This is a genomic window from Gordonia sp. p3-SID1431 (genome assembly GCF_025143765.1).
GTDB classification, from domain to species: domain Bacteria; phylum Actinomycetota; class Actinomycetes; order Mycobacteriales; family Mycobacteriaceae; genus Gordonia; species Gordonia hongkongensis.
Map to the genome: position 1 here is coordinate 1 of NZ_JAMBDT010000003.1, position 107,913 is coordinate 107,913.

Annotated in this window: 99 protein-coding genes and 1 pseudogene; 37 read left to right on the plus strand and 63 right to left on the minus strand. The window is 67.7% G+C overall.

All coding sequences use genetic code 11. From position 1 onward, the window contains the following. Window positions 1–235: 235 nt before the first annotated feature. Both M4D77_RS01555 and M4D77_RS01560 read left to right on the plus strand, forming a co-directional pair. A complete protein-coding gene (locus M4D77_RS01555; protein ID WP_259935359.1) occupies window positions 236–2,233 on the plus strand; it encodes a M13 family metallopeptidase in 1,998 nt (665 codons plus the stop codon). After that, window positions 2,230–2,799 carry a potassium channel family protein gene (locus M4D77_RS01560; protein ID WP_205333648.1) on the plus strand — a complete coding sequence of 190 codons (570 nt, stop codon included), beginning with the start codon at window positions 2,230–2,232 and terminating at the stop codon, window positions 2,797–2,799. Before M4D77_RS01555 ends, M4D77_RS01560 begins: the two co-directional genes overlap by 4 nt. Before the next feature lie 24 nt (window positions 2,800–2,823). On the opposite strand, the gene M4D77_RS01565 is transcribed toward M4D77_RS01560, so the two are convergent. Beyond that, the gene (locus M4D77_RS01565; RefSeq protein ID WP_065630320.1) at window positions 2,824–3,951 is read right to left on the minus strand and encodes an NDMA-dependent alcohol dehydrogenase; all 1,128 of its coding nucleotides are present in this window, start codon (window positions 3,949–3,951) and stop codon (window positions 2,824–2,826) included. Window positions 3,952–4,353: 402 nt separating this feature from the next. Here M4D77_RS01565 and M4D77_RS01570 point away from each other — a divergent pair, with 402 nt between their 5' ends. Beyond that, window positions 4,354–5,310, plus strand: coding sequence for a R2-like ligand-binding oxidase (locus M4D77_RS01570; RefSeq protein WP_259935360.1), 957 nt, complete (start codon window positions 4,354–4,356; stop codon window positions 5,308–5,310). 120 nt (window positions 5,311–5,430) lie between these two features. Here M4D77_RS01570 and M4D77_RS01575 read toward each other — a convergent pair whose 3' ends face one another. From M4D77_RS01575 to M4D77_RS01595, 5 genes are read right to left on the minus strand one after another with little or no spacing between them, the layout of a single operon-like run. Next, window positions 5,431–6,048, minus strand: a complete 618-nt coding sequence (locus tag M4D77_RS01575) for an ABC transporter ATP-binding protein (protein WP_259935361.1) — start codon at window positions 6,046–6,048, stop codon at window positions 5,431–5,433. Further along, on the minus strand, window positions 6,045–6,809 hold the full coding sequence (locus M4D77_RS01580; RefSeq protein WP_259935362.1) for an ATP-binding cassette domain-containing protein: 765 nt from the start codon (window positions 6,807–6,809) through the stop codon (window positions 6,045–6,047). Before M4D77_RS01580 ends, M4D77_RS01575 begins: the two co-directional genes overlap by 4 nt. Beyond that, entirely contained in the window at window positions 6,806–7,648 is an 843-nt protein-coding gene (locus tag M4D77_RS01585) for an ABC transporter permease (RefSeq protein ID WP_259935409.1), read from the minus strand. The genes M4D77_RS01580 and M4D77_RS01585 overlap by 4 nt, the downstream gene beginning before the upstream one ends. A gap of 23 nt (window positions 7,649–7,671) precedes the next feature. Beyond that, entirely contained in the window at window positions 7,672–8,766 is a 1,095-nt protein-coding gene (locus M4D77_RS01590) for an ABC transporter permease (protein WP_259935410.1), read from the minus strand. Further along, window positions 8,748–10,379 carry an ABC transporter substrate-binding protein gene (locus M4D77_RS01595; protein ID WP_259935363.1) on the minus strand — a complete coding sequence of 544 codons (1,632 nt, stop codon included), beginning with the start codon at window positions 10,377–10,379 and terminating at the stop codon, window positions 8,748–8,750. The genes M4D77_RS01590 and M4D77_RS01595 overlap by 19 nt, the downstream gene beginning before the upstream one ends. A gap of 146 nt (window positions 10,380–10,525) precedes the next feature. Here M4D77_RS01595 and M4D77_RS01600 point away from each other — a divergent pair, with 146 nt between their 5' ends. Continuing rightward, the gene (locus M4D77_RS01600; RefSeq protein ID WP_259935411.1) at window positions 10,526–10,819 is read left to right on the plus strand and encodes a helix-turn-helix transcriptional regulator; all 294 of its coding nucleotides are present in this window, start codon (window positions 10,526–10,528) and stop codon (window positions 10,817–10,819) included. A gap of 22 nt (window positions 10,820–10,841) precedes the next feature. Next, window positions 10,842–11,699, plus strand: a complete 858-nt coding sequence (locus M4D77_RS01605) for an alpha/beta fold hydrolase (RefSeq protein ID WP_211539459.1) — start codon at window positions 10,842–10,844, stop codon at window positions 11,697–11,699. A 26-nt stretch (window positions 11,700–11,725) separates the two neighbouring features. Here M4D77_RS01605 and M4D77_RS01610 read toward each other — a convergent pair whose 3' ends face one another. Next, on the minus strand, window positions 11,726–11,899 hold the full coding sequence (locus M4D77_RS01610) for a hypothetical protein (protein WP_254661210.1): 174 nt from the start codon (window positions 11,897–11,899) through the stop codon (window positions 11,726–11,728). A gap of 657 nt (window positions 11,900–12,556) precedes the next feature. Between M4D77_RS01610 and M4D77_RS01615 the strand changes: the two genes are divergently transcribed. Beyond that, window positions 12,557–13,234, plus strand: a complete 678-nt coding sequence (locus tag M4D77_RS01615; RefSeq protein WP_259935364.1) for a slipin family protein — start codon at window positions 12,557–12,559, stop codon at window positions 13,232–13,234. Window positions 13,235–13,383: 149 nt separating this feature from the next. On the opposite strand, the gene M4D77_RS01620 is transcribed toward M4D77_RS01615, so the two are convergent. Together M4D77_RS01620 and M4D77_RS01625 are read right to left on the minus strand one after the other, a co-directional pair. Then, entirely contained in the window at window positions 13,384–15,585 is a 2,202-nt protein-coding gene (locus M4D77_RS01620) for a 3-hydroxyacyl-CoA dehydrogenase NAD-binding domain-containing protein (RefSeq protein ID WP_065630312.1), read from the minus strand. Between the two features lie 112 nt (window positions 15,586–15,697). Continuing rightward, window positions 15,698–16,909: an acetyl-CoA C-acetyltransferase gene (locus M4D77_RS01625; protein ID WP_058252264.1), complete on the minus strand. Its 1,212-nt coding sequence runs from the start codon at window positions 16,907–16,909 to the stop codon at window positions 15,698–15,700. Between the two features lie 129 nt (window positions 16,910–17,038). On the opposite strand from M4D77_RS01625, the gene M4D77_RS01630 reads away from it, so the two are divergent. From M4D77_RS01630 to M4D77_RS01655, 6 genes are all read left to right on the plus strand, one after another. Continuing rightward, entirely contained in the window at window positions 17,039–18,211 is a 1,173-nt protein-coding gene (locus tag M4D77_RS01630) for a TetR/AcrR family transcriptional regulator (RefSeq protein ID WP_259935365.1), read from the plus strand. A 90-nt stretch (window positions 18,212–18,301) separates the two neighbouring features. Beyond that, a complete protein-coding gene (locus tag M4D77_RS01635) occupies window positions 18,302–18,955 on the plus strand; it encodes a TetR/AcrR family transcriptional regulator (protein ID WP_065630311.1) in 654 nt (217 codons plus the stop codon). A gap of 29 nt (window positions 18,956–18,984) precedes the next feature. After that, a complete protein-coding gene (locus M4D77_RS01640; RefSeq protein ID WP_065630310.1) occupies window positions 18,985–19,908 on the plus strand; it encodes an adenylate/guanylate cyclase domain-containing protein in 924 nt (307 codons plus the stop codon). Between the two features lie 342 nt (window positions 19,909–20,250). Next, complete coding sequence (locus M4D77_RS01645) at window positions 20,251–20,478, plus strand: hypothetical protein (protein ID WP_254661209.1); 228 nt, start codon at window positions 20,251–20,253, stop codon at window positions 20,476–20,478. A 27-nt stretch (window positions 20,479–20,505) separates the two neighbouring features. Further along, a complete protein-coding gene (locus M4D77_RS01650) occupies window positions 20,506–21,648 on the plus strand; it encodes a hypothetical protein (protein ID WP_254661208.1) in 1,143 nt (380 codons plus the stop codon). A gap of 191 nt (window positions 21,649–21,839) precedes the next feature. After that, the gene (locus M4D77_RS01655; RefSeq protein WP_259935366.1) at window positions 21,840–22,373 is read left to right on the plus strand and encodes an acetyltransferase; all 534 of its coding nucleotides are present in this window, start codon (window positions 21,840–21,842) and stop codon (window positions 22,371–22,373) included. 419 nt (window positions 22,374–22,792) lie between these two features. Here the strand turns inward: M4D77_RS01655 and M4D77_RS01660 are convergent, their stop codons facing one another. Genes M4D77_RS01660 through M4D77_RS01675 form a run of 4 tightly spaced genes read right to left on the minus strand, consistent with a single transcriptional unit; the run spans window position 22,793 to window position 25,843 of the window. Then, a complete protein-coding gene (locus M4D77_RS01660; protein WP_065630307.1) occupies window positions 22,793–23,881 on the minus strand; it encodes a sulfate/molybdate ABC transporter ATP-binding protein in 1,089 nt (362 codons plus the stop codon). Then, entirely contained in the window at window positions 23,878–24,693 is an 816-nt protein-coding gene (locus M4D77_RS01665; RefSeq protein ID WP_259935367.1) for an ABC transporter permease, read from the minus strand. Before M4D77_RS01665 ends, M4D77_RS01660 begins: the two co-directional genes overlap by 4 nt. Then, window positions 24,690–25,445: a molybdate ABC transporter substrate-binding protein gene (modA, locus tag M4D77_RS01670; RefSeq protein WP_068971419.1), complete on the minus strand. Its 756-nt coding sequence runs from the start codon at window positions 25,443–25,445 to the stop codon at window positions 24,690–24,692. Before modA ends, M4D77_RS01665 begins: the two co-directional genes overlap by 4 nt. Next, complete coding sequence (locus M4D77_RS01675; protein ID WP_259935368.1) at window positions 25,442–25,843, minus strand: molybdopterin-binding protein; 402 nt, start codon at window positions 25,841–25,843, stop codon at window positions 25,442–25,444. Before M4D77_RS01675 ends, modA begins: the two co-directional genes overlap by 4 nt. A 281-nt stretch (window positions 25,844–26,124) precedes the next feature. Here M4D77_RS01675 and M4D77_RS01680 point away from each other — a divergent pair, with 281 nt between their 5' ends. Both M4D77_RS01680 and M4D77_RS01685 read left to right on the plus strand, forming a co-directional pair. Then, window positions 26,125–27,159, plus strand: a complete 1,035-nt coding sequence (locus tag M4D77_RS01680; RefSeq protein ID WP_259935369.1) for an ATP-binding cassette domain-containing protein — start codon at window positions 26,125–26,127, stop codon at window positions 27,157–27,159. Further along, window positions 27,159–28,004 (plus strand): ABC transporter permease, encoded by an 846-nt coding sequence (locus M4D77_RS01685; RefSeq protein ID WP_259935370.1) that lies wholly within the window; start codon window positions 27,159–27,161, stop codon window positions 28,002–28,004. The genes M4D77_RS01680 and M4D77_RS01685 overlap by 1 nt, the downstream gene beginning before the upstream one ends. Window positions 28,005–28,040: 36 nt before the next feature. On the opposite strand, the gene M4D77_RS01690 is transcribed toward M4D77_RS01685, so the two are convergent. Beyond that, complete coding sequence (locus M4D77_RS01690) at window positions 28,041–29,204, minus strand: ROK family protein (RefSeq protein ID WP_137810916.1); 1,164 nt, start codon at window positions 29,202–29,204, stop codon at window positions 28,041–28,043. Window positions 29,205–29,882: 678 nt separating this feature from the next. Here M4D77_RS01690 and M4D77_RS01695 point away from each other — a divergent pair. Next, window positions 29,883–30,959 (plus strand): sigma-70 family RNA polymerase sigma factor, encoded by a 1,077-nt coding sequence (locus M4D77_RS01695; RefSeq protein WP_259935372.1) that lies wholly within the window; start codon window positions 29,883–29,885, stop codon window positions 30,957–30,959. A gap of 25 nt (window positions 30,960–30,984) precedes the next feature. Here the strand turns inward: M4D77_RS01695 and M4D77_RS01700 are convergent, their stop codons facing one another. Beyond that, the gene (locus M4D77_RS01700; RefSeq protein ID WP_078113281.1) at window positions 30,985–31,401 is read right to left on the minus strand and encodes a VOC family protein; all 417 of its coding nucleotides are present in this window, start codon (window positions 31,399–31,401) and stop codon (window positions 30,985–30,987) included. 83 nt (window positions 31,402–31,484) lie between these two features. On the opposite strand from M4D77_RS01700, the gene M4D77_RS01705 reads away from it, so the two are divergent. Then, window positions 31,485–32,195: a histidine phosphatase family protein gene (locus M4D77_RS01705; RefSeq protein WP_068971415.1), complete on the plus strand. Its 711-nt coding sequence runs from the start codon at window positions 31,485–31,487 to the stop codon at window positions 32,193–32,195. Window positions 32,196–32,435: 240 nt separating this feature from the next. Here M4D77_RS01705 and M4D77_RS01710 read toward each other — a convergent pair whose 3' ends face one another. From M4D77_RS01710 to M4D77_RS01730, 5 genes are all read right to left on the minus strand, one after another. Beyond that, a complete protein-coding gene (locus M4D77_RS01710) occupies window positions 32,436–33,182 on the minus strand; it encodes an SDR family oxidoreductase (protein WP_226511800.1) in 747 nt (248 codons plus the stop codon). Window positions 33,183–33,242: 60 nt separating this feature from the next. Further along, window positions 33,243–34,259 carry a phosphotransferase family protein gene (locus tag M4D77_RS01715; protein WP_259935373.1) on the minus strand — a complete coding sequence of 339 codons (1,017 nt, stop codon included), beginning with the start codon at window positions 34,257–34,259 and terminating at the stop codon, window positions 33,243–33,245. Then, window positions 34,256–35,488 carry an acyl-CoA dehydrogenase family protein gene (locus M4D77_RS01720; protein ID WP_259935374.1) on the minus strand — a complete coding sequence of 411 codons (1,233 nt, stop codon included), beginning with the start codon at window positions 35,486–35,488 and terminating at the stop codon, window positions 34,256–34,258. Before M4D77_RS01720 ends, M4D77_RS01715 begins: the two co-directional genes overlap by 4 nt. 133 nt (window positions 35,489–35,621) lie before the next feature. Further along, complete coding sequence (locus M4D77_RS01725; RefSeq protein ID WP_171011686.1) at window positions 35,622–36,269, minus strand: TetR/AcrR family transcriptional regulator; 648 nt, start codon at window positions 36,267–36,269, stop codon at window positions 35,622–35,624. 28 nt (window positions 36,270–36,297) lie between these two features. Continuing rightward, complete coding sequence (locus M4D77_RS01730; RefSeq protein ID WP_065630296.1) at window positions 36,298–36,999, minus strand: TetR/AcrR family transcriptional regulator; 702 nt, start codon at window positions 36,997–36,999, stop codon at window positions 36,298–36,300. A gap of 86 nt (window positions 37,000–37,085) precedes the next feature. Between M4D77_RS01730 and M4D77_RS01735 the strand changes: the two genes are divergently transcribed. After that, on the plus strand, window positions 37,086–38,039 hold the full coding sequence (locus tag M4D77_RS01735; RefSeq protein WP_259935375.1) for an oxygenase MpaB family protein: 954 nt from the start codon (window positions 37,086–37,088) through the stop codon (window positions 38,037–38,039). Between the two features lie 102 nt (window positions 38,040–38,141). Here M4D77_RS01735 and M4D77_RS01740 read toward each other — a convergent pair whose 3' ends face one another. Together M4D77_RS01740 and M4D77_RS01745 are read right to left on the minus strand one after the other, a co-directional pair. Continuing rightward, a complete protein-coding gene (locus M4D77_RS01740) occupies window positions 38,142–39,422 on the minus strand; it encodes an alpha-hydroxy-acid oxidizing protein (protein ID WP_259935376.1) in 1,281 nt (426 codons plus the stop codon). A 58-nt stretch (window positions 39,423–39,480) separates the two neighbouring features. Then, the gene (locus M4D77_RS01745; protein ID WP_171011687.1) at window positions 39,481–39,774 is read right to left on the minus strand and encodes a hypothetical protein; all 294 of its coding nucleotides are present in this window, start codon (window positions 39,772–39,774) and stop codon (window positions 39,481–39,483) included. A 105-nt stretch (window positions 39,775–39,879) separates the two neighbouring features. Between M4D77_RS01745 and M4D77_RS01750 the strand changes: the two genes are divergently transcribed. The 6 genes and pseudogenes from M4D77_RS01750 to M4D77_RS01775 all read left to right on the plus strand — a co-directional run bounded on the left by M4D77_RS01750 (window position 39,880) and on the right by M4D77_RS01775 (window position 45,696). Next, window positions 39,880–41,022, plus strand: a complete 1,143-nt coding sequence (locus tag M4D77_RS01750; RefSeq protein WP_259935377.1) for a polyprenyl synthetase family protein — start codon at window positions 39,880–39,882, stop codon at window positions 41,020–41,022. Then, a complete protein-coding gene (locus M4D77_RS01755) occupies window positions 41,019–41,735 on the plus strand; it encodes a monooxygenase (RefSeq protein ID WP_259935378.1) in 717 nt (238 codons plus the stop codon). The genes M4D77_RS01750 and M4D77_RS01755 overlap by 4 nt, the downstream gene beginning before the upstream one ends. Then, complete coding sequence (locus M4D77_RS01760) at window positions 41,732–42,613, plus strand: carotenoid biosynthesis protein (protein WP_259935379.1); 882 nt, start codon at window positions 41,732–41,734, stop codon at window positions 42,611–42,613. Before M4D77_RS01755 ends, M4D77_RS01760 begins: the two co-directional genes overlap by 4 nt. After that, a pseudogene (locus M4D77_RS01765) lies at window positions 42,600–43,732 on the plus strand (glycosyltransferase). The gene M4D77_RS01760 and the pseudogene M4D77_RS01765 overlap by 14 nt, the downstream one beginning before the upstream one ends. Further along, window positions 43,729–45,225 (plus strand): NAD(P)/FAD-dependent oxidoreductase, encoded by a 1,497-nt coding sequence (locus M4D77_RS01770; RefSeq protein WP_259935380.1) that lies wholly within the window; start codon window positions 43,729–43,731, stop codon window positions 45,223–45,225. The pseudogene M4D77_RS01765 and the gene M4D77_RS01770 overlap by 4 nt, the downstream one beginning before the upstream one ends. A gap of 63 nt (window positions 45,226–45,288) precedes the next feature. After that, a complete protein-coding gene (locus M4D77_RS01775; protein ID WP_259935381.1) occupies window positions 45,289–45,696 on the plus strand; it encodes a hypothetical protein in 408 nt (135 codons plus the stop codon). A 268-nt stretch (window positions 45,697–45,964) separates the two neighbouring features. On the opposite strand, the gene crtI is transcribed toward M4D77_RS01775, so the two are convergent. From crtI to M4D77_RS01810, 7 genes are all read right to left on the minus strand, one after another. Then, window positions 45,965–47,569, minus strand: a complete 1,605-nt coding sequence (gene crtI, locus M4D77_RS01780) for a phytoene desaturase family protein (protein ID WP_259935382.1) — start codon at window positions 47,567–47,569, stop codon at window positions 45,965–45,967. Next, window positions 47,566–48,504, minus strand: coding sequence for a squalene/phytoene synthase family protein (locus M4D77_RS01785; protein WP_259935383.1), 939 nt, complete (start codon window positions 48,502–48,504; stop codon window positions 47,566–47,568). The genes crtI and M4D77_RS01785 overlap by 4 nt, the downstream gene beginning before the upstream one ends. A 44-nt stretch (window positions 48,505–48,548) precedes the next feature. Beyond that, window positions 48,549–49,118, minus strand: a complete 570-nt coding sequence (gene idi, locus M4D77_RS01790; protein ID WP_259935384.1) for an isopentenyl-diphosphate Delta-isomerase — start codon at window positions 49,116–49,118, stop codon at window positions 48,549–48,551. 98 nt (window positions 49,119–49,216) lie between these two features. Further along, window positions 49,217–49,960, minus strand: a complete 744-nt coding sequence (locus M4D77_RS01795; RefSeq protein WP_259935385.1) for a CDP-alcohol phosphatidyltransferase family protein — start codon at window positions 49,958–49,960, stop codon at window positions 49,217–49,219. Next, a complete protein-coding gene (locus M4D77_RS01800; RefSeq protein WP_068970294.1) occupies window positions 49,944–50,810 on the minus strand; it encodes a YhjD/YihY/BrkB family envelope integrity protein in 867 nt (288 codons plus the stop codon). The genes M4D77_RS01795 and M4D77_RS01800 overlap by 17 nt, the downstream gene beginning before the upstream one ends. A gap of 208 nt (window positions 50,811–51,018) precedes the next feature. Continuing rightward, a complete protein-coding gene (locus M4D77_RS01805; RefSeq protein WP_065630284.1) occupies window positions 51,019–51,645 on the minus strand; it encodes a LysE/ArgO family amino acid transporter in 627 nt (208 codons plus the stop codon). Window positions 51,646–51,714: 69 nt separating this feature from the next. Continuing rightward, window positions 51,715–52,338 (minus strand): TetR/AcrR family transcriptional regulator, encoded by a 624-nt coding sequence (locus tag M4D77_RS01810; protein ID WP_259935386.1) that lies wholly within the window; start codon window positions 52,336–52,338, stop codon window positions 51,715–51,717. A 93-nt stretch (window positions 52,339–52,431) separates the two neighbouring features. On the opposite strand from M4D77_RS01810, the gene M4D77_RS01815 reads away from it, so the two are divergent. Both M4D77_RS01815 and M4D77_RS01820 read left to right on the plus strand, forming a co-directional pair. Further along, on the plus strand, window positions 52,432–53,493 hold the full coding sequence (locus M4D77_RS01815) for an ABC transporter permease (RefSeq protein ID WP_065630431.1): 1,062 nt from the start codon (window positions 52,432–52,434) through the stop codon (window positions 53,491–53,493). Window positions 53,494–53,551: 58 nt separating this feature from the next. Further along, window positions 53,552–54,463 (plus strand): LysR family transcriptional regulator ArgP, encoded by a 912-nt coding sequence (locus tag M4D77_RS01820; protein ID WP_068970291.1) that lies wholly within the window; start codon window positions 53,552–53,554, stop codon window positions 54,461–54,463. A gap of 61 nt (window positions 54,464–54,524) precedes the next feature. Here the strand turns inward: M4D77_RS01820 and M4D77_RS01825 are convergent, their stop codons facing one another. The 3 genes from M4D77_RS01825 to M4D77_RS01835 form a co-directional block, all read right to left on the minus strand. Then, window positions 54,525–55,772: a hypothetical protein gene (locus M4D77_RS01825; RefSeq protein ID WP_259935387.1), complete on the minus strand. Its 1,248-nt coding sequence runs from the start codon at window positions 55,770–55,772 to the stop codon at window positions 54,525–54,527. Window positions 55,773–55,878: 106 nt separating this feature from the next. After that, a complete protein-coding gene (locus tag M4D77_RS01830; protein ID WP_259935388.1) occupies window positions 55,879–57,213 on the minus strand; it encodes an MFS transporter in 1,335 nt (444 codons plus the stop codon). A 71-nt stretch (window positions 57,214–57,284) separates the two neighbouring features. Beyond that, window positions 57,285–58,301 carry a Ku protein gene (locus M4D77_RS01835; RefSeq protein WP_159371631.1) on the minus strand — a complete coding sequence of 339 codons (1,017 nt, stop codon included), beginning with the start codon at window positions 58,299–58,301 and terminating at the stop codon, window positions 57,285–57,287. A 72-nt stretch (window positions 58,302–58,373) separates the two neighbouring features. Here M4D77_RS01835 and M4D77_RS01840 point away from each other — a divergent pair, with 72 nt between their 5' ends. The 3 genes from M4D77_RS01840 to M4D77_RS01850 all read left to right on the plus strand — a co-directional run bounded on the left by M4D77_RS01840 (window position 58,374) and on the right by M4D77_RS01850 (window position 62,361). After that, entirely contained in the window at window positions 58,374–60,743 is a 2,370-nt protein-coding gene (locus M4D77_RS01840; RefSeq protein ID WP_159371632.1) for an ATP-dependent DNA ligase, read from the plus strand. A 33-nt stretch (window positions 60,744–60,776) separates the two neighbouring features. After that, entirely contained in the window at window positions 60,777–61,532 is a 756-nt protein-coding gene (locus M4D77_RS01845; protein WP_159371633.1) for a dienelactone hydrolase family protein, read from the plus strand. Window positions 61,533–61,671: 139 nt separating this feature from the next. Then, window positions 61,672–62,361: a hemerythrin domain-containing protein gene (locus M4D77_RS01850; protein ID WP_159371994.1), complete on the plus strand. Its 690-nt coding sequence runs from the start codon at window positions 61,672–61,674 to the stop codon at window positions 62,359–62,361. Here the strand turns inward: M4D77_RS01850 and M4D77_RS01855 are convergent. Genes M4D77_RS01855 through M4D77_RS01870 form a run of 4 tightly spaced genes read right to left on the minus strand, consistent with a single transcriptional unit; the run spans window position 62,339 to window position 68,752 of the window. Beyond that, window positions 62,339–65,653: a BTAD domain-containing putative transcriptional regulator gene (locus M4D77_RS01855; RefSeq protein ID WP_159371634.1), complete on the minus strand. Its 3,315-nt coding sequence runs from the start codon at window positions 65,651–65,653 to the stop codon at window positions 62,339–62,341. The genes M4D77_RS01850 and M4D77_RS01855 overlap by 23 nt on opposite strands. A gap of 32 nt (window positions 65,654–65,685) precedes the next feature. Continuing rightward, window positions 65,686–66,555 (minus strand): DUF998 domain-containing protein, encoded by an 870-nt coding sequence (locus tag M4D77_RS01860; RefSeq protein WP_159371635.1) that lies wholly within the window; start codon window positions 66,553–66,555, stop codon window positions 65,686–65,688. Continuing rightward, window positions 66,552–68,255: an MDR family MFS transporter gene (locus M4D77_RS01865; protein ID WP_065630276.1), complete on the minus strand. Its 1,704-nt coding sequence runs from the start codon at window positions 68,253–68,255 to the stop codon at window positions 66,552–66,554. Before M4D77_RS01865 ends, M4D77_RS01860 begins: the two co-directional genes overlap by 4 nt. Then, window positions 68,252–68,752, minus strand: a complete 501-nt coding sequence (locus tag M4D77_RS01870) for a MarR family winged helix-turn-helix transcriptional regulator (protein WP_058252302.1) — start codon at window positions 68,750–68,752, stop codon at window positions 68,252–68,254. Before M4D77_RS01870 ends, M4D77_RS01865 begins: the two co-directional genes overlap by 4 nt. Before the next feature lie 358 nt (window positions 68,753–69,110). Here M4D77_RS01870 and M4D77_RS01875 point away from each other — a divergent pair, with 358 nt between their 5' ends. Next, entirely contained in the window at window positions 69,111–69,863 is a 753-nt protein-coding gene (locus M4D77_RS01875; protein WP_165629405.1) for a metallophosphoesterase, read from the plus strand. 120 nt (window positions 69,864–69,983) lie between these two features. On the opposite strand, the gene M4D77_RS01880 is transcribed toward M4D77_RS01875, so the two are convergent. After that, window positions 69,984–70,808 (minus strand): alpha/beta fold hydrolase, encoded by an 825-nt coding sequence (locus M4D77_RS01880; RefSeq protein WP_259935389.1) that lies wholly within the window; start codon window positions 70,806–70,808, stop codon window positions 69,984–69,986. Window positions 70,809–70,886: 78 nt separating this feature from the next. Between M4D77_RS01880 and M4D77_RS01885 the strand changes: the two genes are divergently transcribed. Beyond that, window positions 70,887–71,462: a TetR/AcrR family transcriptional regulator gene (locus M4D77_RS01885; RefSeq protein WP_259935390.1), complete on the plus strand. Its 576-nt coding sequence runs from the start codon at window positions 70,887–70,889 to the stop codon at window positions 71,460–71,462. 67 nt (window positions 71,463–71,529) lie between these two features. On the opposite strand, the gene M4D77_RS01890 is transcribed toward M4D77_RS01885, so the two are convergent. The 13 genes from M4D77_RS01890 to M4D77_RS01950 form a co-directional block, all read right to left on the minus strand. Then, window positions 71,530–73,779, minus strand: a complete 2,250-nt coding sequence (locus M4D77_RS01890) for a bifunctional SulP family inorganic anion transporter/carbonic anhydrase (protein WP_259935391.1) — start codon at window positions 73,777–73,779, stop codon at window positions 71,530–71,532. Between the two features lie 135 nt (window positions 73,780–73,914). Then, window positions 73,915–74,922, minus strand: a complete 1,008-nt coding sequence (locus tag M4D77_RS01895; RefSeq protein ID WP_259935392.1) for a YdcF family protein — start codon at window positions 74,920–74,922, stop codon at window positions 73,915–73,917. 97 nt (window positions 74,923–75,019) lie between these two features. After that, window positions 75,020–75,478: a DoxX family protein gene (locus tag M4D77_RS01900; RefSeq protein WP_259935393.1), complete on the minus strand. Its 459-nt coding sequence runs from the start codon at window positions 75,476–75,478 to the stop codon at window positions 75,020–75,022. Between the two features lie 117 nt (window positions 75,479–75,595). Next, on the minus strand, window positions 75,596–76,987 hold the full coding sequence (locus tag M4D77_RS01905; RefSeq protein ID WP_259935394.1) for an HNH endonuclease signature motif containing protein: 1,392 nt from the start codon (window positions 76,985–76,987) through the stop codon (window positions 75,596–75,598). A gap of 218 nt (window positions 76,988–77,205) precedes the next feature. Then, window positions 77,206–77,640, minus strand: coding sequence for a nitroreductase family deazaflavin-dependent oxidoreductase (locus tag M4D77_RS01910; RefSeq protein WP_259935395.1), 435 nt, complete (start codon window positions 77,638–77,640; stop codon window positions 77,206–77,208). 96 nt (window positions 77,641–77,736) lie between these two features. Further along, window positions 77,737–78,927, minus strand: coding sequence for a MalY/PatB family protein (locus M4D77_RS01915; protein ID WP_259935396.1), 1,191 nt, complete (start codon window positions 78,925–78,927; stop codon window positions 77,737–77,739). 6 nt (window positions 78,928–78,933) lie between these two features. Then, complete coding sequence (locus M4D77_RS01920; protein ID WP_259935397.1) at window positions 78,934–79,404, minus strand: DinB family protein; 471 nt, start codon at window positions 79,402–79,404, stop codon at window positions 78,934–78,936. Between the two features lie 32 nt (window positions 79,405–79,436). Further along, complete coding sequence (locus M4D77_RS01925) at window positions 79,437–80,822, minus strand: MFS transporter (protein ID WP_259935398.1); 1,386 nt, start codon at window positions 80,820–80,822, stop codon at window positions 79,437–79,439. A gap of 314 nt (window positions 80,823–81,136) precedes the next feature. Next, on the minus strand, window positions 81,137–81,712 hold the full coding sequence (locus tag M4D77_RS01930) for an ABATE domain-containing protein (RefSeq protein ID WP_259935399.1): 576 nt from the start codon (window positions 81,710–81,712) through the stop codon (window positions 81,137–81,139). Between the two features lie 122 nt (window positions 81,713–81,834). Continuing rightward, the gene (locus tag M4D77_RS01935; protein WP_247450558.1) at window positions 81,835–83,361 is read right to left on the minus strand and encodes an NAD(P)(+) transhydrogenase (Re/Si-specific) subunit beta; all 1,527 of its coding nucleotides are present in this window, start codon (window positions 83,359–83,361) and stop codon (window positions 81,835–81,837) included. 20 nt (window positions 83,362–83,381) lie between these two features. Then, window positions 83,382–83,687 (minus strand): NAD(P) transhydrogenase subunit alpha, encoded by a 306-nt coding sequence (locus tag M4D77_RS01940; RefSeq protein WP_058253806.1) that lies wholly within the window; start codon window positions 83,685–83,687, stop codon window positions 83,382–83,384. Beyond that, on the minus strand, window positions 83,687–84,775 hold the full coding sequence (locus tag M4D77_RS01945) for a Re/Si-specific NAD(P)(+) transhydrogenase subunit alpha (RefSeq protein ID WP_259935400.1): 1,089 nt from the start codon (window positions 84,773–84,775) through the stop codon (window positions 83,687–83,689). Before M4D77_RS01945 ends, M4D77_RS01940 begins: the two co-directional genes overlap by 1 nt. A gap of 355 nt (window positions 84,776–85,130) precedes the next feature. Then, complete coding sequence (locus M4D77_RS01950) at window positions 85,131–86,714, minus strand: molybdopterin-dependent oxidoreductase (RefSeq protein WP_259935401.1); 1,584 nt, start codon at window positions 86,712–86,714, stop codon at window positions 85,131–85,133. 140 nt (window positions 86,715–86,854) lie between these two features. On the opposite strand from M4D77_RS01950, the gene M4D77_RS01955 reads away from it, so the two are divergent. Further along, window positions 86,855–88,327 (plus strand): FAD-binding protein, encoded by a 1,473-nt coding sequence (locus tag M4D77_RS01955; RefSeq protein WP_259935402.1) that lies wholly within the window; start codon window positions 86,855–86,857, stop codon window positions 88,325–88,327. 86 nt (window positions 88,328–88,413) lie between these two features. Here M4D77_RS01955 and M4D77_RS01960 read toward each other — a convergent pair whose 3' ends face one another. The 7 genes from M4D77_RS01960 to nadB all read right to left on the minus strand — a co-directional run bounded on the left by M4D77_RS01960 (window position 88,414) and on the right by nadB (window position 95,356). Beyond that, window positions 88,414–90,702 carry a cation-translocating P-type ATPase gene (locus tag M4D77_RS01960; RefSeq protein ID WP_259935403.1) on the minus strand — a complete coding sequence of 763 codons (2,289 nt, stop codon included), beginning with the start codon at window positions 90,700–90,702 and terminating at the stop codon, window positions 88,414–88,416. Continuing rightward, the gene (locus M4D77_RS01965) at window positions 90,699–90,884 is read right to left on the minus strand and encodes a hypothetical protein (RefSeq protein ID WP_259935404.1); all 186 of its coding nucleotides are present in this window, start codon (window positions 90,882–90,884) and stop codon (window positions 90,699–90,701) included. The genes M4D77_RS01960 and M4D77_RS01965 overlap by 4 nt, the downstream gene beginning before the upstream one ends. A 2-nt stretch (window positions 90,885–90,886) precedes the next feature. After that, the gene (locus M4D77_RS01970; RefSeq protein ID WP_259935405.1) at window positions 90,887–91,093 is read right to left on the minus strand and encodes a heavy-metal-associated domain-containing protein; all 207 of its coding nucleotides are present in this window, start codon (window positions 91,091–91,093) and stop codon (window positions 90,887–90,889) included. 51 nt (window positions 91,094–91,144) lie between these two features. Further along, window positions 91,145–91,438: a metal-sensitive transcriptional regulator gene (locus M4D77_RS01975; RefSeq protein ID WP_004020389.1), complete on the minus strand. Its 294-nt coding sequence runs from the start codon at window positions 91,436–91,438 to the stop codon at window positions 91,145–91,147. Between the two features lie 166 nt (window positions 91,439–91,604). Next, entirely contained in the window at window positions 91,605–92,435 is an 831-nt protein-coding gene (locus M4D77_RS01980; RefSeq protein WP_259935406.1) for a hypothetical protein, read from the minus strand. 179 nt (window positions 92,436–92,614) lie between these two features. Continuing rightward, a complete protein-coding gene (locus M4D77_RS01985) occupies window positions 92,615–93,652 on the minus strand; it encodes an alpha/beta hydrolase (RefSeq protein ID WP_065630260.1) in 1,038 nt (345 codons plus the stop codon). 54 nt (window positions 93,653–93,706) lie between these two features. After that, window positions 93,707–95,356 carry an L-aspartate oxidase gene (nadB, locus tag M4D77_RS01990; RefSeq protein ID WP_259935407.1) on the minus strand — a complete coding sequence of 550 codons (1,650 nt, stop codon included), beginning with the start codon at window positions 95,354–95,356 and terminating at the stop codon, window positions 93,707–93,709. Between the two features lie 195 nt (window positions 95,357–95,551). Between nadB and M4D77_RS01995 the strand changes: the two genes are divergently transcribed. After that, a complete protein-coding gene (locus M4D77_RS01995) occupies window positions 95,552–97,078 on the plus strand; it encodes an FAD-dependent oxidoreductase (protein ID WP_068971064.1) in 1,527 nt (508 codons plus the stop codon). A gap of 46 nt (window positions 97,079–97,124) precedes the next feature. Here the strand turns inward: M4D77_RS01995 and M4D77_RS02000 are convergent, their stop codons facing one another. Then, entirely contained in the window at window positions 97,125–97,973 is an 849-nt protein-coding gene (locus M4D77_RS02000; RefSeq protein ID WP_259935412.1) for an SDR family oxidoreductase, read from the minus strand. Between the two features lie 298 nt (window positions 97,974–98,271). On the opposite strand from M4D77_RS02000, the gene M4D77_RS02005 reads away from it, so the two are divergent. From M4D77_RS02005 to M4D77_RS02015, 3 genes are read left to right on the plus strand one after another with little or no spacing between them, the layout of a single operon-like run. Further along, complete coding sequence (locus M4D77_RS02005) at window positions 98,272–99,873, plus strand: NAD(P)/FAD-dependent oxidoreductase (protein WP_068971065.1); 1,602 nt, start codon at window positions 98,272–98,274, stop codon at window positions 99,871–99,873. Window positions 99,874–99,888: 15 nt separating this feature from the next. Then, complete coding sequence (locus tag M4D77_RS02010) at window positions 99,889–100,323, plus strand: SRPBCC family protein (RefSeq protein ID WP_058253794.1); 435 nt, start codon at window positions 99,889–99,891, stop codon at window positions 100,321–100,323. A gap of 39 nt (window positions 100,324–100,362) precedes the next feature. Continuing rightward, window positions 100,363–100,968 (plus strand): flavodoxin family protein, encoded by a 606-nt coding sequence (locus tag M4D77_RS02015; RefSeq protein WP_058253793.1) that lies wholly within the window; start codon window positions 100,363–100,365, stop codon window positions 100,966–100,968. Window positions 100,969–101,027: 59 nt separating this feature from the next. Here M4D77_RS02015 and M4D77_RS02020 read toward each other — a convergent pair whose 3' ends face one another. The 5 genes from M4D77_RS02020 to M4D77_RS02035 all read right to left on the minus strand — a co-directional run bounded on the left by M4D77_RS02020 (window position 101,028) and on the right by M4D77_RS02035 (window position 104,840). Continuing rightward, complete coding sequence (locus M4D77_RS02020) at window positions 101,028–102,134, minus strand: hypothetical protein (RefSeq protein WP_068971066.1); 1,107 nt, start codon at window positions 102,132–102,134, stop codon at window positions 101,028–101,030. 32 nt (window positions 102,135–102,166) lie between these two features. Then, window positions 102,167–102,376, minus strand: coding sequence for a hypothetical protein (locus M4D77_RS02025; RefSeq protein ID WP_058253814.1), 210 nt, complete (start codon window positions 102,374–102,376; stop codon window positions 102,167–102,169). Window positions 102,377–102,463: 87 nt separating this feature from the next. Continuing rightward, window positions 102,464–102,565, minus strand: coding sequence for a DUF6766 family protein (locus M4D77_RS23780; RefSeq protein ID WP_311199286.1), 102 nt, complete (start codon window positions 102,563–102,565; stop codon window positions 102,464–102,466). Between the two features lie 10 nt (window positions 102,566–102,575). Continuing rightward, window positions 102,576–103,709 (minus strand): hypothetical protein, encoded by a 1,134-nt coding sequence (locus M4D77_RS02030; protein WP_259935408.1) that lies wholly within the window; start codon window positions 103,707–103,709, stop codon window positions 102,576–102,578. An 87-nt stretch (window positions 103,710–103,796) separates the two neighbouring features. After that, window positions 103,797–104,840, minus strand: a complete 1,044-nt coding sequence (locus M4D77_RS02035) for an NAD(P)-dependent alcohol dehydrogenase (protein ID WP_068971068.1) — start codon at window positions 104,838–104,840, stop codon at window positions 103,797–103,799. Between the two features lie 255 nt (window positions 104,841–105,095). Here M4D77_RS02035 and M4D77_RS02040 point away from each other — a divergent pair, with 255 nt between their 5' ends. Together M4D77_RS02040 and M4D77_RS02045 are read left to right on the plus strand one after the other, a co-directional pair. Beyond that, window positions 105,096–106,463, plus strand: a complete 1,368-nt coding sequence (locus M4D77_RS02040; protein WP_068971069.1) for an AarF/ABC1/UbiB kinase family protein — start codon at window positions 105,096–105,098, stop codon at window positions 106,461–106,463. Window positions 106,464–106,562: 99 nt separating this feature from the next. Further along, window positions 106,563–107,913 (plus strand): DUF3068 domain-containing protein (locus tag M4D77_RS02045; RefSeq protein WP_065630252.1); only part of this gene is annotated, 1,351 nt, incomplete at its 3' end.

The following is a 107,913-nucleotide window of genomic DNA, read 5'->3' on the forward strand; positions in this document are numbered from 1 at the left end:
CCAAGGAACCCCAGTGAAAAGGCTGACACAGGTCAGCGAATACCACACGCCCACAACACAATCAGGCGATCACGCGCCCCAACCCCACCCACCTGAACCCCTTCCACGGATTCAGGCTCAGGGGGCGGGGTGAGACGCTCCAGGCCGTCACGAAGCTCTCGCCCGGCAACGACCAGGGACTCTCCGATTTCGCCCACGGCGGAGGCGGCTGACGAATAGACGATCCGGTGACAGGATGGAGCGCGTGACTGCATCGAATACCGACCTCAGCTCCGGACTCGACCTCGAGTGGGTCGACGATTCCGTCCGCGTCCAGGACGACCTGTTCGCTCACGTCAACGGCAAGTGGCTCGAGTCGCACGTCATCCCCGACGACCGTTCCGTCGACGGCGCATTCCACGTGCTGCGCGACAACTCCGAGGAGAACGTGCGCGACATCATCACCGACTGCGCCTCGTCGAACCCGGAGAGCGGTTCCGACGAGCAGAAGATCGGCGACCTGTACGCGTCGTTCATGGACACCGACCACATCGAGGCCCTCGGGATCGGCCCGATCACCGGCGAACTGGAGAAGATCGCGGCCATCGACTCGCTCGAGGCGCTCGCCCGCCGGATCGGACGGTTACAGCGCCACGGCACCGGTGGCCTGTTCGGTTACTACGTCGACACGGATGCGAAGCAGTCAGACCGATACCTCGTGCACCTGACGCAGTCCGGTCTCGGACTTCCCGACGAGTCCTACTACCGGGAGGACAAGCACGCCGACACCAGGACGGCGTACGTCGCGCACGTCGAGCGCATGTTCGCGCTCGCCGGATTCGACGACGCCGCCGCCCGGGCCGCGACGGTCCTCGACCTCGAGACCGCCATCGCGGCTCAGCACTGGGACGTGGTCCGACGCCGCGATGCCGAGCTCACCTACAACCTCATGTCGCTCGACGAGTTGAGCACCACCGCAGACGGTTTCCCGTTTTCGGAGTGGTTCGGCGGACTCGGCACCAGCGGTGACGCGACCTTCGCCGAGGTCGTCGTCGCGCAGCCGTCGTTCCTGTCGGGCGTCGCCGGCCTCCTCACGGATCGCCCCCTCGACGAGTGGAAGACCTGGCTGACCTGGCGTCTCGTGCATTCGGCCGCGTCGTACCTGTCCGCACCGTTCGTCGACGAGAACTTCGACTTCTACGGCCGCATCCTGACCGGCGCGGAGGCCAACCGCGACCGGTGGAAGCGGGGCGTCGGGTTCGTCGAGGCCGCGATGGGATTCGCGGTCGGCAAACTCTATGTGGCCAAGCACTTCCCGCCCGAGGCCAAGGCACGGATGGACGAGCTGATCGCCAACCTGGTCGAGGCCTACCGCCGCAACATCTCCGAGCTACCGTGGATGACTCCCGAGACTCGGGAGAAGGCGTTGGTCAAGCTCGGCAAGTTCACCCCCAAGATCGGCTACCCGGCCAAGTGGCGCGACTACAGCTCGTTGAGCGTCGACCGCGGCGACCTCATCGGGAACGTCGCCCGGTCCGCGTCGTTCGAGCAGGACCGCGAGTTCGCCAAGATCGGCTCACCGGTCGACCACGACGAATGGTTCATGACGCCGCAGACGGTCAACGCCTACTACAACCCCGGCATGAACGAGATCGTGTTCCCGGCCGCGATCCTGCAGCCGCCGTTCTTCGACCCCGACGCCGACGACGCGGTCAACTACGGCGGCATCGGCGCGGTCATCGGTCACGAGATCGGGCACGGATTCGACGATCAGGGCGCGAAGTACGACGGCGACGGCAACCTCGTCGACTGGTGGACCGACACCGACCGGACCGAGTTCTCCTCGCGGACACGCAAACTCATCGACCAATACGGTGAGTTCACCCCGACCGGACTCGATCCCGAGCACAAGGTCAACGGCGACTTCACCATCGGTGAGAACATCGGTGACCTCGGCGGGTTGTCGATCGGACTCGTCGCGTACCAGATCGCGAACGAGGCGAGCGGGGCCCAACCGCCGATCATCGACGGCCTGACCGGAACACAGCGCGTGTTCTACAGCTGGGCGCAGATCTGGCGGACCAAGACCCGGGATGCCGAAGCCATCCGACGCCTCTCGATCGACCCGCATTCGCCGCCGGAGTTCCGGTGCAACGGCGTCGTCCGCAACATGGACGCGTTCTACGAGGCCTTCGACGTCAAGCCCGGGGACTCGCTGTACCTGGACCCCGCCGAACGCGTGCGGATCTGGTGAACGACGTGCCCGGCGGACCCGGTCCGCGCGACGAGGGTCCGCCGGGTACGGCCGCATCACTGGGTTTGGTCCGGGGACGCGAACTCACGGTCGCCCTGCTGCGACCGATCGGAGCCGCCGTCGTCCTGCTCGCCGGATACTTCCTGCTGCCCATCGACAAAGAGAGCGACCTGAACTATCTCGGCCTCGTAGTCGGGGCCGCGCTGCTGATCGCGTTCTGTGTCTGGGAGGTCCGCAAGTTCGCCGGCTCCGACCGGCCCGTCGCGACCGCGATGGAGATGCTGGTGGCGCTGGCCGGGTTCTACATCGTCGCGTTCGCGACGACGTACTTCCTGTTCTCCGAATACGATCCCGGCAGTTTCAACGCGTCGCTCACCCGGATCGACGCCCTGTACTTCTGCCTCACCGTGTTCACCACGACGGGTTTCGGCGACATCGCGCCGGATTCGCAGGGTGCGCGCGTCGCGGTGTCGATCCAGATGGCGAGCACCCTGCTGCTCCTCGGCCTGGGCGTGCGCTTCCTCAATCTGCTGGTGAACCAGCGACGCCAGGCCACCGGACGGTGACCTGGCGTCGCTGAACGGTCAGGCTCAGTAGTCGTCGTCGCCGTAGACGATCATGCCGCGGATGTTGTTACCCGCCAGCATGTCGTCGTAGGCCTCGTTGATCTGGTCGAGTCGGTAGGTGTTGGTCACCAGGTCGTCGAGGTTGAGCTTGCCGGCCCGGTACTCGTTCAGGAGCGCCGGGACCTGCGTGCGGGGGCTCGCACCGCCGAAGATGGCGCCCTGCACGCGCTTCTGCATGAGGGTGAGATCGAAGAGGTTCATCTGAGCGTCCATCGAGGCGAAGTTGCCCATGCCCACGACGACGACCTGCCCCGCCTTGCCGGTGAGCGCCAGAGCCGGGGCGATCATCGACCCGTCGATCTCACCCACCGTGAGGATGGTCGTATTGGCCATCTTGCCCCAGGTGATGTCACCGATCGCCTCGAGCGCCGCCTCCATCGACGGGAACGTGTGTGTCGCACCCAGCTTTTCGGCCATCTGCAACTTGAACGGCACCGGATCGACGGCGATGACGTTGCGCGCACCGGCCGCCGCGGCACCCTGCACCGAGTTGATACCGACACCACCGATGCCCACGACCACCACGGTGTCACCGGCGTGGGTGCCGCCGATCTCGACGGCCGAACCCCAGCCGGTCGCCACACCGCAACCGAGCAGCGCAGCCGTCTGGAGGGGGATGTCGTCCTCGATCTTGACCAGCGACGCCTGATTGACCGTGATGTACGGGGCGAAGGTGCCGAGCATGCACATCTGCACCAGGGGCACCCCGTCGTGGGTGTACGCGCGATTCGTGTCGTCGGCGATGGACAGGCCGGTCAGGAGACGCGCGCCCTCGTCGCAGATGTTCTGCTGACCGCGTGAGCACGGCTCGCACGTGCCGCACGCGGGGATGAAGGCGGTGACGACGTGGTCACCCTCCTTGAGGCGGGTGACACCCGGGCCCACCTTGGTGACGATGCCGGCGCCCTCGTGACCACCGAGTACCGGCATGGGTGCCGGGCTGTCGCCGGTCCGCAGGTGGTGATCCGAGTGGCACAGACCCGAGCTGACGAGTTTGACCTGGACTTCACCCGCGACCGGATCACCGAGCTCGAACTCCTCGATCTTCCACTCTTCGCCCGGATTGCGCAGAACTGCACCTTTGGTCTTCATTCGTGCTCCTCGCTCGTGCTACCCCGAATCGGGGCGTCAGATATCGCCGTCTGCTTATGCGACGTAGATCACATGGTGGTCCACCGATGACACCTTCGCAGGCGTTTCACGCAATCCATGGCACAGGATTGGGGGTGACGTTCCAGCCGAGGATTCTGTGGCGCGGCGACCGCTGTCCCGGCGGCCGGGAACCGCTGCACAGTCGACGGCAAAGGCGCACAGTCGACGAACGAGGCCGCACGGTCGACGACCACGGGTCCGACGCGACGACGGCGCCGGCCGGTCGGCACCACACCGCAAAGTACCTCGACGACAACAGAGTTGGCCGATCTCATGTCTGCGGATCGAGGAACGGGTTAGCGTCGGGGTATTCCACTTCCGAAGTGTCTGGCTGGTGATCTCATGACTCTCATCGAACACAAAGCGGAGGGCCGGCAGGACTTCTCGTCATTGCGACAAGGCGGTCTCAACTGGGACTCGTTTCCGTTGCGGCTCTTCGTGAAAGGCAACGCCCGGTTCTGGGACCCGGTCGCCATCGACTTCTCGCAGGACGCTCAGGACTGGGCGGAGCTCACCGACGAGCAGCGCCGGAGCGCCACCTATCTGGTGAGTCAGTTCATCGCCGGCGAGGAAGCGGTCACCCAGGACATCCAGCCGTTCATGAAGGCGATGGCGACCGAGGGCCGCTTCGGCGACGAGATGTACCTGTCGCAGTTCTGCTTCGAGGAGGCCAAGCACACCCAGGTGTTCCGGCGATGGATGGACGCCGTCGGCCTCACCGGCGACCTCCAGAACTTCGTCAGCGCGAATCCCTACTACCACCAGCTGTTCTACGAGGAGCTGCCGGCGTCCCTGCACATCCTCGACCACGACCCGTCGCCACGGAACCAGATCCGCGCCAGCGTCACCTACAACCACGTGATCGAGGGCAGCCTGGCACTCACCGGCTACCACGCGTGGCAGAAGGTCTGTACCCAGCACGGGATCTTCCCCGGGATGCAGAAGCTGATCCGGTTCATCGGCGACGACGAGCGCCGGCACATGGCGTGGGGAACCTTCACGTGCCGCCGGCACGTGGCGGCCGATGACTCGCTCTGGGACGTCGTCGGCGAACGCATGAACGAGCTGCTGCCGCTCGCCCTGGGCATGATCGAGTGGGTCAACCAGCAGTTCGAGGTCCAACCCTTCGGCCTCGACAACGACGAGTTCCTCGCCTATGCCGCCGACCGCGCCCAGCGCCGGCTGTCCGCCATCGAGTCCGCCCGGGGGCGCCCGGTCGCCGAGATCGACCTCGACTACTCCCCCGAGGTCCTCGAAGACCAGTTCGGCGAGGACGACGCCATCCGCCTGCAGATGTGACAGTCCCCCTGCTGGTTGAGCCGGCACCGAGCGGAGCCGCCGGGCCGAGCAAGCGACGAAGGAGCGCGTCGAGGTCGAGGCGCCGAGTCGAAGCCACCTGGTGACCCATCCGGCCGGACGTCAGCGCCGATCGAGGTCGACGACATCCCGGCTGCGCGACTCCACCAGCCGCCGGTCGTGGCTCACCAGCAGCAGACCGGCCCCGGCGGCGACGAGGTCGTCGAGCAGCGAGGCCACGGCGCGGGACGCGATCGGATCGAGCATCGCGGTCGGTTCGTCGCACAGCACGACCCGCGGTTGCTGCACCACGAGCCGCGCGAGGCACGCGCGCTGCAGTTGACCGTCACTGACCTGTGCGGGATAGCGGTCGAGCAGCGCCGGATCGAGTCCGACGCGCATCGCGGCACTCTCGACGTCACAGTCGCGTCGCGCGATCGTCGCGGGTTCGGCGACGATCCGGCGCAGCGTCCACCGCGGGTTGGTCACCAACCGCGGATGCTGGGCGAGCAGGCCGACATCCCCGGGACGCCGCCGGTCGCCGCACCACTCGACCGATCCCTCGGCCGGTGCGCTCAGCCCGGCGAGGATGCGCAGCAGCGTCGTCTTGCCACTCCCCGATCGCCCCACCACGCCGGTCACCGACCCGGCCGCCACGCCGACGTCGAGCGCGTCGAACACCACCGCGTCCCCGAAGCGCGCCGTGAGTCCCGTCCCGACGAGGAGGTCTCCCGTGGTCACGGCACCCTCTCGAAGAACCCGGCGACATAGGCGTCGTCGGAGTCGGCGATCTGATCGAGACGGCTGTGGTCGACGACCCGCCCCGCCCGCATGACGGCCACCGAATCGCACCCGCGGCGCATCGTCTCGACGTCATGCGTGATCACGAGGACCGCGGCGCCGCGCCGTGCGGTGTCGGCGAGGAGTTCCCAGATGTCGGCGGCGAGTTCGGCGTCGAGTGCGGAGGTGGGCTCGTCGGCGACGATCGTGTCCGGGTCGCCGGCCAGGGCCGCGGCGATCGCGGCGCGCTGTGCCATGCCGCCGGACAGCTCGTGGGGATACAACCGGAGCGCGTCGGGGTCGAGTCGTGCGCGCCGGCACAGCTCGACGGCGTCCTGCGTGCCGCCCAGGATGCCGATCACCTCGTCGAGCTGGGCTCCGACGCTACGCACCGGGGTGAAGGAGGTGGCCACCGATTGAGGCACGAAGCCGACGCGACGCCCGCGGACCTCGCGCCACCGACGGTCGTCCCCGAGCAGTTGGTGGTCGGTGAACTCCTGGCCGCCGACCCGCAGGCGCCCGGTCACCTCAGCGCCTGGCGGGAGCAGGCCGGACAGCACCGCCGCGACCATCGACTTACCGCAGCCGGACTCGCCCACGAGAGCGGTCAGCGTCCCCGCGGGCAACGGCAACGTGACGTCGTCGAGGACCCGGACCGCCGACCGGTTCCATCCGCTTCGGGTCACGATGTCGACCGTGACCCCGTCGAGTCCAGCACTCATCGCCACACCTCACCGGCCGGCGGCAACGTGGCTCGGCGCAGCGACGACGCCGCGGCCGCGCACGCAAGAGCAGTGACCATCAGGGCGACGCCCGGCACCACCAGCGTCCACCACGCACCGGTGAGGATGTCACCGCGCGCCTGACCGAGGAGCGTGCCCAGGCTCGCGGCATCCGGGGAGAGTCCGACGCCCAGGAACGACAGCGTCGTCTCGTGCCAGACCGCATGGGGCAGCAGCACTGTCATCACCACCAGTACCTGTCCGCTCACCGCGGGCGCGAGGTGACGCACCGCGATGAACGTGCGGGATGCGCCGGCCAGCCGGGCCGATTCCACCCACCCCGACGACATCGCCTCCAGTAGTTCGGCGCGCACCACCCGCGCCACGGCGGGCCAGTGGGTCAGGGCTATCGACGCGATGATCGCGACCGGCTCGCCTCGCCACATCGCAGCGATGACGACGCCGACGACCAGATGGGGCAACGCGTTGACGCCGTCGACGACGCGCATGATCACGGCGTCGAACCACCCGCCGACCGTCACCGCGCCCAGGCCCACGATGACGCCCAGGGCCGTTGCCAGGACCGCGCACGCGGCGGCGATCAGCAGCGAGATCCGCAGTCCTTCGGCGGTTCTGACGCGGAGGTCGTACCCGGAATGATCGGTCCCGAGCGCCGCCTCAGCACCCGGCGGCAGCAGTGAACGAGCGAAATCGGCGGTCTGGTCGCCTGCGACCACGGGCCACCCGACCGCCGTCACGACCAGAACTGCCAGCATCACCCACGGCGCGACGAGGGCCAGGCGGTGACCGACCGTCGCCCGAGGGCTCGTCAGCTGCATCGTCGACGCGCCACCCATCGTCGTCACGCGGTCAGTCCGATCCGCGGATCGATCGCCACCGCCGCCGCGTCGGACAGCGCCGACCCGAGGAGGACGAGCACGGCCGAACCGATGGCGAGTGCAGCGAGCAACGAGAAGTCCAGGGCGACGGCCGAATCGACCAGGGCTTCGGCGAGACCCGGCCATCCGAACACGGTCTCGACGATGGCCGCGCCGGCGATGAGTTCGGGCAGCCGGGTCCCGAGGAGTGCGAGTGTTGGCAGCACCGACACCGGAACCACGTGTCCTCGCAGCAGCGTCCACCCGTTCACGCCACGGGCACGGGCGGCCCGCACCGCGTCCGAACCGGTGGCCTCGACGACGGCCGCGCGCATGGTCAGGAGCAACCACGGAACCATCGACACCGTCAGGGCCAGGTACGGCAACACGGCATGGGTGACCAGCCCGTCGAGCGAGTAGTCGTCGCCGGGGCGTCGGGCGCCGGAGGTCGGGAACCAGCCGAGCGCGACCGCGAAGGTGCTGACCAGCACGAGCGACACCACGAACGGTGGGGTCGCGGCCAGCATGGCCGCCAGCGCCGTACACGCCCGATCCGACAGCCCTCCCCGCCGCATGCCGATGACGGCACCGCCGACGACGGCCATCAGCGCGGCGGACACCAGCGCGGCCGCCGACATCCCGAGGGTGAACGGAAGTCGTTGCGCAATCACATCTCCCACCGCCTGACCCTGGGTCGACGACCAGCCCAGATCGCCATGGAAGAGCGCGACCCACCAGTTCCACCAGGCGCTCAGCCAGTGCTGGTCCAGGTCGTATGCGGCCGCGATCGCCTCCCGCTGGGCGGGGGTCGCCGACTGGTAGTCGTCACCGAGATGCGCGGTGAGCGGATCGAAGGGCGACGCCGCGGCGACGGCGAAGATCCCCAGCGACACCAGGATCGTCGTGGGGATCATCAGTAGGACGCGCCGGAGCAGGAGCCGGCCGGCGCGGCGCACCCGCGAGTCGCGTCCACGCGATCGCGCACGCCGAGGCCGGTCGAGCCGGGGGCGATCGTCCGCGTCGATTTCGCGTGCAGACCCTACCGACGAGGTGAGCGCGGTCACGAAACCGGCTGCCAGGACGGGATGTTCCACCACGGACCCCAGGTCACCCCGTGCGAATGGGGCTCCAGAATCGGTGCGTCGTGCCGCCAGCCCTCGCCGCGGACGGCATAGGTGTGGTGGAGAAAGGCCAGGAAGACGTAGGACGGCTGGGCCGCATAGACCTGCTGGATGCGTTGGTAGCGCAGGTCGTTGTCCGGCCCGGGCGCGCTCGCGCGGGCCTCGTCGAGCAGCGCGTCCAGCCCGGGGGCGGTGAGGTCACCGGGGTTGGAGTACGGCGACGAGTCCGGAAACCGGGTGTGCAGCGTGTCGTAGATCTGCGAGTCGATGCTGTAGGGCGTCGCTCCCCCACCCAGAACCACTGCTGCCGTCGACAATTCGGAGTCGATGTCGTCCCAGCTGGTACCGCGGGTGAGCACCTCGACGCCGATCGGTTTCATCGCCGCCGCGAACGCGACCGCGAGGTCGCGGCGAAGGGTGTCCTGCGCGTTGTAGAGAAGCGGGAACGATGCGCGATCGGCGCCGCGGACACGTACGCCGTCGGCGCCCGTCCGCCACCCCGCGGCGTCGAGTGCCGCCCTCGCACCGTCGGCGTCGAACTCGAACTGCGCGCGCTCGTCGTAGACGCTCGCCCCGTACACCGGAGCGACCGGGGTGCTCGCGGGTTCGCCGTCGCCGGTGAGCACATCGTCGACGACGGCCTGCCGGTCGACCGCCAGGTTCATGGCGAGGCGCGCCGCCGGATCGGCGGTGAAGGGGTTCGTGCTCGGCAGCGAGATGCCGCGCCAGTCAGCGGATTTCACCGAGATCACGTCGATGCCGTCACGGCCCTCGAGGCCTTCGGCGAGTCTCGGCGGCAGATTCGCGCCGTCGATCTCGCCGGCCGCGATCCGCTGTGCGCGGGTGTTGTCGTCGGGCACGTGGGTGTAGACGAGGCGCTGCACCGCGGGCCGATTGCCCCAATGATCCTCACGCGCAACGAAAACGGCCTGGTCGGGTTCGAGCGATTCCAGCCGGTAGGCCCCAGTGCCCACCGGTTCGGTGTTCAGCGCCCACTCCGCGGCCGGCGCGTCCTCCACCCGTTCCGACGGTACGACGCCCACCAGGAGGTAGGGCGACGGATCGGCGTCGGTGTTCATCCGGACCGTCACCGCCCGCGGCCCGTCGGCCTCGACCGCGACGATCGGCGCGAAGTCGGTGGAGATCGACGACGCCACCCGCGGGTCGACGACCGCCCGATACGTCGCGACGACGTCGGCGGCGTCGAAATCGGTGCCGTCGGAGAACGAGATGCCGCTCTTGAGCGGCACCCGCCACGTCCGCGGCGCGACGCGCTCGGGCCGGGACTCGGCCAGGGCCGGGACGAGGTCGGGAACACGGTCGTCGCCGTCCGCGGCGGGGACGAGCAAGCCGTCGTAGACGGGTGAGACACCGAGCTGCGCGTAGCCCAGCATCGGGTTGAAGTCACCGAGCGCGTGGCCCTCCCCGAGCACGATCTGATCGGCCACCCTGGGCTGATCCGGCGCCGAGCAGCCGGCGAGTACGACAGTCGCGAGCAGCACAGCAGCTCCGGCCGTGGCGACTCCGCGAACGACCGACGACGCTCCCCCTACATCTGTGTGCACGGACATATGTTCTCCCAGACACACATTTGCCGCCACCGGGGGCGGCGGTGAACGATGGGCGGTATACCTGCAGCAACCCGAGAGGACGAGGAGAGCCGGTGACCGACTTCGACCCAGACTCGTTTGACGCGGACTCCTGGGCTGCACGGTTCATGCTGCTCAGCGATCCGAATCGGCTCCGGCTCGTCGCGGAGATGCATGCCCACCCGGGGTCGACCGTGGCCGAGCTCGCCACCCGCATCGGCATCACTGAGAACGCCGCGTCGCAGTCGATCCGCAAACTGCGCGACCAGGGGTGGGTCCGCTCGGAGAAGGCCGGCCGGATGGTCCACTACGAGGTGGTCGGCGACGCGATCGTGCACCGCATCCTGCACGACATCATCGGGGTCGGGCATCTGACCTCAGCGGATCGGCCGGATCGCGCCCACCCGGTGACAACGGATTAGAACACGTTCTAGTCTGGTCGACGTGGATGTCACCTTCGATGCGACCAAACGGGAACTGACGACCGACCAGGGCACGCTGCGCTATCACGAGGCCGGTGACGCCGACGCGCCGCCGTTGATCCTGTTGCACGGGTCCGGCCCCGGCGTGACCGGCTGGCGCAACTACCGCGGGAACCTCGGACACTTCGCGCAGACGCACCATTGTTTCGTTCTCGAGTTCCCCGGCTTCGGCGTCAGCGACGCCGTCGAAGGCCACCCGGTGCTGACCGCCGGCGGTTCGGTCATCCGGTTCATGGACGCGCTCGGCATCGACAAGGCCGCGATGATCGGCAACTCGATGGGCGGCGTCGTCGGCGTCAACCTGGCGATCAAGAAGCCCGAGCGCGTCGAGAAGCTCGTGACCATCGGCGGCGTCGGCCCGAATGTGTTCAGCCCCAGCCCCAGTGAGGGCCTCCGACTCCTGCAGGAGTTCACCGACGCCCCGGACAAGGACAAGCTCGTCCGCTGGCTCACCTCGATGGTCTTCGACCGCGCCCTGGTCACCGAGGAACTGATCGCCGAGCGCTGGGAGGCCGCCATCAATCCCGACGCGCAGAAGACGGCGCAGATGATGTACGGCTCGGCCGCATTCGAGATGCAGCAGCAGTTCATGGCCGCGTCCGACAACCCGCCGTACTGGGCGTCGATGCACAAGGTCGCCTGCCCGACGCTGCTGACCTGGGGCCGCGACGACCGTGTCAGCCCACCCGACATGGCGATGGTCCCGATGCGCCTCATCCCCGACGCCGAGCTGCACATCTTCCCGAGGTGCGGGCACTGGGTGATGATCGAGGCCAAGGCTGCGTTCGAGGCGACGGTGGGGGCCTTCCTCGCCCGGTGACATCGATGTGGGAGAGGTTCTCCCGGTCAAGCCCCCCGCGACCACAACAGGTACCCCACCGCGAGCGCGAACACACCGGGACCCAGACACACCAGGTGGTCGCGGGTCACCGCCTCGTCGAGGTCGGCGTCGGAGAGTCCGGCACGCATCGCGTGCTCGCGCAGGATGAGGCCGGAACGATCAGTGGGTATCGGGATCACGCGCACTTGGACGTGCGACGACCCCCTACGGTTCCATCCCCGCCCCCCTGGCCCGAAAGAATCACCGACTCATCCTGGTCCCTGATCCGAAGAACGACACAACCATTGCTCCCTGAGGTGCGAGGAGCTCCAGCGACGAGCGACGAGCGACTGAACTATTGCTCCCTGAGGTGCGAGGAGCGCAAGCGACGAGCCACGAAGGGCTCAGTGAGACGAGTCGCGACGACCCTTCGTGGCTCGCTTCGCTCGCACCTCAGGGAGCAGGGGTTGCGCGCGCACCTCAGGGAGCAGTAGTTGCGCTCGCTCCTCAGGGACCAGCGATCGACGCTCGTTAATTCCGTTGCGCCCCAGCATCCGACGCTGGCATAGTTCCCGTTCGGCACGAGGACCAGCAGACCGGAGCGGGGTACCGCGAAGTGTTTCTGCGCGTCGGAATCCTCGTCCGCCTTCAGATGGCAAGGGATACATCCCGAGCAGGTTCGAGTCCTGACATGGCACCGCTCCCGGGAGCACGGGCCGGCCGATCTTGTGGTCGTCGTCCGAGTCGTCCGCGACTCCGCGGCGCACCCCACCGGCTGGTCCACCCGCGAGCGGTGTCGCCATCCGAACCCATACCCGACCCGACAAGCATTGCGACGCAACGGAAGGAGGATCATCATGCTGTTCCACAACCGAATCACCGTCTCGCCGGGTCACACCGTGCTGGCCTACCGCGGTACCGCCGTCCAGGCCCTGCCCGCCGGCCGCCACCGTGTGCGCAAGCCTGACGCCACGTTCGACATCGACCTGCGTGAGCGACTGATCCCCGTCGCGCCGCAGGAGGTACTCACCGCCGACTCCATGTCGGTCCGTGTCTCGATGACGTTGCGCGCCTGCGTGATCGACGCGGTGGCCTTCGTCGAGCGGTCTGCCGACCCGATCGGCGCGGTCTACCTGGCCGCGCAGGTCGCGCTGCGCGAGGTCTGCGCCGGCGTGGGTTCGGACGACCTCGTCCGTCGCGGCGAAGCCGTCGACGTCACGCCGATCCGCGCCGCGGCTGCCGAGGTAGCCGGCACCGTCGGTCTGGAGGTTCTCGAGGTCGTCATTCGCGACGTCATCGTCCCGGCCGAGGTCCGCACCGCGGCCCTCGAGGTGATCACGGCGAAGACCCGCGGTCAGGCCAAGCTCGAGGCGGCACGCGCGGAGACCGCCGCGCTGCGCGCGCTGGCCAACGCGGGCCGGTTGCTCGATGCCCACCCGGCGCTGGCGCAGCTGCGCCTCGTCGAGGCGGTGCCGTATGGCGCTCGCGTCGTCCTCAGCGTCGGCGGCGCCGAGGCGCTGCCGGACGACGACTGACTTCCCGCGGTCCCGTTTCCGTCCCGCTGATCAGATCAGATCAGCGGCATGGAAATGGCGACGCGGGAACGGTTCTGGCACAACAAAAGCCCCGGCCGGAACGAATCCGGCCGGGGCCCTTGTTGTCTGCTGGTCACCCAGCGAAATCCCTACTTCGCAGCGAGGTTTTCGTTGGTCAGCTTGGTGACACCCTGCTCGGCCTTCTCGACCAGCGAGGCCGGCGGCTCGAAGTGCTTGCCGTACTTGCCCGCGAGTTCCTTGGCACGCGCGACGAAGCCGGGCAAGCCACCCTCGTAACCGTTGATGTACTGGATGACACCACCGGTCCAGGCGGGGAAGCCGATGCCGAAGATCGAACCGATGTTGGCGTCCTCGACCGAGGTGAGCACACCTTCGTCGAAGCACTTGACGGTCTCGAGGGACTCGGCGAAGAGCATGCGCTCCTTCATGTCCTCGAGCGGGATCTCCGTGGTGCCCGACTTGAAGTGCTCACGCAGACCCGGCCAGAGCTGGGTGCGCTTGCCGTTCTCGTCGTAGTCGTAGAAGCCCTTGCCGTCCTTCTTGGCGGTGCGGCCGTTCTCGACCATCCAGTCGACGACCGCGTTCGAGCCGTGCTGCGGAAGTTCCTTGCCCTCGGCCTTGGCCGCTGCCTCGGTCTCTTTGCGGATCTTCTGCGGCAGGGTCAGGGTCAGCTCGTCCATGAGCTGCAGCGGCGCGGCCGGGTAGCCGGCCTGGGTGCCCGCATGCTCGATGAACGCCGGCTCGACGCCCTCGCCGACGGCCGCGATGGCCTCGTTGACGAAGGTGCCGATGACGCGGCTGGTGAAGAAGCCACGGCTGTCGTTGACGACGATCGGGGTCTTGCGGATCGCCAGCGTGTAGTCGATGACCTTGGCCAGCACGGCATCCGAGGTCTTCTCACCCTTGATGATCTCGACCAGCGGCATCTTGTCGACCGGCGAGAAGAAGTGGATTCCGATGAAGTCCTCGGAACGCTTCACACCCTCGGCGAGGATGGTGATCGGCAGCGTCGAGGTGTTGGAACCCAGGACGGCGTCGGGCTCGACGATGTCCTCGATCTCCTGGAACACCTTGTGCTTGACCTCGACCGACTCGAAGGCGGCCTCGATGACGAGGTCGACGCCCTTGAAGTCGGCGGCGTCGACGGTCGGGTGGATACGGGCGAGCAGCGCGTCGCTCTTCTCCTGGGTGGTCTTGCCCTTGGCGAGAGCCTTCTCCTCGAGCTTCTCCGAGTAGCCCTTGCCACGCTTGGCGGCGTCGAGGTCGATGTCCTTGAGGACGACCTCGATGCCGGCCTTCGCCGACACGTAAGCGATTGCCGCGCCCATCATTCCGGCGCCGATGACGCCGACCTTCTTGGCGGTGAACTTGTCGTAACCCTCGGGGCGCGAGCCGCCGCCGTTGATGTGCTGCAGGTCGAAGAAGAACGCCTTGATCATGTTCTGCGCGACCTGGCCGGTGACCAGCGAGACGAAGTAGCGGGTCTCGATGATGTCGGCGGTGTCGACGTCGACGTAGGCGCCCTCGACCGCGGCGGCCAGGATGGCGCGCGGAGCCGGCATGTTGGCGCCCTTGATCTGCTTGCGCAGCAAGGCCGGCAGAGCCGGGAGGTTCGCGGCGAACGCCGGGTTGGTGGGGGCACCGCCCGGGATCTTGTAACCCTTGACGTCGAACGGCTGCTGAGCCTCGGGGTTCTCCTTGATCCATGCCTTCGCGGCGGGGATCAGTTCCTCGATGGAGCCGACGACCTCGTTGACCAGGCCGGTCTCCTTGGCCTTGGTCGGGTTGAAGCGCTGGCCCTGGAGCAGGACACCCATGAGGGCGTTCTGGATACCGAGCAGACGGACGGTACGCACGACGCCACCGCCGCCGGGCAGCAGGCCGAGGGTCGCCTCGGGCAGGCCGATCTGAACACCCTTGACGTCCGCGGCGATGCGGTAGTGGGTGTGCAGCGCGATCTCCAGGCCGCCGCCGAGCGCGGCACCGTTGATGGCGGCGACGACCGGCTTGCCCAGGGTCTCGAGACGACGCAGCACCTTCTTCATGGCGTTGGTGGTCTCGGTGATCTGCGTGGCGATCTCCTCCTTGGAGACACCGCTGCGATCGCTCGTCATGTCCTTGAGGTCGCCGCCGGCGAAGAAGGTCTTCTTCGCGGAGGTGAGGACGACACCGGTGATGTCGTCCTTCTCGGCCTCCAGGCGATCGACGGTCGCGGCCATCGACTCCTGGTAGAGCGCGTTCATCGTGTTGGCGCCCTGGTTGGGGTCGTCCATGGTCAGGATGACGACGCCGTCGGCGTCCTTTTCCCAGTTGATCATGTTGTCACTCATGGTGATTCGCAGAGTTCTTTCTCGTGAAGTGGTCATCGCTGCCCCCTGAGGAGCGAGCGAAGCGACGCGCCCCGTCGCCCCCTGAGGAGCGAGCGAAGCGAGCCTCGAAGGGTCAGAGACGCTCGATGACGGTCGCGACGCCCATGCCGCCACCGATGCAGAGGGTGATCAGGCCGTAGCGGCCGCCGGTGCGCTCGAGCTCGTCGAGGCAGGTGCCGTAGATCATCGCGCCGGTTGCACCGAGCGGGTGACCCATGGCGATCGCGCCACCGTTCACGTTGACCTTCTCGTGCGGGATCTTCAGATCCTTCATCCACTTCATGACGACCGAGGCGAAGGCCTCGTTCAGCTCGAACACGTCGATGTCGTCGACGGTCAGGCCGGCCTTCTTCAGCGCCAGCTCGGTGGCCGGAGTCGGGCCGGTGAGCATGATGGTGGGCTCGCTGCCGATCTCGGCGAAGGACACGACGCGGGCGCGCGGGGTCAGGCCGTTGCGCTTGCCCGCCTCCTCGCTGCCGACGAGCACGAGGCCCGAACCGTCGACGATGCCGGAGCTGTTGCCACCGGTGTGGACGTGGTTGATCTTCTCGACGCTCGGGTACTTCTGCAGCGCGACGTCGTCGAAGCCGGCCATGTCGGCGAGAGCTGCGAAGGCGGCCTTCAGCTTGCCGAGGCTCTCGACGGTCGAGCCGGGACGACGGTGCTCGTCGTGATCGAGGACGGTGACGCCGTTGATGTCCTTGACCGGAACCACGGACTTGGTGAAGTAGCCGCTGTTCCATGCCTTTTCGGCACGAGCCTGCGACTCGGCCGCGTAGGCGTCGACATCCTCGCGCGAGAAGCCCTCGATGGTGGCGATCAGGTCGGCACCGATACCCTGCGGGACGATGTAGTGGTCGTATGCAGTGGCCGGGTCGGTGAACAGCGCACCGCCGTCGCTGCCCATCGGGACGCGCGACATCGACTCGACGCCACCGGCGAGAACCAGGTCGTCGAAGCCGGAGGCGACCTTGGCCGAGGCCAGGTTGACGGCCTCCAGACCCGAGGCGCAGAAGCGGTTGATCTGGGTTCCCGGGACGGTCTCGGGGAGACCGCTGTTGAGGGCGGCGGTGCGCGAGATGACCGCGCCCTGCTCGCCGACCGGGGAGACGACACCGAGGATGACGTCGTTGACGTCGGCCGGATCGAGGCCGCCGTGACGCGACAGGACCTCGTTGATGAGACCGGAGACCAGGTCGACCGGCTTCACGCTGTGCAGCGAACCGCCGCGCTGCTTGCCACGAGGCGTACGGATCGCCTCGTAGATGAATGCTTGATCAGGCACGAAAGTGTTCCTTTCACACGAACCACTGGTTGGTTACCCACCGAGGCTAACGCGGAATAACTAGTTTGGCTATACCCGGTGGTCAAGAGGTCTGGCGTTCTGTCGAATGTGCGCTATGGTCTGTTCACCATGCCTGACCCCAAACCCGCCACCCGCACCAGGGGCGCCGACCGCAAACGACAGCTCGTCGACTCCGCGGCCGCGCTCTTCCTCCAGCGTGGGTATGCGCAGGTCTCGCTGGCCGACATCGCGCGCTCGGCGGGGGTTACCGCGCCGTCGGTGTACCGGCATTTCGACGACAAGCAGTCGCTGCTGGCCGCGGCGGTCCTGGCCGGCGTCGACGATCTCGAGTCCTGCACCGACCGGGCGCTCGCCGACGGCGTCGACGCGAACTCGCTGATCTCGACGGTCTGCGACCTGGCCGTCCAGCGTCCCCAAGCGGCATCGCTGTGGCGGTGGACCAGCAACTACCTCACCACCGAACAGAACAAACTGGTGGCAGTCCGCACCCGCGAGGTGATCGGCCACTGGGCGTCGGCGCTCGCCGCCCGGCGCACGGATCTGACCGACCGTGAGGCCGTGCAGTTGGCGTGGGCGGTGCTGAGCGTCAGCGGCAGCCTCACCGTGCACCACACCCGCATGTCCGGGGCGCGTGCACGAGGCGAGATCGAGAAGCTCATCCGTCGGATTCTCGCCCTGAGCCCCACCGCGGCACCGCCGTTCGCGACGTCGCCGACGCTCACCTCCGTGCCCGGTTCGCGGCGTGACGAGATCCTCGACGCCGCCGCCGAGTTGTTCGCCGACCGCGGTTACACCGACGTCGGCGTCGACGAGATCGGCGGCGCCGTCGGCATCGCGGGTCCCAGTGTCTACAAACATTTCCCGTCGAAGCTGGCCATCCTCGTCGCCATCGGACAGCGCAGCGGCGCGCGTCTGGAGGCGGGGGTGATGGCGGCCTACGGCGCCACCTCGGACCCCGCGAAATTGCTTGCCTCGCTCGTCGATTCGTATGTCGACGTGATCACCAGCACCCCGGATCTGTCGGTGAGCTTCAACAACTCCCCCGCGCTCGCCGGACAAGCGAGCGCCACCGATCTCGTCGACGTGCAGCGACGTTATGTGGCGCGCTGGGTGGATCTGCTCATGCAAGTCGATCCGGAGATCAAGCGCGATCAAGGCGCGGTCGCCGTGCACGCGGCGCTCTCGATCGTCAACGACGCCGTGCGCATGCGACGCGGCTCGGAGAGTCCGCAGTTCGCCGCGCGGATGGCGTACCTCATGAAGGGCGTGCTCGCGCTCTGATCCGCGCGAGGGAGTGCGCTGAATCGGGTCGCGGCTCAGATGAACCCGACGCTGTCCACGTTGTAACGTCCGGCACAAGGGAGGGTCACGATGTCGGTAACTGTGGATGACGGTCCCAGATCCAAGCGCGCGCAGATCCTGACCGTCGCGACAGAGCACTTCGGCACAGTCGGTTACGAACACACGAAGTGGGCATCCATCGCCGACGAGGTCGGCATCGGACAGACAGCGCTCTACCACTATTTCGAGTCGAAGGCACACTGTCTTCTGACCATCATGCGCAACCAACTCGGCGATTCGATCGAGCGATTCCGAGCAGGGACCGCCGGTATTCCTGACCCGGTTGAAGCCCTCCGCTCAGCGGTCGCAACATCGCTGCGCGGCGAACCCGTAGACGTCCTGCAGCGGCGAATAGTGCAGAACCAGATGGTCATCCTGGGTACTCCTCGCCGGTCGAACGGAGAAGAGGCCGAACGTGTCCGGTCGCGCGAACTGGTCGCAGAGATCGAGAGCAACTGGGCAGACCTGATCAAGCGTGGAATGGACGCCCGCGATTTCGTCGACGGAGACGCCATGCTCCAGGCGCGTCTCGTACTGGGCGTCCTGGGGAGTGTGTGGCGCTGGTACCGCCCGGGTGGCCCGTTGTCTCTCGACGACGTGATCGGCACGGTATCGGACGCGACGATGCGGATGCTCTCCGCGCGTCAGACCGACCCTGCCGCACCGGCCCGCCCGCTATGCTGAGCCGACGCCGAAGATGGGACTCGGATCGGATGAACGACGCCTCGGAAGCGCGGGACCGCCCCCGCTACACTCGCGACGAACTGGTCGCCGAACTCGGACTGTCCGCTGATTTCGCCGAGAAGGCTTGGAATGCATTCGGTTTCGTGCGTCAACCGTCCTCAGACAAGGTTTTCTCCGATCGCGACCTCGCCGCGCTCCGGATGTTCGCATCCTCCTCGGCGGCGATGCCGGAGACCAGCCAGATCGCGATGGCCCGGGCCATCGGACAGACGATGTCCCGGCTCGCGGAGTGGGAGGCCGACCTGCTGCGTGACATCGTCGACGACCCCGCGGTGCCGTGGGACTTCGACCAGATGAGTCTCGCGCTCGGCCAGATCCAGCAACTCATCTGGCGTCGGCACATGGCGCAGGCGATCGAGCGTCACACCGATCACTCCGACGACGAGGAGATCGACCTGATCGTCGGATTCGCCGACATCGTCGGCTATACAAGCCTTTCCCGACGCATCGATCTGAACGACCTGGAGTCCCTGCTCGGCTCGTTCGAGGACGACACCTTCGACGTGGTCGTGGATCATGGTGGGCGCGTCATCAAAACCCTCGGCGACGCGGTGATGTTCACCTTCGACGACGCCCCCGCCGCCGCGAGTGCCGCGCTCGAGATCCATCAGCTCTCCACGGACGACAGTCTTCCGCCGTTGCGGGTCGGCATGGCGCGCGGCTCCGTCCTCGCCCGGCTCGGAGACGTCTTCGGCGAGCCGGTGAACATCGCTTCCCGCCTCGCCGGATCCGCCCGTCCCGGAACCACACTCATCGACGACGCGATCGCCGATCAGCTCGGCGGTGATGACCGCTTCTACCTCAAATCGATACCGACACTGCGCGTTCGGGGGTACAAGCACCTCAAGGCCCGTGTCCTCGAAGCACACCGCGACGGGCCGCTGAACGACTGACCCACTGGCGAACCTCATTTCGACCCCTGGACTTCGATCGAAGTCCATCGGTCGAGTTGAGGTTCGCCGGTCACAGCGACTCATGGCTGTGGACGGTGGCGCGCTGTTTGCGCCCTGCCCGGCTATCGTCATCGTCGAACATTTATGGTGGTTCGCGAAGTCAAAGGGGGAATTTTGTCGGGCATGATCGTCGATCCAGCGGCTGTCGGGGCGTCAGCGACGGAGATCTCGAGATGCGCATCCCGTCTGATGGCGTTGGAGCTCACCTCCCATGCCGGACTGGACGGTACGACAGCGACGTTCAGCCAGCTCGTTGGCCAGTTCCGCGGAGCTTCGAGCGACATGTCCGCGGTGGCGGCGGGTGCCGACGAACGGATCGCATCCGCGCTGGCCAATGTGTCCGGCACGGTGTCCTCGTTCTCCGAACTGGTGCTCGGCGCCAAAGACACCACCGTCGAGACCGATCAGGCGAGTGCAAGCACCATCAAGGACGCCGTGGCGTACCCCGCCCGCGGGGGTCAGCAGACAGATCACGTGGTCCCGCTGAACGTCCTGCTTTCGGTCCAGTAGACCGTGCCACCCAGCTACAACGACGTCATGTCCTGGAACCCCGAGGTCATGACGTCGATCGCGAATGGGATCACTCGACTGCAGGCACACCTGGAAGTCGAGGCACCAAAGGCCGGAGAACCCGTTCTCAACCTGACGCGTGCTCAGTGGACCGGGATGGCTCGGGGTCCTGCCGATGATCGCGCCGAGGGCCTCACCCGGTGGATTCGCGGTGTGGCCGATGAGTTCGGTGATTTGACTTCCGTACTCGCGAACGGACAGAGCAGCATCCGCGACGCGATGAAGGCTCTCGAGACCCGAACCACCCTTGCCGACTCCGACGGTTACATCCTCGACCGTGGAAGCCGCGAGTACACAATCAACTTCGACGAGTCTCGCGCACCAAAAGATGCAGAGTACGACGCGGGGAAAGCATTCGAGCACCATTCCGCGCTCATCAGCCTCGGAGCCGCGGCCGACAACGCCGTCACCGCCACCCGCGACGGGATCAACTCAGCACTCGGCGAACTCGGCGGAATGACACCCGCCGCCAACGCCGTCAACCGCGGGCTCGTCGACTCGAGTCTCGCAGCGAGTGACGCCGCCGCCGTGCGCGCCGGCACGGCGACTCCTGAACAGCGTGGGCGATTCCTTCGCGCGATGAACCTGACCCCGCAGCAGCTGGAGAAGTTGAAAGCCGGGCAGCCCTCGGACCTGGAGCCATCACGCCTCCAGTACGTCCTCAACGCCTTGGGACTTGCGGGCATGGACCCCAGGAGCGCCGCTGTAACTGGCGCCCTCGGTGCTTTGGAACGTCGCGGGTCAGACATCGAGAATGCGTACGCGAGACAACGGCGGTCCGTTGGGCAAGCCGGGATGAGTGCGGACGATGTCGCGCGGTTGAACTCAGTCGGTAGAAACCTGGCTCGGGGCGCATTCTGGGCCGGGATCGGGTACACCGTCGTGGACGAAGGACTCAAGTACGCCCGTGACGAACAGGACGGCGGCGACGCCACAGCGGCCGTCGTCGGCGCAGTAGGTGGCGGGTATGTTGGCGGCGCCTTGGCGGGTGCGGCCATCGGATCATTCGCGGGCCCCGTAGGAACTGCCGTCGGAGCGGGTATCGGCGCTGCACTCGGAAGTCACTATGGCGCAAGTTTCGGCAAATGGGTGAAAGGTAGGTTCGACTAAATGCAGGCTCAAAACTCCCCTAGCCGCCGACACGCACCTCGGCACCGAGCAGAGTCATTCCCACGCGGGTTCGGCTACTGGCTCGGCGGCCTGGAGACCTACACCAGGAACTTTTTGGTGGTGTTGCCATCTGCCTCTGCATTCGGCGTGGGTGTGTTCACGAGTATCAACATATTCTCCTGAGGCCGTCGATGATCTCTGCCATCGAATACGCGATCGTGAATCTCGGCAGTACGGCGACCCTCCGAGCGTCCACGCCGGCGCTGGATTTTCTTCCGCCCGCTGCCTGGTACGACCTGGACAGCGACGAGGCACACAAGTCGATGGCGAGCCGTGTCCTCCTACGCTCGGGGAGTCCGATACCTGCCTTCGCGTCGAACGTGGTCATCCAGTACTTCGATCTCGGCCAGTGCGAAGTCGTACGACTCTCCGAAATCGACACCACCCTCGACATCTCCGCACTGGAGCAGTCAGTCGTCCTCGATCACATTGTCGATCTCGATGGATACCTGTGTGTCGACGACGGCACATACCGGACGGGAGGGTTCGATCTCCGAGTTCGTCGAGCTCAGCTCGCCTATCCCACCGCACAGGGCAATTCGACGCTGGCGATCTTCACCGCAACCACCTCCGAGTCGGCCTGGGATAGCACCCAATCGGAGATCACAGAAATGGAAACACGTTGGCTGCAGAAAACCACGAGCCGAACAAGTGGCGGGATATGAAGACCTACTTCAGTGGTCGATTCTCGATGTTCATCACGTACCCGATCGCGCTGTTCCTGGTCGGATTGCTCGTCGGCTACCTGATGTCGAGATGACGAACTGGTGTCGGCTGCAGGTCTCGTCCCGGAGCCACCGGCGCAGATACCGGCCTCGCCACCGAGCATCGTCGACCTCCACTTCGTGGAGCGCGGTGCACTCCCCGCCTGGCCGTCGATATCGGACGTACCTTTCGGATTCGATCATCGACACGCTCAAGTTCGAGCTCGCCTGTATACCGTCCGCCACCACTTTCGCGCTCGGACTCGTTGTCGGCGGCGGATTGTCGTAGCGTCGCGTTCCCAAACCCCACCCCACCCCCAGACCTCAACTCGACCCCTGGACTTCGATCGAAGTCCATCGGTCGAGTTGAGGTTCGCCGGTCAGAGCGAACCGGGCCCTACGCCGCTGATCCGCACCTCGCTCGCCTTGACCACCAGGTAGACCGCTAGTCCGGTGACGAGTCCGAGGTCGGCGACCGCCGCCCAGGTCACCTCGGCGGCGACGATCTGATCGCCCACCTCGGCGGTCATCACGGCGTGGTCACCCCGGGGCGCGACGTCACGGACGGTCGCGGCCAGCGTCGTACGCGGACTGCCATGCGGCGCTTCCAGATAGACGGCGACGGCCCGTGGCGAGAACGTGGCCGCTGCCCCGGCCCCCGGTGAGGGTCCATCGACCTCGACACCGCCGACGACCCGATTGCCGGAGGGGTCGACGACGGCGTCGCCCGCGTCCAGGCGTCCCACGAACAGGTTGAGCCCGGACAGCGACGCCGCGAAACGACTGGTGGGCCATGCCAGAACCGCACGCGTCGAACCGGATTCGACGACGCGACCGTCCTCGAGGACCAGGATGTCGTCGGCCAACCCGAGAGCGTCCACCGGGTCGTGGGTGACCATGATCGTCGTGCGGTCCCGATCGGCGAGAAGTGTGCGCAACAGCGCCCGCAATCGGCTCGCGACATCGACGTCCAGGGCCCGAAACGGTTCATCCAACAGCAGGATTCGGGGCTGCGCCGCCAGCGCTCGGGCGATGGCAACCCGCTGCGACTGGCCGCCGGAGAGCTGGTGCGGTTTACGGTCGGCGAGGTCGGTGACCTCCGTTGCCGTCAGCCAGCGTTCCACTCGTGCCCTGATCTCCGACCTCGAGAGACGCTGCGCCGAGGGCGCGAACGCCACGTTGTCGGCGACCGTCAGATGCGGGAACAGCCGCGCGTCCTGTGACAGCAGTGCGATTCCGCGCCGACTGGGCGGCACGAAGGTCGTCGCGTCACAGAACACCCTGTCGCCGAGCACTATCCGGGACCGATCGTCGCCTCGCACCAGTCCGGCGATCGCGCGCAGCATCGTCGACTTGCCGGCGCCGTTGGGCCCGACGACCGCGGTGGTCGCGCCCGCGGCGAACCGGTGCTCGACCCGCAACGCGGGCACCTCGAGGTCGATGATCACCTCCAGATCCGCGCCGGTCACAAACCACCCCCGCCACGCGAACGGCGGCTGTGCACTCCCACGACGACGACCAGGGATACGACAACCAGGATGAGCGACAACGGGATCGCGGCTTGTGGGTCGTCGATCGCCGAGACATAGATCGCCAGCGGCGCGGTCTGGGTGATCCCGGGTGCGTTGCCTGCGAACGTGATCGTCGCGCCGAACTCCCCCAACGCCCGCGCGAACGCGAGCACGAGACCCGCGACCAGCGACGGCAGGACCAACGGGAGCGTGACCCGCCAGAGCGTCCGAGTCGGCCCGGCCCCCAGGGTCGCAGCGACCTCCTCGTATCGCGTCCCGACGACACGAACCGCACCTTCGACGCTGATGACGAGGAACGGCAGCGCGACGAAACTCTGGGCCAGGACGACTGCCGTCGTCGTGAAGGCGATGTCGATACCGGCCGCATGCAGGTGTTCCCCGACGATCCCGAGCCGACCGAAGGTGTACAGCAGGGCAAGACCACCGACCACGGGCGGCAACACCAAGGGCAACAGCACGAGTGCGCGGAGCACCCGGATCACCGGACCGTCGTATCGCGCGAACACCAGTGCCATCGGGACCCCGGCGATCAGACAGATGACGGTGCTGCACGCGGCGGTGATCAGGGACAACCGCAGCGCGTCGAGCGACGAGGGCGACGAGATCTGATCGACGAAGGTGCCCCACGGCGAACGGAAGAGCAGCGCCAACGGAGGTAGCACGATCAACACGACGCCGATCAGTGCCAAGCCGTACGTCCAACCGGGCAACCCCGCCGGGTCCCGTCGGGAACGAAGGACCGTGCTCAAGGCGCCCCGAACCCGGCCTCGCGCAGGATGCGCTGACCGTCCGCGCCCAGGACGAGGTCGACGAACTGCGTGGCGAGTTCGCCATCCCCGGCGCCGGCGAGGGCCGCGATCGGATAGGAGTTGACCACGGCGGCGAATGCCGGATCGGTCACGGTGGCCACCTTGTCCCCGGCTCCGCGCGCGTCGGTCACGTACACCACGCCCGCATCCGCTTGGCCGGTCGTCACCTTGGTCAGCACCGCGCTCACCGACTGTTCCTCCGAGGCGGCGTCGATGGTGACACCGGTGTTGCGCTCGACGGTCTCGGTCGCGGCGCCGCATGGTTGAGCCGACTGGCAGATGACCGTTGTGACGTCAGGCTTGTTCAGATCGGCGAACGACCGGATCCCGCGGGGATTGCCCGGCGCCGTGACGATCACGAGTGTGTTGGTGGCGAAGACCGCCGGGTCGACGGCGAGATCACCCAGCTTGCGCATGTTCTTCTCGTCGGCGCTCGCGAACACATCGGCCGGCGCCCCCTGCTGGATCTGGTTGGCCAGCGTCGACGATCCGTCGAACGAGAGTCGTACCGTGACGCCGTTGTACTGTGCCTCGAACTCATCGGCGATCGCCGTGAACGTCGTCTTCAGCGACGCCGCCGCCGAGATGTCGAGGGTCGAGGCCGCAGACCCGCCGGCATCTGAGCCACCGGACGAGCACCCTGCCACGATCAGCAGTCCGGCCGCGGCGACCGCGACGATGGACCTCCTCATCTGGCCTCCCTGTTGGTCTCGACGATCACCGTCGTCGCCTTGACGACGGCCGTGGCCACGACGCCGGGTCGTAGATCGAGTTCGTGAACGGCGTCCGCACTCATCAACGACGTCACCTCGAACGGACCGCATTGCAGGGTCACCTGAGCCATCACCGCGTCCGTGCGGACATCGGTGACGAGACCGGTGAACCGATTGCGCGCCGAGCGTCCGACGGACGTCCCGTCGTCAGGTGCCACCGCGCGCTCGCGGGCCAGCGCGGCGAGCCGTGCGCCGTCGACGGTGGCGACCGGTCCATCGTCGGAGGTCTCCAGGACGCCGGTTGCGACCCAGCGCCGGACGGTGTCGTCGCTGACGCCGAGCAGCGCGGCGGCGTCCCTGATCCGTATTGCGGTCACCGCGACACCCTACCCGCATTCACGGAAAACCAGGCGGTCTATCTCCGCATAATCGGACGATGTCGATGTTGAATTCAACTCAACTTGAAGTCTTACGCTCGATTTCGGTCCGACCGTCGGATTCGCAGCCCCGCAACCGATGAATTCGGTGCGGGCAGACGGTCTGACTTCGAGTACGAGATCGCCACACCCCGAACATGCCCTGAATTGTTCCCTGACGTCACCCGCGCGCCACGTAATTCGGTCGCGGCTGTCACACCCCCTCTATACCGTGGAGAAACATGAGCTCAGTCACAGTTCCCACCACCGCACCGGGAGAAGTCGCGACGGCCGATGTCGCCATCGAGGCCATCGACCTGGTGAAACGCTTCGGCGATTTCACGGCGGTCGACGGCGTCAGTTTCACCGTGCCGCGGGGTTCCGTGCTCGGCCTGCTGGGCCCCAACGGCGCCGGCAAGACCACCACCGTCCGAATGATGACCACCCTGTCGCCGCCCACGAGCGGGACAGCCCGCATCGCCGGCTACGACGTGCGGGAACAGCCCGGGATGGTCCGCCAGAACATGGGCCTCACCGGCCAGGCGGCCACGGTCGACGAGATCCTGACCGGCCGCGAGAACCTCCGCATGATCGGCGGTCTGTACGGCATCGGACGCAAGACCCTCGCGCGTCGATCGGAGGAACTCCTCGAGCAGTTCTCCCTCTCAGAGGCCGGTGACAAACAGGTCAAGTCCTACTCCGGCGGAATGCGCCGCCGACTCGACCTCGCGGTCAGCCTGCTGGCCACGCCACCGGTGCTGTTCCTCGACGAGCCGACCACCGGCCTCGACCCGCGCAGCCGTTCCGAACTCTGGGACGTCCTGCGCGATCTGGTCGCCGACGGAACCACGTTGCTGCTCACCACGCAGTATCTCGAGGAGGCCGACCAACTCGCCGACGACATCGTCGTCATCGACAAGGGCACCATCATCGCGCACGGCACGTCACTGCAGCTCAAGGAGCAGGCCGGTTCGGCCAGCCTGGTGCTGACCGTCTCGCACGCCGACGACCTGACGGCCGCCGAGTCGCTGCTGCGCAAGAACGGGGCGGAGGTGTTCGTCGACGTGGCGGCCCGCCGGCTCACGACAGCCGCGGCCGGTCTGGGCGACCTGCCCCGCGTCGCCGCCTGGTTCGACGAGAGTGGCATCTCCGTCGACGACTTCGGACTCTCCCGGCCGAGCCTCGACGACGTCTTCCTCTCCCTCACCGGCCACCGCGCCGAGGAGTCGAGCAACACCGACGACACCGACACCACCACCGACGAGGAGCGTTCCTGATGACCACCACGGCACAGACCCACGCTGTGGTCGCGGACAAGCCGCGGATCCTCCCCACCACGATCTGGCAACAGGCCTGGATCATGGTGAAGCGCAACATGATCCACACCAAACGGATGCCGGAGATGCTCTCCGACGTGACCATTCAGCCGATCATGTTCGTGCTGCTGTTCGCGTACGTGTTCGGCGCGTCGATCCAGACCGACTCGGCGTCGTACAAGGAGTTCCTGCTCCCGGGCATCATGGGTCAGACGATCGTGTTCACCGCGTTCATCGTGTCCACGGGTATCACCGCCGACCTCGAGAAGGGCATCATCGACCGGTTCCGGTCACTGCCCATCCAACGGTCGTCGGTGTTGATCGGACGCAGTATCGCCAGCCTGCTCCACAGTTCGATCGGCATCGTCGTCATGGCCGTGACCGGCCTGGCCATCGGCTGGCGGATCCGGGGCTCGTTCGGTGAGGCGGTCCTCGCATTCGCGCTGCTCCTGCTCTTCGGCTTCGCGATGATCTGGTTCGGCATCCTCATCGGTTCGTGGCTCCGGACGGTCGAGGCCGTCAACGGCTTCATGTTCTCGGTCCTGTTCCCGATCACGTTCCTGTCGAACGCGTTCGTCCCGACCGAGCCGATGCCCACCTGGCTTCGGACGATCGCCGAATGGAACCCGATGTCGTCACTGGTCCAGGCATTGCGTGTGCTGTGGGGTAACGGCCCGGCATTCGGTCCGGATGCGGCTCTCCCGCTGCAATATCCGGTCCTCGCCACCCTGATCTGGACGGTCGCGCTGACGCTCATCTTCGCGCCGTTCGCGCTGCGCGCCTACAACAAGCGAACCTCGGATTAGACCACCACCCGACCGAGGTTCGTCGACGCGACCCGCTCAGGCAGTCAACGTGATTGCTTGCAGCGGGTCGCTGTATATCGCGTCGAGAGACACCGCGCCGGCGGCCTGCTGCTGCACGGTCGCTCCCGAATGTGACACGCGCACATCCCGTTTGCTCACGATCGAGGTCTCGCGCACGGCCTTCGCGACCGTCGGCAGGCCGGCCGCATAATCGGTGAACGCCTGTCCGCCGAGGATGATGTGATCGGGATTGAAGATGTCGGCGATCAGTCCGACCGTACGTCCGAGCACCTCCGCCCGCTCTTCGAGCAGACGACGTGCCGTGAGGTCACCGCTGCGGGCCAGGGCGTGGACATCTTCCACATCGGTCGCCGAGAGGCCTAGTGCGCGTGCAGCTTCCACGACACCGGTGTCGCTCACCGCGGGCTCCAGGCGCCCCGTCCGGTTCGGGTCGAGCAACGTGGTCGATCCGGTCGGGAAGTGACCGATCACCGGCGGTCCCGCGGTCGGCGTGTGCACGGTCCCGCCGACGCTGAACGCGATGCCGAGCATCTCGCGCGCGTAGAAGTACAGGAAGCTCGACTGCTGGTCGTCGGGGTTGAGCACGAGCTCGGCGGCCGCCATGGCCTCGACGTGGGACGCAACCGACACCGGCAGTCCGACGGCCTCGGCGATCGTCCGGCCGACCGGCGCGCCCTCCCAGCCGAGTCGGGGGTGGTCGACGATGCCGCCCTCGGCCACACGGCCACCGAGCGCGACACCGACCCACAGCACCCGCCGGCCCGTCCAGCGCTCGGCGAAACGCCGTGCGCTGACACCGATGGCGGTGAGTGCTTCTTCCGGTGAATCGGCATGCGGGGTAGGGATCTGGATGGCCCCGACGACACGATGCAGCAGGTCATGGGTGGTGATCGCGGTGACCTTGTACCCGATGTGGATACCGAGAGTGAGGAACTCGGAGATGTTGACCTCGAAAGGCAACCGCGGCCGCCCGATGGCGCCCGAGGGCGCAAGGTCGGCCCGTTCGCGGATCAATCCCGCCTTCAACAGCGCACTGACCTGGCGATTGACCGTGGAGATGCTGAGCCCGGTGCGCTCGGCCGCATCGTCGCGGAACAGCGGGCCGGACAACCGGGCGGCCCGGAGGACGAGCGCCGCGGGTTTGGTCGACAACTCCAGGCGCGGCGTTGCGACGTGCACCCGCTGGTCCCCCTTCACTGGTCCGCGTCGGTCGGCGACCGGACCCGGGGTCCGAGTCGGCGGTACGGAAGTCAACGGTACGGGCTGGCGCGTGCCCTGAGGAGCACGACGCACCGCGCGGGTGACCGGCTGACGCCGGACAGGAGAGGCGGTAGCGTTGCGCAAAGTACGGGTGGAGCGTTCGGGCAGTGTGGCGGTCATGATCGTCCTCGTCGAAAGACCCCGCGCATCGCGGGGCGGAAGCCGGAAGCTGGTGCTCTGAGAAGAGACTCGAGAAGCGACGCCCCGGGGAGGAGATTGACTCGGCGGGGGTCGGTCAGCGCATTCGACGACAACAACAGAGAACGCGTGCAAGCGGCAGACGACAGCCCAGCGCGGTGGTCACGTAGGTGACCTCCGTGAGCCTGTGGTCGGCACTTGTCATGCGGATCAAGCTAGCAACGCGGCCCCGTACCGGCAAGCCCGTCCCACCCCTGGTCACGGGCACCGACGACCGGTCGCACACGCGTCCACCGGCGAGAATAGGCCCGTGGCGCGACGCGGACAGGGGTTGCACTCACCCTGATCCGAACTCGTCCGGCGTCCGGTCGCTCGACCTGCGAACCGATGGAGAAGTGGACCGTGGTCGGCTTGGCCACTCGGGTCGAGCCTGTCGGTGCACCCCGGTAGATTGTGAGCATGACCACAACCAGCCCCGCGGCTGAGTCCAGCGCCGCGACCGACGCCGAGTTCCTCGAGGTCAGCGAGCCGTTCCGCCGCGAGATCATCGCGCACTGCTACCGGATGACGGGGTCCCACCACGACGCCGAGGATCTCGCCCAGGAGACCTTCCTCCGCGCATGGAAGGGCTACGGGAAGTTCGACCATCGGGCGTCCGTGCGCACGTGGTTGCACAAGATCGCGACCAACACGTGCCTGACCGCTCTGCAGAGCTTGCAACGCCGACCCCTTCCCTCCGGCCTCGGGGGCGACGCCTTCGACCCGACCGACGACCTGCTGCAGAACCACGAGGTGCCCTGGCTCGAGCCGTATGCCGGCACGGCCGACGACATCGCGCCCGGTGACGACGCGGACCCCGCGTACGTCGTCGGCGCCCGCGAGTCGGTACGGCTGGCGTTCATCGCGGCACTGCAGCATCTACCCGAACGGCAGCGCGCAGTCCTCATCCTCCGCGACGTGCTGCAGTGGCGCGCCGCCGAGGTCGCCGACACCATCGGTGTCACCACCGCCACCGTGAACAGTTTGCTGCAGCGGGCCCGCGAGCAGGTCAAGACCGCACGCCCGCAGCAGGATTCGGTCGGAGTCGATGCCGCGACGACACTCGACGACGCCGCGAAACGGGAGCTGCTGGCCCGCTACGTGTCGGCCTTCGAACGCTATGACGTCGACGCGATGGTGGAGCTCTTCACCGACAAGGCGATCTGGGAGATGCCGCCCTTCACCGGCTGGTACCAAGGCGCAGAGAACATCGGAACCCTCATCCGTCGCAACTGTCCGGCCGAGAAGGCGGGCGATCAAATCATGCTGCCCACGACAGCCAACGGGCAGCCGGCCTACGGGCTGTACATGCGCGAACCGGACGGCGTCCACCGACCGTTCCAGCTCCAGGTGCTCGAGATCGACCCGCAGACAGCCAAGGTCAGCCATGTCGTCGCCTTCTTCAGCGACGACATGGAGAGCGATTTCGCACGCTTCGGTCTCCCGGCGACCCCATACGACGCACCGGCACGCACGTCGCCGAGCCCCTGGCACTGAGACCGTCCGGTTCGCGCGGCGCCGATCAGTCGTCAGCGGTCTGCGGGATCTGCGAGGGGTCCATCCACACGATCTCCCAGGCATGACCGTCCGGGTCACAGAAACTGCGGCAGTACATGAAGCCCAGGTCCTCGGCTGCGCGGAGTTCCCGGCCGCCGCAACCGAGTGCCGCTTCGGCGAGCCGGTCGGCGTGTGCGCGGCTGTCAGCGGAAATGGCCAGCAACGACTCGCGGCCCTGCAGTGGGTCGGCGACTGCGGTGGCCGCGTAGCCGGCGAATCGTCGTCGCTGCATGAGCACGACCATCGCCGAGTCGTTGATCATCATGCACGCGCTCCCGGCATCGCAGAAGATCTCGTCGAAGTGGAAGCCGAGCGATCCGAAGAACCGACGAGACCGCGCGACGTCTACGACGGGCAGGTTGACGAACAGCATCGGCGTCACGGGCGCACTCCAGACATCTCGGGGTCGCTGATACTGACCGGCCCGACGCCTCGAACTCATCGAAGCCGACATAGGGTGCAGGAATGGGTGTGATCTATCTGGTTCGTCACGGTCAGGCGAACGCATTGGCGTACGGCATCGCCGACGCCACCGACGATCTGAGCAACGGACCCGGCGGTCTCACCACGGCCGGGGCCACACAGGCCGCGCTGTCCGGTGGATTCCTCGCCGGGCAGATCGGCACCTTCACCGCAGCCGCCAGTGGCGACCTCCCGCGCCAGCAACAGACGCTGAGCGGCGTGCTGGGGGCTTTCGACACCGATCAACCTCAGCCGCACGTCGACCCGGGGTGGAACGAGTACTCACTGCCCGCACTGGTCGGCGAGGCCACGCCGGAGATGTATCGCGACGGTCGCAGCTACCAGGAACAGCTCGACAAGGGGCTCGCGGCCTGGATAGCGGCCGGCGAGCACGACGCAGCTCCCGGCCTCGACGGCGGCCCCGCCGAGAGCTACCCCCAGTTCAAGGCGCGCGTCTCCGACGCGGCCGCCCGCGCCACCGAGCTCGCCGGGTCGGGTCAGACGGTGCTCGTGGTGTCCTCGGCCGGCACCATCACCCAGTGGATCGCCCAGTTGTGGGGCATCCCCGACGAGACCTGGCCGGCGATGGCCCGCACGATGGTCAACGCGTCGATCAGCAAACTGATCGTCGGCCGCAGCGGCGTCTCGGTGGTGTCGTTCAACGAGCACGGTCACCTCTCCGACCGCGACGGCGGGATCGCGACCTTCCGGTGACCCTTCGACGCTCGCTCCGCTCGCACCTCAGTATCCGCGGCCTGGCGGCCGTGGTGGATCACGAAAGAACACTCCGCAGCATCCACATCTCTGCTCCCTGAGGTGCGAGCGAAGCGAGCCACGAAGGGCTTCGCAACGTGTCTCACCAGGCCCTTCGTGGCTCGTCGCTAACGCTCCTCGCAACTCAGGGATCAGGGGTTTGAGGATCTTTCGGATTAGGGAGCAGGGGCAGGTCCGAGCCTAGGCCCGGTGCAGGTTCTCGCCAGGACGGGTGATGACGACATTCGGAAGAACCGCGTACCGCGACAACTGGGTGATCGAGTGGGCGATCACCGCGATGTCGTCGGCCGTGATCATCTCGTCGGCGGGAATGCGGTCTTTGAGCCAGTCGGTCATGTCGGTGTTGACGTAGCCCGGCGCGATCGTCGTCGCGCTGACACCGCTGCGTGACTCCTCGAGATTGAACGTCTCGCACAACGAGATGAGCGCCGCCTTGGTGGCACCGTAGGCGGACAGCTCCGGCTCCGGATAGACGCCGGTGATCGACGCCACGGCAATGACTTTCGCGGCCCCATGGGCCTCTGCGGTGGCGCGCAGGGCGGGCAGCGCGGACTGAAGGAGGATGTAGGGAGCGCGGACATTCACTTCATACAGCCGGTCGAATCGCTTCACCGGGAGGTCGGCGATCGCACCCTTGGAGCCCATCCCGGCGTTGACGATCAGCGCGTCGAACCGCCCGAATGCCTCCGCATGAGCCGTACCGAGCGCGCTGATGGCGTCGGCGTCGGTCATGTCGGCGGGGACGACCTCCACCCGCCCGGCGCCACGCTCGAGAAGCTCGGCCGCCTTTTTCTCCAACGCTTCTCGACCACGGGCACTGATGGTGAGGTCCCAGCCGTCGGCGGCGAACCGGTCGGCGATGGCCGCACCGATCCCCCTCGACGCCCCGGTCACCAGCGCAGAACGGTTGTTGCCCGATTCACTCATTGCCTACCCTCTGTGGATGCGCGCACCGCGCGACTGTGTTCTGTTGACGCCGTTGCTCGATCAGCTGATGTGGCGTAGGCCGTCGGCGATGAACGCCGCCGTCGCCTCGGCAGCCTTCTCCGCGCCGTCTCCCGAGGACGCCCCCGAGAGTGCGCGGTAGGTGATCCCCTCGGCGATCACGCCGAGCTTCAGGTTCGCCAACCCCAGGTAGAAGTCCCAGTCACCCAGGTCGACACCCGTTGCGGTCGAATACGTCTGAGCGATCTCGTCGACCGACGCATAACGGTCACTGGTCCAGGCCGCGGAGAAGCCGAGAACCTGGTCGAAGGCGCCGGTGCGGTAAACGCACATCAGCGCGACATCGGTGAGCGGATCTCCGAGGGTCGACATCTCCCAGTCGACGACCGCCGCGATCCGGGCCGGATCGTCGGCGTCGATGATCGTGTTGTCGACCCGGAAGTCACCGTGCACCACCGACTCTCGCGCCTGCTCCGGAACCCGCGCGGCGAGCGCGTCGACGAGACGCTCGACGTCGGGGAGTTCACGCGTCTTCACGTGCCCCCACTGCCGCGCCCACAGTTTCACCTGGCGGGCGGCGAAACCCGCGGGCCGACCGAACTCGCCGAGCCCGACCTCGCGATAGTCCACCGCGTGCAGGTCGGCCAACGTCTGCACCAAGGCATCGAGATTGCGGGCGACCTCGTCGTCTGAGTAGGCGTCGAGGTCTTCCGCGGTCCGGACGACGCGGCCGTCCACGAACTCCACCACGGTGCACGGCGCACCGATGACCGAGCCGTCGGCGTCGAAAGCGACGGTCCGCGCAACCGGGACCGACGTCGACTGCAGCGCACTGGTGACCGCCCATTCACGGCCCATGTCGTGAGCCGACGGCGTCAGTCCGCCGGTCGGCGGTCGGCGCGCCACCCATGTGGAGACGCCGTCGGTGACCGTGTAGGTGAGATTGGACTTGCCGCCGCTGATGAGGTCGATGGTCAGCTCACCTGCGGGCTCGACCCCGTTCTCGATCAGCAACCGGCGCAGGCGATCCTGGTCGAGCGCTGCATCCGTGGCGGTCATCGGGCACCCGCCGATGCCTTCGCCTCGAGCGCCTGCTGGGCCTTCTTCGCACGCCCGACGGCGCGACGGGCGATCGCCCACCGGTGGACCTCGGACGGGCCGTCGTAGATGCGGAACGGCCGGAGTTCCTGCGACAGGCGGGCCAGCGGGAGGTCGGCGGACACACCGAGCCCGCCACACATCTGGATGCTGCGATCGGCGATCCGCGAATACGCCTCGGCAGCAAAGGTCTTCGCGATCGAAGTCTCGTCCGACGCGTGGTTGCCCAGATCGAGCTCGTGGCAGGCCTTCAGCAGCAACGCGCGAGTCGCGGCGAGGTCGATCTCGTTGTCGGCGACGAGTTGTTGGATCATGCCCAGATCTCCGAGGCGGCCACCGAATCCCTCACGGCGCGAGACATAGTCGACGGCGACGTCCTGGCAGCGCTTCGCCGAGCCGAGCCAGCGCATCACGTGGGTCATCCGAGCCGGCCCGAGCCGGACCTGGGCGTAGCGATAACCCTCGTTCACCTCGCCGAGGATGTCCTCGTCGGGAACGAAGAGGTCGGTGAAGGTCACCTCGCAGTGACCGCCGATCATCGACCTGTCGATAGTGTTGATGTGGCGCCCGACGGTCAACCCGGGCGCATCGGCGGGCGCGAGGAACATGGTTGCGCCGCCGCGGTCACCGGGCGCGCCCGAGGTCCGCGCCATGATGATGAAGAAGCCCGCACCGTCGGCGCCGGTGATGAAGTGCTTGTCGCCGTTGATCTTCCAGCCGCCGTCCACACGGACGGCCTCCGTGCGCAGCGCGTTGGGATCCGAACCGGCGCCCGGAGCCGGTTCGGTCATCGCGAACGCCGAACGGACATCTCCAGCGGCCAGCGGGGCGAGGTACTTCTGCCGCTGATCCTCGCTCGCGATGTGCGCGAGCATGTGCACGTTGCCCTCGTCCGGCGCACCGATGTGCAGCGCGATCGGACCGAACGTCGAATACCCGGCCGCCTCGAACACCGGCGCGCGGTCACACATGTTGAGACCGAGTCCGCCGTACTCGACCGGGGCATGCGGGCCGAAGACCCCTGCCTTCTTGGCCTTGGCGTTCATCTCGCGACGGATGTCGTCACCACCGGCCGCCGTGATGTCACCGGCCGCCTCGTCTTCGATGGGCAGGACGTAGTCGCGGACGAAGGCCTCGGTCTTCGCGACGACGTCGAGCACGTCGTCGTCGTGCCGCAGGTCTATGGGCATGGTGACTCCTTAACGCATGAGCAGGGTGGGGATCCCCGAACACCGACCGATCGATCGCTCGGCGTTGCATACCTTGCCAGGCGATACCCGCCGGGTCAAGCGGCCCAGCAGACGGCGCCCTGCGCGACGGCCGTCAGGGTGTGCGATACCCGACCAGCGCGCGGGCCATCTGGAGATTGCGCGCGATGAGTTCGTCCGGACCCAGCAGACCGTCGAGCTTGAACCAGGTGGACACCCCGACGCACATGGTGGCCACGGCACGCGCCGCATCTTTCGGGTACTCGGTGGTGAACTCACCCGTTTCGACGCCGGCGAAGACGATCACGTCGACCATCCGCTGCTGGCGGTCCCGGTGTCCGATGTAGGTGGGCCGGTAGTTGTCGTCGAGGCTGCGGATCTCGGTGGAACCGACGAACGCCTGCTCGCGGCGATACATGTGGAACCGCAGAAGCGACTCGACAACGGCGTCGAACTGCCGGATCGGCTCGGGACCTGCCTCGACGATCGCGGCCTCCGACCGGGCCAGCAGGTCGGTCATTGTCCGTTCGAGAAGGCCCTGCAGCAACGACTGCTTCGACGGGTAGTGGTGATAGAGGCCCGGCACCGACAGATTGGCCCGCGCGGCGATCTCCCGGACCGAGGTCCCGTGGTAGCCCTGTTCGGCGAACGCCGCCAGCGCCGCGGCCAACGGGACCGGCAGTTCGGGCTCGCCGTAATCCCGCCAGCCGCCCAGTGGCCGCGTCGCCGGACGGATGTCTGCTTCGCCGGTTCCGCCACTCATGCCATCAAACATATCCCGACATGCGGACCTACTCCGCATCGCCGGTGCGACGCGAGAGGCTCTTCTCGAGCATCTCGGCGGGTGAGACGAGCAGCGCGATGCTCAGATCCACCACGTCGGCCTTGCCGAGTTCGACCTCACCCTCGAGCCACGCCGCGAGCAACCGGCTGAGTCCGCCGACCTGGTAGTGCGCAACGCCGACCGCTGCCGCCGGCCCGACGTGGACGTCGAGAATCGCCGACGTGCTCTGCAGGGTGAGGCCGGCGAACAGCGTCGTCGACTCCATCCGCTTGGCCGCGATCACCGGACTCAACAGCGCCTGCGAGAAGAGCAGCCTGCCTTTGCGGCGGTCCGCGTCGATGACGTCGACGATCGCCGACACCGCACCGGCGACCTTCGCACGCATGCTGGCCCCCTCGGAGAAGGCTGCCAGACTGGCTTGCGCGATCTCTTCGATGACCTCGTCGTACATGACGCCGACCAGCTGATCGACGGATTCGAAGCTCTCGTAGAAGTAGCGCGCCGTGAGGCCGGCCTGCCGACACACGCCGCGCACGGTCACCGCGCCCACGTCATCGGCGCCGAGCAGATCCAGTCCTGCATCGATGAGGGCTGATCGACGCCGCGCGACCCGGGTGTCGCCGCCCTCGCCGCCATAGGCCCGAAGCGTGCCGGCCGCGTCCGGCGCCGCACCGGAACGGCTGTCCGGGGTCGATGGTGCTCGTCCCATGATTCCTATCTTGACACCCCGGTAAGTTACGTGTGTCATACAACGGGAAACAGACGTTTCCAGAATTCGAGCAGGAGGGGTGTTCGATGGCAACGGAGCCTATCACCAGTGGAAGTTCGGCACTGTCAGCACAACCGGTGACGGATGTGACCGCCGAAGTGCAGGAGTTTCTCACCGCGGAGCGCCCCGACACCGAGTTCCTCCCCTCCTCCGCCCGTATGTCCCGCGCAGAGCTCGACGCGCTCCCCACCAGCGACCTCGACCCGCTCGGCATCGGCGTGATCGCCGGCGCCGCAAACGTGATCATGCAGCTCAGCCTCCCCGCAGTCGGTTACGGCGTGTACGAGAGCCGCGTCGACTCGGGAAACCTGTTCAAGCATCCGATGAAGCGCGGCCGCACCACGTTGAGCTACCTCTCCGTCGCCGGACTCGGTAGCGCCAAGGACAGAAAGGCCTACCGCAAGGCCATCGGCAAGGCCCACGCGCAGGTCCGTTCGACCGCCGACAGCCCGGTGAAGTACAACGCCTTCGATCCGAAGCTGCAGTTGTGGGTCGCCGCGTGTCTGTACCGAGGCACCGAGGACGTCCATCGCATCTTCGGCGGGGTCACCGAGGTGACCGACGAGCGCTACCAGGCCGGCGCCGTTCTGGGCACGACGCTGCAGGTCCCCCGCGAGATGTGGCCCGCCACCCGCGAGGACTTCGAGACCTACTGGAACGACACGGTCGAGACGCTCGAGATCGACGACACCATCCGCGAGTACCTGATGTCGATCGCGCGCGCCGAGTTCCTCGGCCCGGTGATCTCGCGGCTCTTCGGCTGGCATTTCGAGATCATGGCCATCGGCTTCCTGCCGGAGAACTTCCGCCGCAAGATGCGCGTCCAGCTCTCGCCGTGGCAGGAGCTGTACTTCGACAAGCACAACGCGGTCCTGCGCGCGATCATCACGCGGGCCCCGAAGTGGGTGCGCGCATTCCCGTTCAACGTCCTGCTCGCCGACGTCCGCTGGCGCATGCGCACCGGGCGGCCCCTGGTCTGACCCTTCGAGGCTCGTCGCTCCGCTCCTCGCACCTCAGGGAGCAGGAGTTATTGGCTTCTTTCGATTAGGGAGCAGTGGGTCGCTTCTCTCGGATCAGACGGCCTACAGCCGACGCAGCGCGTCGCGGTCGAGGTCGGCGACGTCGGTGTGCCCGGACAGTCCGAGGGTGAGGTCGAGTTCGGCGACGATGTCGGCGACCGCGTCGCGGGCACCGTCGGCTCCCGCGAGCGCCAGGCCGTACATGTGCGGTCGTCCGATGCAGGCGGCGTCGGCCCCGAGGGCGAGCGCCTTGAACACGTCGGAACCGGTGTAGATCCCGGAGTCGACGAGGACCTTGATGCGACCGTCGACGACCGGCGCGATGGCGTCGAGGGCGTCGATCGTGCTGATCGCGCCGTCGACCTGCCGACCGCCGTGGTTGGAGACGATGATGCCGTCCACCCCGGCGTCCACGGCACGACGCGCATCGTCGGGGTGCAGCACGCCCTTCAGCACGATCGGAAGAGCGGTGCGGGCGCGCAGGCCGGCAAGATCGTCCCAGTTCAGCGACGGTCGCGAGTAGATGTCGAGGAAGGTCTGCACTGCGGCACGCGGTTGCGGCGACCGCAGGTTCTGCAGGAACCGGCCCGGGGCGTTGCGGGTGATGGAGAAGAGGGTGGCGATCGCGCCGAGGGAGATCTCCGGACGTTCGTCAGCAGCAGCACGTAGCCGTTCGGCGACGATGTCGACGAACCTGCGGTCGGACGTGTACTGGGCGATGCCCTCACCCTGCGCGAACGGCAGCGAACCCAGGTTCAGGTCCTGCGGCCGCCACCCGAGCATCGTCGTGTCCAGGGTGACGACGACGGCCTCGGCGCGGATGGCCGCCGCGCGCTCCAGGAGGCTGTCGACGAGGTCGTCGTCGGTGGACCAGTACAGCTGGAACCAGCGCGGCGCCCCGGCGCTCGTGTCGTCCATCGCGGCCGCGACGTCCTCCATCGAGACGCTCGCCTGATTCGACAAGATGTAGGGGACACCGAGTTCCGCGGCCGCACGCCCGATGAGGGCGTCGGCGTCGGGCGCGGCGAGCGAACCGGCGCCGACCGGCGCGAACAGCACCGGCGCCGGGATGCGGCGACCGAACAATTCGACCTCGAGGTTGCGCTGCGAGACATCCCGCAGGATGCGCGGCACGATCGCCCAGCGGTCGAGTGCCGCGCGGTTGGCGGCCATGGTGCGGCCCTCACCGGCGCCACCGCCGATGTACGCCCACGCACGCGCCGACATCGCACGTCTCGCACGTCGCTCGAGCTCGGCGAAATCCGTTGGTACACGCGGCTTTCGCCGGTGCACCCCGGCGGTGTAGATCTCGTTCTGCCGTGCGCGCCCGTAACCTGCGGTCATGGGTGGAGATGGTAACGCCGGCGACCGGTGACCGGCCGTCAACGGCGGATCGTGCCGCTCAGCGTGTGGCGACGGCGGTGGCGCCCGCCGCGGCGACGGTAACGGCCGCGACCGACGGCCACGCGCCGATCTTCTTCGCCAGCGGGTGCGAGCCGCCGAACGCCGCCAGGTAACCGGCCAGCAGACCGCCCGCGACCGCGGGGCCCTTCGTCGACGCCCACCGGCGAGTGCACCAGGCGCCGGCTGCGCCGAGCACCACACCACCGAGTTCGCGTCGCCCGCTGTAGCGCGCGACCGCGAAACCACCGACGAGACCGACTGCCACCACGGGCACCGTTGCATCCACAGCCATGGGTCTCACGCTACCGGTACCGCGGCCGTCACCCATCCGCTCGCGATCGCGGCTCCGAAGACGGGGTAACCGACCGCTCCCCCCGGACTTTCGAAGGGCTCCGTCATGACACCGACCGCCGAGATGACCGACTCGTCGGCGCCGCCTGCACAGTCGGCATCCCCGGCTCCCGATCTGCACCCGATCAGCGCCTCGACGACGGATCTCGAACTCGTCGAAGAGGTGCTGGCAGCGCACTTTCGCCGCCACGCCACCACCTTGCAGCAGGTCGGCGGGGAATTGACGCCGGCGATCGACGTCCTCTCGGCGCGGATCGGCGGAGGTAAACGCCTGCGCGCGTCGTTCTGCCTCTGGGGCGCCCGAGGCGCCGCCGGGGGCCGGAGCGTCGCGGGCATCGTCGAGATGGCGGCCGCCATCGAACTGTTCCATCTCGCCGCCCTCGTGCACGACGACGTGATGGACGACAGCGACGTCCGGCGCGGCCTGCCCACCGTGCATCGGCACTTCGCCGACGATCATCTGCGCGCGCGACGCCGTGGGGACGCCGAGCGCCATGGCACCGCCGTCGCGATCCTCGTCGGCGACATGTGCCTGTCCTGGTCCGACGACCTCGCCGCTGCCGCGGTGGACGACGTGTCCGCGGACACCCGACGCGCGGTCCGCGACACCTGGTCGCTGATGCGCGACGAGGCCTACGCGGGCCAGTACCTGGACATGCTGAGTCAGACCGAGGACACCACCGACGCCGATCGCACGGCTCGCGTACTGCGCTACAAGAGTGCGCGGTACACGATCGGTCAGCCGCTGCGGCTGGGCGGCACGCTCGCGGGTGCCCCGTCGGCGCTCCTCGAGGCATACGATCGGATCGGCATCACCGCCGGCGAGGCCTTCCAGCTCCGCGACGACATCCTGGGCGTCTTCGGCGACGAGAAGGTCACCGGCAAACCCGCCATCGACGACCTACGGGAAGGCAAGCGCACGATGCTCATCGCGGCGGCCGAGGAATCGGCGGGACGGATGGAGCGCCGCGTGCTCGCCGACGGTCTCGGCAATCCGGACCTCGACGCCGACGGTGCCGCGCGGATGCGTGAGGTCCTGTACTCCACCGGCGCCGTCGAACGAGTGGAACAGCGTATCGCCGACCTGCACGCGGAAGCGCTCGGCATCGTCGACGCCGCTCCGATGGACCCGGCGAGCCGGCACGCACTGACCGCCCTCATCGAACGTTGCGTGTGGCGGCGCGCATGACCGCTCCCGCCGGGCCGACGGTCGAACTCCGCGTCTGGGGTGTCGACCGTGTGCTACCGGCGCTCGGCCGGATGTCGTCGGGTCGACGGGCGCTGCGCCGTACCCCCGGTCTGCGTTTCGCCAAACTGCTGGGCACCGGCACCGCACGCACTTTCACCCTCGAGAGCGCCGACCTGAGACACTGGGCCGCGCTGACGGTATGGCACGACGCCGACGCTGCTTCGGCCGCAAGCGATTCCGTCGTGTTCCGCCGATGGCGGGAGTCCAGCACGGAGGAACTCCGGATCACCATGCGACCACTCCGGTCGAAGGGCCGATGGTCGCGCGTCGACCCGTTCGAGACGGTGCGATCGTCGACCGACCACGACGCGTCCGGACCGGATTGGACGGGCCCGGTCGCCGCGTTGACCCGGGCACGCCTCCGGCCCACGAAGATGGCATCGTTCTGGCGTGCCGTCCCGCCGGTGGCAACGGAACTCGCCGGGGCACAGGGCAATCGATTGGCCCTCGGCGTCGGCGAGCTCCCGCTCGGGGTGCAGGGCACGTTCTCGATCTGGGATTCGGCGCAGGACCTCACCGGCTTCGCCTACCGCTCCCCCGCACATCTGTCGGCGGTTCGGCGGACCGCACCGTCGCGCTGGTATGCCGAGGAACTGTTCGCCCGCTTGGCCGTCACCGAGGTCGTCGGCACGTATGAGGGGAGACCGGCGTGAGTCTCCTGGACGGCTCCACTTCGCACCGATCGGACCAATCGTCGCGATCGCGACGAACCGACGGCACCGCGCCCTGGAACCGCGGCCTGGTCACCCTGGCGTGGATCCTGCTGGCCGCGACGATCGGCGTCCAGATCGCGTTTCCGCTGACCGGTGGCGGCACCCTGCCGCTGACCGTCGCGAGCGTGCTGCTCCTGGCGTCGGCCTCGCTCGTCCACGTTGCCGCAACCCGCGGCGCCGCCGCCGCGGTCGCCCTCGCGGTGGTGGCCGGCGGTGGCGGACTGATCGCCGAATCCGTCGGTGTGAGCACCGGGTTCCCGTTCGGCACATACGAGTACACCGACGGGCTCGGACTGAAGATCCTCGGCGTGCCGGTCCTGGTCCCGCTGGCCTGGATCATGATGTCGTGGCCCGCGCTGGCCGTGACCCGACGACTCGTCCGTGCGATGGGCATCGCCGGACGGTGGGTTCGGCCCGCCACCGCCGTCCTCGGTGCGTATGCACTCACGGCGTGGGATGTGTTCCTCGACCCGCAGATGGTCGACCAGGGCAACTGGGTGTGGCGGCACCCGACGCCGTCGCTGCCCGGGGTCGCCGACATCCCGCTGACGAATTTCGCGGGCTGGCTGCTGGTGTCGTTTCTCATCGTCGGCATGCTCGACCTCCTCATCCGCCGCGACGATCCCGACGCGACCGGATCTTCCGGGATGGACGCCGTGCCCATCACCGCGTACCTGTGGACCTACTTCTCCTCGGTGATGGCGCACGCGGTGTTCTTCGGCCGGCCGTCCGTCGCCCTCACCGGCGGTCTCCTCATGGGTGTCATCGCCATCCCGCTGCTCGTCGTCGAGATCAGGGGTCGCCGTGCGGGTGTCTGACCTGCTGCGGCCGCTGGTCGCGACGGGAACCGCTATGTCGCTGGCGTCGCTGGCCCTGACCCTCGACAACGCCCGCCGGGTCCGCCGGCCCGATCTCACCGACATCCCGGCGCCGGAACCACTGTCGGTTCTCATCCCGATGCGCGACGAGGCGCACAACGCCGAACGCTGCCTACTGGCCGTCCTCGAGGCGGCGGATCGCTGGCCAGGACCGGCCCGGATCCACGTGCTCGACGACGGCTCGGCGGATGGAACCGACGCCGTGCTCGCCCGCCTGGCCTCGATGGACGACCGGGTTCGTGTCCACCCCGGCTCGGCGCCCCTCCCGGGTGGCTCGGAAAGACCTGGGCCTGCGCCCAACTCGCGGAGAAGGCGTTCCCCGGCGGGGTCCACGTCTTCCTCGACGCCGACGTCGTGGTCGAGCCCCACGCGTTCACCTCATCGTTCGCCTTGCTCCGCAACGCCGGACTCGATCTGGTGAGCCCGTACCCCCGGCAGGTCGCGGTCGGCGCGGGCGAGCGACTGGTGCAACCGCTGCTGCAGTGGTCCTGGCTGAGCACCCTGCCCCTCGGTCTAGCCGAGCGCTCACCGCGCGAATCCCTCACCGCCGCAAACGGTCAGTTCCTGGTGGTCGATGCCGCGACGTACCGTCGTGCCGGCGGTCACGAGGCAGTGCACGACGTGGTCCTCGAGGACATCGCCCTGTTGCGCGCCATCAAGGCGGCCGGCGGTCGCGGCGTCGTGGCCGAGGGAAGCGACGTCGCCACCTGCCGTATGTACCGCGGCTGGGACGAGGTCCGCGCGGGCTACCGCAAGTCGCTGTGGTCGGCCTTCGGGTCGCCGGGCGGGACGCTGGGCGTCACCGGGCTGCTGTGCCTGATGTACGTACTCCCCGCGGCAGCAGCACTGTTCGGCTCCCGGACGGGTCTCGTCGGATACCTCGCCGGGGTGGCCTCACGGGTGGTGTCCGCCCGATGCACCGGCGGACGCGGATGGCCGGACACCTTCGCCCATCCGCTCTCCATCCTCGTCTTCACCGGTCTCGCAGTCGATTCGACGCTGGCCCGACAGCGCGGCGACCTGCAATGGAAGGGACGCCCCATCGAGGTCCGTCGATGACACGGGTCCTGGTGATCGGCGCGGGCGTCGGCGGACTCTCCGTCGCGATGCGCCTCGCCGCGACCGGCCACGACGTCACCGTTCTCGAGCAATTCGACGAAGTCGGCGGCAAACTCGGGGTCATCGAGCACGACGGGTTCATCTTCGACACCGGGCCGTCGCTCGTCACGATGCCGCACGTCTTCGAAGAACTCTTCGACGCCACGGGCGCGTCGATCCACGACCATCTGACCCTCGAACGGCTCCCCGTCGCCGCGCGCTACCGCTTCCCGGACGGCACCGAACTGGACATGCCCGGAACGCTCGACGACATCCCCGCTGCCCTCGACGTCGCACTGGGGCATGGGCGAGGCGCTCAGTGGTCATCGTTTCTGGAACGCGCACAACGTGTCTGGGACGTCACGCACGAACCCTTCCTGGAATCGCCGATGAGCATCCGCACGATGATCGGCGGGATCGCCACGCCGACGGATGTGCGGACCGTCGCGCCATGGAGAACGCTGCGCGGACTCGGCGAGGATTACCTCGACGACCCGCGCCTGCGGATGCTGCTGGACCGCTACGCGACCTACACCGGTTCCGACCCGCGCCGCGCGCCGGCGGCGCTCGCGTCCGTGCCGTGGTCCGAGCAGGCGTTCGGATCATGGTATGTACGAGGCGGATTGGGCCGCATCGCCACCGCGATGCACGACCGTCTCATCGAACTCGGCGGGCGGGTCGAACTCGGTGTCGAGGTCGACCGGATCTCGGTGGACCACACCGGTCGGGCCGATGGCGTGGTGCTGTCCGACGGAAGCCGGCGCCGGGCCGATCTGGTCGTCGCGAACGCCGACGCCCGGCAGGTCTACGACCGTCTCGTACCGCGTCGCGCCGCGCGTCGGCCCGCGGCGCTGCTGCGACGGACGACGCCTTCGCTGTCCGGATTCGTGCTCCTCCTCGCCCTCGACGATCCGCCCGCTGCGCCGCACCACCAGGTGCTGTTCGCCGAGGACTACGACGAGGAGTTCGACGCGGTCTTCGGATTCCGCGGCCCACCGCGTCCGGTCGCGCGACCGACCGTGTACATCTCGGCTCCCGCCGATCCCGAGATCGTGCCCGCCCCGGGAACCGGGGCGTGGTTCGTGCTGGTGAACGCACCCCGCCACGACCCCGAGCACGGCGTCGACTGGGACGCCAACGGGCTGGCGAACTCCTACGCCGACCGGATCCTCGACGTGATGGCCGACCGTGGGCTCGATGTGACCGGACGGGTCCGCCACCGCCTCATCGTCTCGCCCGCCGACCTCGAGCGCCGGACCAGGACGCCGGGTGGCTCGATCTACGGATCGTCGTCGAACGGACCCCGCTCGGCGTTCCTCCGGCCGTCGAACACCTCACCGGTACCGGGCCTCTACCTCGTCGGCGGGTCCTCGCATCCCGGCGGCGGTCTGCCGCTCGTGGTCACGTCGGCGAAGATCGTCGCCGATCTCATCGGGCCCGCCGAGCACCTCTGACCACGTCGTTCACTAAGGCGAGGCTACTCGCACCCTGGTTCGGGCTCTATTAGCTTCGCAGGCATGACGATCGACGACGCGGAGTGGCATCTCGATTCAGTGCTGGATCGCAGCCTGGATCGCTCGGCGGCGGCAGTGCACATCGGCGTGTTCCTCGCCTGGGCATCACGCCGCGGATTGCTGGATTCCCGACACTCCGGGGTCGCCACCGATCTCGAACTGCGGGCAGGCACGCCAGCACAGTTCGCTCACCAGCATTTCGTTGCACAGTTCGCGACGTGGGATCTGACCACCGAAGGCCAACGCTTCGCCCAGGCCGGTTATCGCGCCTACCTGAGCGGAATGAGTGGTGTCCCGGCACTGGCCGAGCACGAGGATTCTTACCTCATCCCGGACAGCTGGGACTCCTACGACGCCATCGCGCCCTGGCTTGACCAGCTCTACGGCGAGTGGCGGGCGTCAATCGAGTAGGCGCAGAACCGTGTCACGCCCGATCGCGGTAGGTATATGCGTGCCCGCCCAGCGACGCCGTCACGACCGCCACCGGAACACGGGAGGCCTGCAGGTTCCGGCGCTCTTCGGGGGTCAGGTGCGGACGAGACCACGTCCATCGCGGGCCGCGCCACCATGCATTCGTCCGTGCCTTCTCCATGTCACCGGTACCTTTCGCGCCGCTCGCTGTGAGCCCTGTCACGCGACCGTACCCGGATGATCTGCGTTCCAAACCTTCCGGCGCAGGTCAGCGTGTCGCGACCGGCATCGGCCCCACCGACCGGTCGCCGCGGAGCTTCTTCCGGATGAGTTCGGCGCTGATGAGGCACATCGGCAGGCCGATGCCGGGACGGGTGCTCGACCCGGCGTAGTAGAGCCCGTCGACCTTGCGTGACCGGTTCGTCGAGCGCAGGAACGCGCTCTGCCGCAGCGTGTGCGCCGGGCCGAGGGCTCCGCCGCACCACGAGTTGACCGAGTCGACGAAGTCCGCGGGGCCGATGGTGCGGCGGACGACGACACGATCGGCGAGGTCGGGAACACCTGCCCACTGTCCGATCATCGCAATGGCCCGGTCGGTCACCTTCTCGATGTCGGGGTCGCCGCCGCCGTCCACGCCGCCGCGGCCGAGACCCGGGTCGGGCGGGACGGGCACCAGGATGAAGAGGTTCTCCGAGTCCGACGGCGCGACCGACGGGTCGGTGGCCGACGGCTTGCACACATAGAGCGACGCCGGGTCCGGTACGCGCGTGGGACTCTCGAAGATGGCGTCGAAGTTGGTCTTCCAGTCCTCGGTGAAGAACAGGGAGTGATGCGCCAACTCGGGAATCTCACCGCGTACGCCGAGGAGTGCGAGCACCGCCCCCGGGCCGGAGGTGGCGCGGTCCCAGTACCGTTCGGGGAAGGTCTGGAGTTCCCGGGGCAGCAACCGAGTCTCGAGATGGTGCAGATCGGTGGCACCGATCACGATGTCCGCGACCAGTTCTCGCGGTGTGCCGTCGGCTCCTTCGACGCGGACGCCGGCCACCTCGGCGCGACGACGCGACGGCGTGGACCGTTTCCCCGCGCGTTCCCGCGTGAGGATGGCGGTCGCGGCCGTGCCGGTGGAGATGCGTACGCCCCGTTCCCGCGCAACCCGCTCCAGCGCGTCGACCAGGGTGGTGAAGCCGCCGTTGGGGTACCGCACACCGTCGGCGAGGTCGAGCCAGCTCATCAGGTGATACATCGCAGGGGTGCGCTCGGGCGAGGAACCGAGGAACACCGCCGGATACCCGAGGACCTGGCGGAGCCGGCGGTCGGTGAAGCGGGCCGCGATGTAGGACTGCAGCGACGTCGTCAGCAGTGTGACAAGCGTTTTCGCGTGCCGTAACACCGGCAGGCCGAGGAAGGCACGGGGCGAGTCGAAGCTGGTGTACAGAAACCGTTCCACGGCAAGGTCATACGCCTGCCTGCCGGTGCGCAGATAGTCGTCGAGTGCGGCTCCCGCGCCAGGCTCGATCTCGTCGAAGAGCGCGCGGTTGCGGTCTTGGTCGCCGAACACGTCGATCGGCTTCTCATCGGACCCGTTGTCGTCGAAGAACACTCGGTAACCGGGGTCGAGGCGGACGAGATCGAGCTGCTCGGCGGTCGACGTCCCGAGCATCTCGAAGAAATGGTCGAACACCTCCGGCATCAACCACCACGACGGACCGGTGTCGAAGCGGAACCCGTCGCGATCCCAGGTACCGGCCCGACCACCGAGGTCGTCGTTCTTCTCCACGAGTTCGACGTCGTGCCCGTCGTGGGCGAGGAGGGCGGCGGTTGCCAGTCCGGCGACTCCACCACCGATGACGACGACGCGTCGGGACTCGCTCATACGTTGCTCTTCCTTCTGTTCAAACCGGAGGCGTCGGCACGTGCGGGTCGCGGCATGCCGCGCCGGGCAACGGCGGACGCGGCGATCTTCGCCTTGCCGGCGTTCGGGACGCGGACGCGGGTACGGCGGGCCTCGGTGGCCGACGACTCGCGAAGGCGGGCGGTCAGCTCGGCGAACAGGTCGTGCGCGGTGCACACCGCGACGCGGCTGCTCGCCGGCAGGTGCGGGATGGCGGCCGCAGCGGCGGTCAGGTCGAGGTCGATGTCGTCCAGCCAGAGCGACCAGGCGGAGTCCGCCGGATCGTCGGGATCGAGGCCGACCAGGTAGCGCCGCCCCAGCCCGTCGCTGTCCTCGCCGAAGTCGCGGAGGAAGTTGATCTTCTGGAAGGCCGCGCCCAGCCGTTGGGCGCCGGGTGCGAGGTGGTCGTACCGGGCGGCGGATTTCGGCTCGTCGGCGAGGAACGCCCGCAGGCACATCAGACCGACCACCTCGGCCGAGCCATAGATGTAGGTGGCCAGCGACTCGAAGTCGTGCTGGACCTGAGACAGATCGCTGCGCATCGAGTCGAAGAACGGGCCGACCAGATCGAGATCGATACCGACCCGGCGGGCGGTCTGCGCGAAGGCGTGGACGACGAGGTTGCTGCTCGACCCGGTGACGAGCGCGACGCTGGTCTGCTCTTCGAGCTGGTCGAGTTCATTGCTGCGGTCGACGAGCCCCTGCTCCGGGCGCGGGGCGTCGACGATCTCGTCGGCCACCCGCACGAGCGCGTAGATGTTCTGGACATCGCGCCGAATCCGCGGCGTGAGCAGACGCGATGCGAGTCCGAACGAGCTCGAGTACGACCTGATCACCATCGCCGCACAGGCTTCCGCGACCTCGTCATATCGCCGGTGAGGTGGGATCACTTGAGTGTGACCGGGAATGTGCATCATCCGACCGCTCCTCGCCCTGGTGACTGAACGCCAATTGCCTGACGTCATGAATTCGACGCCCGGGACATCACCGGATGGGTGTCGTAGACCGAACCGGGGTCGTCGGACGGCAGCTGCCGCACCTGCTCGACGAACCACGGACTGACCGCCCACGGGGTGTTCGCGACGAGCGACCACACGTCGTCGACGTCGGCCCAGGCGTGCTCGGCGACCTCATCGGGATCCGGTCGAAGTGTTCCCAGCGGACGTGCGACGAACACCGGGCAGATCTCGTTCTCCACGATGCCGCTCGCGTCGACCGCCCGGTACCGGAAGTCCGGCAGGATGCAGCGGACATCGGCAACCTCGATACCGAGCTCGCGCCGGGCATACCGATGCACGGCGTCGACGACATCCTCGCCGGGGCGCGGATGACCGCAGAACGAGTTGGTCCACACCCCGGGCCAGCTGCGCTTGGACAGCGCCCGGCGCGTCATGAGGATGCGGCCCTCTTCGACGAGATGGCAGGAAAACGCGAAGTGCAACGGCGTGTCCGGTCCGTGCACCCCCTCGCGGTCGGCGGTGCCGCACGGGCGGCCATCGGCGTCGGCGAGAACCACCGAGTCGTTCGTCATCGAGATTTCCTCATCGCATCGGGATCGGGCGAGCTGCTCCTTGCACCATTGTTCGTCACCGGAGCGCGATCCGGATGGGAGCCGCCCGCGACGAGAAGTCATCCGAGCCGTCGGGTCTGCCTCCGCACCGCGATCCCCAACTGAACCGTCCCGATCAACGCCAAGCCCGCCCCGATTGCCGCGATGAACAGGGCCAGGCCGGACGCGACGGCTGAACTCAGTCCCGCGCACCACCACGAACCCGCACTCACAGTTGCGACGACCGCCAGTATCACCCGCGACGGCCGCTCCCACACGGTGACCGTCCCCGGCCCCTTCATGCCCACCGCCTGGGCCGTGGCGCGGGTGATCTCGAGGATGAGGGTGAGCACCGCGATCGTCGCGCCGAGCCATGGCGGTGCACCCACGACCACCACGATGCCGACGAGCATCACGTCCGAGAACCGGTCCGCCACCGAGTCGTTGATACGCCCCCACCGCGAGGCCGTTCCGGTCTGGGCCGCGATCGCACCATCGATCCCGTCGAGGAGCGCCGCCAGGACGATGACGAGTGCGGCGAGCAGCGGCCACCAGTCGCCGAGAATGGTCAGGCACAGCGCGATCGCGGTGGCCATGACTCCGAGAGCAGTCACGGTGTTCGGCGTGAGGCCCAGTCCGGCCAACGGTCGCGCACAGGCGTGGCTGACGAGCACCCAGTTCCGGACCCAGAAACTCGCGCGCGGATCGAGCCCTCCGTGGAGCTTCGACCACGAGTCGAGTGCCTCGTCCCGGGCGCTCGTCGTCCGCTCCGCACCCGACGCCGCCGTGAGGCTCCGGCCCGCTCGCTCAGGCTCCGCGGACACGTCCCCTCCTCTGCTTCTCGATCGCCTGCCCGAACGCCCATCCGATGATGACGATGACGTGAGCGACGTACAGCCACAAACCGACCGCCACCACCCCGCCGATCACCCGGAGACCGCCGTACGGGATCCCGACATCGATCGGCAGGGACAGGAACAGCAGGAAGCCCTGGGTGAATCCGGCGATGAACGACGCGGTGCCGAGAGCGCTGGCCGCCGCCACCCCCAACGACGGCTCACCGGGCGTCACCTTCCAGTACACCCAGGTCAGGGCCACCGTGACCAGCATCCACACGACGATGAACTCGACCACGATCCGGACCGCGAGGTCGCCGAAACCACCGGTTCCGCCTCCCTCGGGAGCAAACGTCGTGAGTGTGCCCGCGACGCCGACGACCACATACGCCAGTGGCGGCACGACGACCACCAATCCCAGCACCCAGATCCGAGACCGCCATCCCGTGAACCGGTCCTCGCGCGGATACAACGTCATACACGCGCGGCGAAGACCCTCGCCGTAGAACGACGCCGGGAACAGCAACACCAGTGCGCCCATCAGCGTCAGTCCGGTACCGACCGCGACGGCCTCGTCGAACACGCCACGGCCGCCCATGGCCGGTGGGATGAGGACGCGCAGCTCCGCCAGGGACTCCTCGGCGGACGGGCCGCGGAGCCAGGTCGTCGACCAGATCCCCAGCAGCGCCCACGGCACGACGGCGATCGCCGCGAAGTAGGTGAGGGTGGCAGCAGCCGCGGCAAGGTCGCCGCGGCCCAGTACATGGCGCACATCGGTCACCAACGCACGCACGTCGAACGTCGTCGTCTGCTCGCGGATCGTGGTGTCGCGAGTCACCGTCGGGGCCGATCGGCGCGGTGTCACCCCTCCGGGATACCCGAAACACCCCACTCGCGCCGCAGCAGTGTCCGATCTGAGTCCTCGGTGACTCCAGCGTGATCACCTTGTCGCATCCACCGCGGTCCTGCACCTGTCCGGCTGCGGGGGGATCCCGGGTGACGACACCGGTCACCGACGAGCGCCCCGCACATGCTCGGAATGCGTGTCAGATCGACGCGAACAGCGCGATCGCCATCCCCAGCATGATGACCGCGACCACCGCGTCGAGCATCTTCCACGCCCGCGGACTCGCGAAGAACCCGGACAGTCTCCGAGCACCGCCGCCGAGCGCGGTGAACCACAGGACACTCGCGATGCAGGCACCGAAGGCGAACGCCCACTTGCCGTTTCCGTGACCGTTGGCGATGGCACCCATGGTGATGACCGTGTCGAGGTAGACGTGCGGGTTGAGCCAGGTCAGAGCCAGGGCCGTACCCACCGCCACCCAGCGGCCGGTGGACTCGGCCCCGCTCTCGTCGGTGGCGGCTGCGATGGCCTCGTCACTGCGCACACAGCGTCTGGCGGCCATGACGCCCAACGCCCCGACATACAGTCCGCCGGCCGCCTTCGCGAACGTCACCACCTCCGGATGCGCGGCGACGAGCGCGCCGAGGCCGGCAACCCCTGCCACGATGAGAACGACGTCGGAGAGCGCGCAGACCGCGACGATCTGACCGGTGTGCCTGCGGGCGACGCCCTGACGCAGCACGAAGACGTTCTGGGGTCCGATGGCGATGATCAGACCGGCGCCGGTGAGGAGCCCGGCAAGTGTCGGTACGAGGTAGGCGATCACCGGGACGACGCTAGGGCGACACGCCCCGGTCAGTACAGCGAAACTTTTACACGAATGAACAGTTGAACTTCAGATTGGGGACATTTCGTCGCCCAGTCCGATGCCACGTAGAACCGCGCACAAGGCCTCGATGTAGTCGGTGACATCAAGGTCACCGACCAGGCCCTGCTGAACGACCACCCCCTGCATCGCCGAGACCATCACCTGCGCGAGCACCGCAGGCTCCGCGGGCAATTCGTGGCCCGCGGCCCGCCAGGCCGTCAGCACGCGTTCGAAGACCCCCCGCAGTCCACGGATGATGTCGCGCACGGTCTCGCGCAGCTCCGGGTTGTTGGCGGCCTCACCCCATACCGTCAGGACCATCCGGAAGCCGTCGGTCATCGGCGCGATCTCCAGCAGGACCCGTTCGGCCAGTGCGCGTACAACCGCCTCAGGCGACGGGGGTTGCTCTACCGGGTCGTCGAAGCTGCTGATCCCCGACTCGTAGGCGGCGAAGATCGACCGCGCCACGGCGGCGATCAGTTCCTCTTTCGACGAGTAGTACGAGTAGACGGCACCCGCACTGAGCCCGGATTCCCGGATCACGTCAGACATCGACGTGAGGTGGAACCCCTTGTCGACGAAGCATCGGCGAGCGGCGGCGAGGATCTGCCGACTTCGTTCGAGCTTGCGTTCGTCGCTGATCTTGGGCATGCCGACAGTCTAAAACGAATATTCGTTCTTGATTCCTCGCGGCCCTCCGCGCATACTCAGAAAAACGAAGATTCGTTCTTTTTAGGAGTGGTCATGAGCACTGAACTGCACTCGACAGATTCGCGCGATCGGGCGCCCGTTGCGACCGCGGAGGCCGACGGTGCGCCCCCGACCGGGCGTGCACCCAGTTGGCGCCTCGTGGCGGTGATGGCGCTGCTGATCCCGACGTTCGTGATCGCGATCGCCGCGATGTTCGTGTCACTGGCCGTCGATCCCGAGCCGCATCAAGCCCCACTGGGTCTCGTCGCACCACCGCCCGCGGCACAGGCGATCGAGACGGCGCTCGCCGACCGGGCCGGTGAAGACGCCTTCGCCGTCGAACGATTCGCCGACACCGAGGACGCGCGTGCCGCCATCGAACGGCGCGACCTGGTCGGCGCGATCGCGGTCGGGCCCGGCGGGGTCACGGTGCTGACCGCGGAGGCGGGTTCGCCGGTGCTGGCGCAGGTCGTCGCCGGGGTCGGGAACGGCATCGCCACCGCCCAGCGTGTACCGGTCGCCGTCGAATCCGTGGTCCCCACTCCCGAGACAGATGCCCGCGGAACGGGTTTCGCCGCCGGACTGTTGCCGTTGCTGATCGCCGGCATGGCGCTCGGCGGGGCGGCCGCGATCGGGTTGCGCGGCCGAGCCGCCATGCAGGCGACGCTGGCGGTCCTGGGGCCGCTCGTGGCCGGGTTCGGTTTCGCGGCGACGTGGTCATGGTTGGGCGTCATCGACGGCGGTATCGGCCCCGTCGGACTCGCCGCAGCCCTGATGATCGGAGCGATCACCTGGTTCACGGTTGGTGCGGGCAGCCTGCTCGGCCCCGCCGGGGTCGGGGTGTCCGCACTGGTGATGGTGCTGATCTCCAACCCGCTGTCGGGGCTGGCATCGTCGCCGTACCTGTTGCCCGCGCCGTGGGGAACGATCGGCCAGTGGTTGCCGCCCGGCGCCGGCGGCACGCTGCTCCGTTCGGTCGCGTATTTCCCGGCGGCGAGCATCACCGGACAGGTCGCCGTTCTCCTCGGCTGGATTGCCGTCGGCGCCGCGCTCCTCACACTCGGCATGGTGCGCGGACGGCGGGCCGACTCCGCGGGCGACACCGTCCCCGCCTGATCCGGCCGGCGGTGGTGTGTCTCGGCGGTCCGGCGGGACACACCACTAACCTCGGCTCGTGGACATCAGTCAGGAAGGCCTGCGCACGCTGGCCGCGGTCCTGCGCGAGGGCACCTTCGACGCCGCGGCCACCGCCCTGCACATCACCCCGTCGGCGGTGAGCCAGCGGATCAAGGCGCTGGAGTCCGCCGCCGGGCGGGTACTCCTCCGGCGGACCAAGCCGGCGACGGCCACACCCGATGGCGAGGTGCTGGTCCGGTTGGCCAAACAGTGGGAATTACTGCTGGCCGAGACCCGCGCCGAGTTCGTGGGCGCGCCCGACGACGACGATCTGCCGCTGGTCGAACGTCCCCGTGTCCATCTCCCGGTCGCGACGAACGCCGACTCGCTCGCGACCTGGTTACTGCCCGTGCTCGCGCGATTCCACCGGGAGCACGCGGTGGCGGTCGAGGTCTTCCGAGACGACGAAACCCGCAGCAGCACCCTGCTCCGCACCGGCGACGTGCTCGCCGCGGTGACCTCGGAACCACTGGCGATCCGCGGGTGTGCGCTGCAGTCGCTCGGCACGATGCGCTATCTGCCGGTCGCCACACCGGAATTCATCGACACATGGCTACCCGACGGGCCCGATGCCGATGCACTGGCCCGGGCCCCGATGGTGCAGTTCGACCGCAACGATCACATCCAGCGGAACATCTCGGCCGCCCTCGCCGGCCGGCCCGTCGACCCGCCCGCGGTCTACATCCCGGCGTCGACCGAATACCACCGCGCCGTCGCGCTCGGCATCGGCTGGGGCGCCGTCCCGGTCGTCCAGATCGCGGACGCCCTCGACACCGGTCGCGTCCGCCTCATCGCCGACCACCACATCGACGTCCCGCTGTACTGGCAGCACTGGAAGCTGAGTTCGCCTCTGCTGCAGACACTCACGACGAGCGTCCTCGACGGCGCCGCGCGGGTTCTCCAGCACTGATCGCGCTCGACTCGTCGCCGTCCACGACGGGCAGACCCAGCTGTGGACGAACCGGACGTTGTCACACGCCTGAGGTCGACGGTGTTCCCGCGACCACCGGGCTGTCGTCGACCGTGCGCCGGCCCCGAACGACAGCGACGCCCAGCACGCCCACAGCGACCACGAGGCAGGCGATCACGTAGGGGAGACTCCCGATCGGTGTGTTGTCGGCGGTGATTCCGTCCTCGGCGTCAAGGTAGGCGGGCAACGCGGCGCACCACAGTACGAGGTGCACCCCGAGGAACAGGACCGGGAACACGACGAGGAAGGGCCGAGCGCTGCGAGCGTCGTCGACGCCCAGCGTCGGGTCGCTGCGCATGCGTCGCCATTGCACGTACAGAAGTGTCAGTCCGATCCCCCACACCAGGGCCATCTCCACCCAGTACACGACGGTCTGCGCGTCGTGATTCGCGTTCTCGTCACGGCCGAACAGCGCCGTCGGAATGGACAGGAGTGGCATGCTGACAACGGCCACAACACCGGACACGACGACGCGCCATGACAACGACCATCCGCGCGGGGCGCGTCCTCGGGAGGTGGGGATCTGGACCAAGCGCACCGCGACGTAGACGAGCACGGCGAACGAGACGGTCGCGAAAAGCCAGACGCTCCCCCACGGCACCGCGGCCAGTGTGGGCTCCGCGGCGGGATTGCCGAGCTCGTCGGGGGCGACGCCCTGGGCTCGGAGCTGGGCGAGGGTGTCGCGATAGTACGGCGCGTCGACGTTCCACGCCCACCACTTGAGCTGCGGGCCGAGCTGGTCGAAGATCTCGTAGAAGGTCTGGAACACCAGGGCCAGAACGAGCGAGCCGCGCAGCGCCGAGCGCTTCGACCCGTCGAAGAAGCCCCACGCCCGCACGAGCTCGTAGGCGACCTGGCTCACGGCCGGATAGAACGCGACAATGTACAACGGCAGCCGGTCGTACATGAACATGACCGTGAACACGTTGTGGGAGAACATGAATCCCATCGCTTCTTCGGCGTGGAACCAGTTCGGGAAGTACAGCGGCGGCTCGATCACGAACAGGTAGACCAACGATCCGATCCACACCGTCAGGTTGGTGGGGTCGCCGTCGCGACGCAGTCGGCGGATCGCGTGGATCAGCGCGAGGACGGCACCGAGGATGATCGTGACCTCGAGGACCGGTTGCGTCCAGTGCTCGAGGTCGGCCGGATTCCGGATCGTGACAATCGGATTCGCGCCCTCGCACTCGAACCCCAGGTAGCCGGTGATGATCGACGGGACGTCACCCGGCGTGCAGACCGCCATCGTCTTCGCCTCCTGCAATGGCTGCGCCGAGCCGCCGAGCCCACTCCGCTACGTCACGTCATGCCCTGTGAATGATGTGTCACCGTAGTATGTGCTCCAGGTCACGTCAACGGACCGCAGCGGAGTCGACCAACTTCGGATTCGACTCGTCGACAAGGGGGTTCTCGATCTCGTCGCGCCACATGCCGGCCGCGAAGTAGAACGCCCACGCGATCGGCACCGGGAGCAACCCGGCCAGCACGAACGTGGCGGTCAGACCGATCGCCGACGAGACCGGGGCGGCGATCGCCATCGACACCGGCATCAGCGCGACCGATACGAAGAAGTCGAGACTGGCGATGCGACCCAACAGTGCCGGCGGCACCCGACGCTGTAAGAGCGTTCCCCACAGCACCATCGGGCCGTCGAAGAGGATGCCCATGGTCACACCGGCGGCGACGAACATCCACGTCGAATCGGCGAGACCCATCAGCACCAGCGGCAGGCTGGAGAACGCCCACAGCGAGAACATGACGGTGAGGTACCGGCGCGGCATCGGGATCGAGGCGAAGACCAGTGACGCCGCGGCCGCGCCGAGTCCGAATCCAGCGAGCACCCAGGCGTGCTGGGTCGCGCCGCCGTCGATGCGCTCACGTAATGCGAACGGGACGAGCACCTCGATCGGACCGAGCGTCGCCAGTACCAGGACACACGCGAAGAGCAGCGTCCCCCACAGCCACGGGGTCCGGGCCATGTAGACGAACCCCTCGGCCAGGTCGCCGACGATCCGGCGGGCACCCGCACCCTCGACGACCGCCGACTCCTTCTCGGCCGTCTCGCCGAACCGGCGCGCGGTGACCGGTGCCATCCCGAGATAGCAGACACTCGACAGGATCGCGGCGACCGCCGCCATCAACACCGCGGGTCCCGGGGCCCAGGCACCGATGACCGCGCCGGCGACCATCGGCCCGACCGCCTGGAACACCACGGGGCGGAAGAAGCCCTCGATACCGTTGGCCGCCTGTAGCTCCGTCGGCGCGACGACACCGGGGAGCAGCGCCGAGTAGGCGGGGTAGTACATCCCGGTGGTGATGCCGCCCAGCAGGGACGCCACCACCACGTGCCAGAGCTGCAGCACGCCGGCGATCGACGCCAGACCAATCGCGCCGAACGCGACCATCTTCGCGACCTCGAGGCCGATCATGATGTGGCGCTGCGAAATACGGTCAGCGAGCACACCACCGGCCAACGTGGAGAACAGCATTCCCACCGCGGCCACGCCAGTTGCCAGCGACACCTGACCCGGCCCGCCGCCGAGCGCGATGATCTGCCAGATCACCGCGATCGTCCACACGCCATCGGCGAACATGGCGAGGATCAGTCCGGACGCGAGCAGCCGGTACTGCCGACGCGCGAACGGCAGCAGCGCGCGGGGCAGACGGGAGTCGGCGGCGGAAGTCACCCTTCGAGCTTGCCCGAACCCGCGGGCGTGGTGCCAACCCTTTTCGGACCGCCGTTGTCCGGCGGTGCGGGTCAGCTCGCCTTGCGCGAGGACTTCTTGGCGGGCGCCTTCTTGGCCGTGGACTTGCTCCCGGACTCGCCGGACCCCGAGCTGCCCGAGGAGGCCTTCTTCGCCGTCGACCTGGAAGCGGTCTTCTTGGCCGGCGCCTTCTTCGCGGCCGTCTTCGCCGCAGCCTTCTTGGCCGGTGCCTTCTTCGCCGCGGTGTCCTTCGAGTCCGAATCCGAATCCTTCGAATCGGAACCCCCGCGGTCCTTCACCGATGCGCGCAGCGCGGCGAGGAGATCGGCAACGTCGGAGTCTTCGGTGTCCTTGTCTTCGTCGTCGGATTCGGGGAACGCCTCGCCGCCCTCGGACTTCGCCTCGATGAGCTTTGTCAGCTCGTTCTGATAGGTGTCCTCGAACTCGGAGGGGTCGTAGTCCGATGCCATCGACTCGATCAGCGAGGCCGCCATCTGCAGTTCCTGATCGCGGATCTCGGTGTCGTCGTCGAGGAAGCCGAAGTCGGGTTTGCGGACCTCGTCGGGCCACAGCAGCGTCTGCAGCGTCATCACCCCGTCGACGACGCGCAGCGCGGCCACGCGTGTCCGGTTGCGCAGGGTGAAGGAGGCGATCGCGAGCCGGTCCGTCTCCTCCAGCGCCTTGGCCAGCAGGACGTAGGCCTTCGGCGACTTCGACGACGGTTCGAGGTAGTAGGGCTTGTCGAAGTAGATCGGATCGACCTGCTCGGCGGGTACGAACTCCAGGATCGAGATCTCGGGACTCTTCTGCACCGGCAGCGAGGCGAGGTCTTCTTTGGTGAGGATCACGGTCTCGCCGGACTCGGATTCGTAGGCGTTGGCGATGTCGCCGTAGTCGACTTCGGTGTCGGTGCCCTCGCGCACGCGGCGATAACGGATGCGGGTTCCGTCCGACGAGTCGACCTGATACGACTTCCGGTCGTGACTCTCGGTCGCGGAATAGACCTTGACCGGCACGTTGACCAGGCCAAAGCTGAGGTCGCCCTTCCAGATCGAGCGCATGAGGGCCATTCTGCCAGGGATCCGGGCCGGATGGCGGCAAGCTGCGCGACGTTCTGACCGGCGTTGTGGACAATGGGACGCATGGCAGGCGGCGAGACACTGGAGGTCGACGGTCGGCGGATCTCGATCACCAATCTCTCGAAGGTGCTCTATCCGGCGACGGGGACGCGGAAGTTCGAGGTCATCGACTACTACTCGCGGATCGCCGATGTCCTCCTCCCCCACGTACGCAACCGCCTCATCACCCGTAAGAGGTGGCCCAACGGTGTCGAGTCGACCCCGTTCTTCGAGAAGAACGTTCCCGAGAGCGCACCCGACTGGATCCGACGCCACGGCATCCAGCACAGCGAGCGGGTCATCAACTATGCGATGGCCGACGATCGGGCCACGCTGGTCTGGCTCGCGCAGATGGCCGTGCTCGAGATCCACACGCCGCAGTGGCGGCTTCCCATGGGGCCCGACGGCGCACCGATGGCCAACCGCATCGTGTTCGACCTCGATCCCGGCCCGCGGGTGCCGCTGCACCGGACCGCGGAGGTGGCGTGCGAGATCCGCAACTGGCTCGGCGGTGCGACGACGTACCCGGTGACCAGCGGCGGCAAGGGCATCCACCTCTACGCGCGGCTCCCGAAGCCCGTGACGTCGGATGCGGCGCGCAAGGTGGCGCAGGAGGTCGCCAACGAGTTCGCCCGTCAGCACAGTGATTTCATCACCGCCAAGATGTCCAAATCGCTGCGCGACGACAAGGTCTTCATCGACTGGAGCCAGAACACCGCCGCCAAGACCACTCTCGCGCCGTACTCGATGCGGGGCCGCGAGCAGCCGTGGGTGGCCGCGCCGCGCACCTGGGAGGAGATGGAGGACCCCGGACTCTCCCAACTGCTCTACACCGAGGTGCTGGACCGCGTCGAGGAGTTCGGCGATCTCCTCGACGGCCTGGACGCCCCCTACGACGACGAGCCGGAGGTCGTCGTCGAGCCCGCGGCGGGACAGGTCATCAACCTGAAGGAGTACCGGCGCAAGCGCGACCAGTCGAAGACACCCGAACCCTTCGGCGACGAAGCGCATCGACAGCGCATCGAAGCCGAGAGCTCTGCTGCAGAACCTGATTCCTCGGATACGCAGACCGAGAGGGCACCGATCTTCGTGATCCAGGAGCACCACGCCCGTCGGTTGCACTACGACTTCCGACTGGAACACGACGGGGTCCTGGTGTCGTGGGCCGTACCGAAGAACCTGCCCACCGACCCCGACCAGAACCGGCTCGCAGTGCAGACCGAGGACCACCCGATGGACTACGCCGACTTCGAGGGCGACATCCCGGCGGGCGAATACGGCGGCGGTCACGTGTCCATCTGGGACAGGGGCACATTCGAGCTCGAGAAGTGGCGGGACAAAGAGGTCATCGTCCGCCTCCATGGCGAGCGCGTGCAGGGACGGTACGCCTTGATCCGGACCGGCGAGAAGAACTGGCTCGCCCACCTGATGAGCGACGAACCGCGTCCGATCGTCCCCGACAGCCTCACCGACCCGCGCCCGATGCTCGCGACCGACGAGTCGATCGACGGACTCAACGGTCGAGACTGGGCATTCGAGGGCAAATGGGACGGATATCGGCTCCTCATCCGTTCGGTCGGCGGCGAGTTCCGGCTCACCTCCCGATCGGGTATCGACATGACCGCCGACTTCCCCGAACTCGCCGGCCTCGCAGATGATCTCGGTCTGATGGACGTGGTGCTCGACGGTGAGGTCGTCGCGATCGACTCGTCGGGCCGCACCAATTTCACGCTGCTGACCTCGCGTCGGCACACCGACGAGCCGTATTCGTTGCGGTTACACCTGTTCGACATCCTGTTCCTGAACGGCTCGTCGTTACTGCGCAAGCCGTGGTCGGTTCGACGCGAACTCCTCGAGGAGCTGGCGCCCGCGTTCCGCAACTCCGCCTTCGTCGAAGTGCCGCCGCTGCTCCCCGGACCGGGATCGGCCGCCGTCGAATACAGCCGTGACCACAACCTGGAAGGTGTTGTCGCCAAACGCCGCAACTCGGTGTATCAGCAGGGACGTCGGTCGACCACCTGGCTGAAACACAAGAACTGGAGCGACATCGAGGTCGTGGTCGGCGGATATCGGCCGGGCCGCGGCAACCGCGCCCACACCATCGGTTCCCTGCTGATCGGTCTGCCCGAGGAGACCGGACTCCGCTACGTCGGTCGCGTGGGAACCGGCTTCACCGACGCACAGTTGCGTTCGCTTGCAGAGGAACTCGGACCGTTGGAGATCTCGCGGTCACCCTTCCTGGACAAACTCGAACGGCCCGTCGAGTCCAGCGCGGTGTGGGTCCTGCCGAAGATCGTCGGCGAGGTCCGGTTCATGGACTGGACGACGGCCGGGCATCTGCGGCATCCCAGCTGGCGGGGGATCCGGAGGGACAAACTGCCCGGTGATCTGTGACCCGGGGCGTGAACCGAGCAGAGGAGCGTGGACATGACGGGTGAGACGATCACCATCTCGGCGGCCGACGGAGAGACCGAAGCCTATGTGGCGCGGCCCGATTCATCCGGGACGTCACCGGGAGTCCTGTTCTTCACCGACGTGATCGGCCTACGACCTCGCATCGAGGCCATGGCCGACCGCATTGCGTCCTGGGGTTACGTCGTGCTCGTGCCACACCTGTTCCACCGGTACGGGTCCGCGGCCGAGTGGGCGCCCACCGAGGATCTGCTGCTGCCCGAGGCGCGGACCGCATTCTTCCGATCCGCGATGCCGCGGGCACGGACCCTCACGCCCGACGCGGTACGGCCCGACCTCGTCGCCTACCTGGATGCGCTGCAGTCGCTGCCGGGCGTCGCACCCGGACGTGTCGGTGTCACGGGCTACTGCATGGGTGGCCGGCTTGCGCTGAACATCGCCGCCGCCCGGCCCGACGACGTCGCCGCGGTCGGCATGTTCCACACCGGCGGCCTCGTCACCGACGACCACGACAGTCCGCACCTGCATCTCGTCGGCATCGACGCGTTCGTCCTCGCCATCCACGCCGACAAGGACTCATCACTGCCCGCGATGGCGGTCGCGCAGTTCGAGCACGCCCTGACCGGTGGGGGCGTGGCGCACTCGGCGACCGTCTATCCCGGTGCGCCGCACGGGTATACGATGTCCGATCTGGCGGCGTATCACCACGAGGCCTGCGAACATCACTTCGATGAGCTCATGGCTCTCTTCCGGCGGATGTTGTCGGGGTGAGGTGGGTCCGCTCCGACCCCCGGTGAGTCCGATCGTCGGACAGGTACCGCGGGCCCAGCAAGGCGACTACAAGTCGCTTATAAGTCGAGAGGCGCACAGTGGCCGCAATCAGCCACCACGAGCCTTCAGGAGACACCCCGTGACCAGCCGTCCTTCCGCCCGCACCGATGCCACCGCGCCGACCACCCCCGATCTCACCGGTATGAAACTCGCCCACCGCGGCATGCTCGACGACACACGTCGCTTCGCCGACATCCTCGGCCGCATCGGAGGTGGTGAACTGTGCGATGGGCGCCGCCGCAAAGCCATCGGCGACTATCTCGACCAGTTGTGCGCGTCCATCCATCATCACCACACCATCGAGGACGAGGTGGTGTGGCCGATCCTCACCGCATCCGCCGGCGCGGCCGTCGACGTCCACGATCTGAAAGATGATCACACCCAGCTCGATGCGCTGCTCGCAGCACTGCAGGCTCGCACAGCAGCCTTCACATCCGCGCAAGCCGACCACCGCGTCGCAGCGAACGAGCTCGCCGCGACCCTCGGCGACGTTCACCAGCTACTCGGTGAGCACATCGCCGACGAAGAAAGGGTCGTGTTCCCGATCGTCGACCGCTACGTGAGTGTGGCGGATTGGGACCGAGTGGAGAAGGCTGCCCGAAGCGGCGCGAGCATGCGGTTCGAGGCACCGAGAATGATGCGGCACGCAGATGAGCGCGAGCTGGCGAAGATGAAGCGCGAGGCGGGACCGGTCATCCGGGCCGTGCTCACACTGCTCGTTCGCAGCTTCGACAAGCGCGAGGCCATCATCGCCGGCCCAGTTCGGTGAGGCCGGCTCGCACCGTGTTCTGCACCTCCACGGCCATTCGACGGTGGGCGGTCGCGGCGGCCGTGTCACCGAGGAGGTCGGCGAGCTCGGCGAGCACCGCGTCCATCGGACCGAATGCGACAGATCCCGAGTTCAGGCCGGCAATCGTGCCCGACCAACGCCGCAGTTCGTCGTAGAGTACGGCCGCGGCCTCGGTCATCTCGAGCCGGACGAGGGCGCGGGCGTGGAAGACCGACATCGCGGTCCAGTAGAAGTCGCGGCTGATCGGAGGCGCAGTGCGGACGACGTGGCGCGCCTGCTCGACATGACCGGCGTCCAGCAGCGCGACCACGTACACCCAGGAGATCATCTGCGGGGCAACATTGTTGATCGCGGCGAGGGGTTCGGTGAGATGTGCGAGCGAACCGCGGAACCACCCGACCACCATCTCGCCGACCAGACCGATCTCCGCCGCGTTGATCGCGCCCGCCGCATGCAGTCGCGCGGTGAGGTCGCGGTACTCGCGCTCTGCCTGGTCGATGTCGTCACCGAGCACCTCTAGAACCGCCGAGAACGCCGACAAGACGACGACGAGTTCGCCCGCGCGCCCGCTGGAGGCCGACCGTAGACCTTGTTGGGCTCGCGCGACGGCGCCGGGCAGGTCGACCCGCGCGGCCCGCGCCAGGAACGAGAAGAAGTGTGCGGCCGCCTGATAGGCCAGCACTCCGGACTCGTCTGCCACTCGGTCGAATTCGTCGGTGAACGCCGGCAGTTCTGCGCTGAGATCCGGCCCGAGGGCGGTGTACACACGCGCATTCCACGCCGCGCAACGGACTTCGGGGTCCTCGTGCCCGTTCGCGGCCTCCACGGCCTGGGCGGCCAGTTCGATGGCGCGGAGGTCGTCGATGCCCTCGAGTTCGAAGACCAGAGATACCAACAGGTAGACCCGGTCCTCACCGGTGGCGCGACCCAGCGCGCTCGTCATCGCGGCGATCAACTCCGTGTCGGCGATCCGCTGACGGCGTGTCGTCCAGATGACCGGCGCCCGCCAACACGTCAGCGCGGCCATGACCAGATCGTCGTCACCCAGTTCTCGGGCTGTCGCGATCGCCTGACCACGGCGCGCGCGGGCCTCACCGGTGTCGTCGCCGCGGAACGCCAGTGCCGTCACCAGGTGGGTCAACGCCACGACGAACGCGGACCGATCGGCCGCGTCGGCGGTCGCCGCGGCATGTCCGGCCATCTCATGCAGACGCACGGCGGACCCCCACAGGTCTGCCGAGTCCGCCTTGAATTCGGTGCCGAACCTCGCGACGGCAGCGACCGTCACCAGCTCGAGGGCGCGTTCGACCGTGTCGGGGACGGCGCCGAGAGCCGCGTGGTGTGCCAGCTCGTCCGGATCGACGCCTGGGGTCTGCTCGAGATACAGCACGATCTGCCAGTGCGATCGCCGCTTCCGCAGCGCGGGGATGCTGTCGTATAGGGCGTCGCGCACGAGAACGTGGTTGAAGTGCACCGCTTCGATGTCTGCGGTCAGCAATCCGGCGGCGACGGCCGTGTCGATCGCGTCGAGCACGAGTTCCTCGGCGGTGGCGTCGGGATTCCTGTTCCACAGGGTGAGTACGCCATCGATCGGCGCACGGCGCCCGAAAAGCGCGGCCAGGCGTAAGACGGTCGCGACTTCGGCAGGTAGCCGTTCGATCCGCTGCATCAGCACGCTGGTGACGCCACGGGGGATCGCGGCGGCAGCCGCCGAGAATCCGCGGGAGGCGACGAGCTTGGCCAGCTCACGCACGAAGAGCGGATTGCCGTCGGTCCTCGTGCGCAACAGCTCGAGCAGCGGGGTGTCCACGGATTCCAGTCCCACCGACGCCGCGAGTTCGCGGATACCGTTCTCCGACAGACCCTTCAGCTCGATGTGTTCGGCGGTCACCGCAGCGAGAGATGCCGTGGTCGCGAGCAGGTCCACACCGGCTTCCGATGCCCGGTAGGTGACCACCACGAGCACCGGAGACCGGGCCATCCAGGTCACCAGTTGCCGAAGGACCTGCAGCGTGGCGCCATCGGCGCGGTGTGCGTCGTCGAGCACGAGGACCGTCCCCGGTGCGTCGGAGTGCGAACCGCAGGCTTCCATCACCCGCCGGGCGATGTCGAACGAATTGTCCAATCCCTCGTCCGACGTCAGATCGCCACGAAACTTCGCCTGCTGCAGTATCTCTCGCCACGCCCAGGCTGTCGGGGCGCCGTCGACCTCGGGGCAGTGTCCAATCGCCCCGGCCCAGCCGGCGGCGCCCAGACGGTCGACGAGTGAATCCGCGAACGTGCTTTTGCCGCCGCCGGCCTCCGCGCTCACCCATACGACGCGCAGACCGGTCGCGCTCGCGGCCTCGGCGTGACCGAGCAGTGCCGCGAGTTCGTTCTCCCGTCCGGCGGGTTCGCGACGACCCGCCGACGCGGTGACGGGCGGCACGCTCGGCGGTTTCGGCGTCTCCGACACCGGCGGTGCGACCGGCGCCGCCAGGGTGGGCGCCTGCTGCAGGATGTCGCGTTCGAGCAGTTGGATCGGCGGTCCTGGATCCACTCCGAGTTGGTCGGCGAGGTACGTCCGCAGCCGGCGCAGCGTCGCCAGGGCGTCTGCCTGCCGCCCCAGTCGGTACTGCGCCAGCGCGAGCAACCGGAAGTACTCTTCGCGGGCCGGTTGGTCGTCGCACTCCGCAGCCAGCACCTGCGCCACCTCCGCCGCGCGTCCGTGGTCGACCGCCAGTGAGGCCCACTGCTCGATCGCCGACCGGCGTACATCGTGGAGTCGGGCGACTTCGGGCTGTGCCCAGCTCTCACCCGAACAGGCGCCGTAGGGATCGCCGCGCCACATCCGCAGCGCGCCATCCAGCTCGCGGAGCCTCGAGGCGGGATCGTCCGCGTCGCCGCCGACGGTGACGACGGCCTCGAATTCCCAGACGTCGACGCTCGGACGGGGTAGCCGTAACGCATAACCCGGTTGCTCACTGACGAGCACGGTCGCCGGAGCGCGGGGTGGGCGAGACGGTTCGATGACGCGTCGCAGATTGGACACCTGCACCTGGAGGCCTGCCAGTGCCTTCGGCGGTGGTTCCCCGTTCCACAGATCGTCGATCAACCGATCCGTGGACACCACCCGACCGCGGCCGGCCACCAAGCGGGCCAAGACCGCCCGTTGCCGGCGCGGGCCCAGGTCGACCACCTCGGAATCGAGTTCGCAGGAGATGGGACCCAGCACCGAGATCCGGAGCGTCGAACCGGCACCACCGGCCGGACGCCCATCCCGAACCCCCATACCCACCCGATCCTCTCGTCGTCGACGTCAGACTATCGCTGCTGCTGGTCTCGCGTGCCGTTCACGGCGCCCCACTCCGTGCCGGTGAACCCACCCGGCGCAACGTCGACGTGTTCCGGCTCCCGGGTCCGATCCCCGCCCCGCGAACCGACCACGGCCCACCCCCAGAGCACCATCCACACACTCATGCCGCCGACCTGGATGCGCTGGGCGAGTCCGAGCCGGTAGTCGCCGACCAGGTTGTCCGCCAACAGCATCCAGACCGTGGCGAGCGCGACGATGACGCTCACCGCGTTCCCGACCCACCGGAGGACCGGCCATACGGGACCGTCCGGTGTGGTGCGTACCGCCGAGACGCCGGCGGCGACCATGACGGTGAAGATGGCGAACACCGCGACCGTACTGGTGAGCGCGTGGATGTGATGCAGCTGCGGGAGCAGTCCGCTCGGTTCGCGCGGGCACCCGGGGTCGACTCCCGGAATGCACTCGATCGGGAGCAGGGCGTCGGCGATGGTCGCCGCGCCGAACACCGCCAGTGCGAGAACGGCGGTGGTCGCTGTCCAACCCCGGAACACCGACGTCGCGTCCCCCTCCCGCTGGCCGAGCCTGTCGAGGTCACCAGGTGGCTTCGACTCGGCGCCTCGCTCCGCTCGGTGCCGGCTCAACCAGCGGGGGAAAGGCGGTCGCGGGACGAGCAACAGCAGTGCCGCGACGAGTGCGCAGGCCCCGGTGGTCACGTCCCCGACCACGTAGATGTCGCGGTGGGGACGGTTCGCGGCGTCCAGCTCGCTGAGGAACGTGCGCATCGGGTCCAGCGAGTCCGCCCACGCGAACTCCAGGACCCACGACGAATAGCACAGGCCCGCAACGGCGATCAGGATGCCCGTGAGCGATCTCCTCACGACGCGGGTGACGACTCCGGTGCGCCGATCGGCCGTCCCTGACGCAGCGGGAGTTCCTTCCAGGTGACCGTTCCGATGATCGCGAGCAGCGCGACGATCGACACCGCCAGGAACACCCGGTCCATCGAGTCGGCGAACCCCTCCTTGATGGGTTGGGCCAGGTCGGCCGGCAGCTTCTCGATGACCGAGGTGTCACTCATGACGCTGTCCGACGATCCGGTTGCGGCGCCGGGATTCTGAGCGGCCGCGATGAGCGAGTGCCCGAATGCGCTGACCTGCGGGTCGCTGCTCTGCGAGGCCTCTACGACCGCGGCCCGGTATTCGGGTTGGGCTGCCGCCGCGACCATCTCGTCCTTGATGTTCGGCCCCATGAAGGAGAACAACAGCGAGAAGAAGACCGCGACACCGAGCGTTCCACCGATCTGACGGAAGAAGGTGGCGGTGCCGGTGGAGAGTCCCATGTCCTTGGGCGGCAGGATGTTCTGCATCGCCAGGGTGATCGGCTGCATCAGGTTGCCGAGCCCGAAGCCGAGGAGCGCGGCCATCAGCATGACCAGGTAGAGCGGCGTCTCGGTGCCCACCAGGTGCAGCAGGAAAGTGCCCGCGGTGATCAGCACGGCGCCGATGATCGTGAAGATCTTGTAGCGTCCGGTGCGCGAGATCAGCTGGCCCGACAGGATCGAACCGGCCATCAGACCGAGCACCATCGGCAGCATCTGGAGGCCGGCGATCATGGGGCTCGATCCGCGGAGGACCTGGAAGTACTGCGGCAGCATCGAGATTCCACCGAACATGACGGCGCCGATGATGACCGAGATGATGATGCCCTGGCTGAACACCCGGTTGGTGAACACGCGCAACGGGATGAGGGCGTCGTCGCCCATGCGGTGCTCGATCCAGATGAACGCGGCGATGCCGGCGACGCCGATCCCGTAGCAGAGGAACGACAGTCCGGAGGTCCATCCCCACTGGCGCCCCTGTTCGGCGACGATGAGCAGCGGAGCCACGGCGACGGCGAGTGCCGTCGCCCCCCAGTAGTCGGTGCGCCCGCCGACGCCCTTCTGCTGGTCGTAGTTGAGCACCTTGTAGACCACGAACAGCGCGACGAGTCCGATCGGCACGTTGACCAGGAACACCCAACGCCAACCGGACACCCAGAGGATCGTCTCCTGGCCGGCGAACAGACCGCCGAGGACCGGGCCGAGGACGCTGGAGGTGCCGAACACGGCGAGGAAGTAGCCCTGGTATTTGGCGCGTTCCCGCGGCGGGACGATGTCGCCGATGGTCGTCAGTGCGAGCGTCATCAGACCGCCCGCGCCGAGCCCCTGGAAGGCGCGGAACGCGGCGAGTTGATACATCGACGACGCGATCGTGCACAGCAGCGAACCGACGATGAAGATCGAGATCGCCAGCAGGAAGAACGGTTTCCGGCCGTGGAGATCGGACAGCTTGCCGTACAAGGGGGTCACGATCGTCGCAGTGACGAGGTAGGCCGTGGTCACCCAGGCCTGCAGGTCATACCCTTGCAGATCGTCAGCGATGGTCCGGATCGCCGTCGACACGATGGTCTGGTCGAGAGCGGCGAGGAACATACCCAGCATGAGTCCGGCCAGGATGGTCAGGATCTGGCGATGGGTCAGTCCGGCGCCGGCGACCTCCTCGTCGTGGTTCACCGTGTCGGCGGCCGAAGAGTCTGTCACTGTCGTCCTTTCGGGTCATTCGCATCTGTGTCCGGGCTGCGGTCCGGGCACGCCGGGTGCAGGGCTGCGTCGGCGGCATCGACGAACCGCCCGAGAAGTGTCACGAGGGTGTGGAGTTCGTCGTCGGTCCAGTCGGCCATGACATCGGCCATGGCGGCGCGACGCATCTCGCGCATGGCCACGACGCGATCCCGTCCGGCGGCGGTGATGACGAGCATGGTGGCGCGCCCGTCGTCCGGGTCCGCCTCGCGGCGGATCAGGCCGTGCTCCACGAGCTGAGCCACATGCCGACTCACCGTCGACGGGTCGGCATTCATCGTCTCGGCGAGGTCGCGCGATCGCATCGACCGTCGCGCGAGCGGGAAGAGTGCCTTGAACGCCGCGGCCTCGAACTCGCCCTCACGCGTACGGAACGTCGTGTGGACCGCCCGTTCGCGGATGCGGACGAAGCGCAGAAGGGTCTCGAAGAGGTCGTCGATCGCGTGTTGATCGAGCACTGTCCTCACCGCCTACCCGAGAAGTTTTACTTGCTCTTTGCAATTAGTTGCAGAGCGCAACTAACACCGCTCGCCAGTGTGCGCGTGAAATCGGGAGAATGCAAACAGCGCCGAGGTCTTGCATCGACGGAGACAAAGACGGTCGCCGACCTGCCAGGTCGGGGGTTGGCAGGTCGGCGACTCATCATCGATGTCGCTCGCCGGCCGCTGTGCGTTACAGGGGAGCCGGCACCCGAGCGGGCTGAACCACACCGACGTCATGGGAGTGCGTTGCGCCTCGCGGCCCTGAGGCGATGCGTCGTCGGGCCCTGCCTGCGGTTAGCCTCGTGGGAGTCAGGAACCGTGACAGGAGCTCTTCGTGTTCGTTGTCGCCCACATCAGCGACCTGCATTTCAACGGGACGCGGTTCAATCGGGCCCGTATCCAGTCGACGTTGAGCTATATCAACGCCCGCGCCGCCGGGATCGACGTCCTGCTGGTCACCGGCGACATCGCCGATGAAGGTGCCGCGAGCGAGTACCGCGAGGCGTACGGGGTGCTCGAGAGTCCGCTGCCGATGCTCATCACCGCCGGCAACCACGACGTTCGGGAACCGTTCAGCGCGGCCCTGATCGGCACCGAGACCTCTGGTCCGATCAATCACGCGCGGACGGTGCGCGGGCGCGACGGCTCCGACGTCCTCTTCCTGATGTGCGACAGCTCGATACCCGGACGCAACGACGGTCGTCTCGACGACGCGACCATCTCCTGGCTGTCGGACCGGCTCACCGCGACGTCCGTGGCGACACCGGTGTTCATCGCCTTTCACCATCCGCCGGTCGACCTGCTGATGCCGTTCATGGACTCGATCCGCCAGCGTGACGAGGGCCGTCTCGCCGCCCTGGTGGATCAGCACCCGAACATCGTCGCGTTCCTGTGTGGACACGCCCACACCCCGGCGGTGACCACGTTCGCCGACCGCCCGCTGTGCATCGCACCGGGTGTGTCGTCGACACTGAACCTGCCGTTCGAAGGCCGGGAGGTCGTCAACCGCGGTCAGCCGCCGGGGATCGCGTTCCATCTCTATGACGACGAGCGGTTCGTCACCCACTTCCGATCGGTGATGTTCTGACATTCAGGACGGTGCCGGCAATCGGCCGTTGCGCTTCGGCGCTCGGCATCGAGAGGCAGGCGAGCTACAGCGTCGGCAACATCGCGCAACCGGTATCGCCACCGGCGGGGCGACGACGCGTCATCTGACGAACCCGCGCAGCAGGTCGGCCATCGCCTCCGGCTGGTCTTCCGGGATGAGAGTCCACGAATCGTCGACGACGACCTTGGATGCGTTCGGGAAGAGCTCGACGAGGCGGTCCGCATGCTCAAGGGGCATCATCCGGTCCTCCCTTGCCCAGACCACGAGCACCGGGCGATCGAACCGCCGCATCATGTCCGACAGTTCGAGCAGCCTCCGGCGGGAGGGCGCGCCCGTGGCGAATTTGACCAGATCCCTTCTGATCGATGCGTTTTCGACAGCGGGGCGGAACCACTCGTCGAACAGCGAGTCCGGAATCCCCGACTTCGTCAGCGCGCCATACGCCCGCGTGCTGTGCCGGAAGTATCGAGTGCCCAGCATCCGGGTGAGAATCCACCCGCCGCCAGGCACTCGGCACAACACCGCCGCGGGACGCGCCGGCTCGGGAGGATAGTTGTCGAAAGCCGTGCACGACGCCAACACCAACCTCCCAACGCGCTTGTCCCGGCCTTGGGAGATCACGAACTGACCACCGCCCCAGTCGTTCAGGACTAGCGTCACGTCATCGAGGTCGAGGGCATCGAGAAAGTCGGCAAGGATCGATGCCACACCCGTCTCAGTGAGGTCCGCGTCGGCGTGCATCGGCTCCGTGTGCGCCCCCATCGGGAGCGTCGGTGTGATGCAACGGAATTCGGGAAGCAGCGGGATCACCTTGCGCCACTGCCGGCCGTCCATCAGCAACCCGTGGCCGAGTACCAGGATCGGCCCGGGACCGCCGGTGTCTTCGTAGGAGATGGAGCCGGCCGGCACGTCGACTGTGGGCACGCCGCCTCCTAGATAGATCGTTCTACTTAGAAGCAAGATAAGCTGACACCGGCACGATGCGCAAGGAATGGAGACGTCATGGCAGATTCCGCTACTCGCGACCGGATCCTGGAGGCAGCCGCAGAGCTGTACCGGCGGCAGGGTATGCCGGCCACCGGCATCAAACAGATCTCGGCGGCGGCTGAAGCTCCCTACGGTTCGATCTACCATCACTTCCCGGGCGGCAAGGAAGCGATAAGCGTCGAGGTCATCCGACGCGAAGGGTTGCGCTACGGCGCGTTCGTCGGCGCCCAGCTGGAGACGACCGACCCCCTGACCGGCATCCCGACGCTGTTCGAGAACGCCGGAAAACTGTTGGCGTCGCAGGACTACAGCGAGGCCTGCTCCATCGAGACCATCGCACTCGAGGTGGCGAGTACCAACGAGCGCCTCAGGCTGGAGGCCGCCGAGGTCTTCGAGAGCTGGTTGACCGGTCTCGCGGCGTGGTTCGGACAACTCGAGGTCGCCGAGCCGGAGCGTCGTCGGCTGGCGATGATCACGCTGACCGCGCTGGAAGGTGCGTTCGTGTTGTGCCGCACCCTGCGCTCCATCGAACCGATCGTCGTCGCCGGGCACGGCGTGCAGGCGGCCGTGCAGGCGGCCGCCGGCTTGTAGCAACAGACCGTCGACACCGGCGCCTCAGCCCACACTCGTCCATGGACGGCGCCTTTCCGACCGGCGTTCACGGTCGCGCGGCTGCCGCCTCGACGACCGGTGCGATGCTCTGCTGGGTGACCTCGTAGACCCGCGCGGTGGCGATGTCGAAGTACAGACCGACGATGCGTAGCCGCGCTTCTGCTGCGGCGCGCCCGACGAGCGGGTGCCGCGCCAGGGTCTCGATCTGCTTGGCCACGTTCACGACGGCCAGCTGGTCGACCTCGGCCAGTCCCAGCTCGGCCGCGGCGCGCCCGGCGGGGTGTCCGTGCCGAAAGGCCACCCGGCTGGGGATCGCGTGCTTGAGCCATCGCTGGATCGGCGTGCTCTCGGATCCGGCCGGGAGGTCGGATACATCGACCTGTTCGCTGTCGAGCAGCGCATGCATGGCCCCGCACGACGAGTGGCCGCAGACCACGATCGACGACACACCCAACTCGCCGATGGCGAATTCGAGTGCGGCCTCCACGGATACGTCGTCGTCGCTGTCGGTCGGTATCAGATTGCCCACGTTGCGCACCGTGAAGAGGTCCCCCGGGCCGCTCGTCGTGATGATGTTCGGCATCAATCGCGAATCGGCACACGTCACGAAGAACGAGTCGGGATCCTGAGACTCGGTGACATCGGCGAGCATGGCGCGGAGGGCGTCGGCGTGCTCGTTCTCGTACTCGTCGACGCCGCCGAGAACGGATCTGAGTGCGGCCGGACGGTCCGGGGACGCGGACGCCTCCGACCCGGTTCGGTTACGCCACGGCGTCAGACCGGCGAATCCGGACGTGTGGCGCCGCGGTGGCCGTCGAGGGGCGTCGACGAGCCGAGCGCGACCCTTCTCCACCAGGAGGACCGTGCCGCCGCCGGCCTCGTGCGCCCAACGGAAGTCCTCGAGCATCTCCATCGCCGCGTGATCGAGGAAGTCGGTGTCGAGTTCCAGTGTCAGGTGCGCCCCGTCCGGCACCTGTGACAACGCCTTGTTCAGTTTCGGCAGCGACAGGAAGCTCAGCGAACCGCGAACACGTACGGTCCACTGACGCTTGTCGTCGGTACTGCCTGCCTCCGAGGTGATCTCGGCGCGAACCACCCGCCAGACGACGAGTCCGATCGCCACTGCCAGACCGATCGCGACACCTTCGAGCAGGTTGAGGAAGACGACCGCGAGCACCGTGATGACGTACACCCACAGGTCGCCCGTCCGCAGCGCGATCTTCATGTGCGCCAGCTTGACCAGCTGGATACCGATGACCACCAGCAGGCCGGCCAGCGCGGCCATGGGGATCTGTTCGACGAGACCGGTGAGCAGTGCCGCGAAGACGAGCACCCACACACCGTGCATCACCGCCGAGGCCGACGTTCGCGCCCCGGAGTTGACGTTGGTGGTGCTGCGCACGATCACTCCGGTGACGGGCAACCCGCCGAGCATCCCGGAGGTGATGTTCGCACTGCCCTGACCGAGCAGCTCCCGGTTGAGATCGCTGCGTGGGCCGGTGTGCATCTTGTCCACCGCGACCGCTGACAGCAGGGACTCGACACTCGCGATCAGGGCGACCGTCAACACTCCGAGAAGCACTGCGCCCCAACTCCTGTCCGGTAGCTCCGGAAGCGTGATCGCTTCGAAGAAGTTGCCGTCGATACTGATCCGTTCGACGTCCAGGCCGAAGACGATGGTCAGTGCCGTCGCCCCGACGATAGCGACGAGCGGTCCCGGCACCTTGCGCACCGCCGAGGGCATCAGTGGCCAGATGAGGAGAAGCGCGATCACGGTGCCTCCCACGAGCGCGTCCGACGTCTCGATGTCGGCGATCCCGGCCGGCAGCGACGTCACGTTCTCCCATGCACTGCTGGCCGAGCTGCCGCCGAGGAGCACGTGGATCTGTTGCAACGCGATCGTGATGCCGATCCCGGCGAGCATCGCGTGGACGACCACGGGAGCGATGGCCAGCGCGGCACCTGCGACCCGGCTCAGGCCGAACAGGATCTGCAACAGACCCGCACCGACGGTGATGAAACATGTGACGCGCCAACCGAAATTGGCGACCATGTCGGCGACCACCACGGTCAGGCCCGCGGCCGGTCCTGAAACCTGGAGTGCGCTACCGCCTATCAGACCGGCGACGATCCCGCCGACGACCGCGGCGATGAGACCGGCGAGCACGGGGGCATCCGATGCGATCGCGATGCCCAATGACAATGGCAGGGCCACAAGGAAAACGACGAGAGATGCCGGTAGGTCGTACCGCACCACCTCGCGAATTCGGGGGCCCCGACTCCCCTTTGTTCGCATATGTCCGAACTTACCGACGGTTTGTTGACTCCAGATGAACTCTGCCGTCAGGAAGCTGTGAAACCGCAGGGCAGCAGCGCAACACTGTGATTCACTTCACCGGACTCCGCCGCCCGGTGCGGGGAGATCGGCCCGTCAGGCCGACGATCCCGCCTTCAGAAGCTCTTGGAGGATCCGGCCACCGATCTCCGGGATCAATCCGGGGCCGGTCTCGGGTAGGTTCTGCGGCAGCAGCCCGGGCTCATGGGTAGCCGGGATACGCGCGGTCCGGGTGGCCTCCACACGTATGCCGGTCTGCTGCGCCTTGGCCAGCGGGGTCCGGTACTTCTCCAGGTCCGTCGCGGTGGTGAGTGTCCCGACGACGCGCAGGCCCATGGCACCGAAGTCCGCCGCCCCGCGCCGGATGTGGTTGGGCGACGTGACGAGCACGATGTCCCGGATTCCCTGTGCGCGCAGGATCTCGGCGGTGTTCTGCGCATTGGCCACCGTAGACCCGGACTTGTCCTCGACGAGGATCCGGTTCGCACTGACACCGTTGTTCTCGAGCCAGGTCCGCATCGCGGCTGCTTCGGTGATGCCCTTCTTCGGGACACCTCCGGTGACGACGATCGGCGTGTTGGTGGTCAGTTCCGCCTGGGCCTTCGCCGCGGAGACGCGATTGACGAGCTCCGGCGCCATCTTTCCGTTCGCGTTCAGGCCGTACCCGAGCACGACGATCGCCGGGCGTCCCGACACCGCCTTGGGAGTGGTGTCGGGGACGATCTGCGCCGCCGTCGCCACACCCGAGATGATGTTGCGGGCGGTTGTCGCCAGGGACGGGTTCATCATCGACAACCGGTTCAGGGCCGAGCGCCCCGCCACGACGTCGTCGACCTGGTCCGACCAGATCGCCTGGAGTGCAAGCGCGTCGGTATCGGCCGGCGCCACCGCGAGGACCTGCTGCAGGAGTTCGAGTCCGCCCGCGACATCACCTCCGGCGAACTTCGACTGCGCGCTGTTGTACAGGCCGGCCGGGTCCATCGCGGAGGCCGTCGTCACAACCGAGGCGTCCGGTCCGGGCAACGTCCCGACCGCCACCCCGCCGAGGGCGGCGACCGCGATCGTCGCTGCCGCCGCCAGTTTCCTGCGCTTCACTCTGGTCACACCAGTCACTCGCGTAACGGTACGAGAGGTGCACAACGACCCCGCACCCGTCCGATCCCAGATCGGTAACGGGTGCGGGGCCGGGCAGCGGCGAAGCTCAGCGCTTCAGGCCGGCCACCTTCAGCAACTCGGGGCGGCGCAGGACCAGACCGATCCACATCAGCACGCCGAGGTAGACCGCGAACAGGACCGTGTCGAACAGCGGTGCCTCGATTCGCATGTTGGCGGTGACCGCGCCTCCGAGGTAAGCCGTGATCCCCAGGGCGCCGAGGACTGCGGTGCGCGGGATGGCGAACACGACGAGACAGACCAGCAGGACGATACCCATGACAAGCGCCTGGTCGATCGGGAAACCGAGTTTCGCCATGGAATCGACCACCTCCTGCGGACGCGTCAGCTTGATCACGATGTCGAAGACCAAGAAGGCGCCGACCAGCACACTGATGACGATTCCCGTTGTGCGACGCCAGTTCCTGCGGATCGGTTGCGCCTCATCGGAGGCGGGGTTCGTGGTCGTCGGGGCGGCGGCGTCCTTGGTGGTGCTGTTGCGGCTCATGATGTTCTCCTGGCGGCTCGTGCGAGTGTGTTGTGCAGGGATAGACATGCCTGCTCGTCAGAATTCATCGCGGGCCGCGCATTCTGGCGTCAGAAGTAGCGCGACGACGATCGACGACTACGCCGCCGACATCGCGAGGTCGACGCGAGAAGACCTGCTTTCCTTCCACTCCCAGACGGCGTAGAGCACCTCGGTGGTGTAACCCAAATCCATCCGGCCACCCCCGATCGGCACCGTCGCGTCGATACCTATTGCAGGGTTTGGTTGCCACCCCGACGGTTTCGACGTCGGTGGCGCCACCTCGATCTCCGTCCCGTCCGGCCGATGAAAGCTGAACCGCTGCAACCCATGCGCGGTGATCGCGAACTCGCCCCGATGCAACGACCGATGACACGACCCACACAACAAGATCAGATTGTCCGGATCGGTCCGCCCACCCGCCGACCAGAACACCACATGATGGGCATGCAGATGACGCGTCCGCCCACACCCCGGCACCTGACAACACCGATCCCGCACGAACAACGCCCGCACCAACGCCTTGTTCGGCGCCCGCTTCCGACGACCCACCCCCAACAACGCCAACTTCCCCGGCCGCCCAGGCACCCCGCGGCTCACCACCTCCCGCGTCGACGCCCCACACCGAGCTTCGGCCACCTCAACCTCCGACAGGGCCGGCCCACCATCGAGATGAGCCGACTCCACCCCCTCACCAGCATGGATCAGGATCTCCGCACCCGGCGCAAGATCGGGCATCGCCATCCCGTCATGCACCATGTCTGCCATCGCCACCACCGCCGGCGCCACATTCGACGGCACCTGCCGCCACAGATCCCGACGCCGCGACGGAACCACCTCCGAATCCTGTGCTTCTGAACCGGATTCAGTGTTCCGCGGAACGCTCTCGACGGTCGGTAGATCCGGGTCGTCGCTGGTCCGGGTCCGTTCGTATTCCGCCCGCACCGACCCAGCGAGGAACCGCGCACCATCCAACGGACTCAACCGCAACGACACCGACAACGACCCGTCATCGTTCCACTTCCACCGACCCGACGACTCCACCGGCGGCCGGCTTTCCTCCTCGACACCACGGTTACGGTCGATCCGGGCCATCGCCCGCACCGCCCGATCCAACTGACTCGCCGTGCACGACAACGCCAGATTCACCAACTCCTGCTCCCGCTCCGGCGTAGCCACCCGTGTCAGGGCGCGGACCTTCGAATACGACAGCCGACCTTCGCGAAACGCCGTGCGGATCATCGGCAATTCCCGTAGCGCCTTGGCGACCCTCAACTGCTCATGCGCCGTTCGCGGTGCAATGCCGGCCTTCCACGACAACCAGTGCGCCAGCGAGTGAATCCCCGGCCCCCGCCACGACTCCCGCTCATCCAGTTCTGCCACCAGGTCAAGGAAGTCCGCTGTCAGCGCCGTGATCTGAGCCGCATACCCCAGCACCCGCGCCTCGAGAACCTCATCCGACAACGACGCCGGATCCGCACCATCGAACATCGACGACACATCCCCAGCAGAACGAAAAGCACTGACCCCCACAGCAACCTCCTGAACCGATCGAGAAGTACAGGAACAAGGTATCGTCCGGCACCGACAATTTCACGGGGACTCAACCTGAGGTCGAGAGTGTTCCGCGGAACACTCTCGAGTCACCTCATCAACCGCGCCACCTGCCGTCGCGCCCAGCTCCTACCGCCCCCGTTTCGGACCACCGATCACGAACGCGCGACGAGCCTCACGAGCGGATACTCGCGCGAGGACTTCTTCTGGTACTTGGCGTATCGGGGTTGCGCCTCGACAACCCGCTTCCACGCCGTGCTGCGTTCGTCCGCGCCGAGGACGACCGGCGTCACCGGCACCGGGGCCTCCCCGTTCCGCTCGACCGACACGCCATCGGGATGGGCGGTCAGGTTGGCGAACCAGTCCGGATTCCGCTTGCCGCCACCCGATGCGACGACCAGCCAGTCGTCGCCGTCGGGAAACCAGCTGAGTGGTGTCTCGCGCGCGAGACCTGAGCGTCGACCGGTCGTGCGCAGGATGAGCATCTCCATCCCCCACATCGATCCGGACTTCTTGCGGATGCGGGCGACGGTGCGCTCGTTGGTCCTTCGCTGGTACCAGAGCGACAGGGACCGAAGTGACAGAGACATGCTTTCCTCCGTTGAGATCAGGCGATGCACCGACAGTACGGTGATGGCGCAGCCGGCGGCTTCTCGATTCCTGACCGGTCCTCATCTCGACGAGAGTCACCGGATGAGTCCGACAGCTACTCCTTCCAGGATCTGTTCGAGAATCGACTCCGAGGTGGCGAAGTTGATCCGCACATACTCCGCACTCGATTCACCGAATCCGCGGCCGCCGTCGACGAGAACGCGACCGCGGCGACGGATCGTGTCCACCGGATCGTCGAGCCCATACGCCGAAACGTCCACCCAGCTCAGGTATGTGGCTTCGGGAAGGTGATGCACGGCCTCGGGAACTTCGCCGACAAGAAATTCGTGTACCCGCCTCCGGTTACGATCCAGCACACGGATGAGGTCGGAGTGCCAGTCCGATGCCTTCTCCCACGCCGCGACATGCCCGACCACCCCCGGCACCGACACCGTCCCGTAGAGATCCGGCGGCTCCGCGTCGCGGCGGCCTAAGAGCTCCGACGACCCGTAGTGGACGACTGCGCAGCGCAACCCGGCCAGATTGAATGCCTTGCCCGCCGAGGTGATCGTCACCGTCCGCGCGGCCACCTCATCGCCGAGCGATCCGAAGGGAATGTGGCCGTGCGGGTGATACACGAGGTCTGCGTGGATCTCGTCACTGATGACCAGGAGGTCGAACCTCTCCGCCAGTTCCGCGATTCGGGTCAGTTCCGCCCGGGAGTGCACCCGACCGGTGGGGTTGTGCGGATTCACGAGAACGAGCGCCTTCGGCCGTCGACGCTCGAGCGCCCGCTCGAACTCGTCGAAGTCCAGACACCATCCCGACGACGTTCGGCGAAAAGGCACGTCGACAGTCTGCAGTCCCATCCTCGCCAGCGTCGCGAGGAAGGGAGGATAGTTCGGAGTCTGGATCGCCACCGCGTCGCCCGGACCGGCACTCAGCCTGAGGAGCAACTGCAATGCCTGGATGAGGTCGGTCTGCTCGCGCACCCGCGCGGGGTCGACGACCCATCCGTATCGGTCGGCCATTCGCCGGGCGAACGCTTTACGGAGTGGTGTCCCACCCAGCCAGTCGGGGTATCCGAGATCCCCCTTCTCGATCGACTCGACGAGCGCGTCGCGAATCGGCGGTGCGATGGGGAAGTCCATGTCGGCGACCCATGCCGGAATAGTCCCGTCGGCGCTCGCACGAGACCATTTGACGCCCGGCCGCCGGCGGAGTCGAGTGACTTCGAGGTCATCGAAACCTGGATGCGCCGAACGAGTCCGGCTGCTCATGGGCATGGCCGATCACCGCCGTCCTGCGGCCAGGGCCGTCAGCGCGTCGCGAGACAGTTCGATCTGCCCGTGATGCTGAGCGAGTTCCTCCAGCACGTGCAGCAGCACACCGATCGGCGACAGTGGACGAGCCGGACCCTCGTAGTCGCTCGGCGGGGTGTTCCGCAGCGGCGCATCAGGATCGAAGCCTGCAAGGTCACCGTTCAGTCGGTCCTCCAGTGCGGCGATCCGCCGTCGGAGGTCGTCGATCGATCCGCTTGCCGTGAACTCGGCCGTTCGGTTGCGATCACTGGGTCGGCCGGCGATGAGGTGCCCGATCCAGTACTCGGCGACCTCGGTGCAGTGGAATGCGATGGCCCACGGCGGGTTCGCCCCGGAGAGGGGCGGTGCCTGATTGGCCTGGTCGTCGCCGATCTCGCCGAGCGCGTCGAGCATCCCCGCGAAGGCGCGATGCACGAAGTACAGGTATTCCTCGGTGTTCATCTGATGACTTTCTGTGATTCGTGTGGTGAGGATCAGTCGATCTGCTCGAGTACGGCGTTCTTCGTCTCGGGCAGCATGGTCAGGACGACGCCCGCGCCGATGGCGAAAAGCACCGCACTGGTCGTGAATACGAGTCCGGTTCCGCCGAAGCCGAGCAGTGCCGGGACGGCGAGCGGACCGAACACGGAGCCGAGGCGACCCATTGCCGTGGCTGATCCGACGCCGGTGCCTCGGCTGTTGGTGGCGAACAGCTCCGGCGTGTAGGCGAAAATGGAGGAGAACATGCCGAAGAAGAAGAACTGCAGGAAGGAGCCGGCAACGATGAGCTCGACGGTGCCCGAGCTCTGGCCGTAGAAGAAGGCGGCGATTCCGGAACCTACGGTGTATCCCGCCAGGCAGTATCGACGCCCGAGACGCTCGATGAGATAGGCGGCGGACAGGAACCCGGGAATTCCCCAGAGCGCCATGGCCAGAACGAATCCGATGCTCTTCGCGACATCCAGACCGCTGTCGGTGAGGAGCTTACCGATCCACGTGGTCAACCCGTAGTAACCGGTCATCAGGCAGAACCACACCGCCCACACGGTCAAGGTGCGTGCTCGGTTGCGGACGTCGAGAAGCGCTCGCAACCCGCCACGCGCCGTGCCGGGTCCGGCGTCCGGAATCGGCGTGTAGTCGGGAAGTGGTTCGGCGGTGGCCTTCTGCACCCGCTGCTCGAAGGCGCTGAGCGTTCGTTCGGCGTCCGCCTCATGACCCCTGGCGATCTGCCACCGCGGTGACTCAGGCAAGTTCCTGCGGACGATCAACGCGATCACGGCGAGCCCGGCCTGCATGAAAAAGAAGCCCCGCCAGCCGAATTGCGAGGCGACCAGGAGATAGGAGAGCGCGCCGGCAGAGATGAATCCGAGCGGCCACGCCCCCTCCAGCAGGGCCGCATACCGGCCACGTTTCGACGACGGCATGAACTCGGCGAGAATTGCTGCAGCGACCGGGAATTCAGCCCCCATACCGATTCCCAGCACGAACCGGAAGGCCAGCATCGATTCGTACGACCAAGCGAAGTAGAGGCCGACGCTGGCGAGCCCCCAGATCACGATGCTGCACTTGAAGACACGCAGGCGACCGAACCGGTCGGCCAGCGCTCCTGCGCCGATGGCACCGAAGAACATCCCGGCGAAACTCGCACTCCCCAGTACGCCGGTCTGCGCCGGGCTGAGATCGAAGTGGTCGCTGATGGGTGAGAGCAAGAAGGTCATCGCCCCCAGGTCGATGGAATCAAAGAACCACGCAGTTGCGATGACCAGGAACAGGTTTCGCTGCACGGGCGACCAGGGCAGTCGCTCCAGACGACCGGCGACTTCGGCTGGGGTGAGGGTCGTGGGCGCGGTCGTCGAGGCCGCGAGTGGTGGTTTCGTCAATGGAGTTGGTCTCTCTCGACAGAAGGAGACGGCGCAGCGGCGCACCGTAGATGACTTCCCGGGACTCCGTCACCGGCTTAACCGGTTACGGATTGCACCGAGTGTGTACCTTCGATTCGTCACCTGTCAAGGGGGTTACTCAAATTCGGATACGCGGCACTACCAGGTATTTCCGTCGTTTTAGAGCCGTCATGACGCCGTAACACGGATGCGCGGCCACCCGCGCCCGACGACCGTCCGGGGCGCAGAATCGTGAGGACCCGGCACCGGCGATGATCGACCGAGTAACGGTAGAACTTCCTCGCGGAGAGGATTCAGGTGGAGAGTTCCTTGTGGCGGCGTCGATAATCCGCCGCCTTCTTGCGATTGCCGCATTCGGCCATGCCACACCACCGCCGTGAGCCGCCGCGCGACACGTCCACGAACAACCGGGTGCAGTCAGGGTTCGAGCACTCGCGCATCTTGGCGAGGTCGGCGGACGCGAGCAACTCGATGGCGTCCCGCGCGAGCAGACTCAATCCATTACGAGTCGTCCCTGTCACTTTCGCCATTCCGTCGATGTCCAGCGTGACAGTGGGCAGAGGCGTGGCGGCAGCAGAATTGAGCACGGCAGCGGACTCGGGATCGAAGTTCATCCTGCCGACGGACGTGTCGTCGCCGGAGCCGAGGCAACCGACCACCACGTCGTAGATCGCCTCACGAACCCGTCGGGCGTACTCGATGTCCACGGTGTCCGGATCGTCCACCAGGTCGAAGAGTCCCGCTTCGGAGAACCACCGGGACAGGTCACCGGAGTCGCCGAGGAGTTCGGTACGCATGCTTCGACGCCACAGCATCGTACCCGCGAAATCGAGGCTCGACCGCCCGCTGACGAACACAAAACCCGACACATAACCATCTTGACAGGTGACGGTGCTCGATTCAACGTATCGAGGTGTTTCCCCGCCGAGAAACAGCCGAGGCCCCCGCAACCAGAACGGTTGCCGGGGCCTCGGGGAGAAACGTGAAAACGCTAGAGCGCCTTGAGTTCCTCGATGACGCTGTCGACGCTCTTCTTGGCGTCGCCGAAGAGCATGCTGGTGCCGTCGGCGAAGAACAGCGGGTTCTCGATGCCGGCGTAACCCGAACTCATCGACCGCTTGAGCACGATGGTCGATCGCGCCTCGTCGACGTTGAGGATCGGCATCCCATGGATCGGGCTGCTCGGATCATTGCGCGCCGCGGGGTTGGTGACGTCGTTGGCGCCGATGACGATGGCGACGTCGGTCCGGCTGAACTCGCCGTTGATGTCGTCCATCTCCTTCATCGAGTCGTACTCGACATCGGCCTCGGCGAGCAGCACGTTCATGTGACCGGGCATGCGGCCGGCGACCGGGTGGATCGCGTACTTGACCTCGACACCCTTGGCCTCCAACAGCTTCGCCATCTCCTTGACCGCGTGCTGGGCCTGCGCCACGGCCAGACCGTAACCCGGGACGACGATGACCTGGTTGGCATACGCCATCTGGATCGCGGCGTCGGCAGCCGAGGTCGCCTTGACCGTGCCGCCGGCCGCACCCGGACCGCCCGCGGCAGCGGCATCGCCGCCACCGAACGAACCGAACACGATCGCGGGGATCGACCGGTTCATGGCCTTGGCCATGAGGTTGGTCAGGATCGAACCCGACGCGCCGACGATCATGCCGGCCACGATCAACGCCGTGTTGTCCAGCGCGATACCCGCGGCCGCAGCCGACAGACCGGTCATCGCATTGAGCAGCGAGATGACCACCGGCATGTCCGCACCACCGATGGGGAACACCACGAACAGACCCATCACGCCCGCGGCGACCAGGACCCCGACCATCCACCAGACACTCGCGCCGCCACCGTTGGAGGCGTCGACACCGAGGTAGATCGCCAGCCCGAGCGCCACGATCAGCAACACGATGTTGGCGGCCTGAAACAGCTTCGCGTTGGAGACGAAGGTCTTCTCCAACCCCTTGGGCATGATCTCCTGCAACTTGGCGAAGGCCACCAGCGATCCCCAGAACGAGACCGACCCGATGATCGCGGCGATCAGCGAACCAATCACCAGCGGCGAGGCCGGTTCGACGTTGTGGAACGACGAGAACCCGGAGGTCTCGATGAACTCGGCCCACGCGATGAGCGCGACGGTACCGCCGCCGACGCCGTTGAACAGCGCCACCAGCTGCGGCATGGCCGTCATCTTGGTCTTGAGTGCGGGCGGGATACCCAGCGCCACACCGAGAATCAGACCAACGGCGATGAGCACCCAGTTGATCGTGGGCACGCCCTCGGTGGAGTGACCGTCGGAACCGACCGCCCCCTCGTTCCACACGTAGAGCAGGGTGGCGGCGACCGCCAGACCCATACCCACGGCGGCGATCCAGTTGCCACGCACCGCGGTCTTGGGCCCGGTCAGACCCATCAGGCCGTAGATGAACAGGGAGAACGAAACGATGTAGAGCGCGGTCACCAGGTAGCCGACGCCCTCACTCGGGGTATGCGCACCCGCCGCGAGTACCAGCTGTGACACAGAAGTCTCTGGGGAGCCGTTCACTTGGCCACCTCTTTCTTACCCTTGAACATGCCCAGCATCCGGTCGGTGACCGCGAAGCCACCGATGACGTTGAGCGTGCCGAACACCAGCGCGACGAACGCGATGATGCGCACACCCCACCCGGCGTCGGCGGGCAACTTGCCCAGCACGACCAGTGCACCGAGCACGACGATGCCGTGAATGGCGTTGGTGCCCGACATCAACGGGGTGTGCAGGGTGTTGGGGACCTTGGAGATGACGGCGAAACCGACGAACCCGGCGAGCACCAGGATCGCGAGATTCGCGAGAAGACCGGCATACATCAGGCAGACACCTCCTGCTCGGTACGGGTGACGCACGCGGCCGCGACGACCTCGTCGCCGAAATCCGGTGTGATGGACCCGTTGTCGTCGAGCATCAACTCGATCAGCGCCAACAGGTTCTTCGAGTACAGCTCGCTGGCGTGCTCGGGCATCGTGGCCGGCAGGTTCAGCGGAGCGGCGATGGTGACGTCGTGTTTGACGACGGTCTGACCCGGCTCGGTCAGCTCGCAGTTACCGCCGGTCTCACCGGCGAGGTCGACGACGACACTGCCCGGCTTCATACCCTCGACCGCGGCCGCGGTCACCAGACGCGGAGCCGGACGACCCGGCACCAGCGCAGTGGTGATCACCACGTCGAAACCCTTGATGGCGTCTTCGAGGGCCTGCTGCTGCTGCGCGCGCTCGTCGTCGGTGAGCTCACGGGCGTAACCGCCCTCACCGGCGGCGTCTATGCCCAGGTCGAGCCACTGCGCTCCGACCGAACGCACCTGCTCGGCGACCTCGGGACGCACGTCGTAGCCGGTGGTCCGCGCACCAAGGCGCTTGGCCGTGGCCAGTGCCTGCAACCCGGCCACACCGACACCCAGGACCAGCACCGTCGCCGGCTTCACCGTGCCGGCCGCCGTGGTCAGCATCGGGAAGAACCGCGTGGACACATCCGCGGCCACCACGACCGACTTGTAGCCGGCGACGTTCGCCTGCGAACTCAGCGCGTCCATCACCTGGGCGCGCGAGATACGCGGAATGGCTTCCACCGCGTACGCCTCCACGCCTGCTTCCCGCAACGTGGCGATCTGATTGTCGGCGTTGCGCGGCGCGAGAAAGCCGATCAGCTTCTGCCCGCTCCGTAGCTTCGCGATCTCCGAATCCGACGGCGGCGACACCCTCAGGACCACATCGGACCCATATGGATCGCCGATCGTCGCACCGGCCTCGGTGTACGCCTCGTCGGGGATCAGAGCGCCGAGACCGGCCCCCGACTCCACCACGACGGGCACACCCTTGCCCACCAGCGCGGCGACGACCTTCGGGACCAGCGCCACCCGGCGCTCTCCCTCGGCCGTCTCGCGCACGACACCCACTGTCATCTATCTCACCTGTCTGATCCGGCGCCATCGAGCGGCGCCGCGGTTCAGCGCGCCAGGACTCGGCGCGTCTTTGTCAACGAGGTGACCTGCCTCCACATCGTGCAGCTCCGCCATGTGTGGGCGCAGCGGACGACCTGACGCAGGTCACGAGGTGCTCGGATGGGACAGGATGGCTGTCACCCGGCTCACATAAAGGTGCGATGAACATAACATGCGCTCTCAGCGACAGCTCAGGTGAGTCAGATACCTCACTCAACCCTTGACGCTGCGGTTTTCGCTATTTCTGGACACATGTCTGCACAGGTGTCGTCCCGCTGGCCTGCCAAGGCATTCCGGGCTCGGGCTTCGCACCGCCTCAGACGATGGTGTAGGTGCGGTCGTCGAGTCCGCTCGCGCCGTCGGGTGCCGGTGCCTGATAGCGCTCGATCTGCGGCTTGCCCTGCTTGTCGATCGCCCGGCACTCCAGGGTGTGGTTGCCCTTGGTCGCCTGCCAGGCGAACCGCCATTGCCGCCACGTGTCGATGCTGTACTCCGTCGTCAACTCCGCGGGTTGCCATGGCCCCTGGTCGACGCGCACCTCGACGCGCTCGACGCCCGTGTGCTGGGCCCATGCGGTGCCGGCCACGACGACCTCCCCGGCCGGATGCTCGGTGCCATCGGCAGGACGGTCGAAGCGCGACGCCATCTTGATCGGGCCGAGCGCCGACCACCCGCGTGTCGTCCAGTAGGCCTTGGCCTCGGAGAACCGCGTGATCTCCCAGTCGATGACCCATTTGGTCGCCGAGACGTACCCGTACAGTCCCGGCACCACCTGCCGGACCGGGTATCCGTGCTCGAGGGGAAGCGGCGAGCCGTTCATCCCGACGGCGAGAAGCGCGTCGCGCCCATCGGTCACCGCCGAAATCGGTGTGCCGCAAGTCCATCCGTCCACACTCGTGGACAGCAACATGTCCGACCCGGGTCTCACCCCGGCGAGATCGAGGACCTCGCGCATCGGCACCCCCAGCCACTTGGCGTTGCCGACGAGGTCGCCACCGACCTCGTTCGACACGCAGGCGAGCGTCACGATCCGCTCGGTCATCGGCATGGCGAGCAGGTCGTCCCAGGACAGGGTCACCTCGCGGTCGACGTCCCCGTGAATCCGCAGTCGCCACTCGTCGGTCGTGAGCGTCGGAACCTGCAACGCGGTGTCGATGCGGTAGAAGTCGGCGTTGCTGGTCATGAACGGGGTTGCACCCGAGAGCTCGAGCTGCGCACCGGCCGGGATCGGCGGCGCCTGGCTCGCCGCACGCGGCAACAGCACTCGGGCACGGTCGGCGACGACGCCCGCAGTGTCGGCGAGCACTCGCCGGGCCACGACACCGACGACCACCGCGGCGGCCGCGACACCGCCGGCGGTGAGCACGAAGCGGCGCGAGAAACCCGACCGCACAGCCGATGTGGGCTCGTCGCCCGCGGCGTCGGGATCCGCCTCGGGGGACTCCGCCCCCTTGGGACGTAGCTGCGCGATGAGGACACGCAGCACGACGATCCCGACGACGCCGGCGATGATCGACGGCAGTGCGTGCGTCCAACCGGCATCGGGACGGTTGAGTGCGGCCAGCATCCCGACCACCCCGAAGGCTCCGATGATCACCGAGCCGAGCGGAGGTCGTCGTCGTTCGAGGTATCCGCATGCCGCCGCGAGTACCGCGATGATGATGCCCATCCCGATGAACAGTGCGAGCTTGTCGTTGACGCCGAACGTCTCGATGGCCCACTTGCGTACGGCCTCGGGCGAATGGTCGACGACCGACGATCCGACCGCGAAGTACGGGGAGGCGTCGGGCGAGATCGGGACGGCGGCCAGTTCGCCCGCGGCGAGAGCCGCGCCGACGGCGACCACGCCCGCCAGCGCAGGAGCCGGCGAGGATGCGTGACGCGTCGTGATGGAGGCCATATCCCTTGGTACCGGAGAACCCTGTGAATATGCCGTGCGCCGGATCGTCCGAGACCGGGCGGTGACCACCGACGGCACCCCGTCGACGAATCGTTACCAAGACTAGAACAGGTTCTAGTTTGTCCGCTAATCTGAGCGGCATGGCTACCAGCACCGAGATCCCCGAGACCGTCGCACTCGATTCGGTGAGCGAGTTCTCCGACGAGGTCGACGTCGTCGTGATCGGATTCGGCATCGCCGGCGGATGCGCCGCCGCCGAGGCCGCTGCCAACGGCGCGCGTGTGCTGTTGCTCGAGCGCGCCGCCGCGCCCGGCGGCACCACCTCGCTCTCCGGTGGGTTCTTCTACCTCGGCGGCGGGACCGCAGTACAGCAGGCCACGGGCCAGGACGACTCCGTCGAAGAGATGGAGAAGTACCTCACCGCCGTGTCGATCGAACCCGAGGCCGACAAGATCCACGCCTACTGCGTCGACAGCGTCGATCACTTCAACTGGCTCGAAGGGCTCGGCTTCACCTTCGAGCGCAGCTTCTATCCGGAGAAGGCCGTGATCCAGCCCGGCACCGAGGGACTGATGTTCACCGGCAACGAGAAGGTCTGGCCGTTCAAGAACCAGGCCGTCCCCGCACCGCGCGGCCACAAGGTCCCGGTCCCCGGGGAGACCGGGGGCGCGAAGCTGGTCATCGATCTGCTCGTCACCCGCCTCGATGAGCTGGGTGCCGAGGTCCGGTATGAGACCGGCGCCCGCCAGTTGGTCGTCGACGAGCAGGGTGCGGTCGTCGGCGTGACGTGGAAGACGCCCGACGCCGAGGGCGTCATCCGCGCGGACTCGGTGATCATCGCCGCCGGCGGTTTCGTGATGAACCCCGACATGGTCGCCGAACACACCCCGCATCTCGCCGAGAAGCCGTTCGTGCTCGGCAACACCTACGACGACGGCCTCGGCCTGCGCATGGGCCGATCGGTCGGCGCCGCACTGAAATACATGGACAAGGCGTTCATCACCGCGCCGATCTACCCGCCCGCCAGCATGGTCATGGGCGTCATCGTGAACAAATTCGGCGAGCGGTTCGTCACCGAGGACTCCTACCATGCGCGGACATCGGGATTCGTTCTCGAGCAACCTGATTCGGTGGCTTACCTCATCGTCAACGAGTCGCACATGAACGAGAAGCAGAACTACCTGGTCCCGTTGATCGACGGCTGGGAGACCATCGAGGAGATGGAGCGGGACCTCGGCATCCCCGACGGCAAGCTGCAGGCGACCATGGCCCGCTACAACGAGAACGCAGCGAAGAAGGAAGACCCCGACTTCCACAAGGCACCCGAGTTCCTCGAGCCCCAGGACACCGGACCGTGGGCGGCATACGACCTGTCGCTCGGCAAGGCCATGTACGCCGGGTTCACCATGGGCGGTATGGCGACGTCACTCGACGGTGAGGTGCTCGACGAGTCGGGCACCGTCATCCGCGGGCTCTACGCCGCCGGGGCCAGTGCCACCAACATCGCGCAGGACTGCAAGGGATACTGCAGCGGAACGCAATTGGGCGAGGGCTCCTACTTCGGCCGGCGCGCGGGGCGGCACGCGGCGGCACGGGTCGCCACCAGCGCCTGACGGTCGGGCACCCGATCGAAAACCGCCCGCCGGCGAACCATAGACGACGAAGAGTCGTCGGCGTAGCCGGCGAGGGCGGTTTCCTATCAGCGCCGCGGCGTGAACCCGCGGAGTCGCAGGCTGTTGCCGACGACGAACACCGACGAGAGCGCCATGGCCGCGCCGGCGATCATGGGATTCAGCATCCCGGCGGCGGCGAGAGGAATGGCCGCGACGTTGTACCCGAAGGCCCAGAACAGGTTTCCCTTGATGGTGCCGAGGGTTCGACGCGCCAGAGCAATGGCATCGGCCACCGCGCGCAGGTCACCGCTCACGATCGTCAGATCGCTGGCGGCCATCGCGACGTCGGTGCCGGTACCCATCGCGAGGCCGAGGTCGGCCTGGGCGAGCGCCGCGGCGTCGTTGATCCCGTCCCCGACCATCGCCACCACGTGGCCCTGCTCCTGCAGTTCGGCGATCACCTCGAGCTTCCGCTTCGGACTGACCCCGGCGGTGACGTCGTCGATCCCGACACTCGAGGCCACGGCCCGGGCGGCGCCCTCGTTGTCGCCGGTCAGCAGCATCGGAGTCAGACCCAGTCGCCGGAACTCGGAGATCGCCGCGGCCGACGAGGGTTTGACCTGGTCCGCCACCACGAGAACCGCGACGGGAACAGGTTGTCGGGCAGGCTCTTCGGAGGAATCCTCGGCGATCAGGACGACGACCGCGGTTGCGCCGTCGGATTCCGCGACGACCACCGCATCGTCGAGCGGCGGTGGCAGGGGCGCGTCGATCGTGTTCGGCGACACCACTGTCACGAACCGGTCGCCGACGATCCCGGCGACACCGGCGCCCTGCGTGGACACGAAATCACGGACGCGGGAGTCGATGTGGTCGCGTCCCGCGTCGACGATGGCCGCCGCGATCGGGTGTTCCGATCCCGACTCCACCGATGCCGCCCAGCCCAGGACCTGTTCGCTCGCATAACCGTCGGCCACGGTGATCCCGGACAGCGACATCTCACCCGTCGTCACTGTGCCGGTCTTGTCCAGCACGATCGTGTCGACGCGTCGTGTCGATTCCAACACTTCCGGGCCCTTCAGCAGGATGCCCAGCTGTGCCCCTCGCCCGGTACCGACCATCAGGGCCGTCGGAGTGGCGAGTCCGAGCGCGCACGGGCACGCGATGATGAGGACCGCGACGGCGGCGGTGAACGCGAAGGTCACATCGCCACCGGCGAAGTCGGTCGTGGACGCCACGCCGAGCCAGAAGCCCAGGGTCGCAAGCGAGATCGCGATCACGATCGGGACGAATACCGACGAGATCCGGTCGGCCAGCCGCTGGACGTCGGCCTTGCCCTCTTGCGCCGCCGTCACCATGCGGGCCATCTGGGCGAGCGCGGTGTCGGAACCGACCGCGGTCGCACGCACGACGAGCAGACCGCTGGTGTTGACGGTCGCGCCGACCACCGAGTCGCCGGAGGTGACCTCGACCGGCACCGACTCACCGGAGACCATCGACGCGTCGACCGCCGACGCACCGTCGACGACGACTCCGTCGGTGGCGATCTTCTCACCGGGCCGGACCACGAACTCGTCGCCGACCGCCAGCTGCGCGATGGGGATTCGGGACTCGGCACCGTCGGACCGTCGGACGACGACGTCCTTGGCCCCGAGGTCCATCAGCGCGGCGAGTGCGTCACCGGCCCGCCGCTTGGCGCGCTTCTCGAAATAGCGGCCGGCCAGCAGGAAGGTCGTGACGCCGGCCGCGGCCTCGAGGTAGATGTGCGACGATCCGTCGGTCCGCTGGGGCAGAAGGTCGAATCCGTGGGTGAGCCCGGGCGTGCCCGCGGTGCCGAGGAACAGCGCGTACAGCGACCATCCGAACGCCGCGAGGGTGCCGACGGACACGAGGGTGTCCATCGTCGTGGCGCCGTGGCGCAGGTTGATCCACGCTGCGCGGTGGAACGGGTAAGCGCCCCACACGACCACCGGCGCGGCGAGCGTCAGGGACAACCACTGCCAGTACGTGAACTGCAGCGCCGGGATCATCGCGAGCGCGATCACCGGCACCGAGAGGATCGCGGAGACGATCAGGCGCTGCCGGAGACCGTCCAATTCGGGATCGCCGGACCCCGCTCCCGGGTGTTCCGGAGCGTCCGCCGACGAATCGGTCAGGATCGGCGATGCGTCGTAGCCGGCCGCGCGGACCACCTCGACGAGGTCGCCGGCTGCCAGACCCGCAGGTACCTCGACGTGGGCGCGTTCGGTCGCGTAGTTCACCGACGCGGTCACGCCGTCGATCTTGTTGAGCTTGCGCTCGATGCGATTGGCGCAGGACGCGCAGGTCATGCCGGAGATGTCGAGGTCGACCAGTTGTCCGGTGCTCGCGGTCATGGGTGACCACCTTCATGCGTGTCGGATGTCGGTTCGCCGGTGACGACGACGCCGTGCGACGGTGCGTCGTGAGTCACCGGCTCCACGTCGGGGCCCCACGCACGCCCGACGCCGAACGCGATCACGAAGACCGCGATCAGCGCGACGACGTAGGCCAGGGGCCCGGTGATAACGGATCTCATGGTCAGGCCAGCGCGTAGCCGGCTTCGGTGACGGCGGCCGCGACCTCGTCTCGACCGAGTTCACGGTCGGCCGCGACCCGCACCGAGCCGTCGTCGACGGTGACCTCGACGCTGGTCACGCCCGGCAGCGCCTCGATCTCTTCACGAACGGACGCGGCACAATGGCCGCAGGTCATGCCGGTGACGGTGTAGGTGCTGGTGGTGCTCATGCGGGAACTCCTCGGATCGTCGAAGTCAACGGGTTGGATCAGGAAGGACGGTCAGGACTTGACCAGGCGGGTGATCGCGGCCATGGCCTCGTCGACCTTGGCCTTGCCGGCCTCGTCGCTCTCCTGCGCGGCATGCACGACGCAATGGGCCATGTGCTCTTCGAGGAGACCGAGGCTGACCGCTTGCAACGCCTTGGTCATCGCCGACACCTGCGTCAGGATGTCGATGCAGTAGGTGTCTTCCTCCACCATCCGCTGCAGACCTCGCGCCTGACCTTCGATGCGCTTCAGGCGGCGCAGATAGTCGTCCTTCCGGCCGATGTAGCCGTGCTGGTGCTCGTCCATGATCTCTCCCGTCCGGATACCCCTCAAGGGTATGCCCGACCAGGTATACCACCGTCGACCCCGAAACGGTACCCCCCTACCGTATGTGGAAAGAACCCGTTGCGCTCGGAGCGAGCCCAACTACTGCTCCCTGAGAACCAGCGGTTTCGTGGTATTTCGGATGCCCCTACGAGCGGAGTGCTGCGGCCAATTTCGCCAGGGCGGCAGCGACCTCGTCGAGCGCGTCCCCGATGGCGGCAACACGCGCCGCGTCGAATCCCGGAGCGGTGGGGTCGTCGGGCACGGCCGGGACGTTCCCCGGCGCGATGCCCGTCGTCTCCGAACCCGGGACACGGACCGACGGGCCGGCCGGGCCGCTGCCTGCCTGTCCGCCGAACGATCTGCCGGGGTCCGGCGCCGGCGAGTAGGCGACGGCGTAGCCGTCGGTCCGGTGGCGTCGGCCGTGGTAGTCCTCGGCGGCCAGCGGCTCGGCATTGGTCGACCGGCGTCCGCCGCGGTACTCGTTCGGTTCGGGCTCGGCCGCCGGGGGTTGCGTCGGCAGGGCAGCCGGGTGCGAGTCGGGCAGGCGGTGCGAACCCATCCGTGACGAACCCATCTGCGGCGGCTGACGCAGCGGGTCGACGGCGTGATCAGGCGCGACGGTCTGCGGGTTGGAAGCGCTCGCGCCGGTCATCACCGACGGTGCGTGGCCGTTGCTGCGCGCATAGAAGTGCGGGCCGCCGTGCCCGGCGAAGAACACGCATCCGGCGCCCTCCGGGGACGGGACCGGGCACGGATTGCGTTCGATGAGCGACTGCGCGCGGTCGTCGAAGTCGTTCCACTCGAGCCACAGCCGGCGGTCGTGCCGCGGGTGGGTGCTCGCGTCGGTGGCGTGATTACCCCGATGGCCGATCGCCAGACGGCATTGCAGCAACCAATCGGAGTCACCCGACAGCCCCAGCGCCGCGCGTTCGGTCGGCCGGCACACCACCGTCGACCAACAGCCTTCGCCGTTCATACGGACTCCCCTTCATGCCTTGCATCGCCGCGAGATCTTCGCGCGACCACACCCGTGTGGAGCGCACGGTCGTCTTCTCGTACCCGTCGGCTTCCTGCCGCCCGGTGGCAAGCCCCCCCGGCATGCGCTTCTGCGGTGGCCCTCCCCCGGTGGCCACGGTGTGGTGAAGATCCCGCGGGTCAGTGTACGAAGCGGGCCGGTCCGGTGCCACCCTCTTGGCCCCGCGCGTCCGAACCGAGGAACGCGAGGATCCTCGCGTTCACCTCGTCCGGCTGGTCGAGGTGCAGGAAATGGCCCGCCCCGGCGACGACCGCGGCCGCACTGCCCGCCGGCAACACCTCGCGGACCGTGTCCGCAAGACGCGACTGCATGCACCCGTCGTCTGCACCATGCAAATACAATGTGGGAGAACGTGGTTCGCCCAGCCAGTCGTTCCGCAACGCGGCGTACCGAGGATGGGTCCGCAGCCTGCGGAGTGCGCGGTAGTACCCGAGCGCAGCTGTCCGATGGGCACGTGTGGGCAGCGCCGCGAGCGCGTGGTCGACGTCCAGTCGGTGGTCGGGCCGGACAGGAGTCGCCGCCGAATCGAGCAGCCAGCGGCGCCACAGGAGCGGGATGAGGCGGTCGAGAGTCCGTTCGGGCAACCACGGCAGCTGATTGAACGCGATGTACCAGCTCATCACCGCCTGACGCGCGAGCGTCTTGACGCCGTCGACCCCACCGCCGATCGAGCGCCGGACCGCCGGAACCGGCGGGACCGACATCGAGATCACCCGCGCGTACGGATTGTCGTCGCGGTGCGCCACCGCGTTCGCCGTCATCGCGCCCCAGTCGTGCCCGATCAGGACGGCGTCGGGGCCGGCTCCGACCGCGCGATGAACCGCCAGCGCATCGTAGGCCAGCGCCGCAACGTGAAAGTCGTTGTCCTCCGGTATCTCCGACGGTGCGTAACCGCGTGTGAACGGGGCGACCACGCGGTACCCGGCGCCGGCGAGTTCGGGCCCGAGGTGCCGCCACGTCCATGCCGAGTCGGGAAATCCGTGCAGGCACACGACCACCGGACCGGCCGCGGGACCCCACGCGAGCGCATGCAGGGTGATGTGTCCGAGCTCGAGGGTGATTCGTTCCGGGCCCCCGGGAACAGGGGCGCGGGAATCCGGGTCGTCGTGATCGGGGCCGCCCTCGGGCCCCGAACCGTCTGCGGAGATCTGGGTCATCGGGGTCAATCTATCTCCGACAGCACCCCGGAGGCGTCGACTTGACCGGTCCGCTCAGCCGGGCAGGCTCACGGGACGGGCCTCCCGCAATTCGCCGTCGACGATCCGGAACACCCGCGACTCCGCCACGTCGGCGGTCAACGGGTAATCCGTGCGGACATGCGCTCCGCGGGATTCGGTACGCGCGGCAGCGGCGGCGACGACCGCGGACGCGGTGAGCGTGAGTGCCGCGTCCTCGATGTCGCGTACCGAGTCGGCCGTCCGACGCGGCGCGGCGGCGAGCGTCGCGGCGACTTCGGCGAGACCGGCAGCCGACCGTCGTAGCGCGACATGACGCGTCATCATGTTCTGGAGCTGTTCGCGGTCCAGGACGGGGACCGGCTGCTCGGCCTTCAGTTCGGCGCGTTCGGGGACCTGGATCTCGCGACGCGCGACTGCCACGGCGGCCGCGCGACGGCCCATCACCAGGCCTTCCAGCAGGCTGTTCGATGCCAGCCGATTGGCGCCGTGCAGCCCGGTCCGCGCGACTTCGCCGGCCGCGAGCAACCCGTCGACCGCGGTGCGGGACGACTCGTCGGTCACGACCCCGCCGCACAGATAGTGCGCGCCGGGGACGACCGGGATCCGTCCGGACGCGGGGTCGAGGCCGGCCGCGCGGACACCTGCGGTCACCGTCGGGAAGCGTGTCTCGAAGTCGCCGACGTCGGCGATGTCGAGATACACGCACGGGTGCCCGGTGAGCTCGATCGCGGTCTGCACCGCGTCGGCCACCACGTCGCGGGGAGCGAGATCGCCCATCGGGTGGACGCCCGCGGTGACCGACCGGCCGTCGACGTCGACGAGCCGTCCGCCCTCACCGCGCACCGCCTCGCTGATGAGGGTCCGCCGACCCCGCGCGCCCGCGGTGTAGAGCATCGTCGGGTGGAACTGGATGAACTCGAGATCGGCCACCTGCGCCCCGGCGCGCAGTGCCAGCGCGATGCCGTCGCAGGTGGCGCCCGCCGGATTCGTGGTGGCAGCGTACAGGTGCCCCGCCCCGCCGGTCGCGAGGAGCACGGTCGGGGCGAGGACCGACGTGAAACGCCCGTCGCGCAGGCACGCGACACCGACCGCCCGGCCGTCGTCGAGGTGGATCGCGGTGGCAATCGTGTCGTCGAGGAACCGGATCGGCGGCACGTCCCAGCCGGCGGTCTGCCGGACGGCCTCGTGCAGCGCGCGCTGGATCGCGGCCCCGGTCGCGTCGCCGCCGGCGTGGATGATGCGCCGGCGGGTGTGGCCGCCCTCACGGGTGCGCAGGAGCAGACCGTCGGCGTCCCGGTCGAATTCGGCACCCCAGTCGATGAGGGCCGACACCGAGTCCCAGCCGTCGGCGAGGATGAGGCCCGACGCCGCGGCATCGGTGAGACCGCCACCGGCGGCGACCGTGTCGGCGAGGTGGCGGTCAACGGAATCGGCGTTGTCCGAGCTTCCCGTCTCCGCGCCGGGCATCACGACCGCGACACCACCCTGCGCGTAAAACGTGGACGTGGGTTGCTCCGCATTCGTCACGTCCCAGCCCGGCCCCTTGTTGAGCACGACGACCTGGAGCCCCTCGTGGGCGGCCCACAGCGCCGCCGTCAGTCCGGCGATTCCGGCACCCACCACCACGAGGTCGGCGCGGACCGTCTCCGCGGTCCCGGTCAGTCCGCGAGTGAACCCGCTCATGTCAACCGCCTCTCGCCGCGGCTCAGGGTGCCGCCGGCCCTCCGGGCAACACCCCGGATGTGTTTTCGATTCCCAGTCGAAAACCCTACCCTGCGATTGCGCCACCCGAAATGCTCGGCGGCCCGCCGGCTCCGATGTTTGATCGTCTCCGGCCCCGATGTTTGAGCGCCTCCGGCAAGGGCAAACCCGGTCAGCATGAAAACCCTCTGGTTCGACCCCGCAGGTGAGGCAGCCCCCGAGTACCTGCCCGATGTCCGCCCGGAGACGATGCCCATCGACGTCGTCGACAGATTCGACCAGGTCATCGTCGGAGGTGGCATCACCGGTCTGACGACCGGCCTGCTGCTGGCCCGCGCGGGCCAGTCGGTCGCGGTCCTCGAAGCCCGGCACATGGGCGCCGCGGCGACCGGCCACACCACCGGCAAGCTCTCGCTGCTCCAGGGCACTCGACTGTCGTCGATCGCGAGCCGCCACGGCCACTCGGCCGTACAGGACTACGTCGAGGCCAACCGCGAGGGACAGGCCTGGTTGCGCCACTATCTCGAACACCGCGGCCTGCAGGTCGACGAACGTGCGGCCCTCACCTTCGCCGCCACCGCGTCCGGCGCGAAGTCGGTGGAGAAGGAGTTCGAAGCCTGCCGCGCTCATGACCTGCCCGTCGAACACGTCGACTGCCCCGAGCTGCCCTTCGACGTCCGCACTGCCATTCGCCTCGACGGTCAGGCCCAGATCGACCCGATGGTCGTGCTCCGTGCCCTGACCGACGACCTGCGCGCACACGGCGGCCACTTCTACGAGGGCGTCCGTGTGCAGGGCCTCCGCCACGGCTCACCGAACGTCCTCTCGACCGACGCCGGTGACGTCCGTGCCGACTCGGTGGTCATCGCCACCGGACAGCCCTTCCTCGACCGCGGCGGCTACTTCGCCCGGGTCCATCCGCAGCGGTCCTACGCCGCGGCGTTCACCGTCGACGGGGACATCCCCGGCGAGATGTACCTCGGCTCCGACAACCCGTCGGTCTCACTGCGGACGGTCTCCCGGCCCGGTTACGACCACGAACTGCTCATGGTCGGTGGCTTCGGACACGAGGTGGGCCGGACGAAGTCCGAGCGACAGCATGTCCTCGACCTGATCAGCTGGACCCAGAAGCACTTCCCCTCGGCACAGATGGTCGCGCGCTGGTCGGCCCAGGACTACACGACGATCGACGAATTGCCCTATGTCGGACCGATTCTGCCCGGCGTCGACTCGGTGCAGGTGGCGACCGGCTTCGCCAAATGGGGCCTGACCAACGGTGTCGCCGCGGCGCTTGCGATGACGGGTCGCATCCTCGGATCCGAACCACAGTGGTCGACGACCCTGCGCCCGTGGCGCACGACCGAGATCAGCCGCCCCGGTTCACTGGCCTCGGCGGTGTCGGCCAACGCGCAGGTCGCGGGATACATGGCCGCCGGCTACCTGTCGCTGCTGAAGCCGACCGACGGCGCACCGAAGGAAGGCGACGGCAGCGTCGGGCGGTCCGGCGTGAAGCCCGAGGGCGTGTGCACCGTGCAGGGCCAGACGCGGTCCGTCGCGCCACTGTGCACGCACCTCTACGGCGTGCTGCGGTGGAACGACGCCGAGCAGTCCTGGGACTGCCCGCTGCACGGTTCGCGATTCAGCCACACCGGCGAGGTCCTCGAAGGTCCGGCCACCCGGAACCTGGCCTCGCACAACGACTGAGCGGGACACAGCGGACCGTCGTCGGGCCCGACGACGGTTTGCCTTGTCAGGTCCGGACGACGGCCGGCGCCGAACCGGCAAGCGCGGCCTCGCCCAGCATGCGTCGGAACACCGGACCGGTCAGCGTCGCGATCGGGCGCTGCACTGCTCCGGCCAGGACGCGGACACCGACGTCGAGTGCTCGCGCGTCGAGGCCGACCGGTATGCGGTCCCGGCCGTCGAGGACCCCGTGCAGGATCGCCGCTGCCGCGGCATCGGGCCGCGTACCGGGCAGGCGGCGGTTGAACCCCCGCGTCACGAACTCCCGAACCCCGGGCGTCACGTACAGCGCGCGGGCGGCGATCTCGGTGTGCACGACGCCGGGATGAACACTGTGCACGCGGACGTCGGACCCTTCGGCACGAAGCTGTAGCTGGATGGTCTCGGAGTAGCCGCGCGCGGCGAACTTCGAGGCGGAGTACGCCGACTGCGTGGGGCAACCGAGGAATCCGAAGGCGCTGGAGGTGTTCACGATCGACCCGCCGCCGGCCGCCTGTAGATGAGGGAGGAACGCCACGGTGCCGTTCACGACGCCGCCGAGGTTCACGGCCATGATCCGCCGCGCGTAATCGTCGTCCTCCTCGAGAACGCCCGCCACCATCGTGATCCCGGCATTGTTGAACACCATGGCCGGCGGGCCGGACCGGCCGACGACGGCGTCGGCATACGCGGTCATCGCATCGGCGTCGGACACATCGACCTCGTCGAGATGCACCCGGGCACCGGCGTCGCACAACCGCACCGTCTCCTGCGCGGCCGGAAGGTCGATATCGCTCAGGAACACCTCGACACCCGCACGATCGAATCGCCGCGCGAGTGCCCGGCCCATGCCCGCCCCGGCACCGGTGATCACCACCGGCCGCCCGGCGCAGCGCCGACGAAGCCGGTCATCGGAGACCTGCGGATGCCACAGCCGCGCGGGCGGAAACGCCAGGTCCAGGCGCAGCGACCGGAGTTCAGACCAGTTCGTCACCCGTGCGGACTACCCGCTTGCCACGGCGCTACACATCCCTCAGAATCGCCGGGCACGGCTGCGCCTCTTCGTCGGCGTTTACGGTCGGGGGCCGCGGGTAACCCGCGCACCGGACAGCGCGGCGTACCGGCTCGGAGCACACCGGCCGGGTGAGATCGATACGGACGAGGGGAGTCGACCGTTGAGTGTGTCGGATGCAGTGGTCGTCGGGGCCGGCCACAACGGGCTCATCGCCGCGATCCGGCTCGCCGATGCGGGCTGGGATGTCACGCTCCTCGAAGCGCAGCCCGAGGTCGGCGGCGCGGTCCGGAGCGCCGAGATCACCCCCGGATACGTCACCGACCTGTTCAGCGCCTTCTATCCACTCGCGGTGGCGTCGCCGGTCTTCGCCGACCTCGACCTCGCCGATCACGGTCTGGAGTGGAGCCGCGCACCGCTGGCCTTCGGCCACCCCGCCGGGCCCGACGACGTCAACGCGCCCGTCGTCTTCCCCGATGCCGCGGACACCGCCGCGCACCTGGCCACCTTCGACGAGCGTGACCGGCGCGCCTGGCTCGACCTGGTCGAGCAGTGGCAGCAACTCCGGCCCGCGATTCTCGACACCCTGTTCGGTCCGTTCCCCCCGGTCCGCGCGCTGTTGTCGCTCCTCCGCTCGCTCGGCACGGCCGACGCCCTGCGCCTGGCCCGGTTCCTGATCCTGCCGGCCGATCAGATGGTGCGTGAACTGTTCCACAGCGAGAAATCCGGTCTGCTCATCATCGGCAACTCCCTGCACGCCGACATCCCGCTCAGCGCACCCGGCAGCGGGTTGATGGGGTACCTGCTGACCATGCTCGGCCAGGACACCGGTTATCCCGTACCCGTGGGCGGGGCGAGCGCGCTGCCCGCGGCCCTTCGACGCCGCGCCGAGAGCGCCGGGGTGACCGTCCTCTGCGACACCCGCGTCACACGGATCGACGTCCAGGGCGGGCGGGCCACCGGGGTGGTGGACAGCACCGGCCGCCGATGGCCGGCGAAGCGCGCCGTGCTCGCCGACGTGGCAGCGCCCACGCTCTACACCGAGCTGCTGTCGGCCGACGACGTGCCCGCGCGCGTCCTCGACGACCTGCGGACCTTCACCTGGGACACCCCGGTGGTCAAGGTGAACTACGCCCTGCGTGAGAAGATCCCATGGCGGAGTAACAATCTCAGCGGAGCCGGCACCATCCACCTCGGCGCCGACGCACGCAACATCGCCTACGGGACCGCCGACATCGAAACCGGCCGTGTCCCGGAGCATCCGTTCCTGCTCTTCGGACAGATGACCACCGCGGACCCGGGCCGGTCCCCCGCGGGCACCGAAAGCGCTTGGTCCTACAGCCATCTCCCGCGCGGGGTGACCGACGACGAGGCGGCCCAGTTGCTGGCCCGCAGGATGGACGCCGTGCTCGAAGCCCACGCTCCCGGTGTCTCCGACCTCATCGTGGGACGGCACGTCCAGACCCCACACGACCTGCAGGCCGCCGACGCCAATCTGGTCCACGGAACAGTCAACGGTGGCACGGCACAACTGTTCCAGCAGTTGATCTTCCGTCCGACGCCGAACCTCGGCGGTGCGTCGACGCCGGTGGATCGCCTCTACCTGGCGGGGTCGGGAGCGCACCCCGGTGGCGGCGTCCACGGCGCCTGTGGCAACAATGCCGCGCGCGCTGCCCTCGCCTCGGACGGGTTCCGCGGATTCCCGCGAAGAGTGTTCGACCGCAACGTCATCCGACGACTGACCAAGACCGACAACAACCACTGAACGGAGCAGCGGAGCATGAACCGAGTCGAACGTCATACGAGTGCCACACCGGCGCAGGTCTGGTCGGTGCTGTCCAACGGCTGGCTGTACGCCTCGTGGGTCGTCGGGGCCTCGCGGATCCGCAACGTCGACCACACGTGGCCGCAACCCGGATCGAAGATCTATCACTCGGCGGGGGTGTGGCCGGCCCTGCTCAACGACGAGACAGAATCCGTGGAGTCGAAGGCCGGGCTTCTCGAATTGTCGGCCGCCGGGTGGCCTTTCGGTCGCGCACGAATCCGCATGACGATCGAGAAGGACGGTGACGGTTCCCTCATCGGCATGGAGGAGTTCGTGGAGACCCCGCCGCTGAGATGGATTCCGCCGACCATCCAGGAAACCGTCATGTCACCGCGCCTCAACGAATGCCTGAAACGGCTGGCGATGCTCGCCGAGAACCACGCGGGCTGACAGGGTTGCAACCGGGTCGGTGCGGGTACGCCTTGTGGCATGACCACAGCACTCGCCATCAACTGCACCCTCAAACCCTCTCCTGCCGAATCGAGCAGCGAGCTCATCGCCCGACACATCCTGGACGCACTCGCCGAGCAGGGCGTGACCGGGGACATCGTCCGGGCGGTGGATTTCGACATCCGGCCGGGAGTCGAACGAGACATGGGCGACGGTGACGAGTGGCCCGCGCTCTTCGAACGGGTTGCCGCCGCCGACATCCTGGTGATCGCGACCCCGACGTGGCTTGGCCACATGTCCAGCGTCACCCAGCGTGTTCTCGAACGTCTCGATGCCGAGATCTCCGAGACCGACGACGCCGGCCGCCCCGGCATGTTGGGCAAGGTGGCGATGTGCGGTGTCGTCGGCAACGAGGACGGCGCCCACAAGATCATCGCCGACGTCTTCGGCGCGCTCAACGACATCGGGTTCACGATCCCCGGACAGGGCAACACCTACTGGAACGACGAAGCCATGGGCGGCCGCGACTACAAGGACCTCGACTCGGTTCCCGACCCCGTCGACTCCGCCACCCATGCCGCCGCCCGAAACGCGGCACACCTCGCTCGACTGCTGTCGCAGAACAGCTTCCCGCCGTACGAGTGAGCAGCGGATCTACCGGACGACCTTGATCGTCTGCAGATCGTTGCCTGATGCCCTGCGACTCAGGCCTTCTCGTCGTCCGCGAGATGACCGGCGTCCTCGGCAGCCTGGCGGCGCAGTCGCTCCCGGTATCCGTAGGTGGCCCGCAGGACGTCGTCGTAGCTGTCGGCACTGGAACCGAGGGCGCCGGCGAAGATCCCCATCGACGTCGCCAACCACGCCAGGTACACGTAATTGCGCAGCCCCACCGGATATCCGAGCTGCGAGGCGAGGAAGTTCTCCTCGATGACGATGAGCGCCGCCGTCAGTGTCGCCAGGAACAGCCCGGCGTACAGCACCACCGCACTGAACACGACGGTGCACACCGTCGTCATGTTGTAGAGGCGCGCACGCGGTTTCGCGGTGACGGTCACCCGTTCCCACAGGCGATTGTTGACGATGAGCCATAGCGAGGCGAGCACCAACGACAGCAGGGTGATGGCGGCGAGACGCCACGCACTCAACGCATTCGCCATCGACCAGATCGTGGAGAAGAAGATGCCGAACGACGCCGCGGCCGCTGCTGCGGCGGTCATGCCGGTGAGGGTTGGGATCAACCGCCACGGTCGATTTCCCCGAACCATCCCGGCCATCAACTTCAGACGACGCGAATAGCCTTCGGCGCACACGTATTCGGTGTCGCCGTCGCCGATGACGACGATGCCGCGCTGCTCCTCGAACTCGCGCATGGACCCCGCACCGGTCACCGTCTCGGCGATGGTCGAGATCAAGGTCCGCAGCGCTCGCCGGGGAGCAGATCCGAGAGCTGGGAGCGAGACGACGGCGGCGTTGCGTTCGCGGTCGAGTTCGGCCAGCACCACGAGATTTCGTGGGCTGCGATCGTTGCCGTCGGCGTCCCGCGGCTTGTACAGCCGCGGCATCTCGGTGACGAACACGATCACCTCGTCGGCCGAGTCATCCGTGCCCCAGACGGTCTCCAAGTCACCGCGCGGCGTCATCTGCAGTGTGGTGTCCCTCGTGACGGTGTGTCCGCGGTACTCCAGTGACAGCTCGTCGGCGATCTGCTCGAAGCGGTCCTCACCGCGCTCGATCAGGGCGGCCGGAAGACCGTGTTCGGCGACGATCCGCAGCGCTCCGGCGCGCCGCGGATCGTCGTTCTCGGTGGTCATGTGCGTCTCTGCCGTCATGATCAGGCGGGGCCTCAGTCCGGCGGCTCGGACTCCCCCGCCGCAGGGGAGTCCGGGTTGTCCTCGTCGTCGCGGGCGGTGGCGGCGGAAGGGTCCACCTGCTCGTCCGTGTCGGGTTCGTCGACGGTCCGCTCCTCGAGTTCGTCGACCTTGCGTCGAGCATCATCCGGCGTCGCCTCGGGCGTGCCGGTTTCGGCTGGTTCCATGGGCAATTCCTCAGACATCAGATTCATCGATCCTTCGGTCGGTGTCTCGCGATGGAGCCTCTGTCGCATGTCCGTTTTCCCGGTGACGGCAAGACGTAAACGCGATCACGCCCCGGTCGCCAGATGTGGATCGGCCACCGGCTCGGACTCGGCCGAACCGCGTTGACGCAGAACGACCGACAAGACGACGATCGCCGCCACCAGCACTCACCCCGTCTCAGTCGTCGGCGGACGTCCTCGGCGCATAGCGAAGGACCGCTCCGATCCCGTCGCGCGGGGCAACGCGCTCGTCGATCCGGACCAGATCGGCGCCGGTGAGAACCGCCGCCACCGGCAGGGCCTCGTCGGCACGCAGCGTACGTTCCGGGGCCAGGCCCAGCTCAGAGAGGTTCTCCGCCGTCGGCGCGATCGTGGCGAGGCCCCCCGCGGCGTCTCCGCCGTCGAAGACCGTCGCATCGCCGAGGTCGCCGATGATCAGCGTCTCGACCTCGCCGTTACGCAACGCCCCGCACACGGCCGTCAGTCCTTCGACCGCGACGGCCGGGCGATGCCCGAGTCCTGCCTGCAGACTCTCCGCCGCGTCGGCCATCGTGCGATTCTGGCGCAGCTCGAGTTCGGTGGTCACCGCCTTGCGGACGTCGTCGTCGGCGATGCCGCTGTCCCGGGCGCCGAGTTGGAGGTCGACCAGTCGCTCGGCGAGCCGCTCGGGAGCCGTTGAACGCAGATCCGACATCGACGAGAGCTCACCGATCACGAACACGAGCTCGGGGTTGTCCGAGTCGACGATCGCGGTCAGCCGGTCGGCGATCTGACGAATGTTCTTGCGGTTCTGCTCGTCGCTGCGCTGCTGCGGGTCCCCATACCCGGGCGATTCCGCACCGGCGGCGTGGTGGATCGGATAGCCCTCTCCCTCAACGCTTTCGCGCATCAACGAGGATCCACCGGCTTCGAAGAGCTCGATGTCGGCGCCGGCGTGATCGACCGCGGCGATCACATGTCGCGGGGCGCTCGTGCCGTGTTCGACCAGCGGAACCAGGTACGGCACCGGCGAATACCGTGCCACGGATGTGACCGGTGGTCGGATGAGGTGTTGGTCGAGGAGGACACCGTCGGGACCGGCGATCACCGCACGGCCACTGGGCCCGACGGCCGGCGCCCCGTCGAGCAGGGCATTGCCGATGGACTCCACCACCGCCGCGTCGGCCCCCGCCGACTCGAGTTCCTCCCGCAGGGCTCGCCACCGGAGTTCCATCGTGTGGGCGGCGTCCTCGGTGTTGTGCGAGTCGTCGATGTAGATGGTGGCGAACGGACCGGTTGCAGTTGCCAGCTCGCGGAATCGGGTCGAATTCATGCGCGGCCTCCTTGCCTGTCGTCGGGGCACGTCGACTCCCTCGACGGGTGCCCACCGCATTCAGGCCGCAAACATGACGACGCAGCCCTACAGCGTCGAGGTGTCGATCACGAAGCGGTAGCGCACATCCGACGCCACGACGCGGTCGTAGGCCTCGTTGATCCGGTCGGCGGAGACCACCTCGATCTCGGCGCCGATGCCGTGCTCGGCGCAGAAGTCCAGCATCTCCTGGGTCTGCGCGATGCCGCCGATCATCGAACCCGCGAAACTGCGCCGCTTGCCGATCAGCGCGCCCGCCGGGACCTCGATCGGATGTTCGGGGAGACCGAGTTCCACGAGTGTGCCGTCGAGGGCGAGCATGCCCAGGTACTTGCCGATCGGAAGATTCGCCGACACCGTGTTCAGTATGAGGTCGAAGGTGTTCCGCAGTTCCCGGAAGGTCTGCGGGTCGCTCGTCGCGTGATAGTGGTCGGCGCCGAGCCGCAGACCGTCCTCCATCTTCTTCAGCGACTGGGACAGCACGGTCACCTCCGCACCCAGTGCGTGCGCGATCTTCACGCCGACGTGGCCGAGCCCGCCGAGTCCGACGATCGCGACCTTCTTGCCGGGTCCCGCGCCCCAGTGCCGCAGCGGTGAGTAGAGGGTGATGCCCGCACACAACAACGGTGCGGCCTCGTCGAGTGCGATGCCGTCCGGAATCCGGAGGACGTAGTTCTCGTCGACGACGATCGAGGTGCTGTAGCCGCCGTGCGTCGGCGACCCGTCGCGTCCGACGGCGTTGTAGGTCCCCACGTTGCCTCGCTCGCAGTACTGCTCCTCGCCGAGGCGGCACGGTTCGCACTCACGGCACGAGTCGACGAAACAACCCACGCCGACCCGGTCACCCACGGCATACCGGGTGACGGACTCGCCGACGGCCGCGACCGTCCCGGCGATCTCGTGGCCGGGGACCACCGGGAACCTCGTCCCGCCCCACTCGTCGCGCGCCGTGTGGATGTCGGAATGACAGATCCCGGCGAACGCGATGTCGATCGACACGTCGTTCGGACCGAGATCACGCCGCTCGATGGTGGTCGGTTCGAGCGGGCGATCGGCTGCCGGCGCGATGTAGGCGTTGACCGTGGTGGGCATGCAGAACTCCTCGGTGTGATGCGGGGGTCGGGGCGAAATCGGGGTTCGGGCACGATTCCGTGAGCGGGAATGCTCGTCGTGCGAGACCTGCTCAATGACACGAACAGATGCGGGCCGATGCATGTGTCCGATGTGGCCAGTGTGCCCGCCGACCCCGCCGCATCGCCATAACAGCACGTCGCAGGGCCGCGTAGGCGATCCGCCGTCGCCCTATGGCACTGGATTCGCCGCCGATCATCGTTACAATGACCGACGGTGACGATCAACAGCTCAGTCGACGACGGTCAGCGCACGCAGTTGCACCCGGTGTCCCCGATCGCCGAGCTCACGCGATTCGGGACGACCACCGCTCACGCGGCTGCGGGCGTCGGACGCTTCGTCCTCCACACGGCAGGCGACGCTTTACGGGGTCGCCCACCCGGCGCCGCCCGCGTCGCGCACGAGATCCGGACCACGTTCGAACACCTGGGTCCGACCTACGTGAAGCTCGGCCAGCTCATCGCCTCGAGTCCCGGCGTTTTCTCCGAATCGATGTCCACCGAGTTCGAATCGCTCCTGGACCGCGTGAAACCCGCCGACCCCGCGCTCATGCGTGCACAGTTCATCGCCGAACTGGGCCGGGCACCCGAGGAAGTCTTCGCCACGTTCGATCCGGTGCCCATCGCGTCCGCGTCGATCGCCCAGGTGCACACCGCGACCCTGCAGGGCGGCGAGGAGGTGGTCGTCAAGATCCAGCGTCCGGGCATCGCCGACCGCCTGGCGCCCGACGTCGCGATCCTCGAACGCCTCGCCGGCCTCGTCGAGATCTCCGAGTACGGGCGGATGCTCAGCGCGCGGCACGTGGTCGAGGACTTCGCGGCCGGCCTCGACGCCGAACTGGACTTCCGCATCGAGGCCGACACCATGCGCGAGTGGTTCGCCTGCCTGCAGCCGGGCCCGTACGGCGACCGAGTCCGCGTGCCGCACGTCTACGACGACTTCACGACGCAGCGCGTGCTGACCATGGAACGAATCAACGCCATCCGCATCGACGACGTCGCGGCCGTACGCGCCGCAGGCCACGACGGAGTCGCGCTGTGCCGCAACCTCCTGCTGTCCCTGCTGGACTCGGCATTCCACGGCGGGTTGTTCCATGGGGACCTGCACGCCGGGAACGTCCTCGTCGACGACGCGGGCAAGCTGGTCCTCCTCGATTTCGGCATCGTCGGGCGTTTCACCCCGCGCACCCGGCGCATACTCCGCCAGCTCGTCGTCGACCTCGTGGTCCGCGGGGACTACGAGTCCGCCGGCCGGGCGATCTTCCTCCTCGGCGCCGTCCACAAGCCGGGTTCGACGTCGCAGGGCGCGGAGGACATCAAGAAGGTGACGACTCCGTTGTCGACCACCGACCTCGGTTCGATGTCATACACCGACCTCGGGCGGCAACTCGCCGCCGTCGCCAAGGCCCACGACGCACGGCTCCCGCGTGAACTCGTCCTCGTGGGTAAGCAGTTGCTGTACGTCGAGAAGTACACGAAGCTGCTGGCGCCGCGGTGGAAGGCCATGTCCGACAAGGAGATCTACGGATACATGGCCGGCATCCTGAAGGAGGCCGAACGCGATCGTCGAGCCGCCCCGGGCTGACTCCCCGCCGCGGATCCCGGCATGTCGGACCGACTGTGGCCAACTGTGGCACACGCGACAGTTAGGGTGGGAGCGATCAGCTGATTCCAGGAGTCATACATGAGACGTTTTGTGCCGGCAGTGCTGGCCTTCTTCGGCGCTGCGTGTATCGCGGCGGCCATCGCCATACCGCTCTACCTCGTGCCGCAGTTGAAGGTGGTTCCGCTCGATCTGGACATCACCTCTGACGCGACCACGGTGGCGGCGGACGGTTCGACCGGAGAGCGCTTCCCGGCGGTGATCTTCGACCGTTGCTCGGTGTCCGAGGATCGTGCCCGCACTCTCGAGGCGCATCTCACCCAGCAGCGACGCTCGATCATCATCGAACCGTCGGACAGCCGCCAGGCGAGCCTGCAGTCGGCGCAGACCGTGCGCATCGACCGCCTGCGCGACGCCGAGGGAACCGAGACCGAACCCAGCTTCGCGGCTGCGGGCGAGACCCGCACCTGTGAGGACGGTCTGCTGACCGCGACCATCGACCGCGTGTCGGTGAACCGCAAGACCTCGGCACCCAACGGGGCGGTCAGCTCGCTGCAGCTCGAGGCGGTCCCCGAGGGCGGCAACGTCAACGACGTGTCGGTCGCCATCGACAACCGCACCGGATACCAGTACAAGTTCGGTTTCGACGTGCAGCAGCGCGACTACCCGTACTACGACCTCAACACCCGCCAGGACTGCGCGGCGAAGTTCGAGGGCGAGGAGACCATCGACGGGATCAACACGTATCACTTCGTGTGTGATGTCCCGGAGACCGATCTCTCCAACCTCCCCAACGCGCAGGGTGAAGCAGCTCTGGGCACGATGCTGACGATGCCTGCCCGCTGGTGGGGCATCACCGGGCGCGGAGTGCGGGCGAACGACCCGATCACGATGCACCGGTACGCCGCCGCGACCCGCCACGTGTGGGTCGAGCCGGAGACCGGGACCATCGTCGACGGTCGTGAGGACCAGCACCAGTACTTCAAGTCGCCCGACCAGAGCGACGCCACCCCGGAAGCGGTGCGCGAGTTCCGGATGGACGCCCTGAAGGGCACCTTCAAGTGGACCGACGACACCGTCTCCAACCAGGCGAGCAAGGCCAGCGGCTACGTCGACCAGCTGAAGGTCGGCGGCTTCTGGGTGCCGATCATCCTCGGCATCGTCGGGGTGATCCTGCTGATCGCCGCCGCGCTGCTGCTCTTCCGCGGACGCCGCGACGACAACCGGGTCGATGACACCCCGCCGCCGACGACACCGCCCGCCGACGAGCGCGACACCACGCTGATCAAGCGCGACGCACCGCCGGCCGGCGCAGCACCTGCGAGCGCCAACCCGTGGGAGCGGCCGACCGAGCAGATCCCCAAGGTCGGTGACACGCCGCCGCCCGACGACTCGGCCACGCGCACCTTCCGCAAGCAGCCGCCGCCCGAAT

Coding starts and splice junctions, on each gene's coding strand:
- M4D77_RS01555 (WP_259935359.1), top strand. CDS start 236: ATGGAGCGCGTGACTGCATCGAATACCGACCTCAGCTCCGGACTCGAC.
- M4D77_RS01565 (WP_065630320.1), bottom strand. CDS start 3,951: ATGAAGACCAAAGGTGCAGTTCTGCGCAATCCGGGCGAAGAGTGGAAG.
- M4D77_RS01570 (WP_259935360.1), top strand. CDS start 4,354: ATGACTCTCATCGAACACAAAGCGGAGGGCCGGCAGGACTTCTCGTCA.
- M4D77_RS01580 (WP_259935362.1), bottom strand. CDS start 6,809: ATGAGTGCTGGACTCGACGGGGTCACGGTCGACATCGTGACCCGAAGC.
- M4D77_RS01585 (WP_259935409.1), bottom strand. CDS start 7,648: ATGCAGCTGACGAGCCCTCGGGCGACGGTCGGTCACCGCCTGGCCCTC.
- M4D77_RS01595 (WP_259935363.1), bottom strand. CDS start 10,379: ATGTCCGTGCACACAGATGTAGGGGGAGCGTCGTCGGTCGTTCGCGGA.
- M4D77_RS01600 (WP_259935411.1), top strand. CDS start 10,526: ATGCTGCTCAGCGATCCGAATCGGCTCCGGCTCGTCGCGGAGATGCAT.
- M4D77_RS01615 (WP_259935364.1), top strand. CDS start 12,557: ATGCTGTTCCACAACCGAATCACCGTCTCGCCGGGTCACACCGTGCTG.
- M4D77_RS01620 (WP_065630312.1), bottom strand. CDS start 15,585: ATGAGTGACAACATGATCAACTGGGAAAAGGACGCCGACGGCGTCGTC.
- M4D77_RS01630 (WP_259935365.1), top strand. CDS start 17,039: ATGCCTGACCCCAAACCCGCCACCCGCACCAGGGGCGCCGACCGCAAA.
- M4D77_RS01635 (WP_065630311.1), top strand. CDS start 18,302: ATGTCGGTAACTGTGGATGACGGTCCCAGATCCAAGCGCGCGCAGATC.
- M4D77_RS01640 (WP_065630310.1), top strand. CDS start 18,985: ATGAACGACGCCTCGGAAGCGCGGGACCGCCCCCGCTACACTCGCGAC.
- M4D77_RS01645 (WP_254661209.1), top strand. CDS start 20,251: ATGTCCGCGGTGGCGGCGGGTGCCGACGAACGGATCGCATCCGCGCTG.
- M4D77_RS01650 (WP_254661208.1), top strand. CDS start 20,506: ATGTCCTGGAACCCCGAGGTCATGACGTCGATCGCGAATGGGATCACT.
- M4D77_RS01655 (WP_259935366.1), top strand. CDS start 21,840: ATGATCTCTGCCATCGAATACGCGATCGTGAATCTCGGCAGTACGGCG.
- modA (WP_068971419.1), bottom strand. CDS start 25,445: ATGAGGAGGTCCATCGTCGCGGTCGCCGCGGCCGGACTGCTGATCGTG.
- M4D77_RS01680 (WP_259935369.1), top strand. CDS start 26,125: ATGAGCTCAGTCACAGTTCCCACCACCGCACCGGGAGAAGTCGCGACG.
- M4D77_RS01685 (WP_259935370.1), top strand. CDS start 27,159: ATGACCACCACGGCACAGACCCACGCTGTGGTCGCGGACAAGCCGCGG.
- M4D77_RS01695 (WP_259935372.1), top strand. CDS start 29,883: ATGACCACAACCAGCCCCGCGGCTGAGTCCAGCGCCGCGACCGACGCC.
- M4D77_RS01705 (WP_068971415.1), top strand. CDS start 31,485: ATGGGTGTGATCTATCTGGTTCGTCACGGTCAGGCGAACGCATTGGCG.
- M4D77_RS01710 (WP_226511800.1), bottom strand. CDS start 33,182: ATGAGTGAATCGGGCAACAACCGTTCTGCGCTGGTGACCGGGGCGTCG.
- M4D77_RS01715 (WP_259935373.1), bottom strand. CDS start 34,259: ATGACCGCCACGGATGCAGCGCTCGACCAGGATCGCCTGCGCCGGTTG.
- M4D77_RS01720 (WP_259935374.1), bottom strand. CDS start 35,488: ATGCCCATAGACCTGCGGCACGACGACGACGTGCTCGACGTCGTCGCG.
- M4D77_RS01725 (WP_171011686.1), bottom strand. CDS start 36,269: ATGAGTGGCGGAACCGGCGAAGCAGACATCCGTCCGGCGACGCGGCCA.
- M4D77_RS01730 (WP_065630296.1), bottom strand. CDS start 36,999: ATGGGACGAGCACCATCGACCCCGGACAGCCGTTCCGGTGCGGCGCCG.
- M4D77_RS01735 (WP_259935375.1), top strand. CDS start 37,086: ATGGCAACGGAGCCTATCACCAGTGGAAGTTCGGCACTGTCAGCACAA.
- M4D77_RS01740 (WP_259935376.1), bottom strand. CDS start 39,422: ATGACCGCAGGTTACGGGCGCGCACGGCAGAACGAGATCTACACCGCC.
- M4D77_RS01745 (WP_171011687.1), bottom strand. CDS start 39,774: ATGGCTGTGGATGCAACGGTGCCCGTGGTGGCAGTCGGTCTCGTCGGT.
- M4D77_RS01750 (WP_259935377.1), top strand. CDS start 39,880: ATGACACCGACCGCCGAGATGACCGACTCGTCGGCGCCGCCTGCACAG.
- M4D77_RS01755 (WP_259935378.1), top strand. CDS start 41,019: ATGACCGCTCCCGCCGGGCCGACGGTCGAACTCCGCGTCTGGGGTGTC.
- M4D77_RS01770 (WP_259935380.1), top strand. CDS start 43,729: ATGACACGGGTCCTGGTGATCGGCGCGGGCGTCGGCGGACTCTCCGTC.
- M4D77_RS01775 (WP_259935381.1), top strand. CDS start 45,289: ATGACGATCGACGACGCGGAGTGGCATCTCGATTCAGTGCTGGATCGC.
- crtI (WP_259935382.1), bottom strand. CDS start 47,569: ATGAGCGAGTCCCGACGCGTCGTCGTCATCGGTGGTGGAGTCGCCGGA.
- M4D77_RS01785 (WP_259935383.1), bottom strand. CDS start 48,504: ATGATGCACATTCCCGGTCACACTCAAGTGATCCCACCTCACCGGCGA.
- idi (WP_259935384.1), bottom strand. CDS start 49,118: ATGACGAACGACTCGGTGGTTCTCGCCGACGCCGATGGCCGCCCGTGC.
- M4D77_RS01810 (WP_259935386.1), bottom strand. CDS start 52,338: ATGCCCAAGATCAGCGACGAACGCAAGCTCGAACGAAGTCGGCAGATC.
- M4D77_RS01815 (WP_065630431.1), top strand. CDS start 52,432: ATGAGCACTGAACTGCACTCGACAGATTCGCGCGATCGGGCGCCCGTT.
- M4D77_RS01825 (WP_259935387.1), bottom strand. CDS start 55,772: ATGGCGGTCTGCACGCCGGGTGACGTCCCGTCGATCATCACCGGCTAC.
- M4D77_RS01835 (WP_159371631.1), bottom strand. CDS start 58,301: ATGGCCCTCATGCGCTCGATCTGGAAGGGCGACCTCAGCTTTGGCCTG.
- M4D77_RS01840 (WP_159371632.1), top strand. CDS start 58,374: ATGGCAGGCGGCGAGACACTGGAGGTCGACGGTCGGCGGATCTCGATC.
- M4D77_RS01845 (WP_159371633.1), top strand. CDS start 60,777: ATGACGGGTGAGACGATCACCATCTCGGCGGCCGACGGAGAGACCGAA.
- M4D77_RS01855 (WP_159371634.1), bottom strand. CDS start 65,653: ATGGGGGTTCGGGATGGGCGTCCGGCCGGTGGTGCCGGTTCGACGCTC.
- M4D77_RS01885 (WP_259935390.1), top strand. CDS start 70,887: ATGGCAGATTCCGCTACTCGCGACCGGATCCTGGAGGCAGCCGCAGAG.
- M4D77_RS01890 (WP_259935391.1), bottom strand. CDS start 73,779: ATGCGAACAAAGGGGAGTCGGGGCCCCCGAATTCGCGAGGTGGTGCGG.
- M4D77_RS01900 (WP_259935393.1), bottom strand. CDS start 75,478: ATGAGCCGCAACAGCACCACCAAGGACGCCGCCGCCCCGACGACCACG.
- M4D77_RS01905 (WP_259935394.1), bottom strand. CDS start 76,987: ATGTTCGATGGTGCGGATCCGGCGTCGTTGTCGGATGAGGTTCTCGAG.
- M4D77_RS01910 (WP_259935395.1), bottom strand. CDS start 77,640: ATGTCTCTGTCACTTCGGTCCCTGTCGCTCTGGTACCAGCGAAGGACC.
- M4D77_RS01915 (WP_259935396.1), bottom strand. CDS start 78,927: ATGCCCATGAGCAGCCGGACTCGTTCGGCGCATCCAGGTTTCGATGAC.
- M4D77_RS01920 (WP_259935397.1), bottom strand. CDS start 79,404: ATGAACACCGAGGAATACCTGTACTTCGTGCATCGCGCCTTCGCGGGG.
- M4D77_RS01940 (WP_058253806.1), bottom strand. CDS start 83,687: ATGTATGCCGGTCTTCTCGCGAATCTCGCGATCCTGGTGCTCGCCGGG.
- M4D77_RS01945 (WP_259935400.1), bottom strand. CDS start 84,775: ATGACAGTGGGTGTCGTGCGCGAGACGGCCGAGGGAGAGCGCCGGGTG.
- M4D77_RS01950 (WP_259935401.1), bottom strand. CDS start 86,714: ATGGCCTCCATCACGACGCGTCACGCATCCTCGCCGGCTCCTGCGCTG.
- M4D77_RS01955 (WP_259935402.1), top strand. CDS start 86,855: ATGGCTACCAGCACCGAGATCCCCGAGACCGTCGCACTCGATTCGGTG.
- M4D77_RS01960 (WP_259935403.1), bottom strand. CDS start 90,702: ATGACCGCGAGCACCGGACAACTGGTCGACCTCGACATCTCCGGCATG.
- M4D77_RS01965 (WP_259935404.1), bottom strand. CDS start 90,884: ATGAGATCCGTTATCACCGGGCCCCTGGCCTACGTCGTCGCGCTGATC.
- M4D77_RS01970 (WP_259935405.1), bottom strand. CDS start 91,093: ATGAGCACCACCAGCACCTACACCGTCACCGGCATGACCTGCGGCCAT.
- M4D77_RS01975 (WP_004020389.1), bottom strand. CDS start 91,438: ATGGACGAGCACCAGCACGGCTACATCGGCCGGAAGGACGACTATCTG.
- M4D77_RS01980 (WP_259935406.1), bottom strand. CDS start 92,435: ATGAACGGCGAAGGCTGTTGGTCGACGGTGGTGTGCCGGCCGACCGAA.
- M4D77_RS01985 (WP_065630260.1), bottom strand. CDS start 93,652: ATGACCCAGATCTCCGCAGACGGTTCGGGGCCCGAGGGCGGCCCCGAT.
- nadB (WP_259935407.1), bottom strand. CDS start 95,356: ATGAGCGGGTTCACTCGCGGACTGACCGGGACCGCGGAGACGGTCCGC.
- M4D77_RS01995 (WP_068971064.1), top strand. CDS start 95,552: ATGAAAACCCTCTGGTTCGACCCCGCAGGTGAGGCAGCCCCCGAGTAC.
- M4D77_RS02010 (WP_058253794.1), top strand. CDS start 99,889: ATGAACCGAGTCGAACGTCATACGAGTGCCACACCGGCGCAGGTCTGG.
- M4D77_RS02015 (WP_058253793.1), top strand. CDS start 100,363: ATGACCACAGCACTCGCCATCAACTGCACCCTCAAACCCTCTCCTGCC.
- M4D77_RS02020 (WP_068971066.1), bottom strand. CDS start 102,134: ATGACCACCGAGAACGACGATCCGCGGCGCGCCGGAGCGCTGCGGATC.
- M4D77_RS02025 (WP_058253814.1), bottom strand. CDS start 102,376: ATGTCTGAGGAATTGCCCATGGAACCAGCCGAAACCGGCACGCCCGAG.
- M4D77_RS02030 (WP_259935408.1), bottom strand. CDS start 103,709: ATGAATTCGACCCGATTCCGCGAGCTGGCAACTGCAACCGGTCCGTTC.
- M4D77_RS02035 (WP_068971068.1), bottom strand. CDS start 104,840: ATGCCCACCACGGTCAACGCCTACATCGCGCCGGCAGCCGATCGCCCG.